Raw genomic sequence first — 114,500 nt, forward strand, 5'->3', positions numbered from 1 at the left:
GGCGTCGGCGAAGGTCATCTGCTTCATGGAAAAACTCGGCTGGCGGGATCGGCGTATTTCACCAGATTCGGGAAGTCTTTTTCAGACCTTCCTTAAGTGCCAGCCTCAGTCCTTGATCATGGAACCGTTTGGTCGCAATACGGCTCCTGCCGTAGCGATTGCTGCCATGAAGTTGTTGGCCGATGGCAAAGATGAACTGATGCTGGTTCTGCCAGCAGACCATGTCATCGAAGATATCGATGCGTTTAAAGCATCCTTGAATTCGGCCACCGAAGCCGCTGAAAAAGGCGAAATGGTGCTGTTCGGTATTCCTGCACTGCGCCCGGAAACCGGCTACGGCTATATCAAGGCAACCCACTCAGCCAACCTGCCTGAAGGGGTCAATCGCGTCGAGCGCTTCGTAGAGAAGCCAGACGCCATTCGCGCGACCCAATACGTAGAATCTGGGGATTACTACTGGAACAGCGGTATGTTCATCTTCCGCGCCAGCCGCTTCCTGGAAGAGCTGAAGCTGCACGATCCTGATATTTACGATACCTGCCTGCTTGCGCTTGAGCGCAGCCAGGTTGATGGCGATCACATCATTATCGACCGCAACTCGTTTGCCGTCTGCCCGGACAACTCCATTGACTATGCTGTCATGGAAAAGACCACTCGCGCTTGTGTAGTTCCAATGTCTGCCGGTTGGAACGATGTAGGCTCCTGGTCAGCCATCTGGGATGTGCATGACAAGGATAGCGATGGCAACGTTACCAAAGGTGACGTGATTCTGCACGAAGCCCGTAACTGCCTCGTTCACAGCACCAACAAGCTGGTCTCCCTGATCGGCATCGAAGATGTCGTGGTTGTAGAGACCAAAGATGCGGTCATGATCGCACACAAGGATAAGGTCCAAGACGTCAAGAAGGTGGTCAACAAGCTCGAAGCGCAAGGTCGCCAAGAGGTCAAGAGCCATCTGGAAGTGTTCCGTCCTTGGGGCTCTTACGATTCCGTCGACATGGGTCAGCGCTTCCAGGTCAAGCGTATCACTGTCAAACCAGGCGCTCAGCTGTCTCTGCAGATGCACCACCACCGCGCCGAGCACTGGATCGTGGTCTCTGGCACAGCGCAGGTCACGTGCGATGACAAGACCTTCCTGCTGACCGAAAACCAGTCCACTTACTTGCCGATGACGTCTGTACATCGCTTGGCCAATCCTGGCAAGGTACCGCTGGAAATCATTGAAGTACAATCAGGTGGCTACCTGGGCGAAGATGATATCGTTCGCTACGAAGACGTTTACGGTCGCGTCGACGCACCACAGACCAAGAGCACTAACGCTGTAGCGCGTTAATCGCTCTGAGCTGAGCCAAGAGAAAAATAAAAATAAGAGTCCTCTTGTCTCCAGATTCAACAACACCGGCCCAGCGCCGGTGTTGTGCTTTCTAGGCCGAAGTGATCTCAATCGCTAAAGCAGGTACCCTGGATCCTTTCAGCTCTTGCAACCTTATCAGGACGTTATTTTCCATGACGCCATCCACGCCCCTTCCTCACCTTGTTTCCCATTCTGATCTGGATGCTGTATGCGATCAGTACGATGGATTTATTCTCGACCTATGGGGGGTACTGATTGACGGCTACGACGCCTTTCCCGGTGCGCAGAACTGGCTAGCACGGCGTGCAACCGAAGGCAAACCTGTCTGGTTCCTGAGCAACGCATCCCGTGATGCCGCTTCCATGACGGATCACCTGGTTGAACTGGGTATCGCTCGAGAGCAATTTGCCGGTATAACGACCTCAGGGCAGCTGGCCATCGACGCCATTAGCCAGGAACCAGCGCTGGCACAGGGGGGTATCTATCTGACCGGACCTGGCGAAGGTCAGACTGGCTGGCCCGAGCACATACGCAGCCGATTCGTGACCGACATCCAACAGGCATCCCTCATCCTAGGTGTAGGGAGCTTCCCTCAGGATGAGCTGACGCTTCGTCAGGCCCCGCTTAAGAACTTCACACATTTACCGTTTCTCTGCGCCAACCCTGATCGCACAGTAGTCTCTGGCGGCCTACCCTACTACGCCGCCGGTAAGCTGGCCGACTACTTCGCTTCGCTGGGCGGAAGTGTGCGCTGGTACGGAAAGCCTGATCCCTATGCGTTTCTTTGTGCTCAACGAGAACTGGCAACCTTGGGCGCCACCAGGCTGCTGTTTGTGGGTGACTCACTGGTCACCGACGTACCGGGTGCAGTTTCGGCCAACATTGATTGCTTATGGCTGGCGTCAACTGGAATCCACCGCGAGGCATTGGGTGCGGAGTTCAATGAGCAACCGGAGCAAGAGCAACTTGAGCGCTTCCTGATGGATTATTCGATACGCCCTCAATATGTCGCTGCTGGTCTAGTCTAAAGAGACTAAACCCTAACGGAGATCCGTTGCCCGTGAGAAAGAATGTCGTTATCTATAATCGTCTTCCCGCTCCACTGGTTCAACAGTTGAGCGAAGCCTTTAACGTTACCGTCATTGATACTCAGGGCAATGTCGATGAGCAGTTCCAGCATGCCCTCCTTCACGCACACGGCCTGATTGGTGCCAGCAAGACACTAGGCCGCCATGAGTTGCAACATGCAGAAAACCTGGAAGTAATTTCCAGCGTTTCGGTTGGATATGACAGCTATGACGTGCCCTACCTGTCCGAGCAGGGCATTCTACTGACCAACACCCCCGATGTACTGACCCAGACCACAGCAGACCTTGGATTTGCTCTGCTGATGAGTACCGCTCGCCGCCTGCCTGAGCTGGATGCCTACACCAAAGCAGGGCAATGGACAAAAGGCATAACGGAAGAGCATTTCGGTACGGACGTTTATGGAAAGACGCTGGGAATCGTAGGTATGGGTCGCATAGGTGCAGCCATTGCAAAGCGCGGCCACTTCGGCTTCGACATGCGGATTCTTTATCATGCAGGCAGCCGCAAGCCCGAGCTGGAGAAAGAATTCAAGGCAGAGTATCGAGACCTTGAATCTCTGCTTCAGGAATCCGATTTTGTTTGCCTGGTAGTCCCTCTGACAGAGTCCACTCGCCAGATGATCGGCGCCCGTGAACTAAGACTCATGAAGCCCAGCGGTATTCTGATCAATATTGCGCGCGGGCCAGTGGTTGATGAAGCGGCTCTAATCGAGGCGCTTTCCAACCAGCAAATTCGTGGCGCAGGCCTGGATGTTTTTGAGCAGGAACCGCTTTCATCATCGCCCCTGTTTTCGCTGAAGAATGTCGTCACCTTACCGCATATCGGTTCAGCGACTCACGAGACACGGTATGCCATGGCAGAGCGCGCCGTCTCCAATCTGACAGCCGCCTTAAGCGGCAATCGGCCACAGGATTTGGTTAATCCTGAAGTATGGAAGGGTTAAATCAAGCCAATCTGAAACCAGCGCTTAACAGCAGACTCTTTAGATAAGCCATGCTTTCGTAATTAAGTGATATCTATTTGAGCAACCTGAGCGACTTCAGTACGGGGACGCTTTCGGTCTGTGGCACAATTACCCGTTTGTGCTTCGTGTTACAGGCTTCATATGCGTCTACGTTTCGACCATCTGCACTGGCAAGACTGGAAAGGCTCCTTTACTGAGCGCAACTATGAGCGTGGCCGGCGCTATGCTCAAGAAGGTTACGCCACGGTCCGGTCAGCCGCCGATGGGCTGGTCTATGCCATATGCAGCAGTCCTTCAGGATTGGATTACCGCCAATCCATCACGCTCAAGCCTGGTCCAAGAGGTTGGTTTGTTGATGGCCGGTGCACATGTGGGGCTGGCAGAAACTGCAAGCATACTGCTGCCGTGCTGTTCGAGCTGGAGCGCCTTCAGCGGGCCGGCAGCCCTCCTCCTCGCCGCGAAGCAGCCGAGACAGCCATCAATCTGGTCAAGCCGCCCAAGCCATTGTTGGTATTGGGTAGCCACACACAGGTTGACTATGATCGGCAAACCGCACGCATGCGCCCCGTCACCCGCCACAGGGCTGCCCTGGCGTTTCTTTACGACGGCAAAAAAGTGTTCGGCAAGCCTGTACCGGGTCGTAGTAGCGCGGCAACGCTGCCAACACGCCACAGTGAAGCCGAGCAGCGCCTACGACAAGTCTTACAGGACGCAGGCCTCCGAGTAGCGACACGGCGAAGCGCAGCCTTGCCCGAAGATGCGGGCGAGATGTTTGAAATGCCTGATGACTCCAGTTGGCTGCGCTTTATCGAAGTCACACTTCCGCAGCTGCGTGGAGCGGGCTGGCAGATAGATATGCGTCCAGAATTCGCCTTTGAGCTGACCGAGGTGGAGAATTGGTACGGCGAAATTGAGGAGGCGCCTGATCATGAATGGTTTGATCTGGAGCTCGGCATCGTCGTACAAGGGCGGCGCGTCAGTCTGCTGCCTATCCTGATCGATCTTATCCGGCGGGATCCCCAATTATTCGAACCGGGAGCACTGGCCAGACGCTCTGACGATGAGCGCCTGCTGCTCCGCGTGGAAAGCCCTGCTGCACGCAAGCAAGGACGCCCCACACGTATCGCCCTGTCTCTAGGTAGACTAAAGCCCTTGCTTGCCGCACTCATGGAACTGCATGGGCATTCGTTACCTGCTAATACCAAGCAGATACGCCTGTCTCATCTGGACGCCGCACGGCTGGCTGAACTTGAAGAAAATATCCCACTGACATGGCAGGGTGGTGAGCAGCTCAGAAACTTCGCCCATCGACTACGCCATTACTCAGCTTCGCCTCTGCACGTTCCGGAAAGCCTGCGTGCTGAGTTAAGACCGTATCAGCGCGATGGCCTGGCTTGGTTGCAGGCACTTCGCGAGCTGGATGTGGGAGGGATCCTGGCCGATGACATGGGTCTTGGTAAGACCTTGCAAACCCTGGCTCATATCCTGGTCGAGAAAACGGCTGGCCGGTTGACCAGCCCTGCCATGATCGTCATGCCTACCAGCCTGATACCTAACTGGCAGGACGAAGCAGCCAAGTTCACACCCGAGCTGAAAGTACTGGCCCTCCACGGTACTCAACGGCGTAACCTGTTCGAGCGGATACCTGAGCACGATATCATCCTGACTACCTACGCCCTGCTACCGCGCGATGCCGAGCAGTTGGCCAGCTTCTCCTTTCATCTTCTGGTATTGGATGAAGCACAATCCATTAAGAATGCGGCAACCAAAGCGGCACAAGCGGCGCGGGGACTCAATACGCGACACCGTCTATGCCTGACGGGCACCCCGCTGGAAAATCATCTGGGTGAGCTTTGGTCTCAGTTCCACTTCCTGATGCCAGGCTGGTTAGGCGATATAAAAGACTTCAAGCGCGACTACCGAACGCCGATCGAAAAAAATGGCGATACCCAACGCCTCGCCCAATTAAAGGGACGAGTAAAGCCTTTCATTCTGCGTCGTACCAAACAGCGAGTAGCCAGCGAGCTGCCACCCAAGACGGAAATTGTCCAGTTGGTCGAGCTGACTCAGCCACAGCGCGATCTTTATGAAACGGTACGTGTTGCACTTGATGAGAAGGTCCGTAGCGAAATCTCCAAGAAAGGCTTGGCCAGAAGCCAAATTATCGTTCTTGATGCACTGCTGAAACTCCGCCAGGTCTGCTGCGATATCCGACTGGTCAACGGCAACGAAACATCCGCCAAGTCGTCTGGAAAGCTACTCGGCTTGCTGGAACTGCTCGAAGGCCTATTGGCCAATGGTAGTCGTGTCCTGCTGTTCTCGCAGTTCACTTCCATGCTGGCGCTGATCCAGCAGGCACTGGATGAAAAAAGGATCGACTATGTCACCCTTACCGGTGAAACCCAGGATCGCCGTACGCCTGTCGAACAGTTTCAGTCCGGTGAGGCCCCGGTTTTCCTGTTGAGCCTTAAAGCAGGCGGTACGGGACTCAACCTGACTGCGGCCGATACGGTGATTCACTTCGACCCCTGGTGGAACCCTGCGGCGGAGAGCCAGGCCACAGACCGTGCCTATCGCATAGGGCAAGATAAGCCGGTTTTTGTGTACAAGCTCATTGCAAGAGGCACCCTGGAAGAGAAAATCCAGCAATTGCAGTATGAGAAATCCCGTATTGCCGCAGGGATTCTTGAGGAGAACACAGCCGACTGGCGAATGTCGGAAGCGGATATCGAAGCGCTTTTCACCCCATTGGGTAAATAGACTTTCCTCCTTGGCCGTTCTGCTTGTCTGAGCAGAGCGGTGCATCACTCGAGAAGCGGTCTAAACTTGTCAAACATAATAAAGTCCATATCCCTTATGATCTGGATGCTGTTTGTCTGCGCTTACACTACTTTGGCATGGGGTTTGGGAGATTGCGATGGAGTTACCGCGCCAAGCCTGCCTGGATGCGCTCAACCGTGAGCCACCTGCTATATTTGAGGCAGCACTCTGGATAGCCGCCGAACATGACCTGACCTTTCAGCCTGAAATGGCTCAGCATCTTCTGACGGATCTCATTCCTTCTGTCGAGGCAGCGATTGATCATCAAGGCTCGTCCGCCGAGCGCGCGCAGCAGCTCGTACGCCGGATGATCGAGCTGGGTTTTCACGCCGATGACTGGCCGCTGAAGCCTCAGGCAGCGTTGCTGCACAAGGTGCTGGCTCGTCGAAGGGGACAGCCACTTTCCTTATCACTGATCGCGATGGAGCTGGCCCGCAGACTGGACATTCCTCTGGTTGGCGTCAACTTTCCAGGCCATTTCCTGCTACGTGTCCCTGAGGCGGATCACCTGCTTGACCCTACCAGTGGAAGACGACTTTATTCCAAGGATTGCCGCGGACTGCTCGCCTATCAGTTTGGTCCACATGCCCAGCTGCAAGCGCAGCACCTACGCACTGCTCAGCCTCGCGAACTGCTCCAGAGACTGTCTCGAAATCTTCGTCAGTTGCATGAATTTGATAACCAACTATTGGCAGCCCTGAAAGATGCGCAGCGGGTACTGGAAGTAGGGCCGCCCAGCGTCTCGGATCATCTGGCTCGTGCAGAACTGTATAGCCGGCTGGACTGCCCTCAGGCCCAGCGTTATGACCTTGAGCATGCCCTATTGTTAAGCGATGACCCAGCCGAGCAACTGCACCTAAGCCATCGCCTGGCCGCGCTGAGTGATAGTCGCCGCCGTCTTCACTGATAGGCATGGAAATATGCCTTAACAGCCAGAACCTTCTGTCTCCAGCCAGGCGGATATCAAGTCCTGCCAAGCACAGCCGATAGCCAAGCAACCTCCTTTACGCTGTACTTAGCAGGACCTAAGCAATGACCCTTCGTAACTTGAATATCGCACCTCGTGCTTTCCTGGGGTTTGCGTTCATAGCTGTACTCACTTTGTTCCTGGGTGTTTTCTCGCTCTATCAGATGCGTGATATCCGCCAGAACAGTATTAACTTTGAACAGAATGTGCTCCCCAGCATAACCAGCCTGGATGAAATTACATCGCTAACCCTGCGCCTGCGCGTGCTCTCCTATCGTTTGCTTATCAACCGCGAACCGGAGAATCTGCAAAAGACGTTGGCATTGTTTGATCAGCGGATCAGTCAGGTTGAAGCTGCGCGGACACGCTATGAGAAGCTGATTGCATCGGAGGCGGAGCGCGGCTTTTATAACGATTTCCAAAAGTTGTGGGGTGATTATCTTCAGCTGAAGAACCGCATGATGCAGCTCTCTTCAGCAAATCAACTTGATGAGCTTAAGGCTGTACTTAACGATGAGCTTCTGAAGAACTCTGACGCAATCAATGCGGTGTTAGGCAAACTTGTCGATATCAATGCAGACTCAACGACAAAGTCTAATCAGAGTGCTGCCCAGAGCTATTCCACCTCTGTTGCCACCGCTATTACTTTGTTGGTCATCGTTGCATTACTGACCGTACTCCTGGCCTGGCTGCTGACGCGCAGCATCGTGCAGCCGGTTGATCAGGCCCTGCGTGCGGCTGAAGAAATTGCCAGCGGTGACCTGACCAAGCACATTCAGGTTACCGGCAAGGATGAGCCCGCTCGTCTCTTGATGGCCATGCGTACCATGCAGGAAAAACTGCGTCATACGTTAGAGCGCATCTCAGGCTCCTCGAGCCAGTTGGCTGCCGCCTCTGAAGAGCTCAGCAGCATCACTGACGAGAGTGCACGTGGCCTGAATCGCCAGAATGACGAAATCCAGATGGCTGCAACGGCCGTAACGGAAATGAGCTCGGCAGTAGAAGAAGTGGCCCGCAATGCCATAACAACGTCCGAAGCCTCCAAGCACTCTGCCAGTGCGGCTCAGGAGGGTCAGGGTCGCGTACTGGAGACCGTTTCGTCCATTGAGCACATGACCTCGGAGGTTCAGACGACCGCATGTCTGGTCGGTGAACTTGCCAGTCAATCACGCGATATTGGCAAGGTGCTTGATGTGATTCGTGGCCTGGCTGACCAGACCAACCTGCTGGCACTCAACGCCGCTATTGAAGCGGCCCGTGCGGGAGAGGCAGGTCGCGGCTTCGCTGTCGTCGCCGACGAGGTACGAGCTCTGGCGCATCGTACCCAGGAGTCGACTCGTGAAATTGAGCAAATGATCATGAGTATCCAGAATGGCACTGAGCAGGCCGTGAACTCAATGGAGTCCAGCACGACCCGAGCAGGTTCTACGCTGGAAGTGGCTCGTCGTGCCGGCGAAGCGCTGGAAGAAATCACCCGCGCCATCAGCGAGATTAACGAGCGCAACCTGGTCATTGCCAGCGCAGCCGAAGAGCAGGCACAGGTAGCCCGCGAAGTAGACCACAATCTGGTCAATATTCGGGATCTGTCAGTCCAGAGCTCGGAAGGTGCTCGTGATACCACGGCAGCCAGCCAAGAGCTGTCGCGCCTGGCTGTTGAGCTGAATACCTTGGTATCTCATTTCAAGGTTTAAGGATGAACGTGGTGCAAGGATGCACCCCCTCCATCAAAGCACCCAGATCAGCAGTTGGGCGCCCAACAGATTGAACAAGCCGGTCAGTACCATCGTCAGTCCGGCCACTGTCCCCTCCTCAATGCCTACTTCGTAAGCGCGGCTTGTACCGGCACCATGGGCACCTACACCGAACATCGCACCTCGCGCCAGAGCAGAGCGCAACGGAAGAAAGCGCAGAAGAAGGCTACCCACCACAGCGCCAAAAACACCTGTGACCAGTACGAAAGCAGCGGTCAATTCAGGTGCCCCCCCCAGGTCCTTGGACATAGGCATGGCAAACGGTGTCGTAATCGAGCGTGGCAGCAGGGATAACGTGACAGGCGCTTCCAGAGCCAGCAAATGGGCCAATAGCCAAGAGCTGAAAATTGACACAAAGCTGCCTACTACAATGCCGGCCATAAGTGCTCGCCAATAACGGACCAGAAGTCGACGCTGCTGCCAGATCGGTACGGCAAACGCGACGGTAGCCGGCCCAAGCAGGCCGATCAGCCAACCGGTGTAGTGGGAATACTGCGCATAGCTCGTGCCTGTCGGAATGGCAATTAGATAAAGAATAGTCGGCACAAAGACAATAGGAGCCAGCACATACCACTTGATGCGCTTGTAAATCATCCGGCTCAGAATATACCCACCCAACGTCAGAAGCAGCCAGAACACGCCAGTCCAATCAAGCATCCTGGCGGCTCCTGCGACGAAACATCCATTCCACCGTCAAAGCGGTACTGATCATGACCAGAAGCGTGCTGAAGCACACCGCCATAAGAATACGGATGCCCTCTTCCCGGACGAGAGGCCCATAATCAAGCAAACTCATCAGCGCTGGGATGAAAAACAGCAGCATCTCACCGACCAGCACACGGGCACCGCTTTCAAGCCACTCTGGCTTTATCACTCGCAGCGCAAGAGACAGCAGAAGGATCGCCAGACCTAGAACACCTGCTGGGATAGGCAAACCGAAATACTGCCCAAGCCATCCGCCTAGCCACCAGATACCTAACAACACAGCCAACTCAACCAGCGTCCGCATGTAACGGGGAACCATAAGACATCCATTACGTTTAACTGGCTTCAAGGATACGCCCGGCCTTACTATCCCAGAAGCGAATTATTAGAATCAGAGCCATTCCAAAATGGAATTCAAACAACTCCGCATGTTTGTCGAGGTTGTACGCCAGGGCGGTTTTACTGCCAGTACACGCGTGCTTCACGCGACTCAATCGACCGTCAGCAAGCAGATTGCCCATCTGGAGCAAAGTCTGGGGTTGCGTCTGCTGGATCGGACAGGCCCCGCCCTACAATTGACCGATGCAGGACATGTTGTGCTCAAACATGCTGAGCACATATTGCGCCAACACCGCGAAATGCTGACGGAGCTGGATGATCTGGCCCGCCTGGGTCAAGGACAACTACGCGTTGGGCTACCCATTCTGGGTGCAGAAACATTGTTTGCAGCCCCCTTTTCCCTCTACCGTAAGCGCTATCCGCAAATTACGGTTCACTTGGTGGAAGGTGGCAGCAAGCTCATGGAGGAGTTGGTCATAAAGGGTGATATAGAGATTGGTGGCTGTCTTACCCCTAATGATCCTTCTTTTGATTATCAACCTTTTTGCAATGAGCCTTTGGATGCCGTGCTGTCATGTATTCATCCATTGGCCAATAGGCCCCGATTGGCGTTAGCGGAGCTGGCCGCTACGCCCTTCTTGCTATATCAGCAGAGCTATACCTTGAACGATCGACTGTTACAGGCGTGCCGCGAAGCGGGCTTTACGCCCCAAGAAGGTGGCAGAAGTGGACAGGCGGACTTTCTAATAGCATTGGCAGCAGCAGGACAAGGCGTTGTTCTCCTACCCCGAATCGTGGCCCAAAAGCTGATACGTCCCGATGTCGTACGCATTCCTCTGACCCAACCTGACCTCCGGTGGGACGCCTCCTTTATCTGGCGGCGTGGTGCATACCTTTCCCGGGCGGCAAGAGCCTGGCTCGATCTCATGCAGGAAGTCAGCCTGGAGCAATTCGGCAAACTGGATACTTGAGTCTGAATATCTTGAATTAAAGTCTGCCATGACAACATAGTCATCAAGCCATAAGCGCCTGATGACCTAGCAGACTACCGTTCCCCTCAGCGGATCAAGGCTGTTATCAGACGATCCAGCCACGGCTCCGCGTCTGTTTCGGGAGTAACGGTTTCACTGGCATCGAGCTTTAATATAGGCAGCACTTCCTGCAGTCCAAGCTCGGCAAACAGCTCCTGCATTTGCATGCCACCACCACAGTAAGTATCGCCGTAGCTGGCGTCCCCCAAACCGATCACGGCTGCGGGCCTGCCACGCCAATCCGGAAGCGTATCGCGCAGCGCATAGTAAAGCGGCTGTACGTTGTCCGGCAGCTCTCCCATTCCGGTTGTCGATGTCACGGCAAGAAACGCATCGGCATCGAAAGCCAGCAAATCGTCCAGTCCTCCACGCAAATTGAGCCAGACCTCATGCCCACCTGCCTCCAGAATCTGCTTGGCGTGCCTGGCGACCTCCTCAGCCGTGCCGTAAACAGAGCCACATAAAATGGCGACCTTCATGACACCTCCTTAATCACTGGTATGCCTAACCTTACCATGCTGCCCTTTGGTTCACACACAGCGCTTCTTGCACTGACATGACGCCTACTACTTATGTCTAGCCAGCGCTCATCGGCATTTAACGCAAATGGAATGAACCTTGTATATGCTTGCACAGCCTGATACTCAGGCGATCGAAGCACTCCAAAACGAGTCGCTTCCTGTTCTCGACCGCAGTGCCTACCCGGCGCTGTGTGATCAGACCGTCCTATCCGGATAGTTGCATGTGGAGAGTTCTATGATGCATCCCGTCACCCTGATGGTGGCTCGCCGTGTCGCCGATGGCTGTTACGATAATTTTCTCGAATGGCTCCGCGAAGGTGAGCGCTTGGCGACCTGCTATGAAGGCTATCTTGGATCGGGCGTCCTCTCCCCGCCGCCAGGCGATAATGAAGTCCAGATCGTGTTTCGTTTTTCTAATGAGCAGACATTAGGTGCCTGGGAACATTCCTCGACGCGTCAGCACTGGCTTGAGCGGGGCAAGGATCTCTTCGAGCAGCCGCAGGAGCTTCGTGCACAGGGCCTTGATACCTGGTTTGGCGATGCCCGCCGCACACCCCCTCGCTGGAAGCAAAGCATTGCTGTCTGGCTTGCGTTCTTTCCTGTATCGCTGCTATTCAATGCCTTGTTAGGCGACAGGTTGGCTGGGTTGCCACTGGTACCCAGAATATTGCTCAGCACCCTGATCCTGACCCCTATCATGGTGTGCTTCTTTATCCCATGGGTAACTCGCCTGCTTTCCGGCTGGCTCAATAGTGATGCCTCGCAGGCTCGCCGGAGAACACTCCGGCCTGCTACGACCCGTCATTCATGATGTCACGATGGTGAAGGGTTTGCGATAATCGAAAGCTGTCTGCAGAGTATCGAAGCTCTAGCAGACAGCCCTTTCGTCTGTCGGAGCCCCATCCCATGCATCACACGTTTGCTGCCCCGCTGATTATCACGGGCGCCAATAAACGAGTCGGCCTTGCCTTGACCAAGACGTTGAGCAGTCAGGGGTATGAGATCGTAGCCACGTACCGCAACGATCCTGGCGAGCTGGTGACGCTGGAAAATGTTTACCCTTTTCAGGTAGACCTGACCTCCGTTGAAGACAGGCAACAGTTTATCGACTATGTACTCACTTGCGCTAAAAGCCTGCGCGGTATCATTCATAATGCATCGCTTTGGCTGAACGACTCGCTTCATCATTTCCAGACCATGTATCAGGTACATCTCGAAGCGCCGTATCACCTGAACCTGGCTCTGGAGCCGCTCCTGCTTGCCAGTACGCGCGCCGATATCATCCACATTTGTGACGACAGTGCCTCCCGAGGCAGCAAGAATCACATCGCCTATGCAGCGACCAAGGCGGGGCTGAGTAACATGACCCTGTCGTTCGCTGAAAAGCTCGCACCTACTGTCAGAGTGAATACCATTGCTCCCGGCCTCCTTATTTTCAAAGAGGACAGCAGTGCTGATTATCAGGAGGCTACGCTGAAAAAGGCTCTACTTCCGTATGAGCCTGGAGCCGCGCCGATCATCGAGGCTGTGACCTATCTGTTGCAGTCTACCTATACAACAGGCAGTACGGTTACGGCCAATGGTGGCCGCCACCTGCGTCATTCGAAGAATGCCTGATTGTCCCAGGCATTCATTTTTGGAGGAATCGATCCATGACCGAACAAGAGCGCATTGAGCTGGAGGCTGCGGCCTTTCGTACATTGGTAGAACATTTGCGCAAGCGTACCGACGTACAAAACATCGACCTGATGAACCTGTCAGGCTTTTGCCGGAACTGCCTATCGAAATGGTATAAGGCGGCGGCGGACGAAAAGGGCGTGGAACTGAGCATGGACGATGCACGTGAAGCCGTCTATGGAATGCCGTATGCCGAGTGGAAATCGCGTTACCAGAAGGAAGCCACACCTGAACAGGCTGCTGCTTTCAAGGAGAGTGCCAAGCCATGACTCCCCTTGAGACCTTTCGCGCTCGGCTTCGTAGTGATGAGCATCTGTTTGCCGGTACCCTGGCTTTCATTGCAGATCACTATGATTACACGCCTCAAGCCTTTGTAAATGGTTCGGTAGAAAACGCAGTTGGCCAAAATGAAGGCTCCTGCAAAACCCTAGGCCTTGCGCTGCTGGAGAGCTTCGAGACACAGGAAGCCCTGTTGGCCTTTGGGGAGCATTACCGTAGCGTTATTGCGACTCCTGAAGGTGCTGATCACGCCAACATCCGTTCGCTGATCACCCATGGTCTGGCGGGCGTCCGCTTCGCCCAGCTGCCATTGGCAGCAAAACAGTCGGTTTGATCTGTCGCTTGCGCCTTGATCCGAAACGATCAAGGCGCAACAGTGTTACTCATAGCTTGTTCGCGCTCAATGGCAAGATCCTACTTACCTAATTGAATCAAGCCGTGCCTTCAGCTCATGGGTCAGTAATAATAGGCAGCGACTGCTTTCTAAACCTGTGACTGCCAATGCGCCTATCTCGCTTTTACGTCGACCTTCCCCTTTCGCTCGGGCAACAGATCCTCCCTGAAGCACAGGCTCATTATATGGGACGTGTATTACGTCTTACCTCGGGTACAGCCGTACAGCTATTCGATGGGTCTGGCTATGAATACAAGGGAGTGCTAACCGAGATCGGGAAAAAATCGGCGCACGTGGACATACAGGAGCGCTTTTCCGGAATGGAGGAATCAACGCTTCGTGTCCATTTAGGGCAAGGTCTTTCCCGAGGGGAAAGAATGGATTGGGCTATACAAAAAGCGACAGAACTGGGCGCTGCCGAAATCACTCCTGTCATGACGGAGCGCTGCGAGGTGCGCCTGAAAGATGAGCGAGCCGACAAGCGTCTTCTACATTGGAAGCAGGTCGCTATTAGCGCCTGTGAGCAGTGCGGACGTTCAACCCTCCCTATCATCCATGCCCCCGTCACGCTAGCCGAGTGGCTTGGAAAGGTCGAGGCCGATTTGAAGCTTGTACTTCATCCCGTTGCGGAGCCGCTTACCAGCCACACACCACCCTCTAGTCTCGCCTTTCTGATAGGCCCAGAAGGTGGTCTTACTGATAACGAGGTGGCAGAGTCCCAGAAGGCCGGTTTTGTTTCTGCACGTCTGGGACCGCGTGTACTCAGGACTGAAACAGCGCCGGTTGTGGCGCTGGCTGTAGCACAGCAGCTCTGGGGAGACTTCTAGAAGGTTAGAAAGCCTGGTCTCAACCGGGCTTTCTGATTAGATCACTCCGATTTCAGCCAGCTTTTCTTCCAGCGCAATCAGATCGGGAATCTTCACTACACTACCCTGATGCTTCACAGCTGCCAGCTCCAGAGGATCCAGAGGAACATCAGCCGACTCAAGGTCAGGTGTAACTCTCATGGAACGTGGAATACCTTGCACGAGGATGGCCAGGAAACGCACATGAGCACGCCCTCCCAAGGCATTGATGATCGCGACCCGGGCTGACGTACTGTTACGGTCAAACTGCAACGGCGCTCCCGAGGCGGCTTCGAAGCTGAGCAGCGGGAGCCGAAGGTCTCGCCACGCTACCTGCCCCAAACACCAGTCAGGCTGATCGGCCAGCTTGGCAACCGGTCGATACGGTATCAACTCAGCCACAGCAACGTTAGGCAGCAAAAGCGTGCGGTCCGTAAGGGAAAGCAGCAGTCCTGTCAGGTTTTCAGGTGTGCTTGTGAGTGCTGGTGTTTGGCTCATAGGAACTCCTTTCAATGAGCATGCTGCTTGGCTAGGCGGTTGACCAGCGCTTCGGCCAGCCCCCGCGGATCACTCGTGAACGAAGAGAATCCTGCCTCTCGAAGTGTCTCTGGCATACTGGCGCAACTACAACTGTCGGCGCTTTGAGTCCATATCTCCGCACCTCTTCGGCGCATATAGGCTGCCGAGCTGCTACCGTCATTACCCATGCCACTAAAAATGATCATGCCGCAACGCGAACCGAAATGTTGAGCCAGATTGAGCATCATCTGGTCGACCGAAGGCGTATAGGGCTCCGGCCATTTGCGGCTCAGGACATCCAGCTTGGAATCATTACGAAAGCTCAGCTCGTTCTGTGTTGGAACGACTATGACCTCACCACACCTGACTTCAAGTCCCGGCTGCGCAATTTGTACATGCCATTGACTGTGGCGACCTACCGCCATTGGAAGTGTCGCCTCAAAATTGGCATCGATATGCTGCGCATAAAGAAAGCCAATCGGCAGTCCGCCTGGCAAAGCGTCAAGAAAAGTCTTTACTGCATCCGGTCCGCCCAGCGATGCGGCCAACAGCCATACCTCTTTGGCAGACTCCCCCATCTGCAAGGGTGTTGAGGCCAGAGACGCTGGCAAACTCAGTCGCTCCGGACGCTCGGTATCAGCCAGAAGCGCCTGAAGGCTCGGACCAACTGCCTCGGTCGTATCACCCACCAAATGCTTCAGCTTGGTAATAAGACGGCGCTCCCAGCGCGGGAAAAGATCCGAGCTGAACTCAGGTGCCTGGCCTTCTCCAAAGAGGACAGGCGTAGAGGTATGTTCAAGCAGATCCTCCAGCACGTTGGAGTCTTCCGACTCAGCCAGATCCACCAGCCAAAGATCCGTCTCACAGGCTCGCAAGGCTTCCACATCAAGGCGCGTCGGATCGCTGTTGAATACCACCTGATAGCCGTTGCCAGCCAATACCTGTTGCAACACATACCGTTGCAACGAGGTATCAGCCAGAATGGCAACTCGAACTATTGCTTTCTCAGTCATTTACCTTGACCAACTGTTGGATGTGATTGAGAAGCTCATTTTCCTGGTACGGCTTGCCTAGGTAATGATTTACGCCAATAGTGAAAGCACGATCACGGTGCTTTTCGCCTGTGCGTGACGTAATCATGATGATAGGCAGGTCCTTGAGATGCTCATCGTGACGCACGAGTGAAGCCACCTCGAAGCCATCCATCCGCGGCATCTCGATATCAAGCAACAGGATATCGGGCTTGCGCTCCTGAAGTAGAGCAATCGCATCCACGCCATCCTTAGCGGTAATCACGTCCATCCCGCTCCGTTCAAGTAGACGGCTAGTCACCTTGCGAACCGTAACCGAGTCGTCAATCACCATAACCAGTGTCGGCCGCTCAACTTCGGTCTCCACGGCATAGTCGATCGCAATAGACAGGTCGGCCAGCGCGCCAACGGCACGAGCATAGCGGCTGCGAATCAAGGCCAGCAGGTCAAGAATCACGACTACTCGACCATCCCCTAGAATCGTAGCGCCAGAGATACCATGCACGCCGGTAAACTGTGGGCCTAGGCTCTTTACTACGATCTCTCGCGAACCGGCCAGGCTGTCGATCTGTATAGCCACGGCATGGTCATTCGAGCGCACCAAAATAACCGGCAAGGGAAGCGGTTGGTTGATCAGTTTAGGCCGTTGCCCATTTTCCAGCAGCTCACCCAAGTATTTCAGTTCATACGTCTGGCCTGCATACTCGAAGGAACGAGCACCGGCCTGATAGTAAGCCTCCAGCTCCGTCGCCGACACACGAACGATACCTTCGATTGTGTTCAGCGGAACTGCATACAGGTCCTCGCCAGAGTGCACCATCAGTGCCCGGTTGACCGACACCGTGAAGGGCAAACGGATCGAAAAGCTCGTTCCCTCTCCTGCAACCGAGTGAATGCCCATGGTTCCACCCAATTGTTTAACCTCTGAGTGGACCACGTCCATACCAACGCCGCGTCCGGAAATCTGAGTCACCTGTGCAGCGGTGGAGAAGCCCGACTCCAGGATGAACTGCATGACTTCCTGCTCGGAAAGCTCACTGCCCTCATCCATCAGGCCGCGCTCTATGGCTTTGCGACGTACTGCAGACAAATCGATACCACGGCCATCGTCAGAAAGCGTCAGCAGAATATCACCGCCCTCACGACTCAAGGAGAGGTGGATATTGCCCGTTTCGGGCTTGCCTGTTTCCTTACGTGCTTCACTGTTTTCGATGCCATGGTCTACCGCGTTACGCAGCATGTGCTCGAGCGGAGCGACAATGCGCTCCAGCACATTGCGATCCATTTCGCCTTCAGGGTTGTTTACCTCAAACTCAACCTGCTTTCCCAGCTCACCCGCCACCTGCCGAACAACGCGGCGCAGGCGTGGAACCATACGGTCGAAAGGCACCATGCGCGTACGCATCAGGCCTTCCTGAAGTTCCGTGTTGACGCGAGCCTGCTGTAATAGCAGGGTCTCCGCATCACGGTTACGGGATGCCAGTGTATTTTTCAGATCGAGCAAGTCAGACGCCGACTCGAACAAGGAGCGGGACAGCTGTTGCAGTTGCGAGTATCGGTCCATTTCCAGTGGATCGAACTCTTCATAGCCCGCACGCTCATGCTCATCCTGGTGACGGCTGAGGATCTGGGCCTGCGTTTCGGTATCCAAGCGACGTAACTGATCGCGGGCCCGCTCAATGGTCGCTTCCATCTCACTGAGCGTGGCACCGATATCACTAACCTGCTGCTCGACACGACCTCGGAAAATGGAAGTCTCACCGGCCAGATTAACCAGGTTTTCGAGCAGATCAGCCGGAACGCGTACCAATTCCTGAGGAGCTCGACGGTTACTGTCTTTGCGCGCCGCTTCCTGCGCCCGTTGTACGAAAGGCAGCACCTGAACCTGATCATTGGACTCTTGCGGTGCGGCGGCCATGACAGGGGCAAGCACCTCCAGAGGTTGCTCGGGCTCGCTCACTGGTTCAGGTTCAATCGCTACAGCCAATGCAGGCATGGGCGCTGCGGTGAAATGTTCACGCAGGTCCGCAATTCGTGCCTCTAGATCAGCCAAGCCGTCACGGGCCTTGCCTTTCAACTCAACAATACGGTCCGAGGCAACGGGCCCGTTCAATGGGCTGGCGTCCCCCAGCTCCTGTTCAAGCAAGTGGGCCTGGTCACCCAGTGCGAACTGGCCTGCGAGACGAGCACCACCTTTCAAGGTATGCAGGCAGCGCAGCAGATCATCAACGGCCTCATTCGAGCCTTCGACTTCCTCCCAACGATGGAGCGCCAACTCCATATTGGTGAGCAAGTCCTCAGCCTCCTCGATAAAGATCTCCAGAATTTCGTCTTCATCGGAGTCTTCTACTTGAGCAGGCGGCAATGTAATGCTGACAGGCTGCTCCAACTGCTGATCCGTGCTGGTACGGAAAGCATGAATGGCCTCCACCAGACGCTGGCCAGACGGTACAGGTTGGCGATTACGGACACTTTCCAGCATCTCAAGCAACAGGTCGTGGCTTTGATGTAGAAGGCCAAACAAGTGCTCACTCGAACGGAGGCGTCCTGCACTCAATCCTTCGTATAGGAATTCAAGCTCATGGGCCAAATCGCTGACGGGTGTGATGTCAGCCATACGGGCACCGCCCTTGAGCGTATGCAGGTCACGCTGCAAGGCTTCCAGCTCAAAGCTGTTATGCGTATCCATCTGCCAACGTTGCAGAGAACCTGCCGCGCTTTGAAGAATATCGAAACCTTCCTCAAGGAAAATATCGATCAGTTCCTCGTCAGCCTCGTCCAGAGGCTCGAAAGGTTGAACCTCTGACGTTGACGTGTCCTCGGAATACGCAGCGTCTTCATCCTGCTCGACCTGCTGCGTCCGCTGTATACCCTGCCGATAGGCCTGAATCGCATCGACCAGGTCATCAGGCTGACTAAGCGCTTGATGATTCTGCAACTGGTCAAGCTGCTGAGCCAAGCGGTCATGACAACGCTGGAGCAGCGGTTTTAAGTCGTCACTTGGTTGGTAACGACCGTCAACAAGCCCCTCGTATAACGTCTCAAGTTCATGGGCCAAAAGGCTGATGGGCTCGATATCAGCCATCCGCGCCCCGCCCTTGAGGGTATGTAGGTCGCGCTGCAGAATCCAGAGATTGTTATGGTTGGTCGGCTCCTTGAACCAACGCTCAAGTGCCTGCCCAGCGCTATCAAGCAGGTCGACCGCCTCTTCCAGGAAGATGGCCACCATCTCGCTGTCAAGCTCATCGTCAACTGGAATAGCAGGAGCCTGTGCAACGGGCTCGGCCGTACTGATCGCAGAGGACTCGACTACCGGATCGACATCATCAGCCGACACTGCCTTAGCTTCAGTCTCAGTCTCAGTCTCAGTCTCAGTCTCAGTCTCAGTCTCAGTCTCAGTCTCAGTCTCAGGAGCATCCAGTTCAGCAAGAAGCAATTGCAACGCATTGATGCGCTCACCCTGAGGTGTGGCTCTAAGCCCCACGGCCAGTTGGTTAAGCATGCTGACCAAGGCTTCCTGGGAAGCCAGCACCTCCTCGAAGAACACGTCGCGATGAGGAATATGCGCACTAATGCAGGATTGATAGACCTCGCAAAGAGCTGAACTCAACGCCTCCACGTCTGAAAGCCCCGCGTTAGCGGCCCGATCAGAGAAATGAGTGAACTCAGCGGACAGCGAGGCAGCATGATGAGCATCGTCACCCGTTGCTTGCCAGCCCTCTAGCAGCCCATCGGCCTTGAGCAGGATATCCATGCTCTCGATAAGAAAATCGGAGAGGCGTTGACGATTGTGATGCGTATTCGACTCTGCCGCATCGATCGAAGCGGTCTGCTCGGATCTTTGCTCCAGCAGATCCTGCAATCGAGCCAACAAGGCATCATTATCGATAAGCTGAATATCGATATGGTCGTCACTCAATTGTCTGAGGCCGTCCTCTATCGAATACGCTGCATCCGCCAGTACCTGCTGCTCTTCAGAGCCAAACGGTGTATGGCTTGCCTTGTATTCCTTAACAACACGCTCCAACAACGAAGCAAGGTCAGCAATCGCTGAAATACCTGCCATATGAGCGCTACCCTTGAGGGTATGCAAGGCACGCAGCAGATTATCAGTAACCTGTTGAGGTACCTCAGGGTCCGCCTGTTCGAGGTATTCTGCAATTGTTGCAAGATGAGCCTCCGCCTCATTACGGAAGATATCCAGTAGCAACGGATCAACATTTTCACGCTCAGGCAGCTCTTCAAACACAGGCTCGCTTGTAACCTGTGCATCCAGCGACTTTTCGTCATCAGCTTCAAGGCTAAGCTCTGGCTCTGGCTCTGGCTCTGGCTCTGGCTCTGGCTCTGGCTCTGGCTCTGGCTCTGGCTCTGGCTCTGGCTCTGGCTCTGGCTCTTCAGCATGGTCTACAGACGTAACCGGAGCCTCGACGTCAGCATTTTCATCCTGAGAACTGGGCTCAACCTCAGAGGCAGGCTCTACCTGTTCAGAAGACTCAAACGCGTCTGGAATCGGAAGCCCGCGGGCCAGCGCATGAGCCGCCGCTGCAAGGTAATCGACATCGTTACGCTGACGCTGAGCATTCAGCTCGTACTCATCAATCAGCTGCGGCAGTAGCTGTAGGACCTCGTTTACTACATGCTGAATATCAGCAGAGGTTTCTACACTGTGGTCGATGACACGGTTGAGAAGGTTTTCAACCGCCCATGAGAGTTCGCCAATGATCAAGGCGCGCACCATGCGCCCGCTACCCTTCAGGGTATGGAAGGCTCGACGGCTCTCAGATAACGCTTCACGATCCGAGGCATTAGCCAACCAGCGGGGAATATACGTGTTAAGCGTTTCGAGCACTTCTTCTGCCTCTTCGATGAAGACTTCTCTCAAATCTTCATCGACAGGCTCCTCATCAACAGGAGGAGGAAGAATAGAGGGAGGAACTTCTTTTGCAGGCGGATTGATAGCCTGCACAGGGGAGGCCATGACATCCCCCAGATCCATATCAGTCTCTTCGCCATGACTGGGTGCAGGAGAGGTGTCAGTTGCTGTATCGATGTGTTCAGGCAACGCCTCAGCCTCAGCCTCAGCCTCAGTCGGCTGCGACGCATCCAGAGACGCGGTGGCTTCCTGCTTGTCATCCCTGGCTTCCAAGGCACCGGTAGCTGCGTCGGCAGGCAGTTCTGGCTCTGTCGAGGGCTCGTGAGAAAGCGCCTCCTCCGCTGTCGGCTCAAGTGATGTAGCGTCCTGCTGTTGGCCGTCAACACCAGAAGCGGTGCTGGCTTCAGGAGAGCTGCTTTCGAGCGAATCAACCGCTCCAGCGTGGGCAGGCTCTTCAACCTCTGCATCAGCATCGCTCATAGCGCTGTCAGCGCTTGCGTCCGGCGTCGGCTCTGTAGCGATTTCCTCTATAACCAGAGGCACATCAGTCGAACTGGATACCAAGGGATAGCCCAAGGTTTCCATGCTCTCCTCTGCTACATCAAGAATCAGCTCCTGCTGTGCATTGGAGTCGTCAGCGAGACGTTCAAGGTAATATTCGACACTGGTAATAGCATCTGCCAGCGTGTCCAAGCTCTGCCAGTCTGGAACGACCTGGCGAGCCAGGAGCTCTTGCTGAATATAGCGATTACATGCCTCAACCAGGCCTGCTGCACGCTCCAGAGGAATCATGCCCAGGCCGCCTCGAACCTGGGTCAGCAACTGGGGAATCGGCAACAAATGCTCATGATTCCATTGAGAGGCTATGAATTCGATAATGGCATCTTTGGTCTGCTCAAGACCGTTACGCGCCTCTCTAATGACAAGCTGATGTACCTGGGCAACATCTGTCGTGGGAAGATGAGACTCCTCATCATCGCCATGATCCGTCACGCCAATCATGCCCGCCAGTGTTGCCTCGACATAAAGCAACGCACCTGCGATATCCATGAGCGCAGAATCGGTACTGGGCACATCCCCAGCGGCCAGCGCCGAGACCTGATCAATCTGATCCAGAATAACGCGACGCGGCTGGCCAAAGCCCAGGACAGCCAACGTGTCTGCAATTTGCTTCAAGGGAAGCAGCAGTGCGCCCAGCTCGCTAGACTGCTGACGGTCGCTACGTACATACAAATCAAGGCTGTCCTTGATGCGCACCAGCTCTTCGCATAGAGCTGTCACCACGGAGCGCATCGCATCGCGATCCGGACCAATGCTTCCATTGTTTCCAGTATCACCCTGCCCTGAAATCTGCAGCGCTTCTTCGAGCTTGTAGAGAGCCTTTACTTCCTTGATTCGGGGCGTATCGCTTGTAGCTTGGCCCAGATAGAAAAGCAGATCGCGTGTCAGATCATAAGAAGCTGGCACATTGAGTGCCGCTGTTCCGCTTGCCAGCAGCCGCTTCAGCTCATTATCGATGCGACGCAGAAATACACGTACGCGGCTATCGTTCTCGAAGACGCCAGCGCTGAGTCCTTCAATCAGAGCAGAAGCCATCGGCCACAACTCGCCAAGCGGACTGCCTGCGCATAACTGCTCAAGACGCTCGAACACCTTCGTCAGATAATTGAGGTGACTGGCAACACCTTGGTTACGGAACAGGCTGACTTGTGCAACCTGTAAAACCTGACGGAGTTTGCGTACGACTACCGGCCAATCGGTTGCTTGTCTGCGAGCCAGCTCTTCGGGCTCGAGAAGCGGTACAAGGGGCGGAGAAGCTGGCGAGAAGAAGTTAACCTCGGATAAAGGCTTCTCGCCTCTGACTGCACGCAGTTCGTTCAGAAGCGGCAGCACCATCATCGGCAGGTCGCGACGGGCACCGAGAATGCGATCCAGATAGGATGGAAGTTGCAAGATGGCTCGCATCAGAACTTCAAGGGCATCACTCTGGGCTGCTGCCGGATCGTTCTGAAGCACCTCGGCCAGCCGCTCCATTTCTTCGGCAAGCAGCGCCGCGCCATAGAACTCGACCATCTGCAGGGTGCCGTGGACCTGGTGAATGTAGGTCAGGCAGAAGCGAATCCGGGTAGTGTCCTGAGGATTCTCAACGAAAGCTTCAAGTGCATGCTGGGCTTGCTTCAGCGTTTCGGCAATCTCACCCTTCACCCACTCCAGAGCGACATAATCGTGCCGATCTGCCATATTCACTCCATTCATACCGTTAAGCTACCCTGCGGGTAAAAGCCAAAACACGCTCATCAGCGACCGGGATCAGGTCTGGATGACTCCAGCCAGTGACCTCTCCCACGCCAATTACTAAAAGTCCGCCGGGGTTCAGCTTGCTGACAAGCTGATTGAGAATGTCCTTACGAAGCCACCGACGAAAATAAATGAGCAGGTTTTGACAGAAAATGACATCCATGCCAGATATGGGTGTTCTACCAAGCTCGAGCACATTCAATCGCGCGCAACACAGGCGAGCTTTCAAAGCGGAAGCTATGGAAAACGTTCCATCTGCATGATTTGAAAAATAGCGATCAAGCAGCGAACTATCTAAATGCTTAACTTTCTCAGAGGCATATATTCCAAGACGAGCGTTGCTCAAAGCATGTGAACTAATGTCTGTAGCAAAGACACCGTAGCGCTCGGATAAACCCGCCTTGCGAAAGGTCTCTGAGGCCGTTATTGCCATTGAGTAAGCTTCTTCTCCACTGGAGCAACCCACACTCCACAAAGACAAGGTTGCCTCGCTGTCCAATTGGATACGCTGACTCAAATAAGCCTCCAACGTCTCGAAGGAAGGAAGGTGGCGAAAAAACTGAGTGAACTGCGTGGTTAAGTGATTCAGCAGATCAGCCCATTCCCTTGCGCCCGTCACTCCCCGTGTTACATATCGATAGTAGTCTGCGTAATCGTTGATACCCAGCGCTCGCATACGGCTCGTCAAATGGGTCTGAAAAAATGGGCGCCTCGCGATGTCGATAACAATCCCGACACGACTCTCAAGCAAATGCTGCCAAGCGATGAATTCGCTTGGCAGCATTTCCATCGAGGGCTGGAAGCTCCAGCCCTGGGGATGCTCGACATTCGTTGCGATAGCGTCCATACCTCTCGCCGCTCCGTACGAGCTATGCACTTAGCTAGGAGACTGATCTTCTGGCAGCTTGAAGCCCGAAACCGAACGTCTCATTTCATTCGCCATCTTCGCCAGGTCTCCAATGCTACGAGCGGTAGCGGTAGTACCGGCAGAGGTTTGCGAAGTAATTTCCTGAATGACATTCATAGTATTCGAGATGTGACCTGCAGATGACGCCTGCTGACGCGCAGCATTGGAGATGTTCTGGATCAGACCTGCCAACGCTCTGGAAACCTTTTCAATTTCCTCGAGCGCCACACCCGCGTCCTGGGCCAGAGAGGCACCGCGAACTACTTCAGAGGTCGTTTGCTCCATGGAAATAACAGCTTCGTTGGTATCGGTCTGAATCGCTTTTACAAGGGCTTCGATCTGCTTGGTTGCGCCAGAGGAACGCTCAGCAAGACGTTGAACTTCATCGGCTACCACGGCGAAGCCGCGACCCGCATCACCGGCCATCGAAGCCTGGATGGCCGCATTAAGGGCCAGAATGTTTGTCTGGTCGGCAATGTCGTTAATCAAGCTAACGATGTCACCGATCTCTTGGGAGGATTCACCCAGTCGCTTGATCCGCTTGGAGGTGTCCTGAATCTGCTCACGGATGTTATCCATGCCCACGATCGTATTATGTACGACCTGGTTGCCCTTGTTTGCAATGGATACAGAGCGCTCTGCTACCGCAGTCGACTCGGAGGCGTTGGCCGATACCTGGTCAATAGAAACTGCCATTTCGTTAACAGCGGCAGAAGCCCCGGCGATTTCCTGCGCCTGGTGCTCGGAAGCCTCCGCTAGATGAATAGCGGTTGACTGAGTTTCCTGAGCAGCTGCCGATACCTGAACCGCTGTCTGGTTAATGGTTTTAACCAGGTCACGCAACTGGTCGATCGAGTAGTTGATCGAGTCAGCAATCGCCCCTGTAAAGTCTTCGGTAACGGTTGCCTCTACGGTCAGGTCACCGTCGGCAAGGTCTGCAATTTCGTCAAGCAAGCGAAGAATCGCAGCCTGGTTACGCTGGTTCTTTTCATTGGTTTCAGCCAGACGCTGACGTGCTTCTTTTACAATGATAAGACCGATTGAAATAATCGATACCAACGCGATAAGGCCCAGAACGTAATTACCGAGGACGTTGATACGTCGCTCAGCCGTTACGTTGCCATAACCTTGCGCCAGATCCGACGCTTTGGTCAAAAGCTGCTGTGAACTGGCAAAAATCTGGTTGGCTGCTTCACGAACGACAAGCAGTTCAGAAGACGTACCGAGAATTTCGTCCACGTTGCCGGAAACGAATTCAAACAGCTCGTTAACCTCATTCAAACGGCTAACAGCTTCGGGGTCAGTCACTTTTGCGATGTTCATCGAAGCGTTGCCTTCAAGCATCGCGTTCAAGACACGGCCAAACATACTGGCATCACGACCGAAACTATCGGCGGCCTGAACAGCAGACTGATCGCCAGCCAGCACCTTGTTAACCGAACCGAGAATACGCTCAGCCAGGAGTGACTGACGTTGCGCGACCGCTACTTGTTCAGCGGGTGCCTTACGCTCCAGCAGGATGTTAACGATCTCATCGTACTCTACCTGCAACTGGGGAATCGTCTGGGCAAGCGTAGTCGCAAGCTGATGCAATGATAGTACGGTCTGCTCACTGGCCGTAATGTCATCCGCACTTTTCCGGACACGATCCCATTCAGCCTGTACCGCTTCCATTTGTGGGGCAACAGACAATGAAGAAGGCGGCAAACCTGCTAGCTCATTACCGTTACGCAAGATATCCCAGCGTCTTTCGAACTCGTTACGAGCCGCCTTAAGCTGATTGAATGCCTCGGGCTTACCTGTTGCAGCCTCACTTGCGTTGGTGGAAATACGCTGTGAGAGAACACGCAACTCACCCGCATGCTCAAGATATTGCTTATCGTGGTTGGCTTGCGTACTGAGATACGCGAAGTTTGCGAAAAGCAGAACAATTGAAATGATCAGCGCGACAAAAAGGCCGGCGACCAAAGGACTCGTTTTCCCCGTACTCGTTTTCTTCATTGCTGGCCCCCGCCTGGACCGGTTTATTGCATATTCCTTTGTGATAAAGCCAATTCATTTGGCCCCACAATCCATTGCCCATGCAATTAGATGGCCAGCTTGACTGGCTCTCGTTCAGCATGGATGTGTCCGCCTGCATGTCTTATACAGAGAAGCGTGGCGATACTGATGTTACGTTGTGCGCTAAGCGGCAACGTTTAAAAACTGCTGGTGTTGAACCAGTGCGTGTGGACTGAAAACCAACCACTCCGATTCCCGGGTAAAAACCCCGTGAATAAAAGCCTCTAGCTTTTCTATCGGCGCAGCGGACTTTTCACTGAAGGAAGTGATTGAAAAATGTTGCATACCAAACACTTCATCGACGATCAGTCCAGCATAAATGTCCTGGTGATCAACAACCAGAACACGGCGCTGAGCACGAACAGACGATGACTCGCCGCCCAGAAATCCATTGAGATCCATCAAGGGAAGCAAGCGTCCGCGAACATTGGCTACACCCTTCACCCAGTTTTTTACGCCAGGTAAAAGGGTATAACGAGGCTCATGGAGAATTTCACTTACCTCCCCCATTGGAGCAACAAACAGACGGCCTCCCATACGGAACCCGACCCCGCTCCATGAGCGCACCACCTCCTGCTGAGCAGGCAATCCCGCCGCCAGGTCCCGGCATCGCTGATCGATCTGAGCGAAAAGGGTATAAGGAGTATGGCTTCCATTCATATGAAGATCCTGCCTTGAATGACCTTAAGCGCTGAGTACACCAGCCAAGGTTTTCAACAATGTGTCTTCATCAATCGGCTTCGTCAGATAATCACGCGCACCTTGACGCTTGCCCCAGACCTTGTCGGTCTCCTGATCCTTGGTCGTCACGATAACGACAGGGATCTGGCTGGTTTCGCTGTCCTTGGTTAACTGACGGGTTGCCTGAAAACCGTTCAGACCGGGCATCACGATGTCCATCAGAACGACATCGGGCTTTTCCTGACGAGCCAAGGCAACGCCATCAGCACCGTTTTCAGCCTTGAGAACCTGATGGCCGTGCTTTTCCAGCATGGCGGTCAGCTTGTACATTTCAGTCGGTGAATCATCGACTATCAAAATTCTAGCCATTTTCGAATCCTACTTGGTCAGTACCACGAACCAGACGCCTCAGGACGTATGCTCGACTGGGGTAAAATTAGGCACATGGTTTTTTATTGCGCCGATCAGCTCTTCTTTGCTGAACGGTTTGGTCAGGTATTGATCGGACCCAACGATCCGACCCTTAGCCTTGTCAAAGAGGCCGTCACGCGAAGAAAGCATGATGACCGGCGTCGATTTGAATGCGCTATTGTTCTTGATAAGCGCACAGGTCTGATAACCGTCCAAACGAGGCATCATGATATCAACGAAAATGATGTTGGGATGGTTATCCGCAATTTTTGCGAGCGCATCGAATCCATCGACGGCAGTAATAACTTCGCAGCCTACTTTCTTGAGAAGCGTCTCGGCGGTTCGACGAATCGTTTTCGAATCATCGATTACCATTACCTTCAGACCTTCGGAGTACTGTTCCATGTTTGCTTTACCACCACATAGGCGAGTTATGACGCCTTTATCAATGCATTCCAGCCCTTTTAAGCTATCGGCTGGAAATCGAATCTTTTTAGCACAGTCTACAGGGTCTATCTATTAACCACCGGACTACCGGTTTTTCTTGATAACTAAGCGCGCTATCGCCACTCTGAGCATTCATCAGTGTCGGCCGATCAGAGCCGTCAAACCGTTTGCTTTGGAGAATCGATCAATGAGCATACGCATCGGGATAGTTATGGATCCCATTGCCCATATTGCCTACAAAAAAGACAGTTCCCTTGCCATGTTGTGGGCTGCTCAGGCGCGTGGATGGACACTACATTACATGGAGATGCAGGACCTGTACCACCTTGACGGCAAATCTCGTGCGCGCTGCCGTTTATTGAAGGTACATCAAAATTCTGAACACTGGTACGACCTGCATGATGAGCTGGACATTCCTCTTGCAGACTTAGACGTCATTCTGATGCGCAAGGATCCACCCTTCGACAATGAGTATGTCTATGCTACTTATATGTTGGAACAGGCAGAGCGGGAAGGATCGTTGATTGTTAACAAGCCCTCCAGCCTTCGCGACTGCAATGAGAAATTTTTTGCCACTTTATTCCCAGAATTGACACCCCCTACACTGGTCAGTCGCCGTGCCGACTTGATTCGGGAATTTGCCCAAACCCATCAGGACGTCATCCTCAAGCCGCTCGATGGAATGGGTGGCTCGTCCATCTTCAGACACCGCGAAGGCGACCCGAACCTGTCGGTCATACTGGAAACGCTGACACAGCACGGAACACAACAGATCATTGCGCAGCGCTACCTACCGGCTATCAAGAGTGGCGACAAGCGTGTACTCATGATCGATGGCGAACCCGTGGAGTACTGCCTTGCCAGAATACCGGCTCAAGGCGAAACCCGAGGCAATCTGGCGGCGGGTGGCCGGGGTGTCGCGCAGCCCTTGTCTGACAGGGACAGAGAGATCGCGGCCAAGGTAGGACCTGAGCTTCGCAAGCGTGGCCTACTATTTGTAGGACTGGATGTAATTGGCGAGCATCTGACGGAAATCAACGTGACCAGCCCTACCTGTATTCGGGAAATTGATAACGCCTACGATACCCGCATCGCTGAGCGGCTGATGGATGTCATCGAAAAGAAGGTGGCGATGAGACCTGGACGATAGACATTTGTCCCAACTCTCTTCAGACTTCCTCAAATAGTCATCAACCGGCACGACAGGATCGTCCTGCCGGTTAGCAGTTTTCTCATAGCGTAATCTCAACTACTCATCATGAATGCCGCTATCCCAAATACGCTGCCTGCCGCCTCTGCCGTTCGCCCTGCAGACCGTCTTGGCTTTACCCTCTTTATAGCGGCACTGGTTCATGTCGTTCTGATTTTGGGCTTGGGCTTTTCCATGCCGGAACCTAGTGAAGTCAGCAAGTCCCTTGAGATTACACTCGCCTCATTCAAGAGCGACAAGGCGCCGGAGAAAGCGGATTTTCTGGCCCAGGAAAATCAGCAGGGCAGCGGCACGCTTGATAAGGCACTGGCCCCCAGCACTACAGAAGAGGTGCCATTCAAAGACAGCGAGATAAAGCCTGCCGTCAAGCCGACTTCCCCTCGGCAAACCACTGAACCCAAGACCTCCAAGGCCGCCGTCACGACCAAGTCGGCACGTCAGGACAAAGCACCTACTCGGAAAGAAAAACCCGAGCCAGAAGCTGTCGCCCGAGAAACACCTCACTTTGATAACTCTCAGATCTCAAGCGAAATAGCCAGCCTTGAGGCCCAGCTTTCCCAGGAGCGTCAGCAGTATGCCAAGCGGCCAAAGATCTACCGGATCAATGCAGCCTCTACTATGAAGGACAAAGGCGCCTGGTACAAGGAAGACTGGCGCAAGAAGATCGAACGCGTCGGCAACCTGAACTATCCAGAACAAGCCCGCCGAGAACGACTTTACGGAAGTCTTCGTCTGCTGGTCTCTATCAACCGAGACGGCTCGCTTTACGAGGTTCAAATCCTCGAGTCCTCTGGACAGACCGTGCTTGATCAGGCTGCCCTGCGCATTGTGCGCCTGGCTGCGCCATTTGCACCGTTTAGCGGAGACCTCAGCGATATCGACAGGCTTGAAATCATACGGACATGGCGCTTTGAGCGTGGAGACCGACTCGCCAGCCAATAATGTTGTTGAGTTAGGCTTGAAGCTTCCTACGTGAAGCTAGAAACTAGCAGCATGAACGCTAGCACTCCGCAATACCTCAAAAACCATCTTTTGATCGCCATGCCGCACATGGCGGACTCCAACTTTGCCCAGACGCTCATCTATCTGGTTGAGCACGGCGAGGATGGTGCCATGGGCATTATCATCAACAAGCCCAGCGCATTAAATCTGGAAGATGTTCTGGAACAGCTGCGCCCTGATGAAGCGCCGCCGCTCTCCTCGAGAAGCACTGCCATTTATAACGGCGGACCAGTGCAAGTCGAGCGCGGCTTTGTTCTTCATCCATCCGGCCCGCAATTCCAGGCAACACTGGAGCTGGGTGAGCTGGCACTTTCCACCTCTCAGGACATCTTGTTTTCCATAGCCGATGGCCACGGGCCCGAGCAGCACCTGATTGCCTTGGGCTACGCCGGGTGGGAAGCAGGCCAGCTTGAAGTCGAGCTGGCTGAAAATGCCTGGCTTACCTGCGAGGCCGACCCATCCATTCTGTTCGATGTTCCCAGTGAGCTTCGTTTGAAAGCAGCGGCGGCCCAGCTAGGTATCAACCTATCCTTATTGACCAGCCAATCGGGTCATGCCTGAATGATTTCCTCATTTAAGCTGGTACTGGGATTTGACTACGGCACGCGCCAGATAGGCGTTGCGGTGGGCCAGCCTGTGACAGGCCAAGCTCGAGAGCTACGCATTCTCAAAGCACAAAATGGTGTGCCGGACTGGTCGAAGGTTGAGAGCCTGCTTAAAGAGTGGCAACCCGATGCGCTGGTAGTGGGCCTTCCATTGAATATGGACGGTACGTCTAGCGAGATGAGTACACGTGCGGAGAAATTCGCACGACGCCTCAATGGTCGATTCAATCTACCTGTTTACACCCACGATGAGCGCCTGACCACATACGAAGCCAAGGGTGTACGTCTTGCCCAAGGCCAGCGTGATGGTTACCGTGAGCGCCCTGTCGACGCCTTGGCCGCTGCCATGCTCCTTGAAGGCTGGCTTACTGCCCAAGCCGAGACGGTCAAACCCGAGCCTCCGCAGGAGAATGCATGAGCACCCCGAATCCTACCGATCTAATTCCGCAAATGGCGGATCAATTGACTCGCCACCTTGAGCGCAAGGGTATTAGCGAACCCTGCTTGGTGGGAATCCGAACCGGAGGTGTCTGGGTTGCTCAAGCGCTACTGGATGCTCTTCAAAATGAATGGCCCCTAGGCACCCTGGATGTTTCATTCTATCGGGATGACTTTACTCAGAATGGGTTGCATCCACAGGTACAACCCTCTGCCCTCCCCTTTGAAATAGAAGGCAGGCACCTTGTTCTGGTTGACGATGTGCTTATGACCGGGCGCACCATTCGTGCGGCATTGAATGAATTGTTCGATTATGGCCGCCCAGCCAGCGTGACCCTCGTCTGCCTATTGGATCTGGAGGCGCGCGAACTTCCTATTCGCCCCGACATTGTTGGTCAAACGCTTCCCTTGGGTCCGGATGAGCGCATCAAGCTGACAGGGCCTACTCCCCTGGCCTTTGAACGAAAAGCCCTTTCTTCTGCTATTTGACACTCAAGGCTTACCGCCATGACCAACGCTACGCGTTCCTTGCAACTGAATGCCAATGGTCAGTTGCGCCATTTTCTTTCCCTGGATGACTTACCTCGCCCTTTGCTGACCGAACTGCTTGATACAGCAGACTCCTTTCTTGAAGTAGGCGCACGCGCAGTCAAGAAAGTACCTTTGTTGCGCGGCAAAACGGTATGCAATGTTTTCTTTGAAAACTCAACCCGGACTAGAACCACTTTCGAGCTAGCGGCCAAGCGGCTTTCTGCCGATGTCATCACACTGAACGTTTCGACTTCCTCGACCAGCAAAGGCGAAACACTGTTCGATACCTTACGAAACCTGGAAGCCATGGCGGCGGACATGTTCGTAGTCAGACATGCCGACTCCGGCGCTGCACATTTTATTGCTGAGCATGTTTGTCCACAGGTAGCAATCATCAATGGCGGTGACGGCCGTCATGCACATCCCACACAGGGCATGCTCGATATGCTCACCATTCGCCGTCACAAAGGTGATTTCGAAAAACTGTCTGTTGCGATTGTTGGGGACATCCTGCACTCCCGCGTGGCGCGTTCGAATATGCTGGCGCTACGGACCCTGGGCTGCCAGGACATTCGCGTCGTCGCACCACGCACGCTCCTGCCCATCGGCCTTGAAGATAGTTATGGCGTAAAAACGTTTACGGACATGGCGGCCGGACTGAAAGATGTGGATGTAGTCATCATGCTGCGTCTTCAACGCGAACGGATGCAGGGTGGGCTACTGCCCAGCGAAGGCGAGTATTACAAGCTGTTCGGACTGACCACACAACGCCTGGCTCAGGCTAAACCAGACGCAATTGTCATGCACCCCGGACCGATCAACCGTGGAGTGGAAATAGAGTCGGCCGTCGCTGACGGGAGTCAATCTGTGATTCTCAATCAGGTGACCTACGGCATTGCCGTACGGATGGCTGTTCTATCCATGGCAATGAGCGGGCAAACGGCCCAGCGTCAACTTGAGCAGGAGAATATCTAAGTGACTCTGAGCATTATCAAGGCGCGGGTAATAGATCCCGCCACCCGCCTCGATCAAATAACCGATATTCACGTTTCCCAAGGCAATATCATTGCCTTGGGTGAAGCCCCTGTTAGTTTCAAGGCAGAAACTGTAATTGATGCCTCTGGACTGATAGCAGCTCCCGGCCTTGTTGATCTGAATGTGTCGCTCCGCGAACCAGGCCATACCCGAAAAGGCACTATAGAAAGCGAAACGCAGGCAGCGGCAGCAGGTGGTACAACCAGCCTGTGTTGTCCGCCGTCTACCAAGCCCGTACTGGATACTACTGCGGTCACCGAACTCATTCTGGATCGTGCGCAAGCGGCAGGTAAAGCGCGTGTCTTTCCTGTTGGTGCCCTGACAAAAGGGTTGGCCGGAGAGCAACTTGCCGAACTCGTTACATTGCACAGTGCAGGCTGTGTAGCCTTTACCAATGGGCTGGCTCCCATGGCAGGCATGCGCACGCTTCGGCGAGCACTGGAGTACGCAGCGACCTTTGATTTGAAGGTTATCTTTACGTCTCAGGATGCTGATCTAGCAGAAGGCGGGCTGGCTCATGAGGGCCCTACCGCTAGCTTCCTAGGTCTTGCTGGCATACCAGAGACAGCTGAAACCGTTGCCCTATCCCAAAACCTTCTTCTGGTTGAGCAAAGCGGCGTACGAGCACACTTTAGCCAGCTGACCAGCGCCCGTGGAATCGAGATGATTGCTGAAGCGCAGGCACGGGGGCTCCCTGTCACCGCCGATGTAGCGTTGTATCAACTGTTTCTTACTGATGAACGGCTTGAAGGGTTTTCCAGTTTTTACCATGTGCAGCCGCCTCTTCGCACTGAGCGAGACAGGCAGGCGTTGCGTGAAGCAGTACGAAGCGGCGTAGTACAGGCCATTGCCAGTCATCACCAGCCGCATGAAGAAGATGCGAAGCTTGCGCCTTTCGCAGCCACCGAGCCCGGTATCAGCAGTGCAGAACTGTTGTTACCTCTGACCCTGAAGCTTGTAGAAGAAGGGTTACTGGATTTATCGACTGCCCTTCACAGGCTAACAAGTGGCCCTGCCTCTATATTGGATCTGCCTGCCGGTCAGTTATCAGTAGGTACTCCAGCCGATATCGTCCTCTTCTCGCTCGAAGAGCGTACCACCGTAGGCAAGCCCTGGCTCTCACGCGGGCGCAATACGCCATTCATGGACGTAGAGCTGCCGGGAAGGGTTCGCCACACACTGGTTGCAGGCAAGACAACGTATCAGGCCTGAAACCAGCGAACCCGCTGTGTACAGCGGGTTCGCTCATCCCTACCCTAGAATACCGCCTCCTTTCTGCCGATTCTCGATGGAGACCTGATCGTTCAGCGTCCAGAAATCGTACAACACACCCAACAGGAAAAATCCGCCGGTAAAGAAGTACAGAATGGCCGTAATCCATTTACCCATGTACAACCGATGAACGCCAAAAATGCCCAGAAACGTCAACAGTATCCATGCAATGCTGTAATTGACGCGACCGCCCTGGAACCGCATATCTGCCTCACGATCCATGCTGGGGATCAGGAACAGGTCGATCAGCCAGCCAACCCCTAGAAGGCCTAGCGTAAAAAACCAAATGGTGCCGGTAACCGGCTTTCCGTAATAAAAGCGATGAGCACCCAGAAAGCCAAAAATCCACAACAGGTATCCAAGCACTTTGCTATGCGTATCGTTTTGGTACTTCATGACAACCTCAGTCACAGAGCGGTAATGTCTGCTTCATAAGCAAGATTTTTTGATTTCACTGGTCATTCTGCCAGTGATTCCAACTGGTATAGAAACCTTTTGCGACATGAACCGCTGATTTTTGATAAATATCTCGACCGGCGGAGCGGAAATAAAACTATCGATCTGATATAAAGTTGCGCGATTTTGATTATCAGGTCCGTCGACAATGCGCTCTTTACTCATTACCTGGCTATCAGCCTGTTTGGTACTGCCTGTGACGGCAGTCCAGGCCAAAGAAGCCGTTAGTGCTCGCGCTGCCGCTCCGGCTCATGCCAAGTCAGCACCACGTGCCAATAAACCCAAGGCACGTACACAACATGTTTATGCTCCTGCCAAGCCCAAGGCGGGAACCATTGTGCAAGCACATGCTGCCGCTCAGCATGCTGCGGCCAAGGAAAGCACCAAAGTAGTCAACCGCGCAATCGATGTACTAGGGACACCCTACCGTTGGGGCGGCACAACACCTAAGCATGGTTTTGACTGCAGCGGACTCGTGAATTATGTATACCGTGACGTCCAGAATCTTGAGCTACCTCGTACCTCTCAGGAGCTGGCTCGCATGGATGGCATGAAGGTTGGAAAAAAGGATCTAAAACCTGGCGATTTGATCTTTTTCAAGATACATGGCCGCAATGTTGACCATGTTGCGATTTATATGGGCCATGACCGCTTTATCCATGCACCACGTCGCGGAGAAAGCGTACGGATTGATCATCTTAGCCGTCCCTACTGGAAAACGCGTTTCGCCTCAGCCAAGCGTGTTCTTCCTCAGATGGTTGCCACCAGTGAACAGCAGGTGCGCCCGCGTAGTGCGCCTAACCCACACAAGTCCTAACGATAGCGCTACCGTAAGCCCACCGTTGAGCAGAAGCGGTTGAAGACTTTCTGCAGCCCTTTATACTGTGCACATATACAGTATAAAGGGCTGCTTCATGGAGTTGACCGACAAACTCATCGTTTTGGCTGACGCAGCCAAATATGACGTGTCATGTGCCAGTAGTGGAGCACCCAAGCGCTCATCTAAGGGTAAGGATGGTCTAGGCGCCACAGATGGCATGGGTATTTGCCACAGCTTTACGCCCGATGGCCGTTGCGTCTCCCTGCTTAAAATCTTACTGACCAACTTTTGCCTCTACGACTGCCAGTATTGTGTCAATCGTAGGTCCAGCAATGTCCCCCGCGCTCGTTTCACGCCGGAAGAAGTCGTAAAACTTACGCTCGATTTTTATCGGCGCAATACCATCAGCGGTCTCTTCTTGAGCTCAGGAATTATCCGCTCGGCAGACTATACGATGGAGCAGCTGATCCGAGTGGCCCAGTTACTGCGCGAAGAGCATCAGTTTCGAGGCTATATTCATCTAAAGACCATTCCTGACGCAGATCCCTTACTGATCGCCAAGGCAGGGCTTTATGCCGATCGACTTTCAGTCAATATCGAACTGCCTACCGAATCGGGCCTGACACGTCTTGCCCCTGAAAAGGAGGTTCGCAGCATCAAAAAAGCCATGGGCACGATCCGTCTTGGTCTGGAGGAAACAGCGGCGGAAAAGAATGCGCCACGCTTTGCGCCGGCTGGGCAAAGTACGCAGATGATCATAGGCGCTGATGCTACTGATGACCGGACCATACTGGATACCGCGCAAACCCTGTACGGCGCCTATCAGCTGAAACGCGTGTACTATTCGGCGTTCAGCCCCATCCCGGATAGTCCGAACTCCGTACCTCTCATAACTCCGCCTTTATTGCGCGAACATCGACTTTATCAAGCAGATTTTCTTATTAGAGGTTACGGTTTTACGGCCACGGAATTACCAACGGAAGGTGGAAATCTCCCGCTGGATATTGATCCTAAGCTTGCTTGGGCTCTGAGTAACCGTGACACCTTTCCCCTCGATCTCAATCAGGCGGAGCCTGCGTTAATTGCTCGGGTTCCAGGCATTGGGATGCTGTCAGCCAAGCGCCTCGTGACATTAAGACAGCAACGGCGTATCCGCTATGCAGATCTCATTCGTCTTCGTTGCAGCCTGGAAAAAGCCAAGCCATTCATCATTGTTCACGATTATCGCCCCAGCTCCATGCTTGCGGAGTCCTTGCACCTTCGTACCCAACTCAGTGAAAAGCCTGCCCAATTGGCGCTCTGGTGACTATGCGCACTGTTTCCTTTGACGGCTCGTTTGCAGGTTGGCGGCGCGTAGCCAGACAGTTGCTAGAGCAGGACATAGCGCCCCATGAAATCAGTTGGCAAACCGAGCCTCTATCAAATGATTTGTTTGCTACCGCAGATGCACAGCCATTGGAAACGGCCTCATCAACTATCCGAGTACCCAGGCAACTTGCAGACTTATTGAACTTGGCAGCCTGTTATCGACATCCCCAGCGTTGGGCACTGCTATACCGTGTCCTGTGGCGAGTCGTACGGGGTGATCAAGCAGCGATGTTGGCTGGTGACGAGGATGGTAGCGAATTGCGCCGTTGGGCCAAGGCAGTCAGACGAGAAATTCATCATTTACATGCTTTCCTACGCTTTAAACAGCGGGGCGAGCATGCGGGTAACCCCCATTACGTTGCCTGGCATGAACCGGCTCATGATGTGTTGGCGCTGGCCGCTCCACATTTCTGCAACCGGATGGGGAATAGCTCCTGGCTGATCGCCACACCGGAGGCAGCCGCATTATGGGATGGAAAGACATTAACGCTCGAGGCCCCCTGCCCCACAGGACTGGAAGCGCTTGCTAAACAGCAACGTGATGATGGCGAGCGCCTCTGGATGGCTTATTACGCAAGCACATTCAATCCCGCCCGAGCCAACCCCAAGGTCATGACGGGACATATGCCCAGGCGATTCTGGAAAGACCTGCCGGAGGGACCGTTGATCCCCACACTGCTTAGCGAGGCGCGCACCGGTACGCAGCGAACGGCCCAAGCAAAAAGCGTAAGCGAACAGACAGGAAAAACGGTACCCGTATCAGCTGCTGAGGTATTACCGGTACGCGAACAACCAAGCACCCTGGAAACCTGCCGTCGCTGTCCGCTCTGGCAGCGCGCCACTCAAGCCGTTCCAGGCGAGGGGCCTCTCAATGCGAGGCTTTTCCTGATAGGCGAGCAGCCCGGCGATCAGGAAGATCTGCAAGGCCGCCCTTTCATGGGGCCCGCTGGGCAGGTGCTTGATCGAGCTATTCGAGAGGCAGGCCTGCAGCGGGAATCGCTCTATCTGACCAATGCCGTCAAGCATTTCAAGTGGACGCCACAGGGACGTCGACGCAAACACGTTACCCCTACCGTTGAGATCGCCCCGTGCCGCCATTGGCTCGAGAACGAGCTGGATACCATCAAGCCGGACGTCATTGTTGCATTAGGGGCTACCGCACTGGAGTCCCTGATGCACAGAAAACCAGGCTCATTGAGTGAGTATATGGGTCGTGTTACACAGTGGCAGGGGCGGTGGCTGATCGTCACGTATCACCCATCCTATGTTCTACGCGTACCCGAGGAAGCCAGGCAGAGACAGGCCCAAGCAGCGCTTATCGCAGCCCTGGTACAGGCCAGGCAGCTACTTGAGCCTTAAAGGTTATCGGAAACGCTTGCTGTCCTCGCCCATATCCAGGGAGAGTCCTTGAGTAATGTTCGTCAAATGATCCGCATCGGTTTCGGAGCCCAGCTTGATCATCAAGCGCAGATCATTGGCAGAGTCCGCATGCGCCAACGCATCTTCGTAGCTGATCTCACCGTCGCGATACAACTGGTACAAGGCCTGATCGAACGTTTGCATACCCAATTCCGTCGAGCGCTTCATGAGCGGCTTGAGCTCATGCACCTCTCCCTTCCGAATCAGGTCTGCCGCCAACGGCGTGTTGATCAACACTTCGATAACCGCCCTACGGCCCTTACCATCAACCGTGGGAACCAGCTGTTGAGCCACAATGGCCTTGAGGTTGAGCGAAAGGTCCATCCATATCTGCTGATGCCGATCAGCCGGGAAAAAGTGGATGATCCGCTCCAACGCCTGGTTCGCATTGTTAGCGTGTAACGTTGCCAAACACAGGTGGCCGGTCTCGGCGAATGCCACCGCATACTCCATGGTTTCCCGAGTACGTACCTCGCCGATCATGATGACATCAGGTGCCTGACGAAGCGTGTTCTTCAGCGCGACCTCAAAAGACTCTGTATCCAGGCCCACTTCCCGCTGCGTCACAATGCAGTTCTGGTGCTGGTGAATGTATTCGATAGGGTCTTCGATCGAGATGATATGGCCAGTGGAGTTCTTGTTGCGGTGACCAATCATGGCAGCTAGCGACGTGGATTTGCCCGTGCCGGTTGCCCCGACGAACAGCACCAGGCCACGCTTGGTCATGGACAGTTTTTTCAACGCCTCGGGCAGACGCAACTGATCAAGCGTAGGGATGTTTACCTCGATACGCCGAAGCACCATGCCCACCAGGTTACGCTGATAGAACGCACTTACCCGAAAACGCCCCACCCCTCTGGAGCTGATCGCAAAATTGCATTCATGCTTTTCGGCGAACTCCGCTCTCTGCTGTTCATTCATGACGCCAAGGACCACTTCCCGAGCCTGATCAGGCGAAAGCGGCTCCTTGGTTACCGGCAGAACACGACCGTTCACCTTCATGGACGGTGGAACACCGGTTGTAATGAATAGATCGGAGCCGCCCTTTTCGACCATCAGCCGCAGCAGCTTTTCGAATTCCATCAGAAGTTCTCCGGAATCTTGGCTTTCTCACGAGCGCTGTCGCGACTGATCAACCCCTTCGCCAGCAGGTTTTTCAGGCACATATCCAGCGTTTGCATTCCAAGACCACCACCTGTCTGGATGGCAGAGTACATCTGCGCCACTTTGTCTTCACGAATGAGGTTGCGGATCGCAGGCGTCCCAATCATGATTTCATGGGCAGCCACACGGCCCCCGCCGACCTTCTTGACGAGGGTCTGAGAGATAACGGCCTGCAGCGACTCGGACAACATCGAGCGAACCATGGATTTCTCTTCGGCCGGGAAAACGTCCACGATACGGTCGATCGTTTTGGCGGCCGATGTGGTGTGCAGCGTACCAAATACCAAGTGTCCGGTTTCCGCAGCGGTCAGCGCCAGCCGGATCGTTTCAAGGTCACGCAGCTCACCGACCAGAATGATATCCGGGTCCTCACGCAGCGCAGAGCGCAATGCCTCCGAGAAGCCTAGAGTATCGCGGTGCACTTCCCGCTGGTTGACCAGGCATTTCTTGGACTCGTGAACGAATTCGATCGGGTCTTCGATAGTCAGGATATGGTGATACTTGGTGTTATTCAGGTAATCCAGCATGGCCGCCAGCGTCGTTGACTTGCCGGAGCCTGTAGGACCGGTGACCAACACTAGACCACGAGGAACATCGGTTATCTTGCGAAACACATCGCCCATTCCCAGCTCTTCCATCGAAAGCACTTTAGAGGGAATAGTACGGAATACGGCACCCGGTCCACGGTTCTGATTGAAGGCATTGACACGAAAGCGTGCAATGCCTGGCACCTCGAACGAAAAGTCGGTTTCAAGGAATTCTTCATAATCCTTGCGCTGCTTGTCATTCATGATGTCGTAGATGAGCGCATGCACCTGCTTATCGTTGAAAGCGGGCAGGTTGATGCGTCGAACATCGCCGTCGACACGGATCATGGGTGGCAAACCGGAGGAAAGGTGTAGGTCGGATGCACCCTGTCTGGCACAAAACGCCAGCAGTTCCGTGATATCCATGAAGACTCCCTTAATACAAACAAGCAGGTAGAATGCCGCCTTATCAGCAGCGGTATTTAGAGAACGAGGTTGAATGTCAACGATAGCTGAAAATATCGCAACAGTACGCACCCGTATCCAAGCCGCAGCGCAGGCTTGTGGTCGTGACCCTGAGACCGTTGGTCTACTTGCCGTCAGCAAGACCAAACCGGCATCGGATCTACGCGAAGCGTACAACTGCGGGTTACAACATTTTGGCGAGAACTACCTGCAAGAAGCGATCCAGAAGCAGGAGATATTGAAAGATCTGCCCTTGACCTGGCATTTCATCGGCCCGATTCAATCCAATAAGACACGCTCGATCGCTAGCCATTTCGATTGGGTGCATTCCGTTGATCGCCTGAAAATCGCCCAGCGGCTTTCCGAGCAACGCCCAGAGGACATGCTCCCGCTCAATATTTGCCTACAGGTCAATATCAGTGGTGAGGCCAGCAAGTCAGGATGTTTGCCAGAAGAACTGCCTGAGCTGGCCCGTGCCGTTGCTCAGCTGCCCAACCTCGTCTTACGTGGGCTGATGGCTATACCAGAAGCCGCTACGGAACCTGAGGCGCAGCATGCTGCCTTTTCATCCCTACGAAAACTCAGCGAGGCGCTGAACCTGAATCTTGATACCCTGTCCATGGGCATGAGCCACGACCTGGAAGCAGCGATTGCCGAGGGCGCGACCTGGGTTCGAATCGGTACAGCACTGTTTGGTGCCAGACATTACAGCGCAACCCCTTCGCCTGCTTCTCATTAAGGAATTTACCTATGAGCGATACCCGCATCGCCTTTATCGGCGCCGGAAACATGGCGGCCAGTCTGATTGGAGGTCTTCTCGCACAGGGACTGCCGGCCAGCTGCATTACTGCAAGCAATCCTGACGCTGCACAACGCTCAGCGCTTGAGTCTGACCATGGGATTCAGACATTCACGTCTAACCTTGAGGCTGCCCAACAGGCTGATGTAATTGTCCTGTCGGTCAAGCCACAGGTCATGAAAAGCGTCTGTGAGGAGCTCTCCAGCGCACTTACCGGCACTCAGCTGATCGTTTCTGTTGCAGCTGGAATCACCTGTGCCAGCCTGACTCAATGGCTAGGCGAGCGTGCCCTGGTGCGCTGCATGCCCAACACCCCGGCACTGCTTCGCCAGGGTGCCAGCGGCCTGTATGCCAACGAGCATGTGTCATCAACCCAGCGCGATCAGGCTGAGCAGTTACTGTCTGCCGTAGGCCTTACCGTCTGGGTAGAAGACGAAAAGCAACTGGATGCCGTAACGGCAGTATCAGGCAGCGGCCCAGCGTATTTCTTCCTGATGATGGAAGCCATGACCCAGGCCGGTGAAGCACTTGGCCTGGACAGGGAGACATCAGCACGGCTGACCCTGCAGACAGCCCTTGGCGCTGCCCAGATGGCCTTGAACAGCGAGGCGTCACCGGCCGAACTGCGCCGCCGCGTCACTTCACCTGGCGGCACTACCGAACAGGCCATCAAGACCTTTCAGGAGGGCGGCTTCGAGGCCCTCGTTCAACAAGCACTTTCAGCGGCTGCACGCCGCTCGGCCGAGCTGGCGAAAGAGCTCGGTAAATAAGGAGTAGTCATGTACGGATTGAATACCGCCCTGATTCTTATTCTGCAAACGCTTGGCAGTCTTTATCTGCTCATTGTTTTGCTGCGCTTCATTCTACAACTCGTGAAGGCAGATTTTTATAATCCCCTGAGTCAATTCATCGTCAAAGCCACACAACCCTTGCTGCGCCCGCTACGCAGAGTCATTCCAGGCTTTGGCGGCATCGATCTGGCATCGCTGGCGCTTGCGGTACTGGTACAGCTGGTTCTCATGGTTCTGCTGCTCCTCCTGACCAACGTTGAAGGCATAAACGGCCTCACCCTGATCACCATGCAATATGGCGTCGGCGGAGCAATTGCCCATCTGTTCATCTGGTCGTTGATTGCCGTGGCGTCCCTGTTTCTCAAGGTCTTTTTCTTCGCCATGATCATCAGCGTGATTCTCTCCTGGGTCGCGCCGGGCAGTTACAACCCCAGTGCCCAGCTTGTAAACCAGATCTGCGAACCTGTGCTGGCGCCTTTCCGTCGCCTTCTGCCCAACCTGGGCGGGCTGGATATCTCGCCCATTTTCGCGTTCATTGCGATCAAATTGATCGACATGCTGGTCATCAACAACCTGGCCATGATGTCAGGTATGCCGTCGGTCCTCGCACCGTTCCTGTAAGCGATGGCCCCATCTGTTCGGTGGGGCCTTTATTGTTAACCATTCACACACTTTGCGTGACCGCCTAGAGAATCCCGTCGGGTCTTGATTGACGCAAGACCCGCCTTACGGCACCGTACCGCCCTTTATTACGCTCATGATGATGACAGGGATGGGGTATGGAGCGTCTGTCTCAGCAAGTCGATGCCTACGCGACTTGGAAGCTTGAACTCATACAGCAGATCAATCGCTACAGCGGCTGGCTTGTTCGTAATCGCCTCAATTCGCAAAGCCTTGATGAAACCCTGGCACGCTGTGTTCAGATCCTGCGCGACGATCACATTACGCTGGCTTTCGCTGGTGAGTTTTCGCGTGGAAAAACCGAACTGATCAATGCCTTGTTCTTTGCCGACTACGGGCAGCGCATGCTGCCGTCCCAGGCTGGCAGAACAACCATGTGCCCTACCGAGCTCTTCTATGATGTCAAGGCAGAAGCCCCGTATATTCGGCTTCTACCTATCGAATCACGGCTGGATGACCTCAGTATTGCAGATCTGAGAAGCGATACGGCCCGTTGGAAACAGATTGCACTGGATTACGAACAGCCGGACCTCATGGCAGCTGCGCTCGGAAAGGTCGCCGAAACGCGCCTAGTGCCGGTTGAGCAGGCCATATCCCTTGGATTCGATGCCGAGCAGCTGGACAAGCCCAGCAAGGACGGAATGGTCGAAATCCCGACCTGGCGCCATGCGATCATCAACTTCGATCATCCCTTGCTGCGTCAGGGCCTGCGCATACTCGATACGCCAGGCCTCAACGCGCTTGGCAGTGAGCCTGAACTGACACTTTCGATGCTTCCAGCCGCTCAGGCCGTACTGTTTCTGCTCGCGGCCGATACGGGGGTTACAGCCTCCGACCTTCAGCTGTGGGAGCATCACATCAAGCCAACCAGTGACGACGCGGAAGGCTCGCTGTTCGCGGTACTCAACAAGATCGATACCCTCTGGGGCGACCTGAATGGTGACGAATCCGTCGATCAGTCCATCCAGCGCATTCGTGAGGTCAGCGCTCGTCATCTGGGCATTCCCATGACGGATGTACTGCCCTTGTCTGCCAAGCAAGCCTTGCTTGCCAAGGTACGCCATGACACAGCGCTGCTTGAGCGCAGCCAGTTGGCCGCCCTCGAACGCCTGCTCTGTGACCGTATCGTTGGGCACAGAGAGCGTTTGCTACAAAGCCGAGTGGTCAATCAGGTGATTTCACTTCTGGCGAGCAGCCATGCGCTTCTGGGCGAACGCTTCGAGGATATGAAGCGGCAACATGCATTACTGGAAAATGCCGCTACCGGCTCGACGCTGGCAGAGCAGATAGAAAAAACACGTGAGGAGCATGCGCTTTATCACAAGCGGCTACTTAACCTGCGCACCACACAGCGGATGCTTCAGGGGCAGGCCGTCCTACTTAACGATGCCCTGAACCCGGCACGCCTTGAAAGGCACCTGACCGACGTACGCAATAACCTTGCAGGAAGCTGGACCACACTAGGCATCAGCGAAGCGATCCATCGCTTCTTCCAAAGCGTCGAACACGACATGTTATCCCTTTACTACGAGGGCGAACGTGCGAACAAGGTTCTTCAGTCGATTTACCAGCGTCACAACGAAGAAAATCCTGGCCATCGCCTGGATGCTCCCCGTTTGCGTGTCAAAGCGCAGATTCGTGCGCTTCGCCAGCTACAGCAGAAGTCGGATCGTTTCCGTCGTCAGATGAAAACGCTGTTTACTGAACAGCGTGTGCTGACTCGCCGGTTCTTTGCAACGCTGGTAAAGGAAGCGGTCTTCGTGCATGAGCAGGCCTGTCGGGAAGCCAAACGCTGGAACGAGGTTGCCCTGCTGCCTCTCATTCAGTTTACTCGCGAGCACAAGCAGTTGCTGGAATCCAATATGCTGGAGCTCAAGGCGCTGACCCAGCAGGCGCTGGATACCCAGCAACAGAAGAGTCGTCTGCAAACCTACTGCGAAACACTGGCAGGTCAGCTTGATGAGGCCAACGATATCTTGCGACAGTTGCGCCGCCCTGCTCCGGCCCAACGCCATGCCAAGGTCGTCGCTCTCCCCGGGGTAAGTGTCGCCTAGCCACATCGGGCCTTTATCCGATGCGGCAAGCACCCCGCTTGCAGGATGCTTGCCGCTTGCGATGGCGCTCTTTAGACTGGCGCCCTCTCACGTATAAGAGCCTTAAATGCCCAGCGTCATACCCCCTGATTCCGTAGGCCTGGTTACGCCTCAGGTCCTTCACTTCTCCGAGCCGCTCCCCTTGGCTTGCGGCAGGTCTTTGGCCGAGTACGATCTGGTCATCGAGACGTATGGAGAGCTCAACGAAAACCGTAGCAATGCCGTGCTCATTTGCCATGCCCTGTCCGGCCATCACCATGCGGCGGGCTACCACAGCATGGAGGATCGCAAGCCGGGCTGGTGGGACAGCTGTATCGGTCCAGGAAAGCCCATCGATACCCGCCGGTTCTTTGTCGTCGCACTGAACAACCTGGGCGGCTGTAACGGATCAACAGGCCCAGGCAGCGCCAATCCTGCTACAGGAAAGCCCTACGGCGCCGACTTTCCCGTCATTACCGTGGAAGACTGGGTCAATAGCCAGGCACGTCTGGCTGATGCGCTAGGCATTCAACAATGGGCGGCCGTCGTAGGCGGCAGCATGGGAGGCATGCAGGCCCTGCAATGGACCATCAGCTACCCTGATCGTGTACGTCACTGCATGGCTATCGCCTCGGCGCCCAAACTGTCAGCTCAGAACATTGCGTTTAATGAAGTGGCACGCCAAGCCATTCTGACTGATGAAGAATTCCATGGGGGTCGCTTCTATGAGCAGAACGTCGTACCCAAGCGAGGACTCATGCTGGCCCGCATGGTAGGTCACATCACCTATCTGTCCGATGACGCAATGGGGCAGAAGTTTGGCCGCGAACTCAAGACAGACAAGTTGAACTACGACTTCCACAGTGTGGAATTTCAAGTCGAAAGCTACCTGCGCTATCAGGGCGAAGAATTTTCAGGCCGCTTCGATGCTAATACCTACCTGCTGATGACCAAAGCGCTGGATTACTTTGATCCCGCCAGTGCACACGATGGTGATCTAGCCAGAACGTTTGCAGATGCAAAGGCTGATTTCTGCATCATGTCCTTCACGACAGACTGGCGCTTCTCACCGGCCCGCTCACGCGAGATCGTGGATGCCTTGATTGCAGCGAAAAAGAATGTCAGCTATCTCGACATCGACGCGCCACAAGGGCATGACGCTTTTCTTCTACCGATCCCCCGGTACCTGGAAGCCTTCGTTAGTTATATGAATCGCATTGCTGTATGAGGGCCTGAACGTGCGTGCCGATCTGGATATCATCAAAGACTGGATTCCCGCCGGTAGCCGGGTCCTTGACCTGGGATGTGGTAATGGCGAGCTGCTTGCCTATCTGCAGACAAACAAGCAGGTCACCGGCTATGGCCTTGAGATCAACGACGAAAACATCAAGCAGTGCATTCGCAGAGGTGTAAACGTCCTTGAGCAAGACTTGGATAAGGGGCTGGGGAATTTTGCCAGCAACAGTTTTGACATTGTTGTCATGAGCCAGGCCCTGCAAGCGGTGCATTACCCTGATCGTATTCTCGAGGAAATGCTGCGCGTAGGCAGAGAATGCATCATTACCTTCCCGAATTTTGGTCACTGGCGCTGCCGCTGGTATCTGGCCCGTAACGGGCGAATGCCGGTATCGGAATTCTTGCCTTATACCTGGTACAACACGCCGAACATCCACTTCTGTACGTTTGAGGATTTCGAGCGTCTGTGCCACGAACTCAAGGTCAAGGTGCTTGACCGGCTGGCCGTTGACCGTCAGCACCGCCACGGCATTGGTAGCCGCCTGTGGCCCAACCTCCTGGGCGAGATCGGTATTTATCGCGTGACGGGCCAGTCGTTGTAAGACAGGTTCGTCACGCTGACTCAGATGACGTCATGACCCGCCATCTGAATCACGTACATCGACTTTCCAGATTTCATATCATGCGAGCAGGCATTCGCCTGTCTCCGCCTTAAACCAGAGATGACACGACATGATTCAATTGTCCGAGCTGGTGCTGGCCAGCCACAACGCCGGTAAGCTCAAAGAACTTCAAGCCATGCTGGGAGATGCCGTCAAGGTGCGCTCCGTCGGTGAATTCAGTCCGGTCGAACCGGAAGAGACTGGACTTTCCTTTATTGAAAACGCCATTCTCAAAGCGCGTAATGCAGCGCGTGTATCCGGCCTGCCCGCCCTGGCCGATGACTCCGGCCTTGCTGTCGACGCCTTGGGTGGCGCGCCCGGTATCTACTCGGCACGCTATGCAGAAGGACGCGGCGATGCCGCGAACAATGCAAAGCTGCTCAAGGCTCTTGAAAGCACTCCTGAAGCCGAGCGTGGCGCTCAGTTTGTCAGTGTGCTGGCCCTGGTTCGCCACGCTGATGACCCGCTTCCTATCGTTTGTGAAGGGATCTGGGAAGGGCGCATCCTCTTCGAAGCCCGAGGTGAGCATGGCTTTGGGTATGACCCTCTTTTCTGGGTGCCCGAGCGGGACTGCTCGAGCGCAGAGCTGGCACCTGAGGAAAAGAACCGTATCAGCCACCGTGCCCGTGCCATGGCTATTCTTCGTGAGCGGCTCGGACTTTGATTCGATCAGCCTCGTTCGAACTGCCGCCCCTGTCGGCCTATATCCATATTCCGTGGTGCGTGCGTAAATGTCCTTATTGCGACTTCAACTCGCATGCAGCAGGACCCAAGCTACCTGAAGAGGCCTATGTCGATGCCTTGCTGGCAGACTTGGATGCGGACCTTGTCCATGTGCATGGCCGACCACTGACCTCCATCTTTTTTGGAGGTGGTACTCCCAGTCTGTTTTCAGCCAGGGCGCTGGGGCGCTTGCTTGAAGGCGTCGAACGCCGCGTTGCCTTTGCTTCCAATATCGAAATTACCCTTGAGGCTAACCCAGGGACATTCGAACAGGACAAGTTTGCCGCCTACCGGCAGCTCGGCATCAACCGGCTTTCAATTGGCATCCAGAGTTTTCAAGATGCCAAGTTAAAAGCCTTGGGCCGGATCCACGGGCAGGACGAAGCGGTTCGAGCCGCCGAGATGGCACGTCGGGCAGGGTTCGATAACTTCAATCTGGACCTCATGCACGGCCTGCCAGACCAGAGCGTTGCCGATGCGATGGCAGATCTTGAACAGGCGATTGCCCTCGCGCCTACGCATATTTCCTGGTATCAGCTCACCATGGAGCCCAATACCGTCTTTTGGAGCCAGCCGCCTGAGCTACCCGAAGACGATACCCTCTGGGATATTCAGGAAGCGGGACAGGCTCGACTTGCCGAAATGGGTTATCGGCAATACGAGACCTCGGCCTATGCCCAGCCTGGACGCCAGGCACGTCACAACCTGAATTACTGGACATTCGGTGACTTCCTTGGAATTGGCGCGGGCGCCCACGCCAAGCTGAGCGCACCTGATGGTCAGATTATTCGCACCTGGAAGACGCGCCTTCCCAAGGACTATCTGGATTCTGCCAAGCATTTCCAGGCCGGTGAGCGTGTACTGATGCCAGCAGAGCTGCCCTTTGAATTCATGATGAATGCCCTTCGCCTGGTAGAAGGCGTTTCAAGTGAGCAGTATCCACAGCGAACCGGCCAGCCCCTGGAAAGCCTATCTGGGGCACTGGAAGCGCTACGCGGCAAAGGTCTGCTTGAGAAGGATTCGACCAGGTTGGCCCCTACGTCCCGAGGGCAGCTTTTTTTGAATGATGTGCTGCAGCATTTTCTGTCTGACTAAGGAGACATGACGCTTGGACTACCTACTTAGCCTTATTGCAGAGGCTTCTCGCTGGTGCCGCGGTCATCTGGCCGAGATCGCCCTGGCTCTGATTTCAACCCTGCTGGTAATGTTCGGCACTGAAATCAACAACTGGATGAAGCAGCGCCTGGGCAATTTGCCTACCTTTGTACGGGTTCCGGTTCTGGCTTCGGCTTCAGTAAGTCTTTACGGCGCAGCAACTACCCACCTGACCCCCTGGGTTGTGAAAGGCTTAGGACAGTTCAACAATTACAGCCTGGCACCCGCCTTGCTGGTCGGTGCTTGTCTGCTGGGTGTTCTAGCCGAGCGACGCTGAGATACGCAGAAAAAAGGCCTGACATCTGTCAGGCCTTTTTTATTATTCGGTACGCTCGAACTTCAGATCCCAGACACCGTGCCCAAGTCGCTCACCTCTACGCTCGAACTTAGTGATGGGTCGCTCTTCGGGACGCGGAACATAGCGCTCATCTGAAGCCTGATTCCGATACCCCGGCGCGACACTCATGACTTCCAGCATGTATTCCGCATAGGGCTCCCAGTCGGTTGCCATATGCAGCACCCCACCAACCTTGAGCTTGCTACGAATCAGCTCGGCAAACTCAGGCTGAACGATACGACGCTTATGGTGGCGGGCCTTGTGCCATGGGTCCGGGAAAAACAGTAGGACCCGATCCAGGCTTGCATCAGCCACGCACTGGCGAAGCACTTCCAAGGCATCGCAGCTATAGACACGCACATTGGACAATTGCTGGGTCAGAAGACCATTCAGCAACGCGCCGACCCCAGGACGGTGGACCTCAACACCAATGAAGTCCTGCTCCGGCGCTGCGGCTGCCATTTCCAGTAGAGAGTGTCCCATACCAAAGCCGATTTCAAAGGTACGAGGCGCTTGGCGACCAAACACAGCGTCGAAATCCTGTAGCCCCGCATCCAGGTCGAGACCGAAGCGGGGCCAGCCTTGGTCAAGCCCCCTTTTTTGACCTTCCGTCATACGTCCCGCACGCATGACAAAACTTTTGATGGTACGCATTGGGCGTGCGGGTGCGTTATCGAATTCCTGATCGCTCATGGCTATTCACAAAGACAGCACGACCCGGCCTGGAGGCCGGGTCGTTAAGGTTAAGATGGAATGAAACGTCGAGATCAGCTGATCAGACCTTCCAGAGGTGACGAGGCGGAGGCATATAGCTTGCGTGGCATCCGACCTGCCAGATAAGCCATGCGCCCTGCCAGGATGGCGTGCTTCATGGCTTCGCCCATCAGGACAGGATCCTTGGCGTGGGCAATGGCGGTGTTCATCAGGACGGCATCACATCCCAGCTCCATTGCAATGGTGGCATCCGAAGCAGTACCTACACCGGCATCGACCAGAACCGGCACCTTGGCCTCTTCCAGAATGATGCGCAGGTTGTACGGATTGCAGATACCCAGACCGGAACCGATCAGACCGGCCAGCGGCATAACCGCAATACAGCCAATCTCCGCCAACTGACGGGCAATGATAGGGTCATCACTGGTATACACCATGACATCGAACCCATCCTTTACCAGGGTATCGGCGGCCTTCAAGGTTTCGATGACGTTTGGGAACAACGTTTTCTGATCCGCCAGTACCTCAAGCTTGACCAGTGAGTGCCCATCAAGAAGCTCGCGCGCCAGACGGCAGGTACGCACAGCTTCAACAGCGTCATAGCAGCCAGCCGTGTTGGGCAGAATGGTATAGCGATCCGGTGGAATGACGTCCAACAGATTAGGCTCACCGGGATTCTGACCGATATTGGTCCGGCGAACCGCAACGGTCACGATTTCGGCCCCCGACGCCTCGATGGCCAGACGGGTTTCTTCCAGGTCCTTGTATTTACCGGTGCCCACCAGCAGACGCGACTGGTAAGTGCGTCCGGCCAGGGTAAGCGGTGTATCTTGACGATTGCTGTTCATGGCAGATTCTCCGGCGGTCTAGCCGCCACCAATAGCATGAACCACTTCCAGCTGATCGCCGTCCACAAGCGTGGTATCGGCGTGCTGGCTGCGGGGTACGATATCGAGGTTTCGCTCCACGGCTACCCGTTTTCCGGTCAGTTCAAGCCGGACGAGCAAGTCCGCCACGGTGGCACCGTCAGGAAGTTCGAAAGATTCGCCGTTCAATTGAATGCGCATGGCAGAAGCGGTCTGAAATGTATGAAGGGCTGCATTCTAGCCCCTTCTGCCACGATGACCAACGTTGTATCGTCATCTAGGCCAGACGCCAGGCCACCAATCCAAGACAAACCCACCCTGCCAGGAAGGCGAGCCCGCCAAAAGGCGTGATGATGCCCAGCTTGCTGATACCGGACAATGTCAGAACATAAAGGCTGCCAGAGAACAGAATAATCCCTATGGCGAAGAAGGCGCCGGCCAAGCTGACCAGACGTCCCTGCAGATGCGTCGCCAGCAGGGCAACGCCCAGCAATGCCAGGGCATGTATGAGCTGATATAACACGCCGGTCTGGAATACAGCCAGGTGCTCCGGCGACAGTCGCCCTTTCAAACCATGGGCGGCGAATGCACCAAGGCCGACGCCAGTAAAGCCAAACACGGCGGCCAGCATGAGAAACGTACGAAGCATGGATAACTCCCAGACAGAATCGAAGCGATCGTTATAATGGACCGCTCATAACTAAAGACCAAGTCGCATGGTGCGCTCTCTTCTACGCCGTCTATTTCGCTACACACTCATCTCCATGGCTGCGAGCGTACTGCTCGTGTTGCTCTTTCGCTGGGTGCCCCCACCCGGCTCGATGGTCATGGTCGAACGAAAGATAGAATCCTGGATCGATGGCAAGCCCATCGATCTGTATCGGGAATGGCGGCCATGGCGTGAACTACCAGACAACCTGAAGATGTCGGTGGTGGCAGGAGAGGATCAACACTTTAGTGAGCACTGGGGCTTCGACATGGACGCCATTCGTCAGGCCTTCAGCCATAACGAAGCCGGTGGTTCCCTACGCGGAGCTAGCACGATCAGTCAGCAGGTTGCCAAGAATCTATTTCTCTGGACGGGCCGTAGCTGGGTACGTAAAGGCCTGGAAGCCTGGTTTACCGTGCTGATTGAAACCCTTTGGCCCAAGCAACGCATCCTGGAAGTTTACCTCAACAGCGTTGAATGGGATTCTGGCATCTTCGGCGCTGAAGCCGCTGCGCAGCACCATTTCGGTATTGGCGCACCGTACTTGTCGGATCGACAGGCCAGCCTGCTGGCTGCCATCCTGCCCAACCCTAGGGAATGGAGTCCAAGTCATCCTAGCGCTTACGTTAGCCGTCGTGCCAACTGGATACGGCAGCAGGTCCGGCAGTTGGGCGGTAGTGACTACCTGTTGCACATGAAATAAAAAAGGCCTTGGTAATAACCAGGGCCTTTTTTTGATCAACCTGCGAGATAGGACGAGCGGGTCAATCCCAGACGCAAGGCATCCAGATACTGCGTACGCTCGCGTGCAGTGAGCTTTGCTCCGGCTACCTTGTCGCGGTAGTAGGTCATCAGCTCCTCTGGCGAGAGGTGCACATAGCGAAGCATGTCTTCAATGGTGTCATGAGTCTCGATGCCACCATGACGCACAGTGCCATCCGCATCCTGATAGACGTTGACCGAGTCCGTATCGCCAAACAGGTTATGCATATCGCCCAGGATTTCCTGATAGGCACCTACCAGGAATACACCCAACATGTAATCTTCATTCGGACGCACATCGTGAACCGGCAAACTGGTCTCGATACTCTGCTCATCTACGTAATGGTTGATTTTGCCGTCCGAGTCGCAGGTCAGATCCTGTAACACCGCGCGGCGCATCGGCTCTTCATCCAGGCGCGTTAGCGGCACGATAGGCAGGATCTGCCCTATCGCCCAGGTATCCGGCAAGCTCTGGAAAACTGAGAAATTGCAGATGTACTTGTCTGCCAGCTTATCGTTCAGTTCGTCCAACACCTGGCGATGCGAACGCTGGCGTGCCTTGAGCTGATTGTAGAGTCGACGGCAGATCGCAAAGTAGCATTGCTCTGCAAGCGCCTTGTCACTCAGGCTCAGGCGACCTGACGCATACTGCGCAGAGGCTTCGCTCACGTACTGGGTTGCACGCCAATAGGTCTCGGTCACCATTTCCGGATCGGTATCACCCAGCAGCTCAACCAGCCACTGCACGACTTCAGGCTTGTCGGAGAAATTCTCGATATCAGGCATGGCGTCGTTGTTGCGCTCGACATCGGTTACCTGCATGACCAGCACGGCATGGTGCGCAGTCATGGCACGGCCACTTTCCGAGAAAATGTTTGGATGTGGAAGGCCCTGACGATCGCAGAACTCCTTGAGCATCCCCACGACCGTCGCGGCATAGTCATCCATGTCGTAATTGATGGAACTGGCGTTACGCGAGTGCGTACCGTCGTAGTCCACACCCAGGCCACCGCCCACATCGACATGATCGACCGGCAATCCAAGCGCGCGCAGTTCGGCGTAATACCGAATGGCCTCACGGAAACCCTGACGATAGTCAGCCAGATTGGCAATCTGCGAACCCATATGGAAATGTAGCAGGCGAACCCCCTGCTCGAGTCCTGCCTTGCGGAAACGCTCGATCACGGACAGCAGCTGTGCCGCCGACAGGCCAAACTTGGACTTTTCGCCCCCGGTATCGGCCCATTTGCTGGAAGCCAGCGATGACAGGCGAACGCGGAGACCTACCTGCGGAGTCACCTTGAGATCGGCCGCCTCTTCAATCACCAGCGGGACTTCGGACTCCTTCTCGATCACGATGAAGACGTTGTGACCAAGCTTGAGCCCCATCAAGGCCAGGCGTATGAATTCGCGATCCTTGTAACCGTTGCAAACGATGGTGCCCCCCTTGGGCGCCAGCGCCAGCACAGCCATCAGCTCAGGTTTGGAGCCAGCCTCGAGCCCGATCGACACATTACGCGTGGCAATAATGTTCTCGACGACCGCTTCCTGCTGATTGACCTTGATCGGATACAGGGCCGTGTACTGACCACCATATTCCATTCGCTCGATATTGGCATCGAACGCACCGGTCAGTGCCCGCACGCGACCTTGCAGAATGTCAGGGAAGCGCACCAATAGAGGCAGCGAAAGGCCCGCCTCGCACAGTTGCCCCACCAGTAGATGAAGGTCGATGGGCTCTCCATCGGGACCATGAGGACGGACTTCGACATTGCCGATGTCATTGATAGCGAAGTAGCCAGCGCCCCAGTGGCGAATGCCGTACACACTACGGCTATCGGCTACGGTCCATTGGCTGCCGTCATCTTTGCGCGTACGTCGTGGGGACATCCGCCAGATTCTCCTGTTGAAAGGTAATAAGGTGTTGACCGCAGATCGCTGCGGTAAGTTTGGATAGATATGGCCTGAACGTGGAACCGTTCGTTTAACCGCCGGACTTCTTGGCTTTGAAACCGCGTTTGGTCAGCTCGTCAATCAGCAGGTCGACATGATCGCCCTGAATCTCGATGACGCCATCCTTCAACGCACCACCAGTACCGCACCGCCGCTTCAGTGTGCTCGCCAATTCTTTCAATTCATCGGCCGTCACAGGCACACCACTGACCGTGGTCACGGTCTTGCCGCCACGACCTTTGGTTTCGCGGCGAACACGTGCAATACCGTCTCCAGCCTGCACGGGGGCCTGCTTACAGAGGCAGTCAGCGAGAGGTTTGTTACAAGCCGGGCAATGACGACCACTATCGGTGGAATACACCAGGCCGCCGAGACCGGCAAAGGAAGAGGCTTTCTTGACCACCGGGCATTCCTCACAGGGTCAGGATAGCGACAGGCTGGAGAACCAACCAAGAGCGCCCCACTCTGGCAGGGGCTGCGCATCAAAAGGTCGCGCAATTTACCAGCATTGAACGCAAATGCTAAGTACAAATTTGCGTCAATGCTGGATATTTTCATGACAGGCTCACAGAAAACCTGCTGCTGGGCTCATTACCCTTTTCGTGTCGGTGGCGCCATGAATTCCGGCCCTACCGGATCAGTCACATGTCGGGTCAGAATTTTATCGATTTCGTCTAGCTCCTCCTGGCTCAGGGACCAGCCGAATGCCTCGTCTACTCCCTCGATCTGCTCGGGCTTTCGTGCGCCCCACAGCGCAATCGTTGGGCCCTTATCAAGAATCCAGCGGATAGCCAGCGCCAGGACCGTCTTGTCATGGCGAGCACGGGCGTAATCCTCCAGCGCGGCCACTGCTGCAAGGTACTGCTCAAAACGCGGTGACTGAAACTTTGGATCGACCTTGCGCAAATCGTCCCCATCAAACCGTGTCGAGGGTGACATTTTACCGGCCAGCAGGCCGCGGCACAGTGCCCCGTAAGCCAACACCGCCAGCCCGTGATCCTTGGCATAAGACAGTACGTCCTTTTCGATATCGCGCTCGAACAGGTTATAGGGAGGCTGTACCGCTGCCAGAGGGGCAACATCGCGAAAGGCATCCATCTGCTCAGGCGAGAAGTTGCTGACGCCCAGGGCCAGCACTTTTCCTTCCTGGCGCAGCTTTTCCAACTCGCGGGCAGTCTCGTCAATGGGCGTCAAGGGGTCTGGCCAATGTACCTGGTAAAGGTCGATGTGATCGGTCTTGAGGCGACGCAGGGAGTCTTCGATTTCCTGACGGATACGGGCCGGAGTAGCGTTACGGAATGGGCCGTCATCATTCCAGTCCAGTGCAACCTTGGTAGCAATCACTGCTTTATCGCGTATTCCTTCCAGCGCCTTGCCCACGATCTCTTCGGAATTGCCGAAACCATAGACGGGCGCAGTATCAATCAGATTGATACCACGCTCTACTGCACTGCGGATCGTGGCGATGGCCTTGGATTCATCACTACCGCCCCACATCCAGCCGCCAATCGCCCAGGTACCCAGGGCGATGCGGCTGACGGGACGGGATATACCTTGAATAGTCAATGTTTCAACTGACATGAGACCTCCTGTATGGCTCAGGGGTGGATAGGCTGATAACGCCTGATAAGCGCAAGACATGCGTATGGAGAGGTATTGAACAGGCCGTTCAATGAAAGTTGCCTGGCTGCAGCGCAACACTGCAGCCAGGCGAGGTATCAACCCTGCTCCATCAGCTGGCGCAAGTCGATAATTGCCGCATTGGCGCGGGAGATGTAATTGGCAATCACCAGGGAATGGTTAGCCAGAATACCGAAGCCACTGCCATTGAGAATCATCGGGCTCCAGACCGGCTGCTGAGCGGCCTCCAGCTCACGAATGATTTCGCGCACGTTTACCGTTGCGTTCTTCTTGGCCAGCACATCGGCAAAATCTACTTCGATAGCGCGCAGGATATGAGACAGCGCCCAGGCCTGCCCGCGTGCCTCGTAGAAAACGTTATCTATCTGAAGCCAGGGCGTTTTAACGATACGCTCGTGAACTTCAGGCACCTGTCCGGGGAGCAGATCCTGATTGGGATTGATGTCAGCATCCAGACGAGAGCGGCCCACACTGGCGGAGAGCCGTTGTGACAGGGACCCCAGGCGAGTCTCTACGTCGCCCAGCCAGTTACGCAGGTTATCGGCACGCGCGTAAAAGAGCGCACGCTGCTGCTCCTGCCCACCCAGACGCGCCAAGTAAAGGTCAAGGGAGCGAATACCCGCACGATATTCAGACTCCGAAGACGGCATCGCCCAGCTACGGTTGTCAAAGTTGAAGTGTGGCTCGGCCTTGGCCAAATCAACATCTTCCGTTGACTGAGACTGAGAGCGGGCAAAGTCCTTGCGCAGCGCACGGGAAAGATCACGTACCTGCACCAGGACGCCGTATTCCCAGGAAGGCATGTTGTCGAGCCAGAGACCAGGGGGCGCAACATCGTTGGACAGATAGCCGCCTGGCTTGTCGAGCAAAGTGCCCGCCACCATCTTGAGTGTCTCTACCGTGGTATAACCCAGGGCCAGTTTGCGTTGAGCGGCAGCCGCCGCTTCCTGGGCATGCTGCTGGACAGGAAAGCGGTCCGGCTCGCGGCTCCAGTACCAACTCAGGATAAACATCACGAGCAGATAAAGGCCGATGATGATAGCCACGGCGCGCAGCCAGGGGCGGCCGCCAACAGCCGAAGCGCCGTCTGTCCGCCGCCTCCAACTGCTTGTACGATTCTTCCAGTCCAGCATGATGTTATTCCTTATAGTCGACTCCAGCGTTCGACCACGTCTATGACAAGGGGTTGCCGATTAAGTACGCTCGGTAGTGTACATAAGCCGTTCAGCTCTTGGTCCTAATGTTGCTCGATCCTGAGCCGATGACCTAGCAAGGCGATGCTGGTAGGCTTTAGTGATGGCCTATCGCCACCGATCTTTACTCAGGACGAGCCGGACTACCATGAGCGAGCATGACGATCCTTCACTGGACCGTATCAAGAACCATTTTGCCCAAAGGGTCATCACCCAGGCCAGACATGTTCTGGAAATCTGGCAACGCCTGCATCGTGTGGAGTGGAGTACGGCAAGCCTGGAAGAGCTGACCGAGGCCAACAATCGCCTCCTGCGCTATGCCCAGCGATTCGATCAGCAGGAGCACAACCAGCTGGCAGAACGGATTGCTGGCTGTCTTTTGGCCGTCGAGGCCAACCGGGGACGCCTGACCAGTACAACGATTTCAGAACTGAGCCAGCTCATGCAAAGCTTGTCTCGCACTGGCTTACGCCATGGCGATCAGCTGGAAAGCACCAACCTGCCCCCGTTGCGCAAGCCTATTTATATTGCCCTGCAGGATCGGGAGCGCTCTGAGCGCCTGGCCCTGCAAATGGAGTACTTTGGCGTCACGATTCATATCTTCGAAGACGCAGTCACATTCCGCCAGGCTATTTCCGAGCGCCACCCGGCAGTGCTCATCATGGAAGTGGATTTCAACGGCCCGGGCGCAGGTCTTCAGCTGACAGCCGAAATCCAGGCGAACTTGACTATCAAGCTGCCAGTGCTGTTCTTCAGCCATGAGGAAGCCGATACCGCCATGCGTCTGGCAGCCGTACGCGCGGGTGGCCACGAGTTCTATACCGGCACCCTGGATGCCTCGCACCTGCTTGAAAAGGTCGAAACGCTGACCCGCGTCGCCTATTACGACCCGATCCGCGCCCTGATCGTCGACGACTCGCGCGCTCAGGCGATGCACACGGAAATGTCCCTGAATAGCGCTGGTATTGTGACGCGCACCCTGCTCAACCCGACTGCCGTGATGCCGCATCTTGCCGAGTTCAACCCGGACCTGATCATTCTGGACATGTATATGCCGGAATGCATGGGGACGGAGCTGGCCAAGGTCATCCGTCAGCATGAGCGCTATGTAAGCGTCCCGATTATCTACCTTTCGGCTGAAGGTGATCTGGACAAGCAGCTGGATGCCATGAGCGAAGGCGGCGATGATTTTTTGACCAAGCCGATCAAACCCCGCCACTTGATCGCCACCGTGCGTACACGCGCCGCCAGGGCACGTAACCTCAAAGCGCGCATCGTTCAGGACAGTCTGACAGGTCTGTATAACCATACCCACATTTTGCAGCTCCTGGAGGACGCGAGTTTTCTGGCTCGCCGACGCAGCAAAAGCCTGTCGTTTGTCATGCTCGATATCGATCACTTCAAAAAAGTGAACGATCAATATGGCCATCCTATGGGGGATCGCGTAATCAAGAGCCTGGCCCTGTTTCTGAAACAGCGCCTGCGCAAGACCGATCATATCGGCCGTTACGGTGGCGAGGAGTTCGCCGTGGTGCTGCAGGACACCGATAGCCAGAATGCCCTGCGACTGATCGATGAAATCCGCAAACGGTTTTCAGAAATTTGCTATCCAGCCCAGCAGGAAAGCCTCTTCTGCACGTTCAGCGCAGGGGTTGCACAGTTGCAGCCCGACCAGGACATCAAGAGCCTGGCCAGGCAGGCTGATGAGGCGCTTTATCAGGCCAAGCGCGGTGGGCGTAACCGCGTGGAAATCTATCAGCCCCAGCCGTCAGCCTGACAATCCATCACGCATATGGAGACAATTCCTGAGGGCTAGCGGCGAACGCTTTCGGTATCATGGCCGGGAGTTTCACCTGCCGAGAGTGTCATGCGCCGCCTGTTATTTCTGCTTTTGCTGATTATCGCCCCGCCCGTCTCTGCCGGCCTGTTTGACGGTAACCGTCCTGCATCGACTCTTGGCGCTTCAAGTAACGCCAGCGTCTTTCTACCTGTTGACCAGGCGTTCCGGCTGGAGCAGCTCGAATCCACTCCTGATAAACAGGTGCTGCGTTTCATTATTGCAGACGGCTATTACCTGTATCGGCATCGCTTTCAATTCAGCACACAACCAGAGGGCCTGACACAGGACATTGTCTTACCGGCTGGAGAACCCAAGCATGATGAGTGGTTCGGCGATGTACAGGTTTATCATCATGTAGTGGATATCGAGGTCCCGCTGGCCCAGGCAGGAGCATCCGGACAGCTGTTCATTACCTACCAGGGCTGCGCGGACAAGGGGCTGTGTTACCCGCCGGAAACCAAGCAGATCGCATTGGGTGATGCCTCTGCCTTACCCGCTACCGTGCCCTCTTCAACGACAGTCGAAACCGCATGGCACTGGCGTGACATGCTCCTGTTTTTCCTGGCAGGCCTGGGGTTGACCTTTACCCCTTGCGTACTGCCCATGCTGCCTATCATGTCTTCAGTCCTGCTTCACGGTCGGGACAGAAGCTCTCATACAGCAGGCCGCGGGTTATTTCTTTCTCTGGTGTATGTCGTGCACATGGCAGGGTGCTTTGCCCTCCTGGGCTCGCTGATGGGGCTTTTTGGCGCAAGCCTCAATCTGCAGGCACGTCTGCAGTCGGCCTGGGTGCTCGTTCCCTTTGCTGCATTCTTCGTAGCCTTTGCACTGGCCATGTTTGGACTGTTCGAGCTTCGCCTGCCCGCCTTTATCCGAAACCCAGTCGACCGCCTGGCCAGTGGCGCGAAGGGCGGCTCCGTACTAGGTGCAGCCACGCTGGGCGTTCTTTCCAGCCTGTTGGTATCGCCGTGTGTCTCGGCGCCACTGGCGGGTGCATTGCTCTACATCAGCAGCAGTGGTGATGCGTTAGGCGGTGGACTCAAGCTGTTTGCTCTGGGCTTGGGGATGGGTACTCCACTTATTCTTTTTGCTACAGGCGGTGGGGCTCTCCTACCCAAATCCGGTGCCTGGATGGTGGGTGTACGAAACGCCTTTGGCGTTCTGCTCCTCGGAGTAGCCGTCTGGATGCTGGAACGCTTGCTGCCCGGCCCTGTGGCATTGGCCCTATGGGGCTTGCTGGCCGGCGGAACCGGGCTGTTCCTTGGAGCCTTGGAGTTGACACCCAAGACTCCCCGTCAAAAGCTGGCTCAGCTTTTGGGACTGGCCTTGCTGGTCTATGCCGTAGCGGCATGGATTGGTGCGCTGCAAGGCCGCTCAGATCCGCTTCGCCCGCTCACAATGACCTCATCTCCTGCCACCCTGTCTAGCAGTACCAGCGCCTCGAATTGGCAGACGGTCAGTACGCCCGCCGAACTGGATGCTGCCTTGAAGGCCGCAAAGGATGCGGGGCAACCCCTTCTGCTCGACTGGTATGCCGACTGGTGCATCAGCTGCAAGGTAATCGAGCGTGAAGTGTTCAACGATCCTGCCATCATGGCCCGGCTGACTGCCTTTCGTCTGATACGCTTCGACATTACGGCCAGCAACGCACAACAGCGTGCTCTTCTGGATCGTTACCACCTCTTTGGCCCGCCCGCGATCCAGTTTTTTGATCGCAAGGGACAGGAAGCCCAAGACCTGAGGGTCATTGGTGAAATCGGCGCAGATGCGTTTGCCAAACACCTCGAACGCGCTCAAGAAACCTTATAACCCCCAATTAGATAAAATTTCGCCCAACGTGCTGGCATTTACAGCAAACATCGGGCGACTGGACAGTCAGCGAGCAATGCGGCATAGTCCGCGGCCATCGCTTTGCCTGTTGAAGGATGTCGTCATGGCTACGCTGCTGGTCCTGCATGGACCCAACCTGAATCTGCTGGGCACCCGCGAGCCGGGCGTCTACGGCGCAGTCACGCTGGATGAAATCAACCAGGATCTCAAGTGTCGCGCGGAAGCGGCCGGACATACACTGGACTATTTCCAGAGCAATGCCGAGCACCAACTGATCGAACGAATCCATGCCGCTCGTCATGAAGGCGTGGATTTTATTGTGATCAATCCTGCTGCCTTCACTCACACCAGCGTTGCGCTACGTGACGCATTGCTGGCTGTGAGCATCCCATTCATCGAGGTGCATCTTTCAAACGTGCACAAGCGAGAACCCTTTCGTCATCACTCCTACTTTTCAGACGTTGCCGTAGGGGTGATCTGCGGTCTCGGTGCCAGCGGTTATCGCATGGCGCTTGACGCTGCAATCGAAATGACAGGCAAGGCACAGAACGCCTAGCCGCTGCATAACCGGGCATTGAATCGACACCTCGATGTGCCCGACAAAAACTTAAACGTAACAGACCTTAGGGGAGTGCCAACGTTAATGGACATTCGTAAAGTCAAGAAGCTGATCGAACTGCTGGAAGAATCCGGAATCGACGAACTGGAGATCCGTGAAGGCGAAGAATCCGTTCGCATCAGCCGTCAGAGTCAGCGTGCTGTACAGACTGCTGTCTACGCTGCTCCGCCCGTCGCTGCCCCGGCTGCTGCACCCGCTCCGGTTGCTGCCCCGGCTGCCGAAGCACCCGCTGCGCAACAACTGACAGGCAACGTGGTTCGCTCGCCCATGGTAGGCACTTTCTATCGCGCCTCCTCTCCTACCTCCGCGCCTTTCGCCGAAGTGGGTCAGGCCGTGAAAAAAGGCGATATCGTCTGCATCGTTGAAGCCATGAAAATGATGAACCACATCGAAGCCGAAACCAGCGGTACCATCGGCGCTGTCCTGGTCGAAAACGGCCAGCCGGTTGAGTTTGACCAGCCGCTGTTCACCATTGTCTGATCGACAGGAGTCCGCGATGCTGGAAAAAGTCCTGATCGCCAACCGCGGGGAAATTGCCCTGCGTGTGGTTCGTGCCTGCAAGGAGTTGGGCATCAAGACGGTGGCCGTACACTCCACCGCTGATCGTGAGTTGATGCACTTGTCCCTGGCCGACGAATCGGTCTGCATCGGCCCCGCCCCGTCTCCTCAGTCTTACCTGAACATCCCGGCCATCATCAGCGCAGCTGAAGTTACCGGCGCCACCGCTATTCACCCTGGCTACGGCTTCCTGGCAGAAAATGCCGACTTTGCCGAGCAGGTCGAGCGCTCCGGCTTTACCTTTGTCGGTCCGACCGCAGACGTGATCCGCCTAATGGGCGACAAGGTCTCCGCGAAGGATGCGATGAAAAAGGCAGGCGTACCCACGGTTCCCGGCTCCGATGGCGCGATGCCAACCGACGAAGCCGAGTGCCTGCGTATTGCACGCGAAGTGGGCTACCCGGTCATCATCAAGGCGGCTGGCGGCGGCGGTGGCCGTGGCATGCGCGTTGTTTACGAAGAGTCCGAGCTGATCAAGTCCATCAGCATGACTCAGACCGAAGCAGGCGCTGCGTTTGGCAACTCTACGGTTTATTTGGAAAAGTTTCTGGGCAACCCGCGTCACGTGGAAGTTCAGGTTCTGTCCGATGGCCAGGGCAATGCCGTTCACCTGTTCGACCGCGACTGCTCGCTGCAACGTCGTCACCAGAAAGTCATTGAAGAAGCACCTGCCCCGCAGATCGACGAAAAGGCACGTGCCGAAGTACTCGCCCGCTGCGTTCAGGCCTGCGTTGAGATCGGTTACCGCGGTGCCGGTACGTTCGAGTTCCTCTATGAGGACGGCCGTTTCTACTTCATCGAAATGAACACACGTGTTCAGGTGGAGCACCCGGTTACCGAGATGATTACCGGTGTCGACATCGTCAAGGAGATGCTGAGCATCGCCGCTGGCAACAAGCTGTCGATCAAACAGGAAGACATCAAGATCACCGGACACGCCATCGAGTGCCGGATCAACGCGGAAGACCCCAAGACCTTCATGCCCTCGCCTGGTTTGGTCAAGCACTTCCACGCGCCGGGCGGCAATGGCGTACGGGTCGATTCGCACCTGTACAGCGGTTACAAGGTTCCGCCGAACTACGACTCGCTGATCGCTAAGCTGATCACCTGGGGACGTGACCGTGACGAGGCCATGGCCCGCATGCGTAACGCGCTGGATGAACTGATTGTCGATGGCATCAAAACCAATGCCGACCTGCATCGCATGCTTACACGCGATGAAGCCTTTAGCAAAGGCGGTGTGAACATCCATTATCTGGAGAAGAAGCTAGGCTTGAAACACTAATAGCCTTGCTTGAAGCCCGGGCCGCACATGCGGCCCGTTGCTTTTTAAACTACCCATTTACGTATTTGAAAGGTTTCGCCATGCCGTGGCTGCAAGTCCGACTCGCCATTACCCCTGATCAGGCAGAGCCCTATGAAGACGCCCTGCTCGGCCTGGGTGCTGTTTCCGTGACATTCATGGATGCAGAAGACCAGCCCATTTTCGAGCCGGACCTGGGCACAACGCCTCTTTGGAGCAAGACGCATCTGCTGGCCCTGTTCGAGTCAGATATCAATGAGCAGGACCTGGCGAAACACCTGACACTTATTGCAGGTACCGGCGCTGATTTTCATATCGAGCATATCGAGGATCAGGACTGGGAACGCAGCTGGATGGATAACTTCCACCCCATGCGCTTTGGTCAGCGCCTCTGGATCGTACCCAGCTGGCATGAAGCGCCCGAGCCGGGTGCAGTCAACCTGCATCTGGATCCCGGGCTTGCTTTCGGTACGGGGACGCACCCCACCACTGCACTGTGCCTCGAATGGCTGGATGGACAGCCACTTGAAGGCTATCAGGTTATCGATTTTGGCTGCGGCTCGGGCATTCTGGCCATCGCGGCACTGCTGCTGGGCGCAACGCGTGCCGTAGGAACGGATATCGACGTACAGGCGCTTGAGGCCTCTCGCGACAATGCCAATCGAAACGGCGTTGACCCAGCCCGCTTCCCGGTCTACCTGCCAGCCGACATGCCGGACGAACCGGCTGATGTCGTTGTTGCCAATATCCTGGCCGGCCCGCTTGTAAGCCTCGCGCCACAATTGAGCCGCCTGGTAAAATCGGGCGGCCGACTGGCCTTGTCCGGCATTCTGGCGGAGCAGGCGGAAGAGGTACGCGCCGCCTACAGTGCCGATTTCGAGCTGGATCCTACGGCCGAGCGCGAAGGCTGGATCAGAATTACGGGCATAAAACGCTAAGATGAACGACGTGCGGCAAAAAAGTGGCTTCAACGAGCCACTTTTCAGCCTTGAGCGTTAGAGTAAACTAGTCGGCTTTTCCGCAGGACCAGACCAGATCGCCATAATGACTGAAACCTACGTCACTCAATGCCCGCATTGCAGTACTCGCTTTCGAGTCAAGCAGGAGCATTTGGCGATTGCCCAAGGCAACGTGCGTTGCGGCGCCTGCCTTGAAATCTTCGATGCCACTCAGCATCTCGAAGGATTGCCGACACCGCTCAAGCCCGTCATCGAGTCGACAGCCGTCGTCATTCAGCCTGCGCCCCCTATGGCTCAGTCACCTTCGACGCAGCCCCAGTCTATCAGCCATGTTTCAGATGCCGCCGAAGCACTGCCCAAGCACCCTTCGGACACTCTATTGATCCATGATGACCTGGATCTGGACGGGCTTGACCTGGATGAAGAGCTGGCCAAGCTGGACGCCATGGAGTCGGCGCAACGCCTTCCTCCCCTGCCAACATTTGGACAGCAGAAACCCGCCTCGAAAACCACACCGGTTTATGATGAAAGCTGGGCTGAGGCCCTGCTGCGCGAGGAAAGTGCAGAATCTGACAACGAGCAGCGCCAGGAACCGACTTTAACGCTCGACACCATCGAGGAAGATCATGCTCATGAAGAGCCCTCGCTAGGGCTGCATGCCTCGAATGAGGCAGACGAGCCCGAGCTTGAATCATCCCTGAGGGCTGACGAGAAGGACAATCACGATCAGTCTATCGAAGCGGCCGAACCTCATGTGGGCGACACGGCGCCCTCTGACCGGGAAGCCACGCCTGTACGTGCCGAGCCCGCTCTGCGTAACGACACGTTGCTCGACCTTCATGACGAGCCATTGCAGCTCGACTGGCAACCGCCGAAGAAGCAGTGGGCCAAGCGGCTCGGCTGGGTGCTGTTGAATCTGGTTGCCCTGTTTGGTCTATTTGCTCAGTACGTTGGCTTTCATTTCGACGAGCTGGCGCGTCAAGACCAGTATCGCCCCTGGTTTGTTCAGTTCTGCGCGTGGGCGGACTGCAAGGTTCCGTCCAAGGTCGATGTAAAACAGATCCGTAGCAGCAACCTGGTTGTACGCAGTCACCCAGAATTTTCAGGCGCGCTACAGGTCGATGCGATCCTGTATAACCGGGCAACGTTCTCACAGCCCTTCCCGCTTCTGGAACTGCGCTTTGCCGACCTGAATGGGCAGCTCATTGCCAGCCGTCGGTTCAAGCCGTGGGAATACCTGGGCGGCGAATTGAAAGGACAGACCGAGATGCCACCGCAGACACCTATTCATATCTCGCTGGACATTCTTGATCCAGGCAGCCGAGCTGTAAATTACAGCCTCAGCTTTCATTCGCCCGAGTAAAAAACACTCCAACATGGCAAAGGTGTCCGGGCCAGGCTGAACTGTTCAGTTTTTGTTCAATTCAGCCTTTATCCGGACACGGCGAGCGGGTATCATTGCCGACCCTTTTCCAGTACACCCGTACCTCCAAAGCGCCTGCAGTTGCTATTGGATAAGGTAATTTCGGCCAGGGAAACTCATGTCGATGGTACGCATCGGCCCATATACATTGCCCAACCCACTGATCCTCGCGCCAATGGCCGGGGTGACTGATCGCCCATTCCGCCAGCTGTGTCGTCAGCTTGGTGCAGGTCTGGTCGTATCGGAAATGGTAACCAGCGACGTTCGTCTGTATAACAGCCGCAAGTCACGGCTACGCCTGATTCACGACGGTGAGGCCGAGCCGCGCTCGGTGCAGATTGCCGGCGGCGATCCAGCCATGCTGGCTGAAGCGGCACAGCGCAATGTCGAGCTGGGTGCACAGATCATCGACATCAATATGGGTTGCCCGGCTAAAAAGGTCTGCAACAAGGCAGCCGGTTCGGCGCTGATGAAAGATGAAGCGCTGGTAGCCGATATCCTGGATGCCGTCGTAGCCGCCGTTGACGTGCCCGTCACGCTCAAGATCCGTACAGGTTGGGACCGTGAACACCGCAATGGCGTGACGATTGCCCGCATTGCAGAGCAGGCCGGTATTGCGGCACTCTCCGTGCACGGACGGACGCGGGCCGATCTGTATACCGGGACAGCGGAATACGACACCATCGCTGAAATCAAGCAGGCGGTTTCCATTCCGATTTTTGCCAACGGTGACATCGACTCACCGGAAAAGGCTCGCTACGTGCTGGACCATACCGGTGCCGATGCCCTGCTGATTGGCCGTGCGGCGCAAGGGAGACCCTGGATCTTCCGAGAGATCGATAATTACCTGCGTACAGGCCAGCATCTGCCGGCACCGACCCTTGGCGAAGTGGAACAGATCCTGCTGGGCCATTTGTCCGAGTTGCATGGTTTCTACGGCCCCGAAATGGGCGTACGGATCGCTCGCAAGCACGTAGGCTGGTATCTTTCAGCTCTTCCTGGCGCTCAGGACTTTCGCGCTCAGTTCAACCGTCTCCAAGATATGGACGCACAACACGCCAGCATTTGCGCCTTTTTCGCGCAGTGCCCATCTGATGGGAAGGAAGTGGCATGACTTCGTTGACCGATAACTCTATGACTGGAATCACGCCTGTGAGCGACAATGCCAATCTGAAGCAGCACCTGACGGCACCGCTGCAGGAAGGCCAGACCCTGCGAGACAGCGTTGAAAAGGCGCTTCGCAACTATTTCGCTCACCTGGACGGCCAGCCGGTTACCGATGTCTACAACATGGTGTTGTGTGAAGTCGAAGCCCCCTTGCTGGAAAGCGTAATGAATTACGTCAAGGGCAACCAGACCAAGGCGTCTGAGATGCTCGGCTTGAATCGCGGCACCCTGCGCAAAAAGCTCAAGCAATACGATCTGCTCTGATTCTCATGATGTCCAGAGCCGGTCGAGCAAGGTCCGGTTCTGGACAGCCCTTCCTCTCGCCTGACCGATGGACTTTGTGATGACAGACCAAACCGCCCGCCTTCCCGTTCGCCGTGCGCTGATCAGCGTCTCCGACAAGACTGGCGTCGTTGATTTTGCCCGAGAGCTTGCAGCATTAGGTGTCGAGATTCTTTCGACTGGCGGCACCTATAAATTGCTGCGCGACAATAATGTCCCGGCAGTGGAGGTGGCGGATTACACCGGCTTTCCAGAAATGATGGACGGTCGCGTCAAGACGCTGCATCCCAAGATTCATGGTGGCATTCTGGGTCGCCGCGGTACGGATGATGGCGTCATGGGTCAGCGCGGCATCCAGCCGATTGATCTGGTAGCCGTTAACCTCTACCCCTTCGAGGCAACTGTAGCCAAGCCAGACTGCGACCTGCCGACTGCCATCGAGAATATCGATATTGGCGGTCCGACCATGGTTCGCTCAGCCGCGAAAAATCATAAGGACGTTGCTATCGTCGTCAATGCCGGCGATTACGCTCAGATCATCGAAAGCCTCAAGCATGGCGGCATGACCTATGCACAGCGTTTCGATCTGGCCCTCAAAGCGTTCGAACATACATCAGCCTATGACGGCATGATTGCCAATTACCTGGGCACGATTGACCAGACGGCTGAAGTATTATCCACCCAGGGCCGCGGCAGCTTTCCCCGTACCTTCAATACCCAGTTCATCAAGGCGCAAGAGATGCGCTACGGCGAAAATCCGCATCAGAGCGCTGCTTTCTATGTAGAAGGCAAGCCCCAGGAGGCGAGTGTCGCCACGGCGACCCAGCTTCAAGGCAAGGAGCTTTCCTTTAATAATGTGGCTGACACCGATGCAGCCCTGGAGTGCGTAAAGAGCTTTGATGCTCCAGCCTGTGTTATCGTCAAACATGCCAATCCCTGTGGCGTTGCGGTAGCCTCCGAAGAGGATGGCGGCATTCGCAAGGCCTATGACCTGGCATATGCCACTGATAGCGAGTCTGCCTTTGGCGGCATCATCGCTTTCAACCGCGAGCTGGATGGCGAAACGGCCAAGGCGATTGTCGAGCGCCAGTTCGTCGAAGTCATCATTGCACCCAAGGTATCAGCTGCCGCTCGCGAGATCATCGCAGCCAAAGCCAATGTTCGACTGCTGGAATGCGGCGAATGGAGCACCGAACGCGTGGGCGGCTGGGACTTCAAGCGAGTAAACGGTGGCCTGCTGGTACAGAGCCGCGACATCGGTATGATCACTCAGGCCGATCTCAAAATCGTTACTCAGCGCGCGCCCAGTGAGCAGGAAATCCAAGACCTGCTGTTCGCTTGGAAAGTCGCCAAATTTGTGAAGTCCAACGCCATCGTTTATGCCAAGCATCGCCAGACCGTAGGCGTAGGAGCTGGCCAGATGAGCCGCGTCAACTCTGCCCGCATCGCTGCCATCAAGGCCGAGCATGCCGGACTGGCCGTGCAAGGAGCCGTCATGGCATCCGATGCCTTCTTCCCCTTCCGTGACGGCATCGACAATGCTGCCAAGGCCGGCATTACCGCCGTGATTCAACCCGGCGGCTCGATGCGTGACGCGGAAGTCATTGCGGCTGCCGATGAAGCAGGCATGGCCATGGTCTTTACCGGCATGCGTCATTTCCGTCACTAATCAAACCGGCTTTGCCGTATTGTCCGGAGCCTTGATCTGCCACTGCGCAGACGAGAGGCTCTGGACATCTTGCATCACTGCGGGCTCATGCCCTGGCCGGCATGAGCCCTAGAAGGAGCGAACATGAATGTATTGATCATTGGCAGCGGCGGACGAGAACACGCGCTGGCCTGGAAGGCGGCACAGGATCCTCGCGTTGAAAAGGTATTCGTTGCGCCGGGTAATGCGGGTACGGCCATCGAAGATAAATGTGAAAACGTCGCTATTGATGTCCTGGCCCTGGAGCAACTGGCGGACTTTGCCGAGAAAAACGTTGCCCTGACAATCGTCGGACCAGAAGCCCCTCTGGTAAAAGGCGTCGTAGACCTGTTTCGCTCACGTGGCCTGAAGTGCTTCGGCCCTACGGCAGGCGCTGCCCAGCTGGAAGGATCCAAGGCCTTCACCAAGGATTTCCTGGCCCGCCACCAGATTCCTACAGCGGCATACCAGAACTTTACTGAAATTGAGCCTGCCCTTGCCTACCTGCGTGAAAAGGGCGCACCTATCGTAGTCAAGGCCGACGGCCTTGCTGCAGGCAAGGGTGTGATCGTCGCCATGACGCTTGAAGAAGCTGAGGCTGCCGTACGTGACATGCTGTCAGGCAATGCCTTTGGCGATGCGGGTGCTCGTGTTGTTATCGAGGAGTTCCTGGAGGGCGAAGAGGCCAGCTTTATCGTCATGGTCGACGGCCATAACGTACTGCCCATGGCGACCAGTCAGGATCACAAGCGTGTAGGCGATGCAGACACCGGCCCGAATACCGGCGGCATGGGTGCGTACTCACCCGCTCCGGTGGTCACTACTGATATCCATCAGCGCATCATGGATGAAGTAATCTATCCCACGGTACAGGGTATGGCGGCTGAAGGTCATGTCTATACCGGTTTTCTGTACGCTGGCCTGATGATCGACAAGAACGGCGCTCCCAAGGTCATCGAGTTCAACTGCCGCTTTGGCGATCCTGAAACGCAGCCGATCATGCTGCGCCTGCAATCCAGTCTGGTAGCACTGGTCGAGGCAGCGCTGGCTGAGCAGCTGGATACGGCTGATGCCCAGTGGGATCCTCGACCCAGCCTGGGTGTCGTACTGGCAGCAGGTGGCTACCCTGGAGATTACGCCAAGGGAGACGTCATTTCCGGCCTGGAACAGGCAGTCACTGCCGACGGCAAGGTCTTTCATGCTGGCACAGCATTAGCCCAAGATCAGGTCGTGACCAGTGGTGGCCGCGTCCTGTGCGCCACGGCACTAGGTGACTCCGTGGCTCAGGCACAGCAGAATGCCTATGCCCTAGCCAGACAGATCAACTGGAACGGCTGCTTCTACCGCAACGACATCGGTTATCGTGCGATAGCTCGCGAACGCAGCTAATACCACTGCCGGACGTCATGAAGATGTCCGGCAGCATTTATCCCTGCTGGTCGGCTCGCTATACTCTGAATTCAACTTACGAAGGGAATTTTCGTGCGCCGGCTCAGGACCGCCATCTGTTTGCTTGCCAGCGTTGTGCTGGCTTTCCTGTATGCCTCGTTTCCTGTGGCTGCCGACGAAATGGCGGCATGGTCACGCCTGGATGATCCAGAGGGTAGCCTGCAGCTGAGCGATGTGCGTGAGCGGCTTTCTGAGTTCAGATCGCTCCCGGGCCAGGAAACCCATCGTCCGGCTGATGAAGGAGCAATCTGGCTCTATACTCGCCTGCCCGCCTCGGATGCCTCACGCGTTCTACGGGCCATTGCACCAAACGTGGCGTATATCGATTTTTATGCCTTGAGTGATGGCAGGACCCTGTCCCTCAATCGAACCGGCATCGCACGCCCCGGTAACTACCGTGAGCAGCCCAGCCGCGACTTTCTGTTTACCCTGCCGAGTACCGCCGGCCCGCTGGACGTTTTTGTCCGCATGGAAAGCCGAAGTCCGATTCGTGCCTTTCTGAAGATTGCGCCCAATGCCGAGATCACCATCGCCTTCCGGCTACTGATGTTCGGCACGCTGCTGGGCTGCCTGTGCATGCTCATGATCTTCAACATGATGCAGCTCTTCTACCGGCGCAGCAGTACCGGTATTGCCCTAACCATTCTGCTCGGCCTGCAGATGGTGGCCGCCTTTAACATCTTCGGCCTGGCCAGCATGATTCTGGTCGAAAAGCTCTACCTGACGCCGTTGCTGATGGATCTCTCTACCCTGGCAACGATGGCGTGTGCGCTCTATTTTACCAGCGCCTTCTTTAACGGCCAGCAGCTGCCATTACGCCTGCAGCTGGTGCTTTATGTCGAGTTCATCGCGCTTGTACTGGCGGCCGCGTTCCTGATTCTGACCAAGGACGTATACATCGGCGAGGTGCTTTACAGCCTCATCGGCCTAAGTGTTTTCACCCTTTTCGCCATCAGTGTCAAATACTGGCAACAGGGCTTCAAGCCCGCACGCTGGCTGGCACTGGCCTATCTGCTGGCCATCATTGCGGGTGGTTTGGCCCTGCCCCGCATGATGGGTTACTGGTCCTCACCAGAATGGCTGGGACGCGCACTGGTTATGGTCAGCGTGATTACCGGCTTTCTGTTTACGGTGGCTGTAGGCGAGCGCCAGCGTTATCTGCTTGAAAAGCACTTCCTGATGAGCCGTGACCAAGCCGCCAACACGGCTGAAATCAAGGGCAAGGCAGACTTCCTGGCACGCATGAGCCACGAAATACGCACCCCTATGAACGGTGTATTGGGCATGACCGAGCTGCTTTTAGGCACCGCTATGTCACCCAAGCAACGGGATTATGTCCAGACCATTCACAGCGCAGGTAATGAGCTGCTTAGCCTGATCAATGAAATTCTGGATATATCAAGGCTCGAGTCTGGCCAGATCGAACTGGAAGATGTCCAATTCGACTTCAATGCGCTGATCGAGGATAGTCTTGATATTTTCAGAGCCAAGGCCGAGCATCGACAGGTTGAACTGATCAGCTTTATCCAGCCCCAGGTGCCGCGCATGATGACGGGTGACCCGACGCGTCTGCGCCAGGTGTTGCTAAGCCTGCTGGATAATGCCTTCCAGCGGACTGAAATAGGCGAGATCCTGCTGGTGGTGGCTCTGGAAGGCCAAGGAACGCCAAACCCTCGCCTGCGTATCGCCGTTCAGGACAGCGGTACGCCCCTGGAGCCTGAGGCCCGCAACCGACTAGTTTCCAGCACGTTGGACAGCCGGGAATTTCTGGCAGCTGGTGTGTCGGGTGCTCATCGAGGTCTTGCCATCACGCAACGTCTGATCATGCTGATGAAGGGTGAGCTGGGTATTGAAAGCGGCGCTGAAGCTGGCTCGACCGTCTGGCTTACCCTTCCCGTTCCACAAGGCCTTCTGGATAATCCCGGCGCTGATCTCGACCGGCCCCTGCATGGCGTCCGCCTGCTGGTGGTCGACGATAACGAAACCTGCCGCAAGGTTCTCCAGCTGCAATGCAGTGCCTGGGGCATGAACGTCACCCTGGCGGCTTCCGGGCGGGAAGCCCTGGCACTCCTGCGTACCAAGGCGAACCTGCAAGAATATTTCGATGTCGTGCTGCTGGATCAGGAGATGCCAGGCATGACCGGCATGCAACTGGCCGCACGGATCAACGAAGATCCCAACCTGAGCCATGATCTGCTACTGATCATGCTGACCGGTATCACTAACGCGCCCAGCAAGATCATTGCACGCAACGCGGGTATCAAGCGTGTCCTGACCAAGCCTGTAGCAGGCTACACGCTGAAGGCCACACTGGCCGATGAACTCTCCCGACGCAGCCAGCCGCTGGGCGAGACGCCTCGAGAGACCCAGTCGGCGCCTCTGCCAAACGACCTCAAGGTTCTGGTTGCCGAGGACAACATCATCTCAACCAAGGTTATTCGCGGCATGTTGAAAAAGATCAACATCGAGCCGGATACAGCCACAAATGGCCTCGAAGCCCTGGCAGCCATGCAACAGACCCAGTATGACCTCGTATTGATGGACTGCGAGATGCCGGAAATGGACGGCTTTACGGCAACCGAACGCATGCGTGCGTGGGAGGCGCGCGAGAACCGCCCACGAACACCCATTGTGGCGCTGACGGCGCATATCCTTTCCGAACACAAGGAGCGCGCCCAGGAAGCCGGAATGGATGGTCATATGGCCAAGCCTGTGGAGTTGTCTCAATTGCGTGACCTTGTGCAGTTCTGGGCTGGCGAACGTGAGCGAGGCGAAACAAAGAAGTAAGGTGGCAGCTACGTGACTTCTTCACCATGTAGCTGCCTGACTCGTCCAATAGGCTGCTTATAATTTATTCAAATAACGGCCCAAGCCAGGCGCCCCAAAAAAGGGCCGCCTGGTTTTTCGTATTTACCCAGAGCACCAAAAGAAGGCACCACGTCTACTACGCCGCCAGCGTTTGAGTATGAAAGCTTAGTCAAATCAAAGGCTGTGGCAGTTTGGCATGGATAGTGAAATGCATCGATTAAAGCCGAAAAGGCTTACCCACAATCGAGCACGATCATCCAGGAGCCATGCATGAAGCGCCGTCCCCTACTCAAGACAACGTTGGCCGCTAGCGCCCTGCTGTTCAGCGGACTTTTCCCTTTCAGCGCTGCGCACGCCGCCGACACCATTAAGGTCGGTATTCTGCACTCCCTGTCCGGCACCATGGCGATCTCCGAAACATCGCTCAAAGACATGGCGCTAATGACCATCGATGAAATCAATGCCAAGGGCGGCATAAACGGTAAAAAGCTTGAGCCGGTGGTGGTTGACCCTGCTTCCAACTGGCCATTGTTTGCAGAAAAAGCACGCCAACTACTGACTCAGGACAAGGTAGCCGTGGTATTTGGCTGCTGGACCTCCGTCTCTCGCAAATCCGTATTACCGGTTTTTGAAGAGCTGAACGGCATGTTGTTCTACCCCGTTCAGTATGAGGGCGAGGAAATGTCGCCCAACGTGTTCTATACCGGCGCAGCGCCCAATCAGCAGGCCATTCCGGCAGTGGAATACCTGATGAGCGAGGATGGTGGTGCCGCCAAGCGCTTTTTCCTGCTGGGCACCGATTACGTCTATCCTCGTACCACGAACAAGATCCTCCGCGCCTTCCTGCATAGCAAGGGCGTAGACGACAAAAATATCGAAGAGGTCTATACCCCCTTTGGTCATAGTGATTATCAGACCATCGTTGCCAATATCAAAAAATTCTCTGCCGGCGGCAAGACCGCTGTGGTCTCGACCATCAACGGCGATTCCAACGTGCCCTTTTACAAGGAACTGGCCAACCAGGGGTTGAAGGCAACAGACGTACCGGTAGTGGCTTTCTCGGTGGGTGAGGAAGAGCTGCGTGGTATTGATACGGCGCCACTGGTCGGTCATCTGGCAGCCTGGAACTACTTCCAGTCCGTCGAAAATCCGGTCAACGAGAAATTCGTATCCGACTGGAAGGCCTATGCCAAGGCCCATAACCTTCCCAACGCCGCTACAGCTGTCACCAATGACCCGATGGAAGCGACCTACGTCGGTATCCACATGTGGGCGCAGGCCGTCGAGAAGGCCAAATCGACCGATGTGGACAAGGTGCGTGATGCGCTGGCGGATCAACGCTTCCAGGCGCCTTCGGGTTATACCCTGACCATGGACAAGACCAATCATCACCTCCATAAGCCGGTCATGATCGGCGAGATCCAGGATGACGGTCAGTTCAGTGTGGTCTGGCAGACTGAAGGTCCCATCCGCGCACAGCCCTGGAGCCCTTATATCACCGGCAATGACAAGAAGCCGGAGCATCCAGTCAAGGGTACGTTTTAACGCATGAGTTGATAACGCGTCGCGGGCATTGGGGAGCCTTTCGCTTGCCAGTGTCTGCTTCGCCACGAAGCGCCCGAGGGTGCAGCCCCTGCACACACGAGAGAAAACATGCGCCTGGTTTCCTTTTTATTGACTGCCTTGCTGCTGAGCGCTGCCGGCTTGGCCTGCGCCGGCCCGGCCAGTGATTTCGCCGCCGCCAGCAGCGCCGAACAGATCAAGCTACTACAAGCCTGGTCGGCTGAGCCCAGCCCTGACCGCTTACCTTTTCTACAAGCCCTGCAGGACAACACCGTAGTTATCGACGATGAAAAGCACGTGTTCTACAAGGACGGCAATACACTGCATGCCGCAGAAGGTGACTCTACAGTAGCGCCTGTCGGCACGCCGAAAAGCTTCCGCTTGAACAACCGGCTCCGGGTCTTGATCAGCAATGCCCTGGCGAGCCACCAGCTCCTGTCCAACGATGCTTCGGCACGTCTGCACGCCGCACAGGCATTACGGCAGGAAGCCAAGCCAGAACAGCGTACGCTGCTCGAACAGCGCCTGCATATCGAGGCAGATGAAGACGTCAAACAGGCGTTGAGCCTTGCCCTGGCCAACCTACAGTTGACCGATCCTGATCCTGCCGTGCGTTTGGCTGCGGTGCGCCTGCTGGGCGATACAGGCGAGCCCCAGGCACGCACGCGCCTGCAGGCGCTGACCAATCCCGCCAACGAGACCGACGCCAATGTACGCAAGGCCGTAGCAACCAGTCTGAAACAGGTGGAACGTCGCCTGCTGATCGGTGATCTGCTTGGACAGGCCTTTACCGGCCTTTCCCTGGGCTCGATTCTGCTATTGGCAGCCTTGGGCCTTGCCATCACGTACGGCCTGCTGGGTGTGATCAATATGGCCCATGGCGAGATGCTGATGCTGGGCGCCTACTCCACGTACGTGGTTCAACTGCTGTTCCAGCGTCTGGCGCCCGATTGGCTCGCTTTTTATCCACTGCTGGCTCTGCCTGTGGCATTTCTTATCACAGCGGTCATTGGCATGGCACTGGAACGTACCGTGATCCGCCATCTGTACGGCCGCCCGCTTGAAACCCTGTTGGCTACCTGGGGCATCAGCCTAATGCTGATCCAGCTGGTGCGCGTCGTGTTCGGGGCCCAAAACGTGGAAGTGGCAAATCCGGCATGGCTCTCGGGCGGTATCCAGGCCTTGCCGAATCTGCTGCTGCCATATAACCGGCTGATCATCATTGGTTTTGTAATTGCGGTTCTGGTTCTCACCTGGAGTCTGCTCAATATGACCCGGCTAGGCTTGAATATCCGCGCCGTGACGCAGAACCGCAACATGGCAGCCTGCTGCGGCGTGCCGACCGGGCGCATCGACATGCTGGCATTTGGCCTGGGCTCGGGTATTGCCGGCCTGGGTGGCGTGGCGCTATCGCAGGTTGGCAACGTCGGACCTGACTTGGGTCAGGGCTACATTATCGACTCCTTTCTGGTCGTGGTGCTTGGCGGGGTTGGCCAGCTGGCTGGGAGCGTCATGGCTGCGTTCGGCCTGGGCATTGCCAACAAGATTCTCGAACCACAGATCGGCGCAGTACTGGGCAAGATCCTGATCCTCGCGCTGATCATCCTGTTTATCCAGAAGCGCCCCCAAGGCCTCTTCGCTCTCAAAGGGAGGGTTATCGATTGAACCAGCCCCTGACCATTACGCTTGCGCAAAAAGCCGGCCCGCGCTGGACCCTGGCCCTTGGCGGATTAGCCCTGGTTGGCCTGCTTGCCTTGCCGCTTCTCTCCTTGCTACCGGCCGACAACCCATTACAGGTGTCGGCTTATACCCTGACACTGGTAGGCAAGATTCTCTGCTATGCCATCGTGGCGCTTGCTCTGGACCTGGTCTGGGGATACGCCGGACTGCTGTCGCTCGGCCACGGTCTGTTCTTCGCCCTGGGTGGCTACGCGATGGGCATGTATCTGGTACGCCAGTCTGCCGGAGAAGGCGTCCCGGCCTTCATGTCGTTTCTGTCCTGGACGGAAATCCCCTGGTTCTGGGCGGGTACGCAGCACTTTCTGTGGGCGCTATGCCTGGTCGTACTTGCACCTGGTGTGCTTGCCTTTGTGTTTGGTTTTTTTGCCTTTCGCTCACGCATCAAGGGTGTGTACTTTTCGATCATGACCCAGGCGTTGACCTTTGCCGGCATGCTGCTGTTCTTTCGTAACGAGACCGGTTTTGGCGGCAACAATGGGTTCACCGGCTTCACTACCCTGCTCGGCTTCCCGATCGCCTCACCGGGCATGCGTGCCATGCTTTTCCTGCTGACAGTCGCCCTGCTTGTAGGCAGTCTGCTCCTGGGCTGGCAACTCGCACGCAGTAAATTCGGCCGCATTCTTACCGCCATCCGCGATGCGGAGAACCGCGTCATGTTCTGCGGCTACGACCCACGCGGCTTCAAACTGTTCGTCTGGACGCTGTCGGCTGTGCTTTGTGGTCTGGCGGGTGCGCTGTACGTACCTCAGGTGGGCATCATCAACCCGAGCGAAATGGCTCCGACCAACTCCATCGAGGCTGCCATCTGGGTGGCACTGGGCGGCCGCGGCACGCTGATTGGCCCGATCATTGGTGCGGGCATCGTCAATGGCGCCAAGAGCTGGTTCACCGTTGCCTTTCCCGAGTACTGGCAGTTCTTTCTGGGCCTGCTGTTCATCGTAGTGACCCTCTATCTTCCCAAGGGCGTGATCGGACTGATCCGTAAGGATAAAGACCTATGAAAGCCGCTCCTGTACCTGAGCTGCTCGATGCCTCCCTAGGCAGCGAATCGAGCGGGCTGGACCACCGTGTTACAGGCGGTCTCGATACCCGCCACGGCACGATTCTTACGCTAGAGGATATCAGTGTCAGCTTCGATGGATTCAAGGCGCTAAATGACCTGACGCTTTACATCGGCGTCGGTGAGCTGCGCTGCATTATCGGGCCCAATGGTGCCGGCAAGACGACCCTGATGGACGTCATCACCGGCAAGACCCGCCCCGATACTGGCAAGGCCTACTTTGGCGAAACCCTGGACCTGACACAGATGAGCGAGGTGCAAATCGCTCAGGCAGGCATCGGTCGGAAGTTTCAGAAGCCTACGGTATTCGAAGCGCTTACCGTGTATGAAAACCTGGAGTTGGCACAAAAGGCCGACAAGTCTGTCTGGGCCAGCTTGCGAGCAACGCTTAGTGGTGAGCAGAAGGAGCGACTCGAGGACATCCTGACCACGATCCGCCTGAGCGAATCGCGTCATCGACCGGCCGGGTTGCTCTCCCATGGACAAAAACAATTCCTGGAAATCGGCATGCTACTGACGCAGGAGCCCCAGTTACTCCTGCTGGACGAACCGGTAGCCGGCATGACAGATGCCGAAACCGAGTTTACGGCGGAACTGTTCAAGTCGCTGGCCCGCAAGCATTCGCTCATGGTGGTGGAGCATGACATGGGCTTTGTCGACACCATCGCTGATCATGTCACCGTGCTGCACCAAGGGCATGTTCTGGCAGAGGGCTCGCTTGTCGAAGTACAGGCCAATGAGCAGGTCATCGAGGTCTATCTAGGTCGATGAAAGCGCCCCGTAGCGTGGATCAAGCCCAGCAATGCTGTGCAGCTGGCAATTGATGAGTAGGTAATCTCCCCTCTCGCTCATGCGTCCATAAGGAACAACGATGCTTCAGGTTAACGAACTTCATCAGTATTACGGTGGTAGCCACATCCTGCGCGGTCTGTCCTTTGAGGCAAGAATTGGCGAAATCACGTGTCTACTGGGCCGAAACGGCGTTGGCAAGACGACGCTGCTCAAGTGCCTGATGGGTCTTATACCCTCGAAACAGGGAAGCGTGACCTGGGAAGGCAATGTGATTACTTCGCTCAAGCCACACCAGCGGATTCATGCCGGTGTCGCCTATGTACCGCAGGGTCGTGAGATTTTCCCTAGGCTTACCGTAGAGGAAAATCTGCTGATGGGCCTGTCTCGCTTCCCGGCCGGACAAGCCAAGGAAGTCCCTGATTTTATCTATGAGCTGTTCCCTGTTCTCAAGCAGATGAAGCATCGTCGAGGGGGAGACCTCTCTGGTGGTCAGCAGCAACAGCTCGCCATTGGCCGCGCCCTGGCCAGCCAACCGCGCCTGCTGATTCTTGATGAGCCCACCGAAGGGATTCAGCCGTCCGTTATCAAGGAGATCGGTACGGTCATCAAGCGGCTGGCGGCCAGAGGCGATATGGCCATTTTACTGGTGGAGCAATTCTATGATTTTGCCGCCGAATTGGCCGATCACTATCTTGTGATGTCTCGTGGGGAAATCATCCAGCGCGGCCAGGGTACACAGATGGAGGCCGACGGCGTAAGCGGTCTGGTCGCCATTTGAAAACCGCTTGCCAGAGCACCCACGCGGCATGCCATGATCCCGTCAGTTCAGCGTAATGATGCTGACGGTAAACCAAAACAGATAAGAACCGATGAACGCACCAATTACATCCGCCCTATTTACCCCTGCCTGGCAGGCCGAGCTGGAATTGGCCTATTCACGCCAGGATGACTGGACTCGTCCAGTCATGCGGCGGCATGCCGGTCCGCTGCGGGTGCAGAAGCATTTGCACGCGGAGGGGCCGGAGGTGTGCCAGCACATCATTGTTCACCCACCTGGCGGTATTGCCGGCGGAGATCGCCTGGCAATCAGTGCTCGTGTCGGTGAGCAGGCCTGGGCGCAACTGACCAGTCCGGGTGCCGCCAAGTGGTATCGCGCGACAGGCCCAGCTCATCAGTGTCTCACACTCGCCGTCGAGCCCGGCGCCACGCTGGAATGGCTACCTCAGGAAACCATTGTCTTCTCGGGTGCGCAGGCCGAGCTGGCTACCCGTATCAATCTTGAAGGTGACGCCCGCCTTTTTTACTGGGACATGGTTGCCCTGGGTCGCCCCGCCAGCCAAGAGCGCTTTGCTACAGGACACTTCCAGTCTCATCTGGACATCTACCGCGACGGCCATCGGCTATGGCATGAGCGTCAGCACATTGCCGGAGGCGACCGTTTACTGGAGTCGCCTATTGGACTCGCTGGATACCCTGTCTTCGCCACGCTGATCGTGACAGGCGATATTGACGAATCCCTGCTACAGGCCTGCCGCGCCCTGCCGTGCCAGGGCCGTGGCGATCTCTCACAACTCCCTGGCCTGCTGGTAGCTCGTTGTCTTGCCCATGAGGCGTTGGCGGCACGTGCCTGGCTGATCGAACTCTGGACGCTGTTACGCCCTGCCCTGCTGGGCCGCCGCGCCGCCCCTCCCCGCATCTGGAGCACCTGATGGATTTGACACCTCGCGAAAAAGACAAGCTATTGATTTTCACTGCCGGTCTTGTGGCTGAACGGCGTCTGGCCAGAGGCCTCAAGCTCAATTATCCCGAGGCCATGGCTTTCATATCGGCCGCCCTGCTCGAAGGCGCCCGGGACGGCCAGACGGTAGCCGAGCTGATGCACTACGGCACCACGCTGCTTACCCGCGAACAGGTCATGGAAGGGGTTCCGGAAATGATTCCAGACATCCAGGTGGAAGCTACCTTTCCTGACGGGACCAAGCTTGTAACCGTACACCAACCGATTGCCTGAGGCTGTTATGACGTGCTCTATCGCTCCTGCCCACGAATCCGATCTGCCTGGCATTCTGGCCATCTACAACGACGCCGTGGAAAACACCACGGCGATCTGGAACGAGACCCTGGTCGATCTAGCCAACCGCCGTACCTGGCTGGCAGACCGTACGGCTCAGGGGTTTCCCGTACTGGTTGCCCGTGATGCTGCCGGTGAGGTAGTCGGCTATGCCAGTTATGGCACCTGGCGAACCATTGAGGGTTTCCGTCATACCGTCGAGCATTCGGTATACGTTCGCAGCGATCAACGGGGTCAGGGCATCGGCCCCATGCTGATGAAGGCCCTGATCGAATATGCCCGCAACGCCAATCTACACATGATGGTGGCGGCTATAGAGAGCGGCAATACCGCGTCGATCCGCCTGCATGAGCGACTGGGTTTCGTAACAACCGGCCAGATGCCGGAAGTCGGCCGCAAGTTCGATCGGTGGCTGGATCTTACGTTTATGCAACTCAAGCTGGAGTCCCATCATGGTTGACATCACCCTTGAACGCGTCGGTGCAGAAGCATTTCAACATTACAGGCAGGGCTTAGGCGACCTTTTGCGTGACTGTGTTGCAGGCGGCGCCTCGATCGGGTTTCTGGCTGATCTGAGCGATGCCGAAGTTGACGCGTATCTGGATAGCGCTCAACAGGGTATAGCGGATGGCAGCCTTCATCTCTGGGTTGCGCTATTAGCCGATCGGACGGTGGCCGGTAGCGTACAGCTGGCGCCAGCGACCAAACGCAATGGCCTCAAACGCGCCGAAGTACAAAAGTTGATGGTGCTACGTGGCGCTCGGCGGCACGGCATTGCACATCGGCTGATGATCACGCTGGAAAGCGCTGCATCGGACATGGGGCGCACCTTGCTTTACCTCGATACGCTGGCGGGTTCAGGCGCCGAACAGCTCTATCAATACCTGGGATATCAGCGTGTCGGGGAAATCCCGGACTATGCCGCGAACCCCGACGGCACCTATCACCCGACCGCCCTTTACTACAAGCAGCTCAGGAGCCTCTCATGATCCCTGGCGAATACCAGATCAAAGACGGCGATATAGAACTCAATGCCGGTCGTCGAACCTTGAGCCTGACGGTAGCCAACACGGGGGATCGCCCTGTCCAGGTCGGCTCTCACTATCACTTCTTCGAAACCAACGATGCCCTCGCCTTTGACCGTGAGCAGGCCCGTGGCATGCGCCTGAACATTCCGGCAGGTACGGCGGTACGCTTCGAGCCGGGCCAGTCACGCGATATAGAGCTGGTGGAGCTGGCAGGCGACCGTATCGTGTATGGCTTTGCTGGCCGTGTGATGGGCCATTTATAACGCGCAGCTCCGATGCAATGAACATCAGTCTTGATGATGGGTATTGCTTCGCACCTTCCATCCCATTGCCAGGATGGTCAAGGCGCGCCGCCTGAAGGCAGTAATACCCCTTACCAACCCACACCCGAAACACAGAACGGGACCGGCGCTGCGCCACCCCTCCCTACACGATCAGGATGAGTGATATGAAGATTTCACGCCAAGCCTATGCCGACATGTTCGGTCCCACTACGGGCGACAAGGTGCGTCTGGCGGATACGGACCTGTGGATTGAGGTCGAGCACGATCACACCGTTTACGGTGAAGAGGTCAAGTTCGGAGGCGGCAAGGTCATCCGCGACGGCATGGGCCAGAGTCAGCGTTGCGCAGCCGACGTGGTCGACACGGTGATCACCAATGCGCTGATTCTTGACCACTGGGGAATTGTGAAGGCGGACGTCGGCCTCAAGAATGGCCGTATTGCAGCCATCGGCAAGGCAGGCAACCCGGACATCCAGCCGGGAGTAACGATTGCTATTGGTGGCGCAACAGAGGTCATCGCTGGGGAAGGCATGATCCTCACAGCAGGCGGCATCGATAGTCACATTCACTTCATCTGTCCGCAGCAGATCGAAGAGGCCCTCATGAGTGGTGTGACTACCATGATCGGCGGAGGCACAGGCCCAGCGACAGGCACTAATGCGACTACCGTAACGCCCGGCCCTTGGCATATGGCGCGCATGCTGCAGGCGGCAGATGCCTTCCCCATGAATATCGGTTTTACCGGCAAAGGCAACGTAAGTGTTGCCGAACCGCTAATAGAGCAGATCAAGGCTGGCGCTATTGGCCTTAAGCTGCATGAGGACTGGGGCACGACACCAGCAGCTATCGACAACTGCCTTGCAGTGGCTGACCAGTACGATATCCAGGTTGCAATCCATACCGATACGCTGAATGAGTCTGGCTTCGTCGAGACGACCCTGGGCGCATTCAAAGACCGCACCATTCACACTTATCACACCGAAGGTGCAGGGGGTGGACACGCGCCGGATATCATCAAGGCCTGCGGTTTCCCCAATGTGTTGCCCAGTTCCACCAATCCAACCCGGCCGTTTACCAGGAACACCATTGATGAGCACCTGGACATGCTTATGGTCTGCCATCATCTCGACCCAAGCATCGCTGAAGACGTAGCCTTCGCCGAGAGCCGTATCCGCCGCGAGACCATTGCTGCCGAGGATATCCTCCATGACCTGGGCGCGTTTTCAATGATCAGCTCTGACAGCCAGGCCATGGGCCGAGTAGGCGAGGTCATAACCCGTACCTGGCAGACGGCAGACAAAATGAAGAAGCAACGCGGCCCTTTGCCCGAGGACGGCCCCGGCCATGACAACTTTCGCGCAAAGCGCTATATCGCCAAATACACTATCAACCCGGCCATTACCCACGGAGTCAGCCATGAGGTGGGCTCTATTGAAGTGGGTAAATGGGCAGATCTGGTCTTGTGGCGCCCGGCCTTCTTTGGCGTGAAACCCTCATTGATCCTAAAAGGCGGTGCCATTGCGGCGAGCCTCATGGGCGACGCCAACGCATCCATCCCTACTCCACAACCGGTTCACTATCGACCTATGTTCGCAAGCTACGCCGGTTCGCGTCATGCCACGAGCCTGACCTTTATCAGTCAGGCGGCCTTTGACGCAGGTGTGCCTGCCCAGTTAGGCCTCAAGAAGCAGATTGGCGTCGTAAAGGGCTGCCGTACGGTGAAGAAAACCGACCTGATCCATAACGGCTATTTACCCACTATCGAAGTCGATCCGCAGAACTATCAGGTGAAAGCAGATGGACAGTTGTTGTGGTGCGAGCCGGCAGAGGTATTGCCCATGGCACAGCGGTATTTCCTGTTTTGATCAGGGTCTTGCGGAAGCCCCAAGGCAGCGTTACCGCTTCTGAGCGGTAACGCTGCCTTGGATAAACGGAATTACTTGCTGGCGGCGTCGATGGCCTTCTGCAGGTTTTCCGTATCGGTCGCGCCGGGAATAACGGTCACGTTGTCTGCGGTTGCGCCCTTGGTCGGCATGACTACGAACGTAGGCGTACCCTGGATCTGCATCTTGCTGCCCAGGTCCATGTTGGCCTGGATCTGGGACTCTAGCGTCTTCGCGTCAGCCTTGACATCGGCCAGCTTCAGATCAACGGCTTTCAAGGCTTTCTCTACGTCCTGCTCGGTCAGCTTGCCCTCGTTCTTGCCGGTTGCAAACAGACCGTTATGGTATTTCAGGTAAGCCTCACCACCCTTCTTCGCATACACATACTGACCGGCTTCCGCCGCCAGGATGGACGCAGGCCAGCGAGCACCAAAGACTGGAAATTCCTTGAAGATGAAGCGAACATTGGGGTTCGCCTTGATCAGCCCTTCGACCGTTTCGGACATGTGATAGCAATAGATGCACTGGTAATCGAAAAACTCGACGATCGCCACCTTGGCATCCTTCGGCCCTACGGCAGGCGTCTTGGCATCGTTGAGCAAGGCATCGGCGGAAGCTACAGCACCCACGGTCAGCTGACTGATCTGCTCTTCCTGTTGTTTCTGCTGCAACGCCTGACTGACCTGAACCAGCACCTCAGGGTGCTTAATCAGATAATCCGCGGCGATCTTGCCAATCGCATCCTGCTGGCTGGCATTGAAACCGCCAACACTGCTATCGGCATGGGCAAAGGGAGCGCAGGCCAGAACCAATGCTGCAAGAGCTGATTTGGCACGCAGCGTCCGACCTTTGAAATTCTGCATCTGTGGTTCCTTGGCTATGAACGAGGGGAAATAGCACTCCGCCGGTGGGCGGAAAGCTCATGATCGTACCGCATGCCGAGGCCTTTACAAAAACAGGTTGAATGGAACAGGCACAAACCTGAGGCTTTCGGCACACCTGAAGGCAATCCAGCAGAATGCCTTGGGACAGCTGGTCGCCTTCAACTGACGTTTGCCATGAATGAGAGTCCGAATGGTTTTAGCGAGGTAAATGTAAATGACTGATCAAGCTGACTTCATCCGGATAGTGAAGAGCGAAGTGCTCTCCGAAGGCTTCTCCGTACTCAAGACAAACACCTTTGACTACCGCCGCCGTAACGGCCAATGGCAACAGCTGACCCGAGAGACCTACGATGCAGGCGACAGCACTACCGTGCTCCTCTATAACCGGTCGCAGCGGACCGTTGTGCTCACCCGGCAATTTCGCTTTCCTGCCTTCGTCAATGGCGTAGCGGACGGCATGTTGCTCGAAACACCAGCCGGCAAGCTTGATAAGGCGTCTCCTGAGAAACGTATTAAGGAAGAGATTCGTGAAGAGACCGGCTATGACATCCAGAATGTCACGCCACTGTTTGAAGCCTATTCAACCCCCGGTTCCGTGACGGAAAAGCTCTCTTTTTTCACGGCTGAATACGAGTCAAGTAACCGCAAGGAAGACGGTGGTGGTCTGGAAGGAGAAGGTGAGGACATCGAGGTATTAGAAATGCCTTTCGATGAAGCGCTAGGTTTGGTCAGGCAGGGGCAGATAAAAGACATGAAGACCATCACCCTGCTCTATCACGCAGCGTTACACGTACTCGATAAACCTGTAGCGTAATGTCAGCCATTTTTCGGGCGAGTAAGCTTACTAAGCCCACTCGCCCGAACGCGGTTCCTTACAGGCGGAACCGTGCCATTTGCGTGGCCAAGTGATCGGCCATAAGAGACAGTTCCTGACAATCCGCACGACAGGCATTCACATCCTTGACCGTTGTTTGAGCAAGATCAGCGATACCCTGAACGTTTCGGTTGATCTCTTCCGTTACTGAGCTTTGCTCTTCAGTAGCGGTCGCCACCTGATGGTTTCTATCCGTAAGCTCTTCGACATGCGCAGCAATGGCATCTAATGACCGGCCTGTTTGTCTGCTGGCCTCTACGCCCGTTTCAGTAGCCGACTGTCCGGCACGTATGGAAGCAACGGCCTCGTCAGCACGCCCTTTGAGTTCACCAATCATGCGCTGAATTTCAGAGGTCGCGCTTTGGGTACGGCCAGCTAGGGTACGAACCTCATCAGCCACCACGGCAAATCCACGCCCCATTTCCCCTGCACGTGCTGCCTCAATGGCTGCATTGAGCGCCAGCAAATTCGTCTGGTCGGAAATACTACGAATTACCAGCAAAACCTCATCAATGGTATCGACCTGTTGAGCCAGGGCACCTACAGCGCTTGCCGCCTCCTCAATATCGGCCGACATCCCTTGGACATACTGGATAGATTGCCCAACCACCTGCTTAGCGGATACCGCCTCTTCCTGAGTGCTGCAAGAGACCTCAGCTGCAGCGCCGGCATTGCGTGCGATCTCTTGCACGGTCAGCCCCATTTCATGCACAGCGGTAGCCACCATGTCGGTCATATGCTGCTGCTGGGTCGCTCGCGTCGATGTGCTGTCCACTACCTGGGCAACCTGGACCACATTCTGCCGAAGCTGCTCGCTGGTATGCAGGGCATTACCGATCAGCTCGCGCAAACTTTCAACAAATCGGTTAAAGCCACGCGCTAGATCACCTAGTTCATTCGCACGGCTTTCATCAAGCCGACGCGTTAGGTCACCATCACCGCTACCAATATCGATCAGTGCGGTTGTTACCTGGCGAATCGGTCGAACAATACTGCGCGCCATCCAGACAACCAGTCCCAGAAACGCCAGAACAACGGCCAGACTAATACCAGAAATGACAAACAAAGCTTTTTGGGCAGGACCATAAACCTCCGAAAGCGGCACCTCGCTAACCAGCGTCCATCCAAGCGACTCGACTGGCTCAGCTACCGCTACGTATTCCTGGCCATCCCGCTCAAACATCACAGCCTGACTGTCAGCGCCTTTTGCCTTGGCAATCAGTTGCTGGGCGGGCCCAGTTCCTACTAACTGCTCAAGCATCTTCTTGTCATTGAGTTCGGCCTGGGGATGGATTTTCACCTTGCCGTCTGGACTGACTAAATAAACCTGACCCTGCTGGCCAAAACGGAAGTCACGAATCATGTCTGACAATGCTGTCAGGCTGAAGCCCAGCCCTACTACACCCAACAGGCGGCCGTCGCGCTCGATACGCTCATCAATAAATAAGGTGGGCATATGAGTATTGTTATCAATGTCGATCACGATCAAACGCTGTTGTCCGCTCGCCAGAAAGTCATAAAACCACTTACTGTTCGCTTCGCCAGGTTTGAGCGTGATATCCAGGCCTTTGTTCGTAAAATAATGGCCGGAATCCTTGGAGATGATAAAGGACACGAGCGCGTTGTAATGCTGTTGGAGATTCGATAAATAATGTACGAACTGAGGCTGTTGCTCGACAGCTTCGCCAGCACTCAACCAGTCGGCAATCAATGTATTGTTGGCCATATTACTGGCCGTGGTCAGCGGGACGGTCAGTACTCGCTCAAGATCATTTCGAATCGCTTTGACACTGGTCGGCATAGCCTCTTGAAGCAGATAACGATCGGTTAACCGATTCAAGGCATAGGCATAGATACCAATTACAACCAAACTGCTAATGACCAAGGCGGCGCCCATGCTCAAGATAAGCTGCCACTGGATACTGTTTCGCCAAAGACGCATAACGTAACGTGCCTCGAATTCCGCGACTAGAAGAGATGCTGCAAAGAGATCTGGAGATGGTTAAGCGGTAACCCTAAATGCAAGGGCACAGCTAGCGTCTAGACGTTCTTTGAGTAAACGAATAAGTAGTGCAACGCGTATCGACGAACAGAAGAAGAACTTTATGGGGAGAGAATGGTTTTTGGAGAGTGGGTGACTGACGGCAACAATAAAAACCGGACAATAAGGCGTTGCCTTTTAAAAAGGCAACGTCATGATTCCTCAGAAAGATGCTAGCGTGCGTTGGCAAGCCCTGTATTTATAAGGCTTTAATGAGCAGCAAGGTGGCTCTATTACCTTGCTCCCTACTGCTCTTTAGCGTAGCTGACTATCCTTACTGCCACGTCGGTTATAGCCGCTGAACCGGGCCTGCTCCTTGTCGTAGGTTGCCTGGCAGTTGATGCACAAGCGCACCCCCTTTACCGCCTGACGGCGAGCCTCAGGAATGACGGCGTCGCACTCTTCGCAGTGCGTCAGGCTTTTACCACGCGCCATCTGGCTTCGAGCGCGCTGGATAGCATCTTCAATGGTGCTGTCGATCTGCTCTTGAACCGCCCCGTCGTTTGCCCAACCACTGGCCATAGGACTCTCCCATTAGCTGTGAGACATCCTGTTGATATGGGTACATCTGCACCTATAACAAGAGGCCAGCGCAATGTCATTTGCCGTAGCCGACCAATGACATCCTATGACTCATTTACACCAGATCTGCTCGTGTCAGCTCACTTTTGAGATAGGCGTAATAAATAGGCGCAGCCACAAGTCCTGGTAGGCCGAAAGCCGATTCAAAAACCAGCATGGCTAACAGTAATTCCCAGGAGCGGGCCTTGATTTGCCCTCCGACAATGCGCGCATTGAGGAAATACTCAAGCTTGTGAATAGCGACCAGATAGCACCCTACGGATACTGCCACCCATAGCGAAACCGACAGCCCTACGATCAGAATCAAGGTATTAGAGAGCAAATTCCCGATCACGGGCAGCAGCCCCAGAATGAAGGTCGCTACGATCATTGTCTTGATCAGGGGCAAGTGGATGCCACAGAGCGGCAACACACCCGCAAGAAAGACGGCTGTCAGAATGGTATTGATAAAGGAGATCTTTACCTGGGCAAATACCACGTTGCGAAATGCCTCAGACAGCAGCGCCACACGGTCCAGCAGCGCGGTGGACAGCGGACGCTCCTGGGCTCTGCTGCGCTTGCGCTGCAAGGCAACGGCAGCGCCCAGGATCAGGCCAATTACGAGGGTGACAAATGTGTGTATTGCATCCTTGCCAATGGTCTGCAGCTCACCCAGGTGAGCACCGAGCCACTCATTGACCGAATGCCGAAAATCCTCGGCGCTGGCGGGCAGGTATTTATCGAGCGCCATGGGAAGTTGCCCACGGGCACGCTCGGTGAGCGCCATGAATTTATCGATCAGACTGCCCGGATTACGGACTTCATGCAGTACAAAACTGATCGCGCCCGCAAAGAACACGGCCAGTACACAGACAACCAGGGTCACCAGCAGGGCTACCGCTACGATACGGGCACGATCACCGGAAATAAGCCCCTGCAGGCGAGGCTCCAGCATATTGGCCAGTTCAAAGACCAGCAGACCGGCAAATAGACTGGGGACCAATCCAAGCGGAAAAACCAACATGAGGCTGGCCAGAATAACGAACCAGCTAACCAGAAGAATCTGACGAGGCGTAAATACGGGCATGATGTCCTATGCGTTATAAGGCAGCCTCAAGGAGGCAATCCATTCCATCAATCATTATCGTAAAACAGAGGTGACTACGGCTCTTGCGCAACCTCTATTGTGCCCTGTTAAGGGCCCGCGCGGGAAATACCGTTCATGTCCGGGTCTTTCAAAATTCGACGGCATAACGCCTAAAGCCACTACAAAATGAAGGGTTGCTCTATACTACGCGTTTCCCTTTCAGAGGCTTTGCCACGTGTTCGCCGGTCTCGCTCATTTTCGTCAAACGTACCTTGTCCGCTTCTGGGCTCCTCTTCCGACACTGGCCGCCTTGGGTGTCCTTTCGGCGTATTACTTCACGCTCACCCATACGTTCTGGGCCGTCACCGGAGAATTTACCCGTTGGGGAGGACATGTACTGTCCTGGTTCGGCCTCCATCCTGAGGAATGGAGCTATTTCAAGCTCATCGGTTTGCAGGGCACCCCGCTGGACCGGATCGATGGCGTCATGATCGCCGGCATGTTTCTCGGTGCCTTGAGCATGGCGTTGTTCGCAGGCAATGTGGGCTGGCGCTGGCCTACCAGTCGTAGGCGCCTGCTGCAGGGATTGATTGGTGGGATCGTTGCAGGCTTCGGTGCTCGCCTGGCTATGGGATGTAACCTGGCCGCCTTTTTTACCGGCATTCCTATGTTTTCCCTGCATGCCTGGGCTTTCATGCTGGCGACTGTCGCAGGAGCCTGGATAGGGGTAAAGCTCAGTCTGCTGCCCTTTCTGAGAGCGCCACTCAAGATTGGCAAAACCCGCTCGCCCATGCCTTCCCCGGATGCGCTTGCACGCTGGGCCAGAACACAATCCCGCCTGGGCATCGCCGTACTGTGTGCCGCGGCACTGCTGGCCGCCTGGCGATTCGAGGCCTCCTTTGTATTGGGTATCGCCTGCGTATTCGGACTCTTGTTCGGCACCCTGATCGAGCGGGCCCAGATCTGCTTTACCAGCGCTGCCCGTGACATCTGGACGACCGGCCGCACTCGAGCTGCCCAAGGGATTCTGCTGGGCATGGCGGTTGCGTCCATTGGCACTTTTGGTGCGATTCAGTTGGGCGTTGCGCCCAAGATTTTCTGGATGGGCCCGAACGCCATCATTGGCGGCCTGCTCTTTGGTATCGGCATCGTATTGGCCGGTGGCTGCAGACCGGCTGGATGTATCGCGCCGTGGAAGGACAGGTGCACTTCTGGGTAGTGGGCCTGGGCAATGTGATTGGCGGTACGCTGGTGGCAGTGTATTGGGACGAGCTGGGTAATGCACTGGCGCTTCCCTATCCCAAGATCGACTTACTGAAAGCCGTCGGCCCTGGCTATGGTTTGCTACTAACCTTTATCGGCCTGGGCATCGCCCTGCTATTGGTTCAACTCAACGCTCGCCGTTTCGGCACCTCCAGGAGAGTCCATGAGCACACAACCGGATCTGTCTCTCGACCTGAGGGGCGAACACTGCCCTTATAACGCCATCGCTACACTGGAAACCCTGGAAACGATGCAGGTTGGTCAATTGCTCGAAGTCATTACCGACTGTGCGCAGTCGGTACATGGCATTCCAGAGGATACCCAACGCTATGGCTATCTGTGCCGTAGCGTCGAGCAGCATGGCTCGCTGTTCCGCTTCCTGATCGAAGTCCCTGCGGAAAAGGCAGGCCAGACGGCAGCCAGCGTTACCGTGTAGTCAGGAGGCCTCTCTGGAGGCCCCATTCGACTTACGCCTCGGCAGCCACTCGGTGCGCCATGGCAACACCGGGCCTTATGGCTGAGCCGCCTGACATCAATTCATTCAATGCCGACACCACCTGATCGACAGTGATCGCCTGCATGGACGCCCGGCACTTCTTGCAGGGCAGCCGTGCGCCATTACCCAACGGAGTCTTGCCTTGATACAGATTGATATGGCCCAGGTAACCCGTGACTCGTGGCGAAATAAACTCTGAAAACAGCACAACGGCTGGCGTTGAAACCGCTGCAGCAGCATGGTGCATTCCGCCTTCAGCCCCAACAAAACCCCGGGCGTGAGCCAGTACGGCCGCCGCTTCGCGAAAGCTGGCCGTCACGACATGGCGTACCCCTGGAAGCAGCCGGGTTCCCTCCGGCCCCAACTGCACGAAGTCGAAGCCGCACCGAGCCAGCTGTTCCCAACGCTCCCAGAGCCAGGCCTTGTTGGAATCGGTCACCTTGGTATGGGGCTCAATGACAATCGCGCCCTGGGCATGTTGTCGACCGAACGCCAGTTCCTGGGCAGAGAAAAATATCTCGCCAGGCACCAGCTCAAAGACCTGCCACTCGCAGACCTTCTTGTTCTTGCGGTAGATATACGGACGGCTCTTGGGTGCGTTGCATATCGTGACGCACCCTGGCTCCGGCTGTTTGAGAATATAGGGATTATTCTCCCAGATCTCCGACCAGCGCGGCTGCCCCTCACAATCCACGAACACCACTTTCTGCCGTGTCTTTTCATAATGCACGCGGGCCTGACCCGCAGCCATCAGCTCGTCACCCCATCCCATTCGATTTCTCCCGAATGTAATGCCGAACCCAAAATGTGCCAGGAGACTAGCAGGCTCATCCTTAAGATTTGCTTAACCAAACTGCATTCGTAAGCGTTTCGTTAAGCAGACACCTTTCAAGGGTGTAAGCGGGTATTTCCATCGGTCCTGAGCGATGCTGTCGACAGCATCGTCACAGAGTAACCACAGGGGCACACGGCTTTTCAGCCAGACGTGCGATAGTGTGGGCTGATCGGATACCGGAGCGCTTGATGTACCAGGAACTCAACGAGCTATGGCTGCTGTTCATTCAGACCCTGGCCTGGACGACCTACTATCTTCAGCTCGGGCTGCTGCTTTGCGCTGTTGGCATTGTGGCCGGCCTTGTGAAATGGGGCGTATGGTGGGGTAAGGCTCTGGTTATAGGCTCTGTCGGGATTGCCGCCCTGCTTGCGCTGGCACTGGACGCCATTGGCAAACTGGTTGCCACGTTATAGATGAGAAGCATTATACAAGGCATGTCAAAAAATCCCTGGAGCCGAACCTGTAAGGAACACTACCCGGCACCGCCGGTCCGTGTGTAGGTGACAAGGAAACTGCTTATAACAAGTTGTTTACTCATGGAGACCACCATGACTGTCAAAGCCCTGCTTGCTGTAACTGCCCTTCTGGCCTCCAGCGCTGCGCTGGCAGCCTCCCCGGCGATGGAAAAAGAAGGTGTTCTGGTCGATGACCAGGGCAGAACGCTATATACCTACGACAAGGACACTGAAGGTGTTTCCAGTTGCAATGGCAAATGCGCGGAAAACTGGCCGCCGCTCAAGGTAGAGGCTGGCAGCAAGCCTTCGGATGCCTGGACCGTGATCGAGCGCGAAGATGGCGCCATGCAGTGGACCTACAAGGGCAAGCCGCTGTATACCTTCGTCCAGGACAAAAAGGCTGGTGACAAGACTGGCGATGGCAAGGGTGGTGTCTGGCATATAGCCAAACCATAACGGCTCAGGAAACCGGCTACCGCGCCGGTTTCCCTTCTGACACACCGCTGCCAAGATGCACTGGCATGCTCATCAATACCCAGCACCTGAGCCCGGCATCAGCCCGCCTGAATACCCTCTTTCGAGAACTCTTCATGACCGACTCCTCGCCCATCCGTATCCTCGACTCACAGATTCTTGCCAATGACTGGGGCGTGCTGACCAAGTACACCCTGGATTACCAGCGGCGTGATGGATCACGACAGCAGCACACCCGTGAGACCTACGACCGCGGCAACGGCGCGACGGTACTGTTGTACAACCTGGAGCGCCGTACCATTGTGCTGATCCGACAGTTCCGCCTGCCGACCTATCTCAATGGCATTCCTGATGGCATGTTGATCGAAACGCCAGCCGGCCTGCTCGACAACGCCGCGCCTGAAGAGCGCATCCGCGCTGAAATCGAAGAGGAAACGGGATACCACCTCCATCATGTCACCAAGCTGTTCGAAGCCTACATGAGCCCGGGCTCGGTCACGGAAAAACTCTACTTCTTCGCGGCAGAATACGATAGCGATACACATAGAAGCGAAGGGGGTGGGCTGGCTGATGAAGGTGAGGACATCGAAGTAATGGAGTTTGGCTTCGATGAGTTGCTGGACATGATTCGCGCCGGACGCATTCTGGACGCCAAGACCATCATGCTGGTGCACTATGCAGCGCTTTACTTGTTCCCTAAGCGCTAGACATCGTACACATGGCTAATCCGCCTCTCGAAGCGAATATCCTGCTGCAGACCTTGCGGCCTACGACCATGCTCTTCGTTGAACATGGCCAGGACGTGCTTTAACCAGATTTTCAAGCCGTTTCACACTTTTAGACCCCTCTCCTGCAAGGGCAGAAACCTCTGCGTTTGCAGGAGGTCGCACACCTCTTATCAGTTGAATCAGTGGCCAGCCAATATGCTGGCAAGCCCGTGATATGCAAGCACCGGATAGACGCATCAGGAAATAATATTCCGGCTTACTGGCCTGAAAAGGTGTGGATCGTTCAGGTTCTAGCCAGAATTTGGCATATACCCTGTTTGACGGCCCCTGCGCGGCGTGCTCCATGCACAAACTCTGCATGAGGTGATTGCTGATCGTAGGCCAGGCTTGTTACGGTACGGCCCTTTCCAAAAGATGGCCTTTTGTCCAGGCTCTCATACTTTTATTACATGACCATTTAATGCCTATGCCCACTTTTCTCGCAGCCCTTTTTTCTCGTACCCCGTTAGCCAAGGGCACACGCATTTTTTCCAAAGGCTCTACCTGGAGCGCCTGTTTGCTCGGAGCAGCCCTTACAGCAAGTCTGGGTCAGGTACAGGCCCAGGAAAACAAGGCGGCTGACCGTTGGGTCAGCGATACGCTGTCCACGTATGTTCGCAGCGGCCCGACCGATGGCTATCGTATCGTTGGATCACTCAAGTCTGGCCAGAAAGTCGAACTGGTCAACACCCAAGGTGATTACAGCCAGATCCGAGGCGAAAGCGGTGATCTGGTATGGATTCGCTCCAGCGAACTACAGGAACAACCAGGCCCGGTAGAGCGTGTACCGCAACTGGAACAGCAGGTAAACGAGCTGAGCAGCAAGCTCAAGACGATCGATGACAGCTGGAAATCCCGCGTTCAGGGCATGCAGGAAACCATGGACGCCCGCAAAGCACGCATAGATGAACTTGAGCAGACCCGGCGCCAGCTGGATGCCGAGCTGACCGACGCACAGTCCGAACTTCGCAGCGTCAAGGCGCGCCTGGGCGATGAGAACAAGGATGTCATGATGCGTTATCTCGTTTACGGAGGCAGCATTGCCGGAGCCGGCCTGTTGGCAGGTCTGATCCTGCCGTCATTTGCGGGTCGCAGAAAGCGCAACGATCGCTGGTTCTAAAGGGCAGGCTCCGGCACAACATGTGTGCCTGGAGCCCTCCTCTTATTCATCAAGCACAAAGCGGGCAAGCCGCTGCCTGAGCATGCGGTTTTCCATACGCAGGGTTTCTACCTGGGTCAGCAGGTCGAGCGCCAGTGCGATGCCCGCCCAGTCCAGCTCAAGCTCTCGTTGCAGCCGTACGGCACGGCGTACCGTATGCAACGCTGACAGGTCGAATACCCATACCTCTGGCCGCGGCCCGCGTGGCTCGACGATGCCATGCTCGACAAGCTCGACGATGTGAGTCACTGGCGTATCGACCAGCTGGCTGATCTCTTCGATGTCAAATTCCACGATTACGGTGGTCATCTCAGTCCCTCCACTCACTTCTGGGGTTGAAGCTGGCCTTGTTCGCCAATTGCTCCCATAGTTTCCGAGTAGCCTCATCATGAGTCTTGGGCATGACAATCTTGATCACGGCGTACAGGTCCCCTGCGCCGCCCTTCCGGGTTCGCAACCCCTTACCCTTGAGACGTAAGCGCTGCCCCGCCTGGCTGTTGGCCGGAACGGTCAATTGCAGTTTTCCGCTCAAGGTGGGGACAGTTACCTTGGCGCCTAGTGCAGCTTCCCAGGGCGCAAGCGGAACGGTCAGAAGCAGGTCATGCCCGTCGACATCGAAGAGTGGATGAGGAACCAGCCGGACAACCAGATAAAGATCGCCGTCGGGTCCGCCATTGAGCCCTGGGGCGCCCCGCCCTTTCAACCGGATTCGCTCGCCATCGGTCACGCCAGCCGGAATGCGTACGTTCAGGCTCTTGGGTACGCTCTCGTGACGCAGACCGTTCGTACTATAGCTAGGCACCCGATAGTTGATGGTCCGCGGCTCGTCCGACAGCGTGTCTTCGAGAAACAACGGCAGTTCCATTTCCACATCCTGCCCTCTTCGTCCGGCACTACGCTCCTGGCCGCGCCCACTACCGGGTCGGGCACCAAAAACAGATTCGAAGAAATCGGAAAAATGCCGCTCGTACTGCCCGTCTCCTCCTCCGCCAAAATTGCCGTTGAACTCCCAGCCTGGCGGCGGCTCGAACTGCTGCCCGGCCCGGCCGTACTGGCGTAGTTGATCGTATTCGGCTCGTTTTTCCGGATCTCTTAGAACCTCATAGGCCTCGGAGACTTCCTTGAATTTGTTTTCCGCATCCGGCTCTTTGCTGACATCTGGATGATATTTGCGCGCCAGCTTGCGGTATGCGGTCTTGATCGCTTTTTCGTCTGCGCCCGGGTCGACGCCCAGTAGCGCATAATAATCTTTGAATTCCATCGAACCTCACCGTCTCGTCAATCGACAACAGTCAAAAGCAGACAGCTATGACAGGCCTGTCGCTGCCCGGTGATCGTGCCTGTCTATAACCATAGCCCTATCAGCCCGGTATGGCGCTGATACAGGTCAGTGCACGACACAAACACCCTTCGATAAAGATGTGGACAGTACGCCAGGAATCCAGTGCCGGTTGCGAAAAAGACACGGAAGGCAGCCGTTTGCCAAGCGGCTTCAGGCGCGCACCGCCTGTGCGAAGGCGGTGCGCGAAAGAGGATCAGTTTTACTGCTGAATCAGATTGACGCGGTTGCCTGTGCCGGATTGGCTCAGATTGACCCGTAGATCAGCACCGGTCTGCTGTAGCGTGATGTGGTTATCCGACCCGCTCAGCTGGCTGAGATACGCCACGTTACGATCGCCCTGCTGCCCGATGGTGATTTCATTGAGCGAGCCTTCGGTCGAAGCGCTCAGGATGTTGTCGCTACCCTCTTGCGTGCCGTACAGGACGTTACTGTTGCCGGTCTGGTCGGCATAGAACTCGTTACCGGTCCCGGTCTGGTTGGCGGTCGCAATGTTGTAGTCACCCACCTGGCTGAGCTGAGCGGCCTGCCAGTCACCTGCCTGGAAAGCATCGATACTGTTCGAGACACCACTCTGGGTAGTGTCTGCGTCGTTATTGCTGCCTTCCTGAGTGACCAGGGCGCCGCCATTCTGACCGTCGATACGGACAGCGGCTTGCTGCTGCGTACCGCGCTGGGTGACATAGGCCGAGGTATTCACACCACTGACCTCAAGCGTGGCCACGGAACCCTGGCTGTCCAGCTGGTAGATATTGGCGGAGGTATCGTTCCCTGTCTGAATGACCGTCGCAACGTTATTGGAGCCGTCCCGCTGCCACAGTAGAGCGGTGTGATTGTCGCCCTGTTGATTAACGGATACTTCACTGGCCACGGCCCCTTCCTGCAGCGTATGGGCCCAATGAGTATTGCCGTTTTGCGTAATCCGGGAGGTTGCCTGGGTCGTGTTTAGTTGCTCGGTTTCAGCTTCGTTGGCAGTGCCTGTCTGGGTCTGGTTGACTGAAGCCGATTCGGAAGCTTGCTGAGAGACTGACGCCTGATTGTTCCAGCCATACTGGTATTGGTTGGAGTAGGCATTGGTCGAGTCAGCCTGCTCGGCAGTCGCGACGTTATAATTGCCCGCCTGTGCCTGCTGTGCAGTACCGGCCTGGCTATTGGCCTGAGCCAGACGAGCCTCATTGGCGTAACCGCTATGCGACTGCTTGGCGGCATTACCGGAGCCGGACTGCTCGATCGTAGCCGTATTGAGCACACCGTGCTGGTCCTGTCGGGCCGTATTATTTTCAGCGAAGGCTTGGGTGGCTAACACTGCGAGAACGGCAGCGGCGAGCGGTTTGAAGATAAACATAGCTCTCTCCATGAATGTTTATTCCACCAGAGGTACAGCAAGGTCTGGAAGACCTTTACCGCATTACCATTGCGCAAGAACCTGCAAGGGCACCCTAGCGATCAGGCATTGTGAATCGGGAGGCTATATTCGCCGTTTAGCGCAGCGACGGGTATCAATCGAAAGATTGAAAATGCTCGCTCTTTAACACTTTCCAAGTGAGACCAAAGGCCTCATAGATGGGTGGTCAGAACCTTCAGTATCTCCTGCGGCCTAACTTATAACGCCTGCACAAGGCCCGAACGGGAGACGAACATGAGCGACATCAAGCACCCCGAAAACCAGAACGCTGAAAACGAAGACCTCGATAATCGTGACGTCGATGACGACCAGCTAGACCAGGCCGTAGAGGAAACTTTTCCTGCCAGCGACCCGATTTCACCATGATCTGATCAGTCGATCGGATTTCTTCTACTCGGTCTTGGGGTTGAAGACTATATACCTATAGCTTCAACCCTTTTTTTGTGCCTGATGTTTCCCAACGCCAGTCCATCACGGATGCGCTAACGGGTTGGCCATCAGGGGGCGGATCAGGATCACCGAACGCAGCAGCGTTGAAAGCCTGGCTGCTGCCTTCGACATCCGGCGCAATCATTCCTGGATAGCAATCGTGCCCCTCATGCCTGTGGCAGTCAGGGCATGTTGCGTATTGAAGCGTTAGCCTGCCGAGCGGCACCTTTACTGATCGCTGTTGGAGCATCCTTGCAAGTTGGCCTGGGTCACGTTGCTGAACGCCGGAACACTGCGCGTCAGCCAGACATTACCGCCAATGGTGGAGCCTTTTCCGATAGTGATGCGTCCTAGAATCGTCGCGCCGGCGTAGATCACCACATCGTCCTCGACGATCGGATGGCGTGGATGCCCTTTTTGCAGATTGCCGGACTCATCGGCCGGGAAGCGCTTGGCGCCTAAAGTCACAGCCTGATAGATCCGGACCCGCTCGCCAATGATAGCTGTCTCGCCGATAACCACGCCGGTACCATGATCGATAAAGAAGCTGGGGCCGATCTGCGCCCCTGGATGGATATCGATACCCGTGGCTGAATGAGCCAGCTCTGCAATCATGCGCGCCAGTAGCGGCAGGTCCGAACGATAGAGCTGATGCGCCAGACGATGGTAGATAACAGCCAGGATACCGGGATAGCACAGCAGCACTTCATCCACACTGCGCGCGGCCGGATCGCCCCGGTAGGCTGCCAGCACATCGGTATCCAAAAGACGCCGCAGATCAGGCAATGCCAAGGCAAAGTCCTGCACAATGCGCTGCGCCGGATCTTCGACCGAGCACTCAGAGGTTCCCCGCTGCCGAGCGGTATAACATAGCTCCAGCCGTACCTGCCCTAACAGAGCATTGAGTGCACGGTCCAGCACATGCCCTACGAAAAAGTCTTCGCTTTCCGCACGTAGGTCATTTGGTCCCAGACGGAGCGGAAACAAGGCGCTACAGAGCGACTCGAGGATCTCGCTCATTACCGCTCGCGACGGCAGTTCACGGCTGCTCAGTTCTCGCGTTCGGCCATGCTGGCTACGCCATTCGTTACGAGCGTCATGCAGCTCATCTACGATTCGTTCCAGTTGCCAGTTGATCCCCGGGGCTTTACCCCGCACCGCATTTGAATCGCTCATTACCACGTTCCTGGAAAAAGAACCGGCGCGAGCCGGTCCTGGGTTCGACAATAAAACGTTGCGGCTGATCGAGCGCGCCCCAACGCCTGTTCGTACCTTACCGCATCGCCTGCCCGATCGGATAGGATGGGGACAGACCTGCCAACGCCGCACCGCCTGGCGTCAAGGCAACCATAAGTGGAACATTCATACAGGAGAACTCTTATGACGTTTGGCCCCCTGGTCAGTACCGAGTGGCTTGCCAACGCATTGGGCAACAAAGACCTGGTGATATTCGATGCCAGTGTCTACCTGCCTAACGAGTCGAAACATGCACGCACCGAGTATGAGGCTGCTCACTTACCTAATGCTCGCTTCTTCGATATCGAAGAGATTTCAGATCAGGACACAACACTGCCGCACATGGTGCCCTCTCAGGGTCGTTTCGCCCGGCTGGTAGGTGAGCTGGGGGTCAACAACCAGTCCCGCGTTGTGGTTTATGACCAGAAAGGGTTGTTTTCAGCAGCGCGTGCCTGGTGGATGTTTCGCCTCTTCGGCCATGATCAGGTCGCAGTGCTCGATGGAGGCCTTCCCAAGTGGCAGAGCGAACATCGACCTGTAGAACAAGGCCCGGCACCTGTCGTACCGGCCCAGACGTTCGAAGCCACATTCCATGCCAGAATGCTACGGGGCCTGGGCGATATCCAGGCCAACCTCGACAGCCGCCTCGAACAGGTACTGGATGCGCGCGCGGCCAATCGCTTCGAGGGGTCGGTGCCCGAGCCGCGTGCAGGCCTGGCCTCCGGGCATATTCCAGGTAGCGCCAGCCTGCCTTATACCGACCTTCTCAATGCTGACGGCACGTTCAAGGATGTCGATACGCTCCGCGCGCGCTTTGCACATGCGGGTGCGGATGGCTCACGATCAGTGGTTACCAGTTGCGGCAGCGGCGTGACAGCAGCCGTTCTTCTCCTGGGACTGGCAGTGGCAGGCCTACCGGAAGGGGCCCTGTACGACGGCTCCTGGACAGAATGGGGCTCGCGCCCAGATACCCCCAAAGCGACAGGACAGGCTTGAGCATTCCTGCGGTATCGCTCATCTGACGGTACCGCCCCACCACCGCGGCGTAGGCTGCAAAGATTATTCTTTGGTCTAATAGACGCCTTTTCTAGGGTCTTGACCAAGACAGATCTTCTTCCCTGAGCCACGCTGTTTCAGGACTCGGCCGCTTATGTGCTACTTAAAAGTGTTATCAGGCATACAGTTAAGCCGTTTGTCTCATACGGTCTTTCAAGTGCGATAAACGAACAAATGGCTATTGCTTTAGGTAGCGAATCGATAGCATTATCGCGGCACGTCATCGTACAACCCTGGCCTTAAGGCACAAGGGTGAATTCCACAATAAATTTAATAATGGAATAACCTGAATGTTGAAGATCGCACCCTGCACGGCCTTATCTTCCCCACCCGATATCCCCCCCTCTTCCAGATTTCGCGGAGGCGTTTGCGCGTCCGCTTAGGTTCGGCTGCCTATTCAGGCCGGACATGAAATGCCCTGAGGATCAGGGCCTCTCCGCCTCTGATAAATCAATCCGTAAGAGATTGCGCTCAGGTGCGGCACCATTACTCATGGGAGTACAACAATAATGACCCTTCGCTATCTCTCTGTTCCTGCGTTTATCGGACTCACACCGCTTGCGCTGGCCTTGGCGTTACCGATGGCTGCTCATGCCGAAGGTTTTCTGGAAGACGCCAAAGTCAACGTGATGACCCGCAACTATTATTTCAATCGGGATTTTCGTAATAGCAGCAATATTCAGCAGAGCAAAGTCGAAGAATGGGGCCAAGGTTTCATTATGACGGCAACCTCGGGCTACACGCCGGGCGTCATAGGTTTTGGTCTGGACCTGACCGGGCTCTACGGAATCAAGCTGGACAGCGGTCGGGGTCGTGCTGGTACACAGTTGCTGCCGGTACATGATGACGGGCGTGCCGCCGATGATTTCGGTCGTTTGGGCGCTACCTTCAAGGCTCGCATTTCCAAGACTGATCTGTTGTTAGGCGAATTGATGCCTAACGTACCGGTGCTTCGCTTTAACGATGGTCGTCTGCTTCCTCAGACATTCCGCGGTGCGACACTAACCTCCAAGGAACTGGACGGCTTCACGTTCTATGCTGCGCAGATTCGCCAGGTGAGCCTGCGTAACTCCTCCAACATGGAGGATCTGTCCATCACGACCGGCGGTGCCCGTCAGATTCGTGCAGCCTCTTCGGATCGCTTCAATTATGTAGGGGGTGAATACACCTTCAACGAGAAGCGCACCATGGTTGGCGTATGGCACGCGCAGTTCGAAGATGTCTACAAGCAGAACTTCTTCAACCTGACCCATACCCAGAAGTTCGGAGACTGGAGCCTGGGCGCGAACCTGGGTTACTTCACCGGTGAAGAGGAAGGCCAAGCGCGCGCTGGCAACCTGGACAACAAACTCTTCACTGGACAGTTGTCCGCCGGTATTGGTGGCCACAAGTTTACCGTAGGTTATCAGCGCGTCAGCGGTGATAACGGTTGGCTGAGCGTTAACGGTTCCAGCGGCGGCAGTATCGTAAACGACATGTTTACCCAGAGCTTTGACAATGCCAAGGAACGCTCGTGGCAGCTGCGTTACGACTACAACTTTGCTGCTATGGGTATTCCGGGTCTGGCCTTCATGGCGCGTTACGGCCATGGTGACAACATCTACGTCAACGCTGCCAATGATGACGGCTCGGAATGGGAACGTAACTTCGATGTGGCCTATACCTTCCAGAGCGGCCCGCTCAAGGACCTGAACATGCGTTGGAGAAACTCTATGGTCCGTCGCGACTATGGCAGCAACAACGATGTCGACGAGAACCGCCTGATCTTCAGCTACCCTATCTCGATTCTGTAAGCGCCAGGTCAATACAAAAGCCCGTCTTTCGACGGGCTTTTTTTAACGCCTTGCCTACTGCCCTTCATATTGAGTTTGGCGCGACTCCACGCCCAGCTCATCCCATACCGACTCGGCCAAATGGAAGGTCGCGTTGGCCGCTGGGATACCGCAATAAATGGCGCTCTGCATGATCACTTCCTTGATCTCATCGCGCGTTACACCGTTGTTGGCAGCGGCGCGCAGATGCAGCTTGAGTTCTTCGCTCCGGTTCATCCCAATCAGCATGGAAATGGTAATCAGGCTACGGGTATGCCGCGGCAGGCCCGGACGGGTCCAGATATCACCCCAGGCATGCCGGGTGATCATCTCCTGAAACTCCTCGTTGAATGGCGTGAGCTTTTCCAGGCTGCGATTCACATGGGCATCGCCCAATACCGCGCGACGGACCTCCATGCCCTTTTCATAACGTTCGCGTTCGTCCATCTCGAGATCTCCTAAGCCGTCAGGAAAGCCAGAACACGGCGGCTAAATGCTTCGCCGGCCTGTACATTGGAAAGATGCGCAGCATCGAACTCCGCATACTCGGCATTCGGAATTTGAGCCTGCATGTAGTGACCGTCGGCCGGTGTGGTGACGGCATCGTGCGTACCCGCCACGATAAGCACCGGAACGGTAACGGTCTTGAGATGCTCACGAAAGTCACCGTCACGCACGGCAGCACAATTGGCGGCATACCCTTCTGGCGAGGTAGCTGCGAGCATGTCGGTAATGCGCTTGACTTTGGCTGGCTCTGCCTGGGAGAACTCAGGCGTAAACCAGCGCCCAACAGAGGCATCACGCAGATTGACCATGGCCGCCTGGCCGCCCTTCAAAACCGTATCGATACGGTCATTCCAACCGTCTGCCGTTCCGATCTTGGCGGCGGTATTACAGATAACGACACGCTGGATACGGTCACTGGCGTTTACTGCCAGCCACTGCCCGGTCAGTCCACCCATGGACAGTCCACAGAAAAAGGCTTTCTGAACCTTGAGCGCATCCAGCAGCGCCAGGACGTCATGGCCCAATTGCTCAATGGTGTACGGACCGGGCGTGACGGTGGAGCCGCCGTGGCCGCGTGTGTCATAGCGCAGTACGCGAAAATGCTCGGTAAAGGCGGGAATCTGGTCATCCCACATATGCAGATCAGTGCCCAGCGAGTTGGACAGTACCAGAACCGGCGCGTCTTCGCGGCCATCGAAACGGTAATTCAGTTCGCCCTCGGCGAGTTGCACAGTTGGCACAGGAATCCTCCTAGCGAGCAGACGTCAGTGAATGGTGTTCGGCACAGGCGCGTTCTACCCAGGTGCGGGCCTGTCCCAAGTAGTGCGCAGGATCGAGCAGATGATCCAGCTCATCGGCAGACAGCTCGGCGGTCACGGTCTCGTTCTGCCCGAGCGCCTCACGCAGGTGGCATTTCTGCTCGACCGCACGGCGGCAGCACTGCTCGACCAGCTGATGCGCCTGCTCACGGCCGACACGTTGGCTAAGGGTAATGCTGACAGCCTCGGCCAGTACCAGTCCGTGGGTCAGCTCCAGGTTCGTGCGCATGCGTTCGGCATCAACTTCCAGCCCTTCGGCTACCAGCAACGCCTGTTCCAGCGCACCCGAAGTGAGGCAGAAGATATCAGGCAGGGTGTCCCATTCGGCATGCCAGAGACCCAGACTGCGCTCGTGTTCCTGGGGCATGGCCGCGAACATGGTGGCGACAAGGTTGGGGATGCGGGTCGCGGCACTGATCAAGACCGCGGCGCTGACCGGATTGCGCTTGTGGGGCATGGTCGAGGAACCACCCCGCCCCTGCCCGGCCGGCTCGAAAACCTCCGCCGCTTCTGTCTGCATCAACAGGGAAAGGTCACGCCCCAGCTTGCCCAGGCTTCCGACAATCATGCCGCACACACTGGCGGCCTCTACCAAGCGGTCCCGCTGGGTATGCCAGGGTTGATCAGGCAGTGTCAGGTCAAGTTCTTTAGCCAACGCCTCGGCGACCGGCATGGCCTTGTCACCGAGCGCCGCCAGTGTGCCCGACGCACCACCAAACTGCAGCACCAGAACACGCGGCTTAAGCTCAGCCAGCCGTTGGCGATGACGGTTAATGGCGCCTAGCCAGCCGGCAATCTTCATACCCAGCGTGACGGGCGTTGCATGCTGCAGCCATGTCCGTCCGGCCAAGGGCGTGTCTACATAGCGCTGAGCCTGTTTGGCCAGGGCATCAGCCAAGGCAGCCAGACCGTCTTCCAGCAGCGCGAGGGCTGCGCGGACCTGCAGCACAAGCCCAGTATCCATGACGTCCTGACTGGTGGCGCCCATGTGCACATAGCGCTCGGCCTCGGGGCTTGTACGCTTGATTTCACGTCCCAGTGCCTTGACCAGCGGAATGGCCGAGTTGCCGCTGCTCACGATGGCCTGCTGCAATTCGGCAAGGTCATAGGCCTCGGCGCGGCAAGCCGCCTCGATCGGTGCGACGGCATCCTTGGGAATCAGGCCGACCGCGGCTTCGGCTCGCGCCAGGGCGGCTTCGAAATCCAGCATGCCCTGCAGGCGCCCGCTATCACTGAAGACATCACGCATCGCGGCCTGAGTAAAGTAGGCATCGAAGAGTTGATGGGTCGGACGCTGACTCATACGCATTTATCCTTGTTAGTGATCGTCATGCAGATAGCTGGCTCTGCGCGGCAGGCGCAGGCTTACCAGGAAGGCCACTACCAGCATGCAGGACACATAGATGTAGAAGAGATTCTCATGCCCCATGGCTTTGAAGTTCAGCGCAACGAACTCGGCCGAACCGCCAAACAAGGCATTGGCTACGGCATAGGAGAGCCCTACCCCTAGCGCACGCACCTGTGGCGGAAACATCTCGGCTTTTACCAGGCCACTGATCGAGGTGTAGAAACTTACAATAGCCAGCGCGAGGATGATCAAGCCAAAGGCAATGACCGGGCTGGTCGTGGTTTTCAGGGTCAGCAGGATGGGATAGGTACACAGTGCGCCGAGCGCACCGAACCACAACATGGAAGCGCGGCGGCCAATACGGTCAGACAAGGCACCGAACAGCGGCTGCATCAGCATGTACAGGAACAGCGCACCGGTCATGATGCCGCTGGCCGTCTTGGCATGCATGCCTACGGTGTTGACCAGATACTTCTGCATGTAAGTTGTAAAGGTATAGAAAATCAGCGAGCCACCGGCGGTATATCCCAGCACAGTGAAAAACGCCGCCTTGTGATGTTTGAACAGAGCCGACAGCGAACCTGCCTCTTTGGCAGCACGGCTTTCTGCCGTCGTGGTTTCCTCAAGCGAGCGACGCAGCAACAGCGAAATCACGGCAGCAACCGCACCCACCACAAAAGGAATACGCCAGCCCCAGGCACGCAGCTCCTCTTCGGACAGGACCTGTTGAAGGATGACCACCACCAGCACCGCCAGCAACTGTCCACCAATCAGCGTCACGTACTGGAACGAGGCATAAAATCCGCGCTTACCCTTCAGCGCCACCTCACTCATATAGGTTGCAGTAGTGCCGTATTCACCGCCGACCGACAAGCCTTGGAAAAGTCGCGCCATGAGCAGAAGAAGCGGCGCCCAGAAGCCAATGCTGTCGTAGGTGGGCAGGCAAGCAATCACCAGTGAGCCGGCGCACATCATGAGCACGGAGATCATCATTGACGTACGCCGCCCATAACGGTCGGCCACCCCACCGAAGATCCAGCCACCGATGGGCCGCATCAGAAAGCCTGCGGCAAATACACCGGCAGTGTTAAGCAGTTGAACGGTGGGGTCGTCTGAGGGGAAAAACGCGTGAGCAAAATAGATGGAGCAAAAGGAGTAAACGTAAAAGTCGAACCACTCGACGAGGTTACCGGACGAGGCGCCGACAATGGCAAAGATTCTTTTACGACGCTCTTCCAACGTATAGGAACTGGTAGTCATTCGATCCGCTCTTGTCATTGAAATAGGAATAATCCGGCACGCAATCGATCCTGACGTGCCGGTGAATGACCCTACAGAGGGCAGCCTTTGCCCTGTCGCAGGGTGTGCCGCCTACGCGTGACGGATTCGCAGGCCTTGGTGAGACATGTCCTTTTACAATTCTCTCCTTTGCAAAGCCGCAAATCCTTCGCGCTGGCGCAGATCACCCTTATTCCTCATCAGCGACCCGTTGTACGAGGTGCCCAAGACATTGACCTCAAACGCGCTCGACTGCCAGCGCCAGACCTTGTCCAACCCCAACACACATGGTCGCGAGCCCCAGCTGCTTGTTGGTCTTTTCCAGCCAATGCACGGTAGTCATGACCAGGCGTGCACCGCTCATTCCCAGCGGATGACCCAGTGCAATGGCGCCGCCCTGCGGATTTACTTTTTCACTGTCGTCCGGTAATCCCAAGCCTCGCACTACCGCCAGGGCCTGGCTGGCAAAGGCCTCGTTCAGCTCAACCACATCGAAGTCTTCAATGGTTTTCCCCAGACGGGTCAGCAGCTTTTGCACCGCCGGCACTGGGCCGATTCCCATGACACGTGGCGCAACGCCGCCACTTGCCATGCCGAGAATGCGGGCGCGAGGCTTGAGGCCATACTTCTGCACGGCCTCGGCCGAGGCGATGATCATGGCCGCAGCGCCGTCATTTACACCCGAGGCATTACCCGCCGTGACGGTCTTGTCGGGCCCATTGACGGGCTTGAGCTTGGCCAGCATCTCCAGCGTGGTATCAGGGCGCGGATGCTCGTCCTTGTCGACGATCGTCTCGCCTTTCTTGTGGACGATTCGTACCGGCACGATTTCTTCGGCAAAGAAGCCGCTCTCCTGGGAAGCCGCCGTGCGCTGTTGGCTGCGCAACGCAAAGGCATCCTGATCGGCGCGGGAAACATTGTGATCCTGCGCGACATTGTCTGCCGTTTCCGGCATGGAATCGGTACCGTACTTCTGTTTCATCAATGGGTTCACGAAGCGCCAGCCGATGGTGGTGTCTTCGATCTTCTGTCCGCGGGAAAACGCAGTGTCCGCCTTGCCCATCACGAACGGAGCACGGGACATGGATTCCACACCGCCGGCAATGGCCAGCTCCATCTCACCTGTGGCAATGGCGCGGTAAGCCGTCCCTACAGCGTCCATCCCCGACGCGCAAAGGCGGTTCAGGGTAACGCCCGGTACGGTTTCCGGAAGGCCTGCTAATAGAAGCGCCATACGTGCCACGTTACGGTTGTCCTCGCCCGCCTGGTTGGCGCAGCCCATGAATACCTCATCGACTTCCGCCCACTGCACTCCAGGGTTGCGCTCCATCAGCGCCTTGAGCGGAATAGCCGCCAGATCATCGGCACGGACGCTGGACAGCGCACCGCCAAAGCGTCCAATAGGTGTACGAACGGCATCGCAGATGAATACATCACGCATCATGAGTCTCCTGATACCGCTCCTGGTCGGGCCGATGGCCCATGGGTAAGGAGGCGGTGTGACGGTCATGGCAGCACCTGAAATCGAGGGTGCCAGCTACCTGGGTCATACTCGCCCGGACGGAAGACCAGGCGAGTGATGGTGAACGGAACAGTAAGCCGCAAGGCTGTAAGCAGACAATCCGATAATCGAATCTACGGTCGATTATCGAACACGTTTATCTGTTCCCGTATGCGGTTGCGTGATTCGAAAAGGCCTTATGACGCATCTGAATGACTGACGATACCCTTGATCACTACAGCCGCCGTAGCCAGCGCAGCAGGCACCACCAGCGCAGTCAGCACCTGCTCGAAATTCCATCCCAGCCCCAGTAGAGTGGCCCCCATCCAGGCCCCAAGAATGGCACCGAAGCGTCCGATACCCAGCATCCAGGACACCCCTGTGGCACGACCCTGGGTCGGGTAGAAGCGTGCCGCTAATGAAGGCATGGCGGACTGCGCACCGTTGATGCACATCCCTGCAACCAATACCAGCGTAGCCAGCAACGTCACGTGACCCAGGCTCTGCCCGACACAATACGCAAAGACACCAGCCAACAGGTAAAACGTGCCAATGACCCAGTGCGGATTGATCCGGTCCATCGCCCAGCCCACGGCTACCGCGCTAAGCACGCCACCAAACTGAAACAGGGCTCCGATGAATGCAGCCTGCTCCATACTTGCCCCGCTGTCGCGCATCAGGGTAGGCAACCAGCTTGTCAGCAGGTATACGATGACAAGTCCCATGAAGTAAGTCAGCCAGAGCAGCACCGTGCCCAGCCCACACGCCTTGGAGAAAATAACGGCAAAGACATTGCGCGCCTTGACTGTGCGCTGCTCTGGTACGCTGAACTCCCTGGCCTGCTGCACGATACTTGGGCCGATGGGCAGCAAGGCCTTGCGAATCCGTGCCACGCCCCGGTTATGCACCACCAGATAGCGGGCCGATTCCGGCAACCACAGCAGCAGCACCACTGCCAGAGCCATCGGTAGCAAGCCCCCGAGCAACAGCAGGCTATGCCAACCGAACGCCGGAATCAGCTTGGCAGAGATGAACCCGCCACACGCCATGCCCAAATTGAAGCCGCAGAACATGCTGGTTACCAGTAACGACTTGAGCCGCTCCGGGGTGTATTCAGACAGCAGTGTCGTGGCATTCGGCATGGCGGCGCCTAGTCCAAGGCCGGTCAGAAATCGCAGAATGACCAGTTGATCCACCGTACCGCTGTAGGCCGAGATCACGCTGAAAAGTCCAAAGATGGAAACGGCGGCAACCAGCACGACCTTACGGCCGAACCGGTCCGCCAACGGTCCCGAGCCCAACGCACCAAACACCATCCCAACCAGGGCAGCGCTCATGACCGGTCCAAGGCTTGCTCGATCGATACCCCAGTCCTGGGTCAACGCCGGTGCGATAAACCCCATGGCAGCAGTGTCCAGGCCATCCAGGAAAACGATCAAAAAGCACAACACCACGATTCGCCACTGATAGCGGCTCAGCGGCTGGGCATTGATAAATGTCTGAACATCAAGTGTCGTGTTCGTTGAGGCTCCCGTCATGACAAGGCCTCCATCATCCACGAATAGAAAGAAAGCGCATCGGAGCGATGCGCATGCACCATCCCGTTCACGGGAGAAATCATGCAGAACATAGGCGGACTCTGTTGTTTTTATCAGGCGTGCCGGCTGGCAACGTGCCTCTACCCTACGGAGCAGGCACGCACTGCACAATTCGATTAACGGCTAAAGGTTCGATTAACGAACAGTTTCAGTGAAAGAGCTTGGAGCTGAGTTCCTGGCTGGCCTTGAGTAAAAGGGGCAGGAAACGACGCTCCAGCTCCTGCCGGGTGATGCGGCTGGCATGGGTGCCCACGTTCATGGCAGCCATGACCTGACCGGAGGCATCCAGTACCGGTACGGCCAATGAACGGAGCCCGACCTCCAGTTCCTGGTCAACGACGCACCAGCCCTGCTGCCGGATCTGCTCGAGACAGGGCAACAGCTTTTCTGGCGTATGCAGTGTGCGACTGGTCTTGATCTGCAGGTCAGCACGCTCGAAGTAATCCTGAAGGGCAGCATCATCCAGAGCCGCCAGCAGAATACGGCCCATGGAGGTGCAGTAGGCCGGAAGCCGGCTGCCAACGCTCAGATCGACCGAAATCAGCCGCAGCGGTGTGGCGGACCGGGCGATGTACAACACCTCATCCCCCTCAAGCGTGGCGACGGAGCAGGCCTCATGCAGCTGCTCGCTCAGGCGATCCAGAATGGGTTGGGCGGTGAGCGCCATGGGCGTGGATGACAGATAGGCATGGCCCAGCGTCAGCACCTTGGGTAATAGTGAATAGGTCCGTCCATCGGTGGTCACGTAGCCCAACTTCATCAACGTATGCAGGCAACGGCGAACCGCCGCGCGGGGGATCTCGGTTCGGTGGCTGATCTGTGCAATGGTCAGATGCCGCTTGCGCTCCTGAAAGGCATGGATCACAGCCAGGCCACGTGCAAGGGACGTCATGAAGTTTGGATCGCCCGTAAAGGCCTCGATCCGCTTGGCCGGCGATGCAATGATAGGCGGTGCGCCAAAGCTGTGAGGGTCACGCGAATTCGAGTTATCCATGATCTCTGCCCGGCCGCTGTCTGATTTGGCCGATTATCGAAGCATCTGGTCGATAATCGCAATACGACAAACGCAGTCTTGTTCGTTTATAGGCCACTTACAGATCGTCACTGTGCCGATTTCGTCCTCGCACCCGGGGAAAAATCTCAAGCCATAAGAACGGTGGCGGTTCACCCTGTAGGCATCTGTCTATCGCTAAAGGGATAACGACCATGGGACATCAAGCGATCAACTGGCGCGGCGTCTTTCCGGCTGTCAGCACTCAGTTCAAGCCTGACTTTTCTCTGGACCTGGACGCCACTCACCGCGTTGTCAGCAAGCTCGTGGCGGATGGTGTGTCCGGGCTTGTAGTGTGCGGCACCGTTGGAGAAAACACCTCGCTCACCATGACGGAAAAGTTATCGGTCATCGAGACCGCCAAGGCGGCGGCGGCCGGACGCGTACCCGTGATCGCCGGCGTAGCCGAATTTACTACCGCCTTCGCACAGAAGATGGTTAACGAGGCGCGCTTTGCTGGCGTGGACGGTGTGATGGTTATGCCCGCGCTAGTCTACTCTGCCAAGCCCCACGAAACCGCTATGCACTTTCGCAGCGTTGCGACTTCGACCGATCTTCCGGTCATGGTCTACAACAATCCGCCGGTGTACAAGAACGACGTTACGCCGGACATCTTGGCCTCGCTCAAGGACTGCGAGAATATCGTCTGCTTCAAAGACTCCTCAGGTGACACTCGCCGCTTTATTGACCTGCGCAACGCTGTAGGTGATCGCTTCGTACTCTTTGCCGGCCTGGATGATGTAGTGCTTGAAAGCATTGCTGTAGGGGCCGTCGGTTGGGTATCCGGCATGTCCAATGCGTTTCCCAGGGAAGGCGAAACCCTGTTCCGCCTCGCCATGCAAAAGCGTTTCGACGAAGCCCTGTCGCTCTATCAATGGTTCATGCCCCTGCTACACCTGGACGCCCGCCCTGACCTGGTCCAGTGCATCAAGCTCTGCGAAGAGATACTAGGCCGTGGTTCAGCCGTCACCCGCCCTCCTCGCCTGAGCCTCGAAGGGGCTGCCCGTGATGAAGTGAAAGCGATTGTAGACAACGCGCTGACCCGACGTCCTGCACTGCCTGACGTCGGACTTTAAACTGCGTCGCTGGCAGCCTGCCGAAACTGCCGGGGCGTGAGTCCCGTCAGCGTCTTGAACTGGCGGCTGAAGGCGCTGTGATCGGTATAGCCGCACTGCAAGGCAATATCGGTGATCGGCATCGTCGTCCCTAGCAATTGAGAGGCTTTTTCCAGACGCACCTTATGGATCATCTGGCGGGGCGTGAGATGAAAGATCCGCTTGCAATAGCGCTCCAACTGAGCCACGGAAAGCTCTGCGATGGCTGTCAGCTCTGCCAGTGCGATCGGACGGGTGTAATGAGCACGAATGTGTTTATCGACCGCCGCAAGCCGTTGATACGCCGGGTGGTTATCCTGCGCGGCTTGCAAGTCATAGGAAATGCCAGCCATACCCAACACCTGCCCTGAATGCCCTTTCAAGGGCAGCTTGTAGGTCAGACACCACCCTGGCTCACGACCGTTGTAAAAATGCAGCTCAAGCTTGTCCTCGATGATCGCTCCGCGAAGCACCTCGTGGTCCTGCTCGGTATAGAGCGGTCCTAGATTCGCCGGAAAGACCTCAGCGGACGTCTTGCCCAAGAGAGGCGCAACCGTCTTGAACCCACACCGTCTCGCCAACGTCAGGTTGGCCAAGAGGTAACGTGCGTCTAGATCCTTAATAAAGAAGACCACATTGGGAATCGCATTGAGAAGCGGAGCAATCAGCGCAACGCTGTTAAGCAAGGTTTCTAAGTCTTCAGGGCGCTCTGCGGCAAGCCCCTCACACCAGGCTGTCATCTGCTCAGGGGCAAAACCTGGAGCCTGCCTGTCGCGTTCGGCTATAGGAGACATCATCTGAAGCATGAGCACCTCTTATGAGTGGTGGCGCGAATGCGCTCTGGGTATAGCCATAAGCGTCTCGACCCGTGCAGGGACCAACGGAATACGGGGCTCCGGCAAGGCCCAGCCAAACAATTCGCGAGCCGCCGTGCCACAGACACGTCCCTGGCAGGCTCCCATACCGCACCGGCTCTGAAGCTTTGCCGCATCCCATCCTTGCTCTCCCACCAGAGCAGAGAGGGCAACATCCTCGCAGCGGCAAATCAGCGTATCCGCACGGGCCAGTTGTCTGACCTCAGGTCGCAATCTGAAATGCGCTTGCACATGTCGGGCAAACCGCTGCCAATGCTCGCGACGTGGGAACAGAGTCTTTGCCTGTTCAACCTTGCCAATAGCAGCCAATCCGGCGATTTCGCCCTCGATCAACGCCAACTCACTACCACCAACGCCTGTACATTCACCGGCCGCATAGAGACCTGTCTGACTCGTCTGCTGATAGCGATCGACCGCTACAGCATCACCCTCAAGCTGACACCCCAGATGACTCGCCAGTTCGGTGTTGGGCACCAGACCAAACCCACAGGCCAGACGCGTACAGGGTACGACCTTATCACGGCCACCCTGGCGAATACGCACAGCCTCCAGACGATTATCTCCTAGGGCCTCAACGACATAACTCGCCCAGCGGTAGTGAGTCGAGAGCAATCTGAATGCCTGGGTGAGCTTGTCAGGCCAGCGCAGCAACCCGGTACCGAACGATATAACTTGCTGACGGGCCGCCTGTTCATAGACGCCTGTAAGCACAGCGCCGGCTGCTCTGGCCGTTCCGGCAGAAGCCAGCAATAACGGACCGCTTCCCGCTACCACCAGCCGCTCACCTGCCACAGGTGCGCCCCCTTTGATCAAGGCCTGCAACGCTCCGGCGCCCGTCACGCCGGGTAATGTCCAGCCCGGAAACGGTAGCAGCAGTTCCCGTGCGCCACAGCACAGGATCAATTGCCCATAGTCCAGCCGGCAACCTGACTGTGCATCCTCCAGTAACAAGGCCCCTGGTGCCAACGCAGCTACGATGCGCGTTCCTGCCAAGTACCGAACATTAGGCTGAGATAAAACCTTTCGATAACTCTGCGCCGATGCAGGTAGTACCACCCCTGGCCCGTCGCGCCATATCTGCCCGCCTAGCCGGGGGTTATCATCGATGACCACAATGGAGCGCTGGCTGGTGGATGCAGCCCTGGCTGCTGCCAGACCTGCCGGCCCAGCGCCTACGATAGCGATATCACAAGACAGCCTGTTCAGCCCCGTCATACCGTACGCTCCACCTGCATACCCTCATGACACAAGGTCTGGCAGGCCAGCTGTCGGCGACCGTTAATCATTACCCGACATTCCTGGCAAATACCCATTCCACAAAACGATGCACGTGGCTGACCTGTGCAGGACAGCCGTGCTACCGGTGATTCGCTCAATGCCAGCAAGGCGGCAACCGTCAGTCCGCCCGTAACGACTATAGGTTGCCGGTCGAGATACACCGTGATCATGCCGTTGCCTCCCGGGTGGTGGAAGCCGCATTTGCAAAGCGCTCAGGCCGGAACGGAGTGGAATCCAGAGGAATCGCTTCACCCAGTAACTGAGCAGCGATCATCCGTGCACTGGCCGGTGCGGTGGTAACGCCCAGCCCTTCATGGCCCAGTGCCAGCCATAGGCCCGGTTGATCGGGATATTGTCCGAGCAAAGGCAAACCATCCGGTGTTGCAACACGAAAGCCTGTCCAGCTGCGAATAGCATTCAACTCGCCCAAACCGGGTAGGTAATGCTGCGCACGCGTGAGCATACGACCAAGCACATCGAACTCGACGCGCTTATCCAGGGTATCGAATTGTCGGGATGAGCCGATCAGCAACTGTCCTGTAGGCCTTGGCTGCACATTGAACGCGACGGAGGTTCCATCACTGGCGTGAGCGCTGGCAGCATACCCAAGCTCCACCAGTTGATGGGTGACACAGGCGGGGTACCGATCTGTAATCAGTAAATGGCCTTTCTTCGGCCTTAACGGCACCTCCGGGAGTAACCGGCAAGCATCCAGGCCATTGGCAAGCAGAATAGCGGGTGCCGTCATCCAGAGACCATCGCTCAGGCATAACCGATTACCCTCGACCCGGATGACCTCCTCCTCCTGAACGGTGATTCGACTGCCGTGCTGGGCCAGCAGCCAACGGACTGCTGCCGGAGCGTAGAGGATCCCGTCGTCAATTACCTTCAGCGCACCTGCCAGATCAGAGCGCAGCATCGGCTCTAATTGCCGTAGCGAAGAGGCACTGACCCAATTCGACTGAACGCCATGCTCAGCCAGCCTGGCTTGCTTTGCCTCTGCTAACGCGCACTCATCATCGTTCGCCGCCAGCCACAGTGTCCCGCAGTTACGATAGGCGCATGCTTCAGGCAAGCGCTCACGCAACGCATTCCAGAGCCCGATGGAATAATGACTGAGCGCAAGCTCGGCAGGATTGTCATCCATGGCAACCAAGTGGCCCATCCCCGCGCCGGTAGCACCACCGCTTCGATTGTCAATGACCCGAACACACAAGCCTCGGGCAGCCAATTCATAGGCACACATAGCCCCTATGATACCGGCCCCCACGATAACAACATCTGCTGCAGCGGTGCGCGCCAGAAGGCTCACAGCCGAATTCCCCAGGCGAAGGGATCAGCCTCATCAATCAATAACGTGGCCTCGGCGCTGATATGGGCAGTGCCTCGAATAGTGGGAATGATCCGCTCCCCTTCCCACGCATAACTGGCTTCGAAAAGGCTGCCGATCACGCTGGCCTGCCGCCAGAGCTCACCCGGCTGCAGATGCCCATCCGCAGCAAGGCAGGCAAGCTTGGCGCTGGTTCCTGTCCCGCAGGGCGAGCGGTCATAGGCTTTGCCTGGGCAGAGCACAAAATTGCGGCTGTCCGCGCATTCATCGCCTCCAAACAGCTCGATGTGATCGATCACACCGCCGTTTTCGCCGCGTACGCCTTGCGCCTCAAGCGCCTGCCGTACTGCCCAGCTGTACTCGGTCAGCGCGTCGAGATTGTCGCTGTTCACCTGCAGGCTATGATCGGCAATCAGATAAAACCAGTTGCCACCCCAGGCAATGTCACCCCTCACCATGCCCAGGCCGGGCACCTCCAACGGAACATCCTTGCAATAGCGGTACGCAGGTACATTCCGCACGCTGACGGAAAGGTCCTCATGCAGCGTTGCCTCTACTGTCCCTACAGGGGTCTCGATCCGGTGCCGCCCTACATCGATCCGACCGAGATGATAAAGCGATCGCACCAGCCCAATCGTGCCGTGCCCACACATCCCCAGATAGCCGGAGTTGTTGAAAAAAATAACGCCGGCGCAGGCCTCAGGATCTACCGGCTCGCACAGGAGCGCACCCAC

General features: G+C 56.1%; 108 protein-coding genes and 3 pseudogenes (1 of these 111 only partly in view). 67 read left to right on the forward strand and 44 right to left on the reverse strand.

Annotated features, from left to right (window positions below; translation table 11 throughout):
* The 7 genes and pseudogenes from HMPREF1487_RS04285 to HMPREF1487_RS28300 form a co-directional block, all read left to right on the forward strand.
* The coding region (locus HMPREF1487_RS04285) for a mannose-1-phosphate guanylyltransferase/mannose-6-phosphate isomerase (RefSeq protein WP_010795367.1) at positions 1-1,333 on the forward strand (1,333 nt) is incomplete at its 5' end.
* Positions 1,334-1,506: 173 nt separating this feature from the next.
* Positions 1,507-2,382, forward strand: a complete 876-nt coding sequence (locus HMPREF1487_RS04290; RefSeq protein ID WP_010795368.1) for a TIGR01459 family HAD-type hydrolase — start codon at positions 1,507-1,509, stop codon at positions 2,380-2,382.
* 32 nt (positions 2,383-2,414) lie between these two features.
* The gene (locus HMPREF1487_RS04295; protein ID WP_037029719.1) at positions 2,415-3,386 is read left to right on the forward strand and encodes a 2-hydroxyacid dehydrogenase; all 972 of its coding nucleotides are present in this window, start codon (positions 2,415-2,417) and stop codon (positions 3,384-3,386) included.
* A gap of 162 nt (positions 3,387-3,548) precedes the next feature.
* The gene (locus tag HMPREF1487_RS04300; RefSeq protein WP_010795370.1) at positions 3,549-6,167 is read left to right on the forward strand and encodes a DEAD/DEAH box helicase; all 2,619 of its coding nucleotides are present in this window, start codon (positions 3,549-3,551) and stop codon (positions 6,165-6,167) included.
* A 157-nt stretch (positions 6,168-6,324) separates the two neighbouring features.
* Positions 6,325-7,134: a SirB1 family protein gene (locus HMPREF1487_RS04305; protein WP_010795371.1), complete on the forward strand. Its 810-nt coding sequence runs from the start codon at positions 6,325-6,327 to the stop codon at positions 7,132-7,134.
* Between the two features lie 125 nt (positions 7,135-7,259).
* A pseudogene (locus tag HMPREF1487_RS28295) lies at positions 7,260-8,027 on the forward strand (MCP four helix bundle domain-containing protein); the annotation flags it as partial.
* Positions 8,028-8,156: 129 nt separating this feature from the next.
* The gene (locus HMPREF1487_RS28300) at positions 8,157-8,885 is read left to right on the forward strand and encodes a methyl-accepting chemotaxis protein (RefSeq protein ID WP_371106369.1); all 729 of its coding nucleotides are present in this window, start codon (positions 8,157-8,159) and stop codon (positions 8,883-8,885) included.
* A 33-nt stretch (positions 8,886-8,918) separates the two neighbouring features.
* Here HMPREF1487_RS28300 and HMPREF1487_RS04315 read toward each other — a convergent pair whose 3' ends face one another.
* Both HMPREF1487_RS04315 and HMPREF1487_RS04320 read right to left on the reverse strand, forming a co-directional pair.
* A complete protein-coding gene (locus HMPREF1487_RS04315) occupies positions 8,919-9,602 on the reverse strand; it encodes an LrgB family protein (RefSeq protein ID WP_010795373.1) in 684 nt (227 codons plus the stop codon).
* On the reverse strand, positions 9,595-9,969 hold the full coding sequence (locus HMPREF1487_RS04320; RefSeq protein WP_010795374.1) for a CidA/LrgA family protein: 375 nt from the start codon (positions 9,967-9,969) through the stop codon (positions 9,595-9,597). Before HMPREF1487_RS04320 ends, HMPREF1487_RS04315 begins: the two co-directional genes overlap by 8 nt.
* An 88-nt stretch (positions 9,970-10,057) precedes the next feature.
* Between HMPREF1487_RS04320 and HMPREF1487_RS04325 the strand changes: the two genes are divergently transcribed.
* The gene (locus tag HMPREF1487_RS04325) at positions 10,058-10,960 is read left to right on the forward strand and encodes a LysR family transcriptional regulator (RefSeq protein WP_010795375.1); all 903 of its coding nucleotides are present in this window, start codon (positions 10,058-10,060) and stop codon (positions 10,958-10,960) included.
* Between the two features lie 86 nt (positions 10,961-11,046).
* On the opposite strand, the gene HMPREF1487_RS04330 is transcribed toward HMPREF1487_RS04325, so the two are convergent.
* Positions 11,047-11,499 (reverse strand): flavodoxin, encoded by a 453-nt coding sequence (locus HMPREF1487_RS04330; RefSeq protein WP_010795376.1) that lies wholly within the window; start codon positions 11,497-11,499, stop codon positions 11,047-11,049.
* A 280-nt stretch (positions 11,500-11,779) separates the two neighbouring features.
* Between HMPREF1487_RS04330 and HMPREF1487_RS04335 the strand changes: the two genes are divergently transcribed.
* The 5 genes from HMPREF1487_RS04335 (at position 11,780) to HMPREF1487_RS04355 (ending at position 14,718) form a co-directional block, all read left to right on the forward strand.
* The gene (locus tag HMPREF1487_RS04335) at positions 11,780-12,352 is read left to right on the forward strand and encodes a putative antibiotic biosynthesis monooxygenase (protein ID WP_033351670.1); all 573 of its coding nucleotides are present in this window, start codon (positions 11,780-11,782) and stop codon (positions 12,350-12,352) included.
* Between the two features lie 95 nt (positions 12,353-12,447).
* Complete coding sequence (gene folM, locus HMPREF1487_RS04340; RefSeq protein ID WP_010795378.1) at positions 12,448-13,158, forward strand: dihydromonapterin reductase; 711 nt, start codon at positions 12,448-12,450, stop codon at positions 13,156-13,158.
* A gap of 35 nt (positions 13,159-13,193) precedes the next feature.
* Positions 13,194-13,487, forward strand: a complete 294-nt coding sequence (locus tag HMPREF1487_RS04345) for a DUF1244 domain-containing protein (RefSeq protein WP_010795379.1) — start codon at positions 13,194-13,196, stop codon at positions 13,485-13,487.
* Entirely contained in the window at positions 13,484-13,831 is a 348-nt protein-coding gene (locus HMPREF1487_RS04350) for a HopJ type III effector protein (RefSeq protein ID WP_010795380.1), read from the forward strand. Before HMPREF1487_RS04345 ends, HMPREF1487_RS04350 begins: the two co-directional genes overlap by 4 nt.
* A 167-nt stretch (positions 13,832-13,998) precedes the next feature.
* Positions 13,999-14,718 (forward strand): 16S rRNA (uracil(1498)-N(3))-methyltransferase, encoded by a 720-nt coding sequence (locus HMPREF1487_RS04355; RefSeq protein ID WP_010795381.1) that lies wholly within the window; start codon positions 13,999-14,001, stop codon positions 14,716-14,718.
* Positions 14,719-14,754: 36 nt separating this feature from the next.
* Here HMPREF1487_RS04355 and HMPREF1487_RS04360 read toward each other — a convergent pair whose 3' ends face one another.
* From HMPREF1487_RS04360 to pilG, 8 genes are all read right to left on the reverse strand, one after another.
* On the reverse strand, positions 14,755-15,234 hold the full coding sequence (locus HMPREF1487_RS04360; protein WP_010795382.1) for a chemotaxis protein CheW: 480 nt from the start codon (positions 15,232-15,234) through the stop codon (positions 14,755-14,757).
* Positions 15,235-15,245: 11 nt separating this feature from the next.
* The gene (locus tag HMPREF1487_RS04365) at positions 15,246-16,268 is read right to left on the reverse strand and encodes a chemotaxis protein CheB (protein WP_010795383.1); all 1,023 of its coding nucleotides are present in this window, start codon (positions 16,266-16,268) and stop codon (positions 15,246-15,248) included.
* Entirely contained in the window at positions 16,261-23,400 is a 7,140-nt protein-coding gene (locus HMPREF1487_RS04370; protein ID WP_010795384.1) for an Hpt domain-containing protein, read from the reverse strand. The genes HMPREF1487_RS04365 and HMPREF1487_RS04370 overlap by 8 nt, the downstream gene beginning before the upstream one ends.
* Positions 23,401-23,419: 19 nt before the next feature.
* Positions 23,420-24,304, reverse strand: coding sequence for a CheR family methyltransferase (locus tag HMPREF1487_RS04375; protein WP_010795385.1), 885 nt, complete (start codon positions 24,302-24,304; stop codon positions 23,420-23,422).
* 30 nt (positions 24,305-24,334) lie between these two features.
* The gene (locus HMPREF1487_RS04380) at positions 24,335-26,365 is read right to left on the reverse strand and encodes a methyl-accepting chemotaxis protein (protein WP_010795386.1); all 2,031 of its coding nucleotides are present in this window, start codon (positions 26,363-26,365) and stop codon (positions 24,335-24,337) included.
* A 183-nt stretch (positions 26,366-26,548) separates the two neighbouring features.
* Positions 26,549-27,085 (reverse strand): chemotaxis protein CheW, encoded by a 537-nt coding sequence (locus HMPREF1487_RS04385; RefSeq protein WP_010795387.1) that lies wholly within the window; start codon positions 27,083-27,085, stop codon positions 26,549-26,551.
* Between the two features lie 24 nt (positions 27,086-27,109).
* Positions 27,110-27,475, reverse strand: coding sequence for a twitching motility response regulator PilH (gene pilH / locus HMPREF1487_RS04390; RefSeq protein ID WP_010795388.1), 366 nt, complete (start codon positions 27,473-27,475; stop codon positions 27,110-27,112).
* Between the two features lie 39 nt (positions 27,476-27,514).
* On the reverse strand, positions 27,515-27,922 hold the full coding sequence (gene pilG, locus HMPREF1487_RS04395) for a twitching motility response regulator PilG (protein WP_010795389.1): 408 nt from the start codon (positions 27,920-27,922) through the stop codon (positions 27,515-27,517).
* 229 nt (positions 27,923-28,151) lie between these two features.
* On the opposite strand from pilG, the gene gshB reads away from it, so the two are divergent.
* The 7 genes from gshB (at position 28,152) to HMPREF1487_RS04430 (ending at position 33,997) form a co-directional block, all read left to right on the forward strand.
* On the forward strand, positions 28,152-29,114 hold the full coding sequence (gshB, locus tag HMPREF1487_RS04400) for a glutathione synthase (RefSeq protein WP_010795390.1): 963 nt from the start codon (positions 28,152-28,154) through the stop codon (positions 29,112-29,114).
* Positions 29,115-29,222: 108 nt separating this feature from the next.
* Positions 29,223-30,116, forward strand: coding sequence for an energy transducer TonB (locus HMPREF1487_RS04405; RefSeq protein WP_010795391.1), 894 nt, complete (start codon positions 29,223-29,225; stop codon positions 30,114-30,116).
* 51 nt (positions 30,117-30,167) lie between these two features.
* Complete coding sequence (locus HMPREF1487_RS04410; RefSeq protein WP_010795392.1) at positions 30,168-30,737, forward strand: YqgE/AlgH family protein; 570 nt, start codon at positions 30,168-30,170, stop codon at positions 30,735-30,737.
* Positions 30,738-31,199, forward strand: a complete 462-nt coding sequence (gene ruvX / locus HMPREF1487_RS04415) for a Holliday junction resolvase RuvX (protein WP_010795393.1) — start codon at positions 30,738-30,740, stop codon at positions 31,197-31,199.
* On the forward strand, positions 31,196-31,708 hold the full coding sequence (gene pyrR / locus HMPREF1487_RS04420) for a bifunctional pyr operon transcriptional regulator/uracil phosphoribosyltransferase PyrR (protein ID WP_010795394.1): 513 nt from the start codon (positions 31,196-31,198) through the stop codon (positions 31,706-31,708). Before ruvX ends, pyrR begins: the two co-directional genes overlap by 4 nt.
* Positions 31,709-31,726: 18 nt before the next feature.
* The gene (locus HMPREF1487_RS04425; protein WP_010795395.1) at positions 31,727-32,725 is read left to right on the forward strand and encodes an aspartate carbamoyltransferase catalytic subunit; all 999 of its coding nucleotides are present in this window, start codon (positions 31,727-31,729) and stop codon (positions 32,723-32,725) included.
* The gene (locus HMPREF1487_RS04430; RefSeq protein ID WP_010795396.1) at positions 32,726-33,997 is read left to right on the forward strand and encodes a dihydroorotase; all 1,272 of its coding nucleotides are present in this window, start codon (positions 32,726-32,728) and stop codon (positions 33,995-33,997) included.
* A 39-nt stretch (positions 33,998-34,036) separates the two neighbouring features.
* Here the strand turns inward: HMPREF1487_RS04430 and HMPREF1487_RS04435 are convergent, their stop codons facing one another.
* Complete coding sequence (locus HMPREF1487_RS04435) at positions 34,037-34,453, reverse strand: NINE protein (RefSeq protein ID WP_010795397.1); 417 nt, start codon at positions 34,451-34,453, stop codon at positions 34,037-34,039.
* Between the two features lie 208 nt (positions 34,454-34,661).
* Between HMPREF1487_RS04435 and HMPREF1487_RS04440 the strand changes: the two genes are divergently transcribed.
* The 3 genes from HMPREF1487_RS04440 (at position 34,662) to HMPREF1487_RS04450 (ending at position 38,060) form a co-directional block, all read left to right on the forward strand.
* Positions 34,662-35,330 (forward strand): C40 family peptidase, encoded by a 669-nt coding sequence (locus tag HMPREF1487_RS04440; RefSeq protein ID WP_010795398.1) that lies wholly within the window; start codon positions 34,662-34,664, stop codon positions 35,328-35,330.
* 97 nt (positions 35,331-35,427) lie between these two features.
* Complete coding sequence (locus tag HMPREF1487_RS04445) at positions 35,428-36,639, forward strand: putative DNA modification/repair radical SAM protein (RefSeq protein WP_010795399.1); 1,212 nt, start codon at positions 35,428-35,430, stop codon at positions 36,637-36,639.
* A gap of 2 nt (positions 36,640-36,641) precedes the next feature.
* Positions 36,642-38,060 (forward strand): UdgX family uracil-DNA binding protein, encoded by a 1,419-nt coding sequence (locus HMPREF1487_RS04450; RefSeq protein WP_010795400.1) that lies wholly within the window; start codon positions 36,642-36,644, stop codon positions 38,058-38,060.
* Positions 38,061-38,063: 3 nt separating this feature from the next.
* Here HMPREF1487_RS04450 and HMPREF1487_RS04455 read toward each other — a convergent pair whose 3' ends face one another.
* Together HMPREF1487_RS04455 and HMPREF1487_RS04460 are read right to left on the reverse strand one after the other, a co-directional pair.
* Positions 38,064-39,203: a PilT/PilU family type 4a pilus ATPase gene (locus HMPREF1487_RS04455; protein ID WP_010795401.1), complete on the reverse strand. Its 1,140-nt coding sequence runs from the start codon at positions 39,201-39,203 to the stop codon at positions 38,064-38,066.
* A complete protein-coding gene (locus HMPREF1487_RS04460) occupies positions 39,203-40,237 on the reverse strand; it encodes a type IV pilus twitching motility protein PilT (protein WP_010795402.1) in 1,035 nt (344 codons plus the stop codon). The genes HMPREF1487_RS04455 and HMPREF1487_RS04460 overlap by 1 nt, the downstream gene beginning before the upstream one ends.
* A gap of 73 nt (positions 40,238-40,310) precedes the next feature.
* On the opposite strand from HMPREF1487_RS04460, the gene HMPREF1487_RS04465 reads away from it, so the two are divergent.
* From HMPREF1487_RS04465 to HMPREF1487_RS04505, 9 genes are all read left to right on the forward strand, one after another.
* Complete coding sequence (locus tag HMPREF1487_RS04465) at positions 40,311-41,015, forward strand: YggS family pyridoxal phosphate-dependent enzyme (RefSeq protein ID WP_010795403.1); 705 nt, start codon at positions 40,311-40,313, stop codon at positions 41,013-41,015.
* A gap of 11 nt (positions 41,016-41,026) precedes the next feature.
* A complete protein-coding gene (proC, locus tag HMPREF1487_RS04470) occupies positions 41,027-41,845 on the forward strand; it encodes a pyrroline-5-carboxylate reductase (RefSeq protein ID WP_010795404.1) in 819 nt (272 codons plus the stop codon).
* Positions 41,846-41,854: 9 nt separating this feature from the next.
* Positions 41,855-42,487 (forward strand): YggT family protein, encoded by a 633-nt coding sequence (locus tag HMPREF1487_RS04475; RefSeq protein WP_010795405.1) that lies wholly within the window; start codon positions 41,855-41,857, stop codon positions 42,485-42,487.
* 158 nt (positions 42,488-42,645) lie between these two features.
* Entirely contained in the window at positions 42,646-44,601 is a 1,956-nt protein-coding gene (locus HMPREF1487_RS04480) for a dynamin family protein (RefSeq protein ID WP_010795406.1), read from the forward strand.
* Between the two features lie 106 nt (positions 44,602-44,707).
* A complete protein-coding gene (locus HMPREF1487_RS04485) occupies positions 44,708-45,847 on the forward strand; it encodes a homoserine O-succinyltransferase MetX (RefSeq protein ID WP_010795407.1) in 1,140 nt (379 codons plus the stop codon).
* Positions 45,848-45,857: 10 nt separating this feature from the next.
* Positions 45,858-46,457, forward strand: a complete 600-nt coding sequence (gene metW, locus HMPREF1487_RS04490; protein ID WP_010795408.1) for a methionine biosynthesis protein MetW — start codon at positions 45,858-45,860, stop codon at positions 46,455-46,457.
* 130 nt (positions 46,458-46,587) lie between these two features.
* Complete coding sequence (gene rdgB, locus HMPREF1487_RS04495; RefSeq protein ID WP_010795409.1) at positions 46,588-47,181, forward strand: RdgB/HAM1 family non-canonical purine NTP pyrophosphatase; 594 nt, start codon at positions 46,588-46,590, stop codon at positions 47,179-47,181.
* The gene (hemW, locus tag HMPREF1487_RS04500) at positions 47,178-48,335 is read left to right on the forward strand and encodes a radical SAM family heme chaperone HemW (protein ID WP_010795410.1); all 1,158 of its coding nucleotides are present in this window, start codon (positions 47,178-47,180) and stop codon (positions 48,333-48,335) included. Before rdgB ends, hemW begins: the two co-directional genes overlap by 4 nt.
* 13 nt (positions 48,336-48,348) lie before the next feature.
* The gene (locus tag HMPREF1487_RS04505) at positions 48,349-48,672 is read left to right on the forward strand and encodes a DUF3392 family protein (protein WP_010795411.1); all 324 of its coding nucleotides are present in this window, start codon (positions 48,349-48,351) and stop codon (positions 48,670-48,672) included.
* A gap of 42 nt (positions 48,673-48,714) precedes the next feature.
* Here the strand turns inward: HMPREF1487_RS04505 and trmB are convergent, their stop codons facing one another.
* The 4 genes from trmB to HMPREF1487_RS04525 all read right to left on the reverse strand — a co-directional run bounded on the left by trmB (position 48,715) and on the right by HMPREF1487_RS04525 (position 50,961).
* The gene (gene trmB, locus HMPREF1487_RS04510) at positions 48,715-49,386 is read right to left on the reverse strand and encodes a tRNA (guanosine(46)-N7)-methyltransferase TrmB (protein WP_218186942.1); all 672 of its coding nucleotides are present in this window, start codon (positions 49,384-49,386) and stop codon (positions 48,715-48,717) included.
* Between the two features lie 113 nt (positions 49,387-49,499).
* Complete coding sequence (locus tag HMPREF1487_RS04515; RefSeq protein WP_010795413.1) at positions 49,500-50,294, reverse strand: thiazole synthase; 795 nt, start codon at positions 50,292-50,294, stop codon at positions 49,500-49,502.
* A gap of 18 nt (positions 50,295-50,312) precedes the next feature.
* Positions 50,313-50,513, reverse strand: a complete 201-nt coding sequence (thiS, locus tag HMPREF1487_RS04520; RefSeq protein WP_010795414.1) for a sulfur carrier protein ThiS — start codon at positions 50,511-50,513, stop codon at positions 50,313-50,315.
* Between the two features lie 76 nt (positions 50,514-50,589).
* Positions 50,590-50,961 carry a DUF423 domain-containing protein gene (locus HMPREF1487_RS04525; RefSeq protein ID WP_010795415.1) on the reverse strand — a complete coding sequence of 124 codons (372 nt, stop codon included), beginning with the start codon at positions 50,959-50,961 and terminating at the stop codon, positions 50,590-50,592.
* A 67-nt stretch (positions 50,962-51,028) separates the two neighbouring features.
* Here HMPREF1487_RS04525 and mtgA point away from each other — a divergent pair, with 67 nt between their 5' ends.
* Positions 51,029-51,724 (forward strand): monofunctional biosynthetic peptidoglycan transglycosylase, encoded by a 696-nt coding sequence (gene mtgA / locus HMPREF1487_RS04530; RefSeq protein ID WP_010795416.1) that lies wholly within the window; start codon positions 51,029-51,031, stop codon positions 51,722-51,724.
* A gap of 35 nt (positions 51,725-51,759) precedes the next feature.
* Here mtgA and speA read toward each other — a convergent pair whose 3' ends face one another.
* The 4 genes from speA to HMPREF1487_RS04550 all read right to left on the reverse strand — a co-directional run bounded on the left by speA (position 51,760) and on the right by HMPREF1487_RS04550 (position 56,510).
* Positions 51,760-53,673 (reverse strand): arginine decarboxylase, encoded by a 1,914-nt coding sequence (speA, locus tag HMPREF1487_RS04535; protein ID WP_010795417.1) that lies wholly within the window; start codon positions 53,671-53,673, stop codon positions 51,760-51,762.
* Between the two features lie 94 nt (positions 53,674-53,767).
* On the reverse strand, positions 53,768-54,139 hold the full coding sequence (locus tag HMPREF1487_RS04540) for a translation initiation factor Sui1 (protein WP_010795418.1): 372 nt from the start codon (positions 54,137-54,139) through the stop codon (positions 53,768-53,770).
* Positions 54,140-54,327: 188 nt separating this feature from the next.
* Positions 54,328-55,317 (reverse strand): aldo/keto reductase, encoded by a 990-nt coding sequence (locus tag HMPREF1487_RS04545; protein ID WP_010795419.1) that lies wholly within the window; start codon positions 55,315-55,317, stop codon positions 54,328-54,330.
* 137 nt (positions 55,318-55,454) lie between these two features.
* A complete protein-coding gene (locus tag HMPREF1487_RS04550) occupies positions 55,455-56,510 on the reverse strand; it encodes a DUF2333 family protein (protein WP_010795420.1) in 1,056 nt (351 codons plus the stop codon).
* A 208-nt stretch (positions 56,511-56,718) separates the two neighbouring features.
* Here HMPREF1487_RS04550 and HMPREF1487_RS04555 point away from each other — a divergent pair, with 208 nt between their 5' ends.
* The 23 genes from HMPREF1487_RS04555 (at position 56,719) to ureC (ending at position 82,898) form a co-directional block, all read left to right on the forward strand.
* Entirely contained in the window at positions 56,719-58,347 is a 1,629-nt protein-coding gene (locus tag HMPREF1487_RS04555; protein ID WP_010795421.1) for a response regulator, read from the forward strand.
* Between the two features lie 90 nt (positions 58,348-58,437).
* On the forward strand, positions 58,438-60,219 hold the full coding sequence (locus tag HMPREF1487_RS04560) for a protein-disulfide reductase DsbD (RefSeq protein ID WP_010795422.1): 1,782 nt from the start codon (positions 58,438-58,440) through the stop codon (positions 60,217-60,219).
* A 124-nt stretch (positions 60,220-60,343) separates the two neighbouring features.
* On the forward strand, positions 60,344-60,796 hold the full coding sequence (gene aroQ / locus HMPREF1487_RS04565) for a type II 3-dehydroquinate dehydratase (RefSeq protein WP_010795423.1): 453 nt from the start codon (positions 60,344-60,346) through the stop codon (positions 60,794-60,796).
* 87 nt (positions 60,797-60,883) lie between these two features.
* Positions 60,884-61,339: an acetyl-CoA carboxylase biotin carboxyl carrier protein gene (gene accB / locus HMPREF1487_RS04570; RefSeq protein ID WP_010795424.1), complete on the forward strand. Its 456-nt coding sequence runs from the start codon at positions 60,884-60,886 to the stop codon at positions 61,337-61,339.
* 16 nt (positions 61,340-61,355) lie between these two features.
* Entirely contained in the window at positions 61,356-62,702 is a 1,347-nt protein-coding gene (accC, locus tag HMPREF1487_RS04575; protein WP_010795425.1) for an acetyl-CoA carboxylase biotin carboxylase subunit, read from the forward strand.
* Positions 62,703-62,782: 80 nt separating this feature from the next.
* On the forward strand, positions 62,783-63,658 hold the full coding sequence (prmA, locus tag HMPREF1487_RS04580; protein ID WP_010795426.1) for a 50S ribosomal protein L11 methyltransferase: 876 nt from the start codon (positions 62,783-62,785) through the stop codon (positions 63,656-63,658).
* Between the two features lie 106 nt (positions 63,659-63,764).
* Entirely contained in the window at positions 63,765-65,042 is a 1,278-nt protein-coding gene (locus HMPREF1487_RS04585; protein ID WP_010795427.1) for a DUF3426 domain-containing protein, read from the forward strand.
* Between the two features lie 178 nt (positions 65,043-65,220).
* Positions 65,221-66,216, forward strand: a complete 996-nt coding sequence (dusB, locus tag HMPREF1487_RS04590) for a tRNA dihydrouridine synthase DusB (protein WP_010795428.1) — start codon at positions 65,221-65,223, stop codon at positions 66,214-66,216.
* The gene (gene fis / locus HMPREF1487_RS04595) at positions 66,213-66,533 is read left to right on the forward strand and encodes a DNA-binding transcriptional regulator Fis (RefSeq protein ID WP_010795429.1); all 321 of its coding nucleotides are present in this window, start codon (positions 66,213-66,215) and stop codon (positions 66,531-66,533) included. The genes dusB and fis overlap by 4 nt, the downstream gene beginning before the upstream one ends.
* Before the next feature lie 79 nt (positions 66,534-66,612).
* Entirely contained in the window at positions 66,613-68,220 is a 1,608-nt protein-coding gene (purH, locus tag HMPREF1487_RS04600) for a bifunctional phosphoribosylaminoimidazolecarboxamide formyltransferase/IMP cyclohydrolase (protein ID WP_010795430.1), read from the forward strand.
* A 123-nt stretch (positions 68,221-68,343) separates the two neighbouring features.
* Positions 68,344-69,627 (forward strand): phosphoribosylamine--glycine ligase, encoded by a 1,284-nt coding sequence (gene purD / locus HMPREF1487_RS04605; RefSeq protein ID WP_010795431.1) that lies wholly within the window; start codon positions 68,344-68,346, stop codon positions 69,625-69,627.
* A gap of 93 nt (positions 69,628-69,720) precedes the next feature.
* Entirely contained in the window at positions 69,721-72,474 is a 2,754-nt protein-coding gene (locus HMPREF1487_RS04610; RefSeq protein ID WP_010795432.1) for a hybrid sensor histidine kinase/response regulator, read from the forward strand.
* A gap of 291 nt (positions 72,475-72,765) precedes the next feature.
* On the forward strand, positions 72,766-74,040 hold the full coding sequence (gene urtA, locus HMPREF1487_RS04615; RefSeq protein ID WP_010795433.1) for an urea ABC transporter substrate-binding protein: 1,275 nt from the start codon (positions 72,766-72,768) through the stop codon (positions 74,038-74,040).
* A gap of 108 nt (positions 74,041-74,148) precedes the next feature.
* Complete coding sequence (gene urtB / locus HMPREF1487_RS04620) at positions 74,149-75,723, forward strand: urea ABC transporter permease subunit UrtB (protein WP_010795434.1); 1,575 nt, start codon at positions 74,149-74,151, stop codon at positions 75,721-75,723.
* Positions 75,720-76,799 (forward strand): urea ABC transporter permease subunit UrtC, encoded by a 1,080-nt coding sequence (urtC, locus tag HMPREF1487_RS04625; protein ID WP_010795435.1) that lies wholly within the window; start codon positions 75,720-75,722, stop codon positions 76,797-76,799. Before urtB ends, urtC begins: the two co-directional genes overlap by 4 nt.
* On the forward strand, positions 76,796-77,629 hold the full coding sequence (urtD, locus tag HMPREF1487_RS04630) for an urea ABC transporter ATP-binding protein UrtD (RefSeq protein ID WP_010795436.1): 834 nt from the start codon (positions 76,796-76,798) through the stop codon (positions 77,627-77,629). Before urtC ends, urtD begins: the two co-directional genes overlap by 4 nt.
* A 100-nt stretch (positions 77,630-77,729) precedes the next feature.
* A complete protein-coding gene (urtE, locus tag HMPREF1487_RS04635; RefSeq protein ID WP_010795437.1) occupies positions 77,730-78,428 on the forward strand; it encodes an urea ABC transporter ATP-binding subunit UrtE in 699 nt (232 codons plus the stop codon).
* Between the two features lie 91 nt (positions 78,429-78,519).
* Positions 78,520-79,359, forward strand: coding sequence for an urease accessory protein UreD (locus HMPREF1487_RS04640; RefSeq protein ID WP_010795438.1), 840 nt, complete (start codon positions 78,520-78,522; stop codon positions 79,357-79,359).
* Positions 79,359-79,661, forward strand: coding sequence for an urease subunit gamma (locus HMPREF1487_RS04645; RefSeq protein ID WP_010795439.1), 303 nt, complete (start codon positions 79,359-79,361; stop codon positions 79,659-79,661). The genes HMPREF1487_RS04640 and HMPREF1487_RS04645 overlap by 1 nt, the downstream gene beginning before the upstream one ends.
* Positions 79,662-79,668: 7 nt before the next feature.
* Positions 79,669-80,181, forward strand: coding sequence for a GNAT family N-acetyltransferase (locus tag HMPREF1487_RS04650; protein ID WP_010795440.1), 513 nt, complete (start codon positions 79,669-79,671; stop codon positions 80,179-80,181).
* Complete coding sequence (locus HMPREF1487_RS04655; protein WP_010795441.1) at positions 80,174-80,710, forward strand: GNAT family N-acetyltransferase; 537 nt, start codon at positions 80,174-80,176, stop codon at positions 80,708-80,710. The genes HMPREF1487_RS04650 and HMPREF1487_RS04655 overlap by 8 nt, the downstream gene beginning before the upstream one ends.
* Entirely contained in the window at positions 80,707-81,012 is a 306-nt protein-coding gene (locus HMPREF1487_RS04660) for an urease subunit beta (RefSeq protein WP_010795442.1), read from the forward strand. The genes HMPREF1487_RS04655 and HMPREF1487_RS04660 overlap by 4 nt, the downstream gene beginning before the upstream one ends.
* Positions 81,013-81,197: 185 nt before the next feature.
* Positions 81,198-82,898, forward strand: a complete 1,701-nt coding sequence (gene ureC, locus HMPREF1487_RS04665; protein ID WP_010795443.1) for an urease subunit alpha — start codon at positions 81,198-81,200, stop codon at positions 82,896-82,898.
* A gap of 71 nt (positions 82,899-82,969) precedes the next feature.
* On the opposite strand, the gene HMPREF1487_RS04670 is transcribed toward ureC, so the two are convergent.
* On the reverse strand, positions 82,970-83,779 hold the full coding sequence (locus HMPREF1487_RS04670) for a DsbA family protein (protein WP_010795444.1): 810 nt from the start codon (positions 83,777-83,779) through the stop codon (positions 82,970-82,972).
* A gap of 235 nt (positions 83,780-84,014) precedes the next feature.
* Between HMPREF1487_RS04670 and HMPREF1487_RS04675 the strand changes: the two genes are divergently transcribed.
* On the forward strand, positions 84,015-84,614 hold the full coding sequence (locus HMPREF1487_RS04675; protein WP_010795445.1) for an NUDIX domain-containing protein: 600 nt from the start codon (positions 84,015-84,017) through the stop codon (positions 84,612-84,614).
* A 58-nt stretch (positions 84,615-84,672) separates the two neighbouring features.
* On the opposite strand, the gene HMPREF1487_RS28305 is transcribed toward HMPREF1487_RS04675, so the two are convergent.
* The 4 genes and pseudogenes from HMPREF1487_RS28305 to HMPREF1487_RS04690 form a co-directional block, all read right to left on the reverse strand.
* Positions 84,673-85,410: a methyl-accepting chemotaxis protein gene (locus HMPREF1487_RS28305; protein ID WP_371106370.1), complete on the reverse strand. Its 738-nt coding sequence runs from the start codon at positions 85,408-85,410 to the stop codon at positions 84,673-84,675.
* 117 nt (positions 85,411-85,527) lie between these two features.
* Positions 85,528-86,616: pseudogene (locus tag HMPREF1487_RS28310) on the reverse strand (cache domain-containing protein); the annotation flags it as partial.
* A gap of 354 nt (positions 86,617-86,970) precedes the next feature.
* Positions 86,971-87,237, reverse strand: coding sequence for a DksA/TraR family C4-type zinc finger protein (locus HMPREF1487_RS04685; protein WP_010795447.1), 267 nt, complete (start codon positions 87,235-87,237; stop codon positions 86,971-86,973).
* 115 nt (positions 87,238-87,352) lie between these two features.
* The gene (locus HMPREF1487_RS04690) at positions 87,353-88,363 is read right to left on the reverse strand and encodes an AI-2E family transporter (RefSeq protein ID WP_010795448.1); all 1,011 of its coding nucleotides are present in this window, start codon (positions 88,361-88,363) and stop codon (positions 87,353-87,355) included.
* A 235-nt stretch (positions 88,364-88,598) separates the two neighbouring features.
* Between HMPREF1487_RS04690 and yedE the strand changes: the two are divergent.
* Together yedE and yedF are read left to right on the forward strand one after the other, a co-directional pair.
* Positions 88,599-89,845 (forward strand): annotated as a pseudogene (yedE, locus tag HMPREF1487_RS04695) (selenium metabolism membrane protein YedE/FdhT).
* Positions 89,790-90,062 carry a sulfurtransferase-like selenium metabolism protein YedF gene (yedF, locus tag HMPREF1487_RS04700; protein ID WP_010795451.1) on the forward strand — a complete coding sequence of 91 codons (273 nt, stop codon included), beginning with the start codon at positions 89,790-89,792 and terminating at the stop codon, positions 90,060-90,062. Before yedE ends, yedF begins: the two are co-directional and overlap by 56 nt.
* A 31-nt stretch (positions 90,063-90,093) precedes the next feature.
* On the opposite strand, the gene HMPREF1487_RS04705 is transcribed toward yedF, so the two are convergent.
* Positions 90,094-90,894: a glycosyltransferase family 9 protein gene (locus tag HMPREF1487_RS04705; protein ID WP_010795452.1), complete on the reverse strand. Its 801-nt coding sequence runs from the start codon at positions 90,892-90,894 to the stop codon at positions 90,094-90,096.
* A 251-nt stretch (positions 90,895-91,145) separates the two neighbouring features.
* Between HMPREF1487_RS04705 and HMPREF1487_RS04710 the strand changes: the two genes are divergently transcribed.
* From HMPREF1487_RS04710 to HMPREF1487_RS04725, 4 genes are all read left to right on the forward strand, one after another.
* Positions 91,146-91,370 carry a hypothetical protein gene (locus HMPREF1487_RS04710; RefSeq protein ID WP_010795453.1) on the forward strand — a complete coding sequence of 75 codons (225 nt, stop codon included), beginning with the start codon at positions 91,146-91,148 and terminating at the stop codon, positions 91,368-91,370.
* A 135-nt stretch (positions 91,371-91,505) separates the two neighbouring features.
* Positions 91,506-91,868: a COG4315 family predicted lipoprotein gene (locus HMPREF1487_RS04715; RefSeq protein ID WP_010795454.1), complete on the forward strand. Its 363-nt coding sequence runs from the start codon at positions 91,506-91,508 to the stop codon at positions 91,866-91,868.
* Between the two features lie 134 nt (positions 91,869-92,002).
* Entirely contained in the window at positions 92,003-92,593 is a 591-nt protein-coding gene (locus HMPREF1487_RS04720; protein WP_010795455.1) for an NUDIX domain-containing protein, read from the forward strand.
* Between the two features lie 487 nt (positions 92,594-93,080).
* Positions 93,081-93,773, forward strand: coding sequence for a TIGR04211 family SH3 domain-containing protein (locus tag HMPREF1487_RS04725; RefSeq protein WP_010795456.1), 693 nt, complete (start codon positions 93,081-93,083; stop codon positions 93,771-93,773).
* 42 nt (positions 93,774-93,815) lie between these two features.
* On the opposite strand, the gene HMPREF1487_RS04730 is transcribed toward HMPREF1487_RS04725, so the two are convergent.
* The 3 genes from HMPREF1487_RS04730 to HMPREF1487_RS04740 form a co-directional block, all read right to left on the reverse strand.
* Entirely contained in the window at positions 93,816-94,121 is a 306-nt protein-coding gene (locus tag HMPREF1487_RS04730; protein ID WP_010795457.1) for a chaperone modulator CbpM, read from the reverse strand.
* A 1-nt stretch (position 94,122) separates the two neighbouring features.
* Positions 94,123-95,073: a curved DNA-binding protein gene (gene cbpA / locus HMPREF1487_RS04735; RefSeq protein ID WP_010795458.1), complete on the reverse strand. Its 951-nt coding sequence runs from the start codon at positions 95,071-95,073 to the stop codon at positions 94,123-94,125.
* Positions 95,074-95,353: 280 nt separating this feature from the next.
* Positions 95,354-96,496, reverse strand: coding sequence for a hypothetical protein (locus HMPREF1487_RS04740; protein WP_010795459.1), 1,143 nt, complete (start codon positions 96,494-96,496; stop codon positions 95,354-95,356).
* A gap of 294 nt (positions 96,497-96,790) precedes the next feature.
* Between HMPREF1487_RS04740 and HMPREF1487_RS27870 the strand changes: the two genes are divergently transcribed.
* Positions 96,791-96,922 carry a hypothetical protein gene (locus HMPREF1487_RS27870; protein WP_010795460.1) on the forward strand — a complete coding sequence of 44 codons (132 nt, stop codon included), beginning with the start codon at positions 96,791-96,793 and terminating at the stop codon, positions 96,920-96,922.
* Positions 96,923-97,213: 291 nt separating this feature from the next.
* Here HMPREF1487_RS27870 and epsC read toward each other — a convergent pair whose 3' ends face one another.
* Positions 97,214-98,161: a serine O-acetyltransferase EpsC gene (gene epsC, locus HMPREF1487_RS04745; RefSeq protein WP_010795461.1), complete on the reverse strand. Its 948-nt coding sequence runs from the start codon at positions 98,159-98,161 to the stop codon at positions 97,214-97,216.
* A gap of 204 nt (positions 98,162-98,365) precedes the next feature.
* Between epsC and sseA the strand changes: the two genes are divergently transcribed.
* Together sseA and HMPREF1487_RS04755 are read left to right on the forward strand one after the other, a co-directional pair.
* A complete protein-coding gene (gene sseA / locus HMPREF1487_RS04750) occupies positions 98,366-99,217 on the forward strand; it encodes a 3-mercaptopyruvate sulfurtransferase (RefSeq protein WP_010795462.1) in 852 nt (283 codons plus the stop codon).
* A 569-nt stretch (positions 99,218-99,786) separates the two neighbouring features.
* Positions 99,787-101,070: an OprD family porin gene (locus HMPREF1487_RS04755; protein ID WP_010795463.1), complete on the forward strand. Its 1,284-nt coding sequence runs from the start codon at positions 99,787-99,789 to the stop codon at positions 101,068-101,070.
* Between the two features lie 54 nt (positions 101,071-101,124).
* Here HMPREF1487_RS04755 and pcaC read toward each other — a convergent pair whose 3' ends face one another.
* The 7 genes from pcaC to HMPREF1487_RS04790 form a co-directional block, all read right to left on the reverse strand.
* On the reverse strand, positions 101,125-101,535 hold the full coding sequence (gene pcaC, locus HMPREF1487_RS04760; RefSeq protein WP_010795464.1) for a 4-carboxymuconolactone decarboxylase: 411 nt from the start codon (positions 101,533-101,535) through the stop codon (positions 101,125-101,127).
* Between the two features lie 11 nt (positions 101,536-101,546).
* On the reverse strand, positions 101,547-102,335 hold the full coding sequence (pcaD, locus tag HMPREF1487_RS04765) for a 3-oxoadipate enol-lactonase (RefSeq protein WP_010795465.1): 789 nt from the start codon (positions 102,333-102,335) through the stop codon (positions 101,547-101,549).
* Positions 102,336-102,345: 10 nt separating this feature from the next.
* Positions 102,346-103,716 carry a 3-carboxy-cis,cis-muconate cycloisomerase gene (locus HMPREF1487_RS04770; RefSeq protein WP_010795466.1) on the reverse strand — a complete coding sequence of 457 codons (1,371 nt, stop codon included), beginning with the start codon at positions 103,714-103,716 and terminating at the stop codon, positions 102,346-102,348.
* 15 nt (positions 103,717-103,731) lie between these two features.
* Positions 103,732-105,021, reverse strand: coding sequence for an MFS family transporter (locus HMPREF1487_RS04775; protein WP_010795467.1), 1,290 nt, complete (start codon positions 105,019-105,021; stop codon positions 103,732-103,734).
* Positions 105,022-105,277: 256 nt separating this feature from the next.
* Positions 105,278-106,483 carry a 3-oxoadipyl-CoA thiolase gene (gene pcaF, locus HMPREF1487_RS04780; protein ID WP_073449465.1) on the reverse strand — a complete coding sequence of 402 codons (1,206 nt, stop codon included), beginning with the start codon at positions 106,481-106,483 and terminating at the stop codon, positions 105,278-105,280.
* Between the two features lie 254 nt (positions 106,484-106,737).
* Positions 106,738-108,078 (reverse strand): 4-hydroxybenzoate transporter PcaK, encoded by a 1,341-nt coding sequence (locus HMPREF1487_RS04785; protein ID WP_010795469.1) that lies wholly within the window; start codon positions 108,076-108,078, stop codon positions 106,738-106,740.
* A 208-nt stretch (positions 108,079-108,286) separates the two neighbouring features.
* Positions 108,287-109,132 (reverse strand): IclR family transcriptional regulator, encoded by an 846-nt coding sequence (locus HMPREF1487_RS04790; protein ID WP_010795470.1) that lies wholly within the window; start codon positions 109,130-109,132, stop codon positions 108,287-108,289.
* Positions 109,133-109,344: 212 nt separating this feature from the next.
* Here HMPREF1487_RS04790 and HMPREF1487_RS04795 point away from each other — a divergent pair, with 212 nt between their 5' ends.
* The gene (locus HMPREF1487_RS04795) at positions 109,345-110,265 is read left to right on the forward strand and encodes a dihydrodipicolinate synthase family protein (protein WP_010795471.1); all 921 of its coding nucleotides are present in this window, start codon (positions 109,345-109,347) and stop codon (positions 110,263-110,265) included.
* Here the strand turns inward: HMPREF1487_RS04795 and HMPREF1487_RS04800 are convergent.
* The 5 genes from HMPREF1487_RS04800 to HMPREF1487_RS04820 all read right to left on the reverse strand — a co-directional run.
* Complete coding sequence (locus HMPREF1487_RS04800) at positions 110,262-111,023, reverse strand: AraC family transcriptional regulator (protein ID WP_208859634.1); 762 nt, start codon at positions 111,021-111,023, stop codon at positions 110,262-110,264. The two genes, HMPREF1487_RS04795 and HMPREF1487_RS04800, sit on opposite strands and share 4 nt — an antisense overlap.
* Positions 111,024-111,098: 75 nt before the next feature.
* Complete coding sequence (locus HMPREF1487_RS04805) at positions 111,099-112,373, reverse strand: NAD(P)/FAD-dependent oxidoreductase (RefSeq protein ID WP_010795473.1); 1,275 nt, start codon at positions 112,371-112,373, stop codon at positions 111,099-111,101.
* Entirely contained in the window at positions 112,370-112,606 is a 237-nt protein-coding gene (locus HMPREF1487_RS04810; protein WP_010795474.1) for a 2Fe-2S iron-sulfur cluster-binding protein, read from the reverse strand. The genes HMPREF1487_RS04805 and HMPREF1487_RS04810 overlap by 4 nt, the downstream gene beginning before the upstream one ends.
* Positions 112,603-113,739 (reverse strand): NAD(P)/FAD-dependent oxidoreductase, encoded by a 1,137-nt coding sequence (locus HMPREF1487_RS04815; protein WP_037030462.1) that lies wholly within the window; start codon positions 113,737-113,739, stop codon positions 112,603-112,605. Before HMPREF1487_RS04815 ends, HMPREF1487_RS04810 begins: the two co-directional genes overlap by 4 nt.
* A 5-nt stretch (positions 113,740-113,744) precedes the next feature.
* Positions 113,745-114,500, reverse strand: the 3' portion of a protein-coding gene (locus HMPREF1487_RS04820; RefSeq protein ID WP_010795476.1) for a 4-hydroxyproline epimerase. The gene runs 177 nt beyond the window's last position; 756 of the gene's 933 nt are visible here — the last part of the coding sequence; its start codon lies off the right edge, out of view; the stop codon is at positions 113,745-113,747.

The sequence above is a fragment of the Pseudomonas sp. HPB0071 genome, from assembly GCF_000478505.2.
In the GTDB taxonomy this organism is placed as follows: domain Bacteria; phylum Pseudomonadota; class Gammaproteobacteria; order Pseudomonadales; family Pseudomonadaceae; genus Chryseomonas; species Chryseomonas luteola.

What these genes read in the sequence shown, in the direction of transcription:
- HMPREF1487_RS04290 (WP_010795368.1), top strand. Translation starts at nt 1,507, where the DNA reads ATGACGCCATCCACGCCCCTTCCTCACCTTGTTTCCCATTCTGATCTG.
- HMPREF1487_RS04300 (WP_010795370.1), top strand. Translation starts at nt 3,549, where the DNA reads ATGCGTCTACGTTTCGACCATCTGCACTGGCAAGACTGGAAAGGCTCC.
- HMPREF1487_RS04305 (WP_010795371.1), top strand. Translation starts at nt 6,325, where the DNA reads ATGGAGTTACCGCGCCAAGCCTGCCTGGATGCGCTCAACCGTGAGCCA.
- HMPREF1487_RS28300 (WP_371106369.1), top strand. Translation starts at nt 8,157, where the DNA reads ATGGCTGCAACGGCCGTAACGGAAATGAGCTCGGCAGTAGAAGAAGTG.
- HMPREF1487_RS04315 (WP_010795373.1), bottom strand. Translation starts at nt 9,602, where the DNA reads ATGCTTGATTGGACTGGCGTGTTCTGGCTGCTTCTGACGTTGGGTGGG.
- HMPREF1487_RS04320 (WP_010795374.1), bottom strand. Translation starts at nt 9,969, where the DNA reads ATGGTTCCCCGTTACATGCGGACGCTGGTTGAGTTGGCTGTGTTGTTA.
- HMPREF1487_RS04325 (WP_010795375.1), top strand. Translation starts at nt 10,058, where the DNA reads ATGGAATTCAAACAACTCCGCATGTTTGTCGAGGTTGTACGCCAGGGC.
- HMPREF1487_RS04330 (WP_010795376.1), bottom strand. Translation starts at nt 11,499, where the DNA reads ATGAAGGTCGCCATTTTATGTGGCTCTGTTTACGGCACGGCTGAGGAG.
- HMPREF1487_RS04335 (WP_033351670.1), top strand. Translation starts at nt 11,780, where the DNA reads ATGCATCCCGTCACCCTGATGGTGGCTCGCCGTGTCGCCGATGGCTGT.
- folM (WP_010795378.1), top strand. Translation starts at nt 12,448, where the DNA reads ATGCATCACACGTTTGCTGCCCCGCTGATTATCACGGGCGCCAATAAA.
- HMPREF1487_RS04345 (WP_010795379.1), top strand. Translation starts at nt 13,194, where the DNA reads ATGACCGAACAAGAGCGCATTGAGCTGGAGGCTGCGGCCTTTCGTACA.
- HMPREF1487_RS04350 (WP_010795380.1), top strand. Translation starts at nt 13,484, where the DNA reads ATGACTCCCCTTGAGACCTTTCGCGCTCGGCTTCGTAGTGATGAGCAT.
- HMPREF1487_RS04355 (WP_010795381.1), top strand. Translation starts at nt 13,999, where the DNA reads ATGCGCCTATCTCGCTTTTACGTCGACCTTCCCCTTTCGCTCGGGCAA.
- HMPREF1487_RS04360 (WP_010795382.1), bottom strand. Translation starts at nt 15,234, where the DNA reads ATGAGCCAAACACCAGCACTCACAAGCACACCTGAAAACCTGACAGGA.
- HMPREF1487_RS04365 (WP_010795383.1), bottom strand. Translation starts at nt 16,268, where the DNA reads ATGACTGAGAAAGCAATAGTTCGAGTTGCCATTCTGGCTGATACCTCG.
- HMPREF1487_RS04370 (WP_010795384.1), bottom strand. Translation starts at nt 23,400, where the DNA reads ATGGCAGATCGGCACGATTATGTCGCTCTGGAGTGGGTGAAGGGTGAG.
- HMPREF1487_RS04375 (WP_010795385.1), bottom strand. Translation starts at nt 24,304, where the DNA reads ATGGACGCTATCGCAACGAATGTCGAGCATCCCCAGGGCTGGAGCTTC.
- HMPREF1487_RS04380 (WP_010795386.1), bottom strand. Translation starts at nt 26,365, where the DNA reads ATGAAGAAAACGAGTACGGGGAAAACGAGTCCTTTGGTCGCCGGCCTT.
- HMPREF1487_RS04385 (WP_010795387.1), bottom strand. Translation starts at nt 27,085, where the DNA reads ATGAATGGAAGCCATACTCCTTATACCCTTTTCGCTCAGATCGATCAG.
- pilH (WP_010795388.1), bottom strand. Translation starts at nt 27,475, where the DNA reads ATGGCTAGAATTTTGATAGTCGATGATTCACCGACTGAAATGTACAAG.
- pilG (WP_010795389.1), bottom strand. Translation starts at nt 27,922, where the DNA reads ATGGAACAGTACTCCGAAGGTCTGAAGGTAATGGTAATCGATGATTCG.
- gshB (WP_010795390.1), top strand. Translation starts at nt 28,152, where the DNA reads ATGAGCATACGCATCGGGATAGTTATGGATCCCATTGCCCATATTGCC.
- HMPREF1487_RS04405 (WP_010795391.1), top strand. Translation starts at nt 29,223, where the DNA reads ATGAATGCCGCTATCCCAAATACGCTGCCTGCCGCCTCTGCCGTTCGC.
- HMPREF1487_RS04410 (WP_010795392.1), top strand. Translation starts at nt 30,168, where the DNA reads ATGAACGCTAGCACTCCGCAATACCTCAAAAACCATCTTTTGATCGCC.
- ruvX (WP_010795393.1), top strand. Translation starts at nt 30,738, where the DNA reads ATGATTTCCTCATTTAAGCTGGTACTGGGATTTGACTACGGCACGCGC.
- pyrR (WP_010795394.1), top strand. Translation starts at nt 31,196, where the DNA reads ATGAGCACCCCGAATCCTACCGATCTAATTCCGCAAATGGCGGATCAA.
- HMPREF1487_RS04425 (WP_010795395.1), top strand. Translation starts at nt 31,727, where the DNA reads ATGACCAACGCTACGCGTTCCTTGCAACTGAATGCCAATGGTCAGTTG.
- HMPREF1487_RS04435 (WP_010795397.1), bottom strand. Translation starts at nt 34,453, where the DNA reads ATGAAGTACCAAAACGATACGCATAGCAAAGTGCTTGGATACCTGTTG.
- HMPREF1487_RS04440 (WP_010795398.1), top strand. Translation starts at nt 34,662, where the DNA reads ATGCGCTCTTTACTCATTACCTGGCTATCAGCCTGTTTGGTACTGCCT.
- HMPREF1487_RS04445 (WP_010795399.1), top strand. Translation starts at nt 35,428, where the DNA reads ATGGAGTTGACCGACAAACTCATCGTTTTGGCTGACGCAGCCAAATAT.
- HMPREF1487_RS04450 (WP_010795400.1), top strand. Translation starts at nt 36,642, where the DNA reads ATGCGCACTGTTTCCTTTGACGGCTCGTTTGCAGGTTGGCGGCGCGTA.
- HMPREF1487_RS04455 (WP_010795401.1), bottom strand. Translation starts at nt 39,203, where the DNA reads ATGGAATTCGAAAAGCTGCTGCGGCTGATGGTCGAAAAGGGCGGCTCC.
- HMPREF1487_RS04460 (WP_010795402.1), bottom strand. Translation starts at nt 40,237, where the DNA reads ATGGATATCACGGAACTGCTGGCGTTTTGTGCCAGACAGGGTGCATCC.
- HMPREF1487_RS04465 (WP_010795403.1), top strand. Translation starts at nt 40,311, where the DNA reads ATGTCAACGATAGCTGAAAATATCGCAACAGTACGCACCCGTATCCAA.
- proC (WP_010795404.1), top strand. Translation starts at nt 41,027, where the DNA reads ATGAGCGATACCCGCATCGCCTTTATCGGCGCCGGAAACATGGCGGCC.
- HMPREF1487_RS04475 (WP_010795405.1), top strand. Translation starts at nt 41,855, where the DNA reads ATGTACGGATTGAATACCGCCCTGATTCTTATTCTGCAAACGCTTGGC.
- HMPREF1487_RS04480 (WP_010795406.1), top strand. Translation starts at nt 42,646, where the DNA reads ATGGAGCGTCTGTCTCAGCAAGTCGATGCCTACGCGACTTGGAAGCTT.
- HMPREF1487_RS04485 (WP_010795407.1), top strand. Translation starts at nt 44,708, where the DNA reads ATGCCCAGCGTCATACCCCCTGATTCCGTAGGCCTGGTTACGCCTCAG.
- rdgB (WP_010795409.1), top strand. Translation starts at nt 46,588, where the DNA reads ATGATTCAATTGTCCGAGCTGGTGCTGGCCAGCCACAACGCCGGTAAG.
- trmB (WP_218186942.1), bottom strand. Translation starts at nt 49,386, where the DNA reads ATGCGTACCATCAAAAGTTTTGTCATGCGTGCGGGACGTATGACGGAA.
- HMPREF1487_RS04515 (WP_010795413.1), bottom strand. Translation starts at nt 50,294, where the DNA reads ATGAACAGCAATCGTCAAGATACACCGCTTACCCTGGCCGGACGCACT.
- thiS (WP_010795414.1), bottom strand. Translation starts at nt 50,513, where the DNA reads ATGCGCATTCAATTGAACGGCGAATCTTTCGAACTTCCTGACGGTGCC.
- HMPREF1487_RS04525 (WP_010795415.1), bottom strand. Translation starts at nt 50,961, where the DNA reads ATGCTTCGTACGTTTCTCATGCTGGCCGCCGTGTTTGGCTTTACTGGC.
- mtgA (WP_010795416.1), top strand. Translation starts at nt 51,029, where the DNA reads ATGGTGCGCTCTCTTCTACGCCGTCTATTTCGCTACACACTCATCTCC.
- speA (WP_010795417.1), bottom strand. Translation starts at nt 53,673, where the DNA reads ATGTCCCCACGACGTACGCGCAAAGATGACGGCAGCCAATGGACCGTA.
- HMPREF1487_RS04545 (WP_010795419.1), bottom strand. Translation starts at nt 55,317, where the DNA reads ATGTCAGTTGAAACATTGACTATTCAAGGTATATCCCGTCCCGTCAGC.
- HMPREF1487_RS04550 (WP_010795420.1), bottom strand. Translation starts at nt 56,510, where the DNA reads ATGCTGGACTGGAAGAATCGTACAAGCAGTTGGAGGCGGCGGACAGAC.
- HMPREF1487_RS04555 (WP_010795421.1), top strand. Translation starts at nt 56,719, where the DNA reads ATGAGCGAGCATGACGATCCTTCACTGGACCGTATCAAGAACCATTTT.
- HMPREF1487_RS04560 (WP_010795422.1), top strand. Translation starts at nt 58,438, where the DNA reads ATGCGCCGCCTGTTATTTCTGCTTTTGCTGATTATCGCCCCGCCCGTC.
- aroQ (WP_010795423.1), top strand. Translation starts at nt 60,344, where the DNA reads ATGGCTACGCTGCTGGTCCTGCATGGACCCAACCTGAATCTGCTGGGC.
- accB (WP_010795424.1), top strand. Translation starts at nt 60,884, where the DNA reads ATGGACATTCGTAAAGTCAAGAAGCTGATCGAACTGCTGGAAGAATCC.
- accC (WP_010795425.1), top strand. Translation starts at nt 61,356, where the DNA reads ATGCTGGAAAAAGTCCTGATCGCCAACCGCGGGGAAATTGCCCTGCGT.
- prmA (WP_010795426.1), top strand. Translation starts at nt 62,783, where the DNA reads ATGCCGTGGCTGCAAGTCCGACTCGCCATTACCCCTGATCAGGCAGAG.
- HMPREF1487_RS04585 (WP_010795427.1), top strand. Translation starts at nt 63,765, where the DNA reads ATGACTGAAACCTACGTCACTCAATGCCCGCATTGCAGTACTCGCTTT.
- dusB (WP_010795428.1), top strand. Translation starts at nt 65,221, where the DNA reads ATGTCGATGGTACGCATCGGCCCATATACATTGCCCAACCCACTGATC.
- fis (WP_010795429.1), top strand. Translation starts at nt 66,213, where the DNA reads ATGACTTCGTTGACCGATAACTCTATGACTGGAATCACGCCTGTGAGC.
- purH (WP_010795430.1), top strand. Translation starts at nt 66,613, where the DNA reads ATGACAGACCAAACCGCCCGCCTTCCCGTTCGCCGTGCGCTGATCAGC.
- purD (WP_010795431.1), top strand. Translation starts at nt 68,344, where the DNA reads ATGAATGTATTGATCATTGGCAGCGGCGGACGAGAACACGCGCTGGCC.
- urtA (WP_010795433.1), top strand. Translation starts at nt 72,766, where the DNA reads ATGAAGCGCCGTCCCCTACTCAAGACAACGTTGGCCGCTAGCGCCCTG.
- urtB (WP_010795434.1), top strand. Translation starts at nt 74,149, where the DNA reads ATGCGCCTGGTTTCCTTTTTATTGACTGCCTTGCTGCTGAGCGCTGCC.
- urtD (WP_010795436.1), top strand. Translation starts at nt 76,796, where the DNA reads ATGAAAGCCGCTCCTGTACCTGAGCTGCTCGATGCCTCCCTAGGCAGC.
- urtE (WP_010795437.1), top strand. Translation starts at nt 77,730, where the DNA reads ATGCTTCAGGTTAACGAACTTCATCAGTATTACGGTGGTAGCCACATC.
- HMPREF1487_RS04640 (WP_010795438.1), top strand. Translation starts at nt 78,520, where the DNA reads ATGAACGCACCAATTACATCCGCCCTATTTACCCCTGCCTGGCAGGCC.
- HMPREF1487_RS04645 (WP_010795439.1), top strand. Translation starts at nt 79,359, where the DNA reads ATGGATTTGACACCTCGCGAAAAAGACAAGCTATTGATTTTCACTGCC.
- HMPREF1487_RS04650 (WP_010795440.1), top strand. Translation starts at nt 79,669, where the DNA reads ATGACGTGCTCTATCGCTCCTGCCCACGAATCCGATCTGCCTGGCATT.
- HMPREF1487_RS04655 (WP_010795441.1), top strand. Translation starts at nt 80,174, where the DNA reads ATGGTTGACATCACCCTTGAACGCGTCGGTGCAGAAGCATTTCAACAT.
- HMPREF1487_RS04660 (WP_010795442.1), top strand. Translation starts at nt 80,707, where the DNA reads ATGATCCCTGGCGAATACCAGATCAAAGACGGCGATATAGAACTCAAT.
- ureC (WP_010795443.1), top strand. Translation starts at nt 81,198, where the DNA reads ATGAAGATTTCACGCCAAGCCTATGCCGACATGTTCGGTCCCACTACG.
- HMPREF1487_RS04670 (WP_010795444.1), bottom strand. Translation starts at nt 83,779, where the DNA reads ATGCAGAATTTCAAAGGTCGGACGCTGCGTGCCAAATCAGCTCTTGCA.
- HMPREF1487_RS04675 (WP_010795445.1), top strand. Translation starts at nt 84,015, where the DNA reads ATGACTGATCAAGCTGACTTCATCCGGATAGTGAAGAGCGAAGTGCTC.
- HMPREF1487_RS28305 (WP_371106370.1), bottom strand. Translation starts at nt 85,410, where the DNA reads ATGACCGACATGGTGGCTACCGCTGTGCATGAAATGGGGCTGACCGTG.
- HMPREF1487_RS04685 (WP_010795447.1), bottom strand. Translation starts at nt 87,237, where the DNA reads ATGGCCAGTGGTTGGGCAAACGACGGGGCGGTTCAAGAGCAGATCGAC.
- HMPREF1487_RS04690 (WP_010795448.1), bottom strand. Translation starts at nt 88,363, where the DNA reads ATGCCCGTATTTACGCCTCGTCAGATTCTTCTGGTTAGCTGGTTCGTT.
- yedF (WP_010795451.1), top strand. Translation starts at nt 89,790, where the DNA reads ATGAGCACACAACCGGATCTGTCTCTCGACCTGAGGGGCGAACACTGC.
- HMPREF1487_RS04705 (WP_010795452.1), bottom strand. Translation starts at nt 90,894, where the DNA reads ATGGGATGGGGTGACGAGCTGATGGCTGCGGGTCAGGCCCGCGTGCAT.
- HMPREF1487_RS04710 (WP_010795453.1), top strand. Translation starts at nt 91,146, where the DNA reads ATGTACCAGGAACTCAACGAGCTATGGCTGCTGTTCATTCAGACCCTG.
- HMPREF1487_RS04715 (WP_010795454.1), top strand. Translation starts at nt 91,506, where the DNA reads ATGACTGTCAAAGCCCTGCTTGCTGTAACTGCCCTTCTGGCCTCCAGC.
- HMPREF1487_RS04720 (WP_010795455.1), top strand. Translation starts at nt 92,003, where the DNA reads ATGACCGACTCCTCGCCCATCCGTATCCTCGACTCACAGATTCTTGCC.
- HMPREF1487_RS04725 (WP_010795456.1), top strand. Translation starts at nt 93,081, where the DNA reads ATGCCCACTTTTCTCGCAGCCCTTTTTTCTCGTACCCCGTTAGCCAAG.
- HMPREF1487_RS04730 (WP_010795457.1), bottom strand. Translation starts at nt 94,121, where the DNA reads ATGACCACCGTAATCGTGGAATTTGACATCGAAGAGATCAGCCAGCTG.
- cbpA (WP_010795458.1), bottom strand. Translation starts at nt 95,073, where the DNA reads ATGGAATTCAAAGATTATTATGCGCTACTGGGCGTCGACCCGGGCGCA.
- HMPREF1487_RS04740 (WP_010795459.1), bottom strand. Translation starts at nt 96,496, where the DNA reads ATGTTTATCTTCAAACCGCTCGCCGCTGCCGTTCTCGCAGTGTTAGCC.
- HMPREF1487_RS27870 (WP_010795460.1), top strand. Translation starts at nt 96,791, where the DNA reads ATGAGCGACATCAAGCACCCCGAAAACCAGAACGCTGAAAACGAAGAC.
- epsC (WP_010795461.1), bottom strand. Translation starts at nt 98,161, where the DNA reads ATGAGCGATTCAAATGCGGTGCGGGGTAAAGCCCCGGGGATCAACTGG.
- sseA (WP_010795462.1), top strand. Translation starts at nt 98,366, where the DNA reads ATGACGTTTGGCCCCCTGGTCAGTACCGAGTGGCTTGCCAACGCATTG.
- HMPREF1487_RS04755 (WP_010795463.1), top strand. Translation starts at nt 99,787, where the DNA reads ATGACCCTTCGCTATCTCTCTGTTCCTGCGTTTATCGGACTCACACCG.
- pcaC (WP_010795464.1), bottom strand. Translation starts at nt 101,535, where the DNA reads ATGGACGAACGCGAACGTTATGAAAAGGGCATGGAGGTCCGTCGCGCG.
- HMPREF1487_RS04770 (WP_010795466.1), bottom strand. Translation starts at nt 103,716, where the DNA reads ATGAGTCAGCGTCCGACCCATCAACTCTTCGATGCCTACTTTACTCAG.
- HMPREF1487_RS04775 (WP_010795467.1), bottom strand. Translation starts at nt 105,021, where the DNA reads ATGACTACCAGTTCCTATACGTTGGAAGAGCGTCGTAAAAGAATCTTT.
- pcaF (WP_073449465.1), bottom strand. Translation starts at nt 106,483, where the DNA reads ATGATGCGTGATGTATTCATCTGCGATGCCGTTCGTACACCTATTGGA.
- HMPREF1487_RS04785 (WP_010795469.1), bottom strand. Translation starts at nt 108,078, where the DNA reads ATGACGGGAGCCTCAACGAACACGACACTTGATGTTCAGACATTTATC.
- HMPREF1487_RS04790 (WP_010795470.1), bottom strand. Translation starts at nt 109,132, where the DNA reads ATGGATAACTCGAATTCGCGTGACCCTCACAGCTTTGGCGCACCGCCT.
- HMPREF1487_RS04795 (WP_010795471.1), top strand. Translation starts at nt 109,345, where the DNA reads ATGGGACATCAAGCGATCAACTGGCGCGGCGTCTTTCCGGCTGTCAGC.
- HMPREF1487_RS04800 (WP_208859634.1), bottom strand. Translation starts at nt 111,023, where the DNA reads ATGACAGCCTGGTGTGAGGGGCTTGCCGCAGAGCGCCCTGAAGACTTA.
- HMPREF1487_RS04805 (WP_010795473.1), bottom strand. Translation starts at nt 112,373, where the DNA reads ATGACGGGGCTGAACAGGCTGTCTTGTGATATCGCTATCGTAGGCGCT.
- HMPREF1487_RS04810 (WP_010795474.1), bottom strand. Translation starts at nt 112,606, where the DNA reads ATGATCACGGTGTATCTCGACCGGCAACCTATAGTCGTTACGGGCGGA.